We start from the raw sequence: 85,811 nt of genomic DNA, 5'->3' as shown, positions 1-85,811 counted from the left end.
GCTCACCACGAACGGATAAATACGAATAAATTCAATACACGCTCCGTTCGCCCTGAGCCCTGAGCTTGCCGAAGGGTCGAAGGGTAAACTAAGTGTTTTTCAACAACCTGTTAGTGATGAAGGGCCGCTGCAGGACAAAGGAAGGGACATTGCAGGATGAGGGTCATGGCGTCACGTCTTTCGTGCCGCATTCTGCAAAGCAGGAAGGGTTTTATTTAACCTGTTTATGGTACTGGATGTTGACTTCATAGTCAATGCTGGCGTGTCCGAAGGTATGGTTCATGCCGTGACAGTAGACCTTTCCCTTTGTTGTCTTCTTGTGGGATTTAGCCAGCCCTGCAACCACAGGCGCCAGATCGAAACCGCCGCCCGTGCACCCATCCTCCATGCATTTCATGTGAAAACCGGCGTAATTATCGGGTAAGAAGCTGAGCGTGCGCTCCATCAGTACCGGCTGCAAACCACGCTGGTAATACGTCATGTGAAATTCGATCTTCGAAACCTGGGCATATCGTTCGGAAACCAGGCCAAGGGCCACCAGGGCAATTCTCTCCAACTCCAGTTTTTGCTTATAACTCTGTCTGTAGTGCACGTTTCTCCTTCAGGGTACTCCGTTAGAGTACAAATGCTCCCGTTGTCGGTTTTCTCTAACGGGGCAAAAGACAAAAGCCCGCGAACTGATGCAGGATTCACGATGATGATTCAGAATGGCCTGTTGTGACAGCCAGGGAATAGAAAAAAAACAGGCCCTGACATGATCAGGGCCTGCGAAGGTATAAACCTTTGTTTAGAGCTTTACAACGTTGGCTGCTTTGGGGCCTTTGGGTGAGTCGACAACGTCGAACTGCACTTGCTGGCCTTCGGCCAACGACTTAAAGCCGCTGTCCTGGATGTCTCCGAAATGAACGAAAACATCGCCGCCGGTCTCACGGGTAATGAAACCAAATCCCTTGGCATCATTGAACCACTTTACTGAACCTGTCTCCATGATGAGCTACCTCCTTCTTGTGAAATTGAAGCGACGGAAAAGGACAAAAAAAATGCCGCAAAGTCTATCTGTCTTTGCGGTTTCCCTACAAGAACATCCGGAACTTCTTGTCAGGATAATGCCCCTTCTGTGCCGGAATGTCAACAGTTATTTTGTCCCTTTCGTGTTTTTGTTGAAAACACAGTACAACGCGAGTTCATTCTCGAAGTGCAACGCTTAATGCCGCAACCTCCAATGGTGGTTATATAACCGCGATACTTTCTCGGGATACGGTTAAACAGTATTCGATCCGAGCTAGTTGCTCTGGAGCAATCTTACTGAAGTCGGTCCCTCTTGGCGAACACTAACAAAAAGAAAAAACTTCTATTTCGGTTGATTTCACAACCAAATAAATGATACAGTTACACTATCAAAGATACTAACGTGAGAAAGAGGTATTGGTCATGCCTGTCTGGATCGTTGCCGTACAATGGGTTTCACGCGCCATTCTTCTGTTGCTGTTCATTCTGTCGATCTGGTCCGTGGCGACCATGCTCCGCTGTTTCCGCTTACTGCAAAAGGCGGACGGGACGTCCAAGGGCGGAAATAATGACTTGGATCGGGCCTCCCAATTGATCGAAACGCACCAATGGGCTCCGTTTAGGGAATGGGCGTCGCACGGCGACACGCTGCATGCCGGTACTGCGCGGGTGATCTTGCAGACAACCCCGAACGACACGTCCCAGGTCGACCGGGCGGTAAAAAGCTATCTCAGCCTCGAGCGCAGCCGTCTCGAGGAGGGGCTCACGATCCTGGCAACGCTGGGATCGAATGCGCCCTTTATCGGACTCTTCGGCACCGTGCTCGGGGTCATCCAGTCCTTCGGCGCGCTGGGCGCGCACCGGACCGACGCGGCCGATATCATGGCCGGCATCTCCGAGGCCCTGATCGCGACGGCATTCGGGTTGTTCGTGGCCATCCCCGCCGTTGTGGCGTTCAACGTTTTTTCAAAAAAATTGAAGAGCATTATCGTCAAGTCCGAGGCGCTCAAAGATCTCTATCTTTCCAAAATACAGGGAGGTCAGTGATCATGGCATCCGATCTTTATCCATCAGGCTCCGAAGACGACAGCGGGCCCATATCCGCCATCAATGTGACCCCCTTCGTCGATGTCGTGCTGGTGCTGCTGGTCATCTTCATGGTCACCGCGCCCATGCTGATGCAGGACAGCATCGGCATCCATCTTCCCAAGGCATCGAGTTCGGACAAAAAACTTATTTCAAAGATGGGAGTGGCGGTCACCCGGCAGGGACAGATCCTGCTGAACGGTGTTCTTGCATCTCCGGAAACGATTTCTGCCCGCGTCAAAGAGGCGCTGGCAAAGGACCCCGAGACCCAGGCCCTCATCAGCGCCGATGGGGACGCGAGACACGCTGATGTTGTCCGGGCGATCGATCTCATTAAATCAGCAGGAATGAACCGCTTTGCAATACAGATCGAAAAACAATAACGCCATTGCCCTGGACGATCCATGGGTGATATCGTCCGCACTCCACGGCATCCTGCTCTTCTCGATCGCGGCCATGCTTCTTGTCGGCCAGCATCGGAAACCGGTAGAGGTGGACATCCAGATACTGGAGGCGCCGAAGGTCGCCCAGCTGCCGATCCGCGTGATCGAGCCGAAGGTCCAGCCGCGGAAATCGCAGGGCCGTGAAGTCTTCGGCATCAGCCCCCGATCGGTCACGTCCGAGCAGGGGGTAGACGTAAAAGCCGGGAATACCGTGGCCAAGGCCCCTGACGAGGAGATATTGAAACCCGGCGATGCTGATCTGCTTCCCGTCCCTTCGGAAGATTACCTGGTCACGAGCATGCCTGTCTTGAAGGCTGAAGTGCGGGTCCTTTACCCTCCGGTATCAAGAAAACAGGGGATTCAGGGCGCCGTCATCATGGACCTGCTGATCGACGAGTCGGGAAAGGTCCGTGAGGTGACCCTTATCGGGGGCCCTCATACTGAACTGAACACGGCGGCAATGGCGGCGGCAAGGGGTTTTCAGTTCACGCCGGCAATGATCCAGCAGAAGCCGGTGGCCGTTCGCATCCGGTACACCTATCGATTCGTCCTGGAGCGATAACAGGAGCAGATATCAATGGACCAGTCCTTGCGTCGAAACAATCGTATGGTTCACCTTCTCATATCGCGCATCATCGGAATGCTGGGTCTTGCCCTTCTTGCTGTCTGTCTTGCTCAGACGGATGGTGCAGCTGAAGAAACTCCGCTCCCAACGCCCGTATCCGAACTGAGCTCAACGCTGAGCACAACACTAAGCTCATCCCTCAGTTCAACGATCAGCTCAACGCCGACCCAAACGGTTACGATCACCGGTTCCCTCCTGGAACGCGGGACAAAACGTCCGCTACCTTCGGTCAACGTCTTCTGTTTCCCGGCGTCATATCCCGACGCACCGATCAAAGTCATCACCGACAGGGCAGGTAAATTTTCAATCGATGTCCCCGAAGGCAGAATGAAATGGGTGATATCAATATCGGGGTATAATCGCCTGGAGCTTGAAGATGAACAGCAGGCCGGAACGCCCGGCAAGCCCCGCCTTTTATATCTCGAGAAGAAGACCTACCTGACCTATGAAACGACGGTATATGGGGAAACCGAAAAAAGGGATGATAAGACCAGGTCACTCGATCAGGCGCAATTTGCCACGGTGCCGGGCGCGGGCGGCGATCCGATCAAGGCTGTCCAGAACCTTCCGGGCGTGAACCGTCCGGGGGCGTTCAGTTCCCAGATCATCATCGAAGGTTCCTCGCCGAACGATACGCGCTATAACCTGGACAATCAGCCCATTCCGATCATCTTTCATTTCGGCGGGCTCTCCTCGGTCGTCATGTCGGAAGCCGTGGACCACGTTGATTATCTTTCCGCGGGCTTCGGGCCCGAGTTCGGCCAGACCATCGCCGGGCTCGTGAATCTGACGGTGAAGGACCCGCAAACAGACCGTACCCACGGCTTTGTGTATGCCGACACCATGAATGCCGGCGGGATGGTGGAGGGGCCGATCAATGATCATTCGTCCTATCTGTTCGGGATGAGACAAAGCTATATCGGTTATGTGCTGGGCGCAGTCGTCGGCAACGATAACAAGAATTTTAATTTAACGGCAGTCCCGGAGTTCAGGGATATCCTTTTTGAATACAAGAACCAGGTGTCGACGGAGGATACGTTCAAGCTCGTCACGATCGGGTCGCAGGACACCTTCGCGTTTCTGCTGAAGCAGCCCGTGGACCAGGACCCCGCCATCCGGGGGAATTTCAAGCTCGATACGAAGTTCTTCCGCGTCATTCCCGAGTGGACGCACCGCTTCAGCCCTGATGCGATCGGCCGGATCAGTCTCGGCATGGGCAAGGACTGGGTGCTTTTCGATCTGGGGGACTATTATGTTCATAACGATCAGACGGCGCTTTCCGGCAGGGCGGAGATCGAGAACCAGCTGGGCAGTTCCTGGAAAAGCTATCTGGGCGCGGATTTTCTGTATAACCGGACAACCGTCAAGTATCAGCTGCCGATCGTTTACAGCCAGGGAGGCATCTCAAGTCCCATCGGATCGGGCGATGTCGCCGTGGTCTCCAAAAGATATGAGTCCGACGTTGCCGGACTGTATTGGAGGAACGTTTTTCATCAACAGGATTCACGATGGAGCTTCATTCCCGGCGTGCGGGTAAGCTGGTTTAACCTGACGGACGAGGTCCTGCCGGAACCGCGTGTCGGCATTCGTTACGCCCTCGACCATGGCCTGACGCTGCGGGCCGCGTCCGGCCTCTATAATCAGGCCCCGGCGGTACAGACCCTCGACAAGACCTACGGAAATCCCGACCTCACGTCACAGCGGGCTGTGCACTATACGGCCGGATTCGAAAAAGATTTCCGTGAAGGATCGGCGAGCGGCTGGTCCCTTTCGAACGATTTTTTCTACAAGCATGTTTACGATCTCGTGGCGCGCACGACAGCCATGGTAAGCCCGTCGCGGCCGCAGTATTACGACAACTCCGGATACGGTCACATCTACGGTCTGGAGTTCATGGGGAAGTATAAATCTTCACAATGGCAGGGCTGGATCGCTTACACGCTTTCCCGAAGCAGGCGGGGAGACGCGCTGACGCCGGAAACCATTTCTCAATATGACCAGACCCATTTGCTCACGGCGGTAGCCGAAAGGGAGCTTGGCCGGAACTGGATGGTCTCGGCCCGCGTGCGCTACACAACAGGCAATCCCTATACGCCCATTATCGGCGCCGCCTACGACGTCAACAGCGATCTCTACGTTCCGGCCCGGGGAGATATCTATTCCGCGCGCATGGGCGCTTTTTTCCAGGCTGATCTGCGCTTCGACAAGAAATGGGTGTATGACCGGCGGATCATGACCGGTTACCTCGACATTCAAAATATTACGAACCAACAAAACCCTCAGGAGATCCGGTATTCGTATGACTATCAGCAGTCGGAAAAGATCACGGGGCTGCCGATTTATCCGACGCTCGGGATAAAGCTGGAGTTTTGATTCGGGTAGTGTTAAAAGTTCTATGAAAAGCATGGGGGCATTAATGAAAGAGTGTCTCCCGCGAAACGTCATTCCCGCGAAGGCGGGAATCCAGGATTTTTGAACAACAAGCTTGCCACATGGTAATGATCATGAAACAATTCTTTGTTTATGTTCTGTGTAGCAAACGAAACGGCACACTCTATACGGGCGTGACATCTAACTTAATTAAACGAGTTTACGAACACAGAAACAATTTTGCAGACGGTTTTACAAAGAAATACGACGTTCATCGTTTGGTTTGGTATGAGGTGCATGGAGCTGCGGAAACAGCCATTCCCCGCGAGAAGCAGATAAAGAAATGGAACCGACAATGGAAGCTGGACTTGATCGAGCAAAGTAATCCGGAATGGAAGGATTTGTATGACGAGTTAGTGAATATTCCTGGATTCCCGCTGAAGCCTGCCCCAGCAAGAGTCAAGCAGGGGCGGGAATGACGATAAGAAATTCTAAGAAACTTTTGACTTTACGTTGATCCATACAGGGAGTTCCGATATGAAGATAGTTGCAACACGATTTCTACTTGCGCTTATCGTGGCTTTTGTGACGACGCAGTGCGGCAATGAAGACAACATGCCGAAATACCAGGCACTCGGCGAACTGCGCATCTTGACGGTCGTCGCGAGCGCTCCCGAGGCCAATCCCGGAGACACAGTAACGTTCACACCGGTCCTGAGCGATCTCAACGGCAATGGCCGGACGATCAATTATGCGGTCCAGGCGTGCATCGATCCGGGCGTGGGCAACGGGGCAGCCCGGAGTGCCCAAATCCCGATCCCACAAGTATTCAGACCGGAACCGCTACGATCCCCGCAGGCGCAAGCCGGACGTATACCGGTCCGGTTACGCAGTTCTCCCTGACCATGCCGGATGCGAATACCATATTTTTGAATAGAAGCATTGTGGACCAGTACAACGGAGTGATCTACCTTGTGCAGTATAATATCAGCGTCCCAAACGGTCCGGCCATCAACTCCTTTCTGAGGGTCTTCGTGTCGACCACTGCGAAACCGCAGAAGAACCAGAATCCATCGATCGCGTCAGTAGATCTCAACGGCAGTCCTGTTCCCGACACGATCCCGATGCCGACCTCAGACGCGAATTTTCGTGTCGTTTCGGCGGAGAGTTCCTCAGAGGCCTACCAGGACATGCAACGCGACGGGAGTTTCGTGACGCGCACCGAGGAAATGCTCAATACCTGGTTCGTTTCCGACGGGGAGTTCGATTACAGCAGAACGATCGGGAGTACCGAGAATTTATGGGCCCCTCCCGGATCAAAACCCGCGGATCGAGGCGTTGTGATCATGGTCATCACGAGAGACGGGCGGGGAGGGGCCGTGTTTCAGAAAGTTGAAATGAATTAATGCGGAGAGCATCTAGGAAAGTGTTGCGTAGCGCGTGCAACAATGTCCCCCGGTGTGTCCCCTGTAAGTATCAGTCCATTCGGAAACAGCAAAGGGGCGTCAAATGAATCAGATGATTGAAGAAAGTACGGTAATTGACATAAGGGGTTTATGCTGACTCCCCCCTATCCTGGCGGTCGTCGGGAAACTCAAAACCATGAAAGAAAACGACATCGCACTGGTTGTCTCTGACAAGGAGTCCATGCTTAACGATATTCCCGCTATTTGCGATCAAGTTGGATGTGAACTTTTAAAAACAGTTAGAATGAAAGATCTCATGTTGTTTTTAATAAAGAACAAAAAATGGACATAGCGAGAGCAGAAACATGGGGGGACTATAGGATGTCCCCTATATCCTTTTCATGTGAAATTTACAATCCATATTAAAAGGCCCCTAAAGGAACCCTAAAAACTCCTTCCTGAACTCGTAGATGTTTACATTCTTCTGCACAACCTGAATCAAATAAACACACACACCGGCACATTCATCAATCAAGAACTACGCTCCCGGCGTTGGGCCCTTCTTCGGCGCCTCCTCGTTGTTCTCTTCCTTCTTTTCCTTTTTTTCCTCGCCCTTGTCGTCCGCCTTCAGCTTCTTCGACATTTCCTTCAGCCGTTTGTCCACCAGGAAGTTGATGGATCCCTGCGGCCAGGTCCAGTCCACCTGACGCTCGCCGGCCGGAAGTCCGGTCAGGACCTCCAGCGCCTCATTCACGGTCTTGACGGCGTAGACCCGGAATTTGCCGTCCTTCACTGCATCCACCACTTCCTTCTTGAGCATCAGGTTCTTCTTGTTCAACTCCGGAATGATCACACCCTGGTCGCCGGTGAGTCCGCGGTTCTTGCATACGGCAAAGAACCCTTCGATCTTTTCGTTCACCCCGCCGATGGGCTGGATCTCGCCCTTCTGATTGATCGAGCCGGTGATGGCAAGGTTCTGCTTCACCGGCACCTCGGCGATGCCTGAGATGAGCGCGACAGCCTCCGCGGCAGAGGCGCTGTCGCCCTCCACCTCGCCGTAGCTCTGCTCAAAGGCAAGGGTGGCGGAGATTGAGAGCGTCTTGTCCTGCGCGTAGGTTCCTCCGAGATAGCCGGAGAGGATGAGCACCCCCTTGTTGTAGATGCGGCCCGAGAGCTTGGCCTCGCGCTCGATGTCGATGACCCCGGCCTTGCCGAGATAGACCCGGCTGGTGATGCGCGACGGTTTGCCGAAGGAAAAATCTCCGATATCGTACACGGACAGCCCGTTCACCTGCGCGACCACGTTGCCGGAGAGATCGACCATCAGTGTTCCCTCGGCGAACAGCTCCTGGATGCGCTCATCGATCAAATTCGCCCGGTAGACCTTTTCGTCCAATGCCTTGTCCACGTGTTCACCCGTCACCACGCCGCTCCCTGCCTGTGTTGCCCAGTACGACGACTCGCGCACCAGGTCCGACAGTTCGCTGAAACGGAGCGAGAGCTTGTTCTGTTTTCCACCAAGACGCACGGCATGGTTCACGACGCCGGCGACCGCGATCCGGTCAAAGGGGAGCAGACCGTCTTTTTTGACCATGGCGCCGACAAAGTTCGCGTAACGCATCTTTTCATCAGTCGAACTCGCGGTTTGGGTGTCGAAATCGGATTTGACCTTGAAGATGTCCCGGAAGTCTTCGTCATAGTAATAGAGGAGGTAGTAGAGCCAGGGGCTGCCGAGCATGATGAGCTTGAGCGAGACCGGGATGGGTTCGGCCTTGAGGCCTCCCGTGGAAATGCCGTAGAGCTCGGCCAGGTCCTCGACCTTCACCTCGTTCTTCTTGATGACCCGTTTGAGCGCGTCCCAGGAAAAGGGGCTGCGGAGGACATCGAGCGCGTTCAGGATCAGGTAGCCGCCGTTCGCCTGGAGCAGCGAGCCCGACCGGATCATGGTAAAGTTCGTGTAGATCGCGCCGAACCTCGCCTTGCGCTCGATACGGCCGACCAGGTTGTTGTACGTCGGATTGGCTTCTTCAATTACCGGACCGCCTTTGGTCTCGGCGTTGTCCACGATCACGTTCACCTTGTAGTGTTCGAGGAAGCTCCCCTTGTCCATGCCCTCGATCGGGAACGGCAGCTCCTGCGTCTGGCCCAGGAACTCGCGCAGATTATTCAGGACATCTTCCTCGACCTCCACAAGATACTCCGGAATGCGGGGATTGACGCGGTACCGCTCTTTCAGATCATCGAGATGGTGCCCCATGGAGAAATGCGCGACGTGCTGGTTGAGCTCATGCACTTTTTCGCGCGACTCTTTATCGAGCAGGCGCGCCTTGGACAGAAAATCGCGGACCCCGGTATCCACCTTTTTTTCATGTTCCTCAAGTTCGTGCCGCTGCTCGGGTGAGAGGGTCTCAAGCTCCTGGGGCGTCATCGGCTTGCCCTTCCACATCGGGACCTTGACGATGCCGGTGCGGGTGATCGTCAACTGATACCCCAGTTCGAGCGCGCTTCTGCCGGCATCGGCAAACAGGACCTCCTTAGCCTTCTCCGCCTCGTCCACGATGCGCGATTTCTGTTCTTCGTATTCCTTGGACTCGAAGACCTTGGGGATCTCGCTCTGCATGAACTCGATGAACTTCTCGACATCGCGCCTGAACTCGCGGCCCTTGCCCGGCGGCAGTTTGATCGCCCGCGGTCGGTCGGGGTCCTTGAAGTTGTTGACATAGCACCAGTCATCGGGGACCGGCCGGTCCAGGGAGATCCGCTTGACGATGGATCTGGCAATGGAGTTCCTGCCCGTGCCCGGGACGCCGGACACGAAGATATTGTACCCGTGATTTTTGATGGAGATGCCGAACTCGATCGCCTTCACCGCCCGAGTCTGGCCGATGACCTCGTCCCTGAGCGAGAGCTCGGCAGTGGTATTAAACGGAAATTCCGCCGGATCGCAGATGTGCCGGAGTTCGGCTGCGGGTATTTCCAGGTTTTTGATGTCCACAGGATCCTCCTTCTTTCGTACAACGTAATATCAAAGCCCTTCACCACAGAGGACGCAGAGGTAAATCAAGATCTTTGAGTCTTGGTCTTCACGCGGAATATATGTTGAGCTTTTCTCTGCGAACTCTGCACCTCAGCGTGGCCCGCTTAATCGGCCATTGCGAGAAAATTTCATGCCGTTTTGAGAAGAATTTTATTCCCAAGTAAAGTGTAGGTGCTATGCGGTACATTGTCAAGGGAAGCGCCTAATTGAAAGTATATGAGTAATGACTGTACAAACATATTGAAAGTACCATCATAGTGTGTTACATTTAACATTGTCAGGGGATGAAGGAAACTATACATGCCGACCGTTCTAAGGATTGGATCGCATCGTTTTTTCTTTTATGCAGGCGATAAAGATGAACCGAGACATATTCACGTTGAGCGGGACGACAACGCAGCAAAATTCTGGCTTGAACCGATAATGCTTCACAGCAGCAGCGGCTTCAACCGGATTGAAATCAGCCGCATTCAGAAAATGATTGAAGAAAATCATACGCGGCTCGTGGAGGCATGGAATGACTACTTCGGCGGTTGAAATGGCGGTTCCAAATGCAGAACGCATAATGATGACTGAGGACACGCTGAGTGTCGATCTGAGCGACGGCAGGACGATCTCCGTGCCACTGGCCTGGTTTCCGCGGCTTTTACATGCGACGCCGGCGGAGAAAAAGAATTGGCGATTGATCGGAAAAGGACAGGGTGTTCACTGGGAAGATATTGATGAGGACATCAGCGTTGAAGGTCTGCTTGCCGGCAGGCGATCCGGTGAAAGCCAGAATTCTTTCAAAAAATGGTTGGAACGGAAGACCGCCCGTTAATGAAATGAAGCCTTAAGTCGCCGTAGTTATCCGACCCATCTCGCTCGCCCCCTCCATCTTCGAGTTACGGCATCGAATTTATATTCTTGATATATTTAATCTTCAAGACCACCTTCCTGAACTCGGCGTTTTCCAATTTGACCTGTAGGTGCATATTGCAATCTGGTATCCTCAAGTTACCCACGTGACGGAATAAACGAATATGAATAATTTTCATTGATTTTTTGCAGAAACGTCTTTATACTTTGGTTGTTTTTCTCCTAATGCATTTGCGAATTAAACCTGACAGGAGGTACGTGAATGAATCTTACCAAGCTCATCCCGCCGAAACCCGCCCATGTTCTCGATCGGGAGAGGCTCACGGGCAAGCTTCTGGAGTGGGAAGATAAAAAGCTGGTCATCATCCACGCGCAGGCAGGGCAGGGGAAGAGCACGCTGGCGGCGGGATATGTCCAGTCGCTCAAATCGCCCTCGGTGTGGTACACCATGGACCAGGAGGACGACGACCCGGCGGTTTTCCTGTCGGCGCTGGGCACGGCTATCCAGCGCGCCTGGCCCGGGAACATTCCCGCGGTCCCCTCACTTCCCCTGAACCGCTACGGCATCAACGGCCTCCGCCCGGACATCGGCGCCTGGATCGAACAGGCGTTCGGGAACATACCGAAGCCGGGCCTGCTCGTGTTCGACGATTACACCCCTACCTCGTCCTCGCCGATGCTGCCGCACCTCATGAAACAGCTGATCGACCGCACCCCGCCCCATGTCCGGTTCATGATCATTTCCCGGGTGAGGCCCGAACTGGACATCGCGAAGCTCCGCGCAACGCAGTCCGTGGGAGAGCTTGTCGGCGATGACCTCCGGTTCACGGACAGCGAGGTCCAGGACCTGTTCAGCATCATTTTCAGCATGCACATCTCCCCGAACGAGGCGGCGCTTATCAACAGCACGGCGGAAGGCTGGCCGGCCGGTCTTGTGCTGATGCACGAATATCTTGCCACCCTCGCGCCCGGGGCGCGGGCTCTGGCGCTCATCGACCGGCGCGCGGCGGGGTTCCGGACTCACGTCTTCGACTACCTCGCGCAGGAAGTATTCGCGCACCTTCCGCAGGATATGCAGCGGTTCCTGCTCCAGACCTCGGTCGTGGATTTTATTCCGGTGCCGCTCATCGAACTGCTGACCGGCCTGCCGCGCACCGCGGCATCGGGCAGGATATCCATTACAACGATGGTGAAGGACCTTCGGGACAGGAACCTGTTCGTCACGGCGCTGGAGGATGATACCCTCGCGATCCGCTACCACGCGCTCTTCCGCGAGTTTCTCAGAAAAAAACTGATCGCCCAGACCAGGCCCGCGGAGGTGAAAAAACTGTACACCCGCGCGGCGGCCTACTTCAGAAGATCCGGAGATATGGTACGGAGCATCGACCTTTCCCTTGCCTCGGGACAATTCGACCAGGCCATCAAACAGATGGAGGCCTGCGGCGAAGAGATGATCGCGCGCGGCCAGACGGGGACGCTGATCCGATGGATCGAAACGCTTCCGCTCGAACACGGGAACCGGCCGTGGTTCCTGTTCTACCGCGCCGTGGCATGCCGGTTCACCGATTCCCGCACGGCCCTCACGTTCTTCGATCTCGCGTTCAAGGGCTTCCGCGGCGGCAGGACCGCCTTCAACCGCGCCCGGGGCGCGGGAATGATGTACTCGATGTGCGGCATCATCGAGGCATGCTTCCACACGGGCGGCGACTTTACGCGCATGGGGCGCGACGCGGCGCTGGCCCAGGCGCTCCTCAAACAGAACCGACGCGCGTCGCCCGGAGCGCGGGCGAGACTGCTGCTTGCCATGGGCATGGCGTGGTTCTTCATCGGCAGGCTTCAGCAGGCCTCGGACGCGCTCAGGCAGGCGCTCGATCTGTTCCGGAAGCAGGGCGACCATTTTTATCAGATCACCACCGCCATTTACCTGACTCCCTGCGCGCTTTACCAGGGCGACTTCCGCCTTGCCGGTGAAACGGTCAACAAAGGACTTGAGACGAGCGCTTCCATACCCGATGAGGCCGGAGGTCATGCGGCCCTCCTGCTGGTGGCGGCCATGACGTCACTCTTCGCGGGGGACTTTGCCGGGGCCCGGAAACGCCTTGACCAGTGCATGGACCTTGCTGACAGCCACGCGCTCGAGTCGATGGTGTTTCTCTCCCTTGACATCGGCGGATGGCTCAAGATCGCCCAGGGAGACTACCCCGGCGCCGTGCTCCTGCTGACGGAGTGCAAACGCAAGGGCGAAGAGTCTCAGAATGCCTTTTTCAGCGCGTCCGCGGCACATCTGCTCGCGATCGCCTATCTGTTCCAGAATAAGCTCGACCAGGCAAAAAAAGAATCGGACTATGCCCTGGCAATACGGACGCAGTCGGGAAGCAAGCTGTTCCATGCGATCTACCTCATCGCGAGCGGCGCGATCCTTGTAAAGCTTAAAAAGTATCGTCAGGCGGAAAAGGAACTGCTCATCGCCGTCAAGATGCTTCAACAGATAAGGGCCGCTCAACAGGAGGCGAACGCGCATCTCGTGCTGGCCCGGCTCTACGGGATGATGAAGAAAATGGATCCCGCGCGCAAGCACCTGCGCGAAGGGTTTTCCATCGGCCAGGAAAGGGGATTCACCTACTATGCCCTGTTCAATGCGGAGGAACTGGCCGGTTTGGCGAATGCCGCGCTCGCGCACGGCATCTGTATTGACTACTGTTACCGGCTGATCAACAACCAGACCGGTTCGGGCACAACGCCGTTCCTTGAGATCAATTGTCTTGGCGGGTTCAGAACAATGCGGGCAAAGGTTCCGGTGCGGGATGCCGAGTGGAAAAGCAAGCGGGCAAAAACATTCGTCAAACTGCTCGTTGCCCAGGACGGGCATGCCGTGTCGCGTGATATCGCCATGGAGACGCTCTGGCCGGACATGGACCCCGACACGCTCGGCCCGACCTTCAACAGCATGCTCCACCGGGTGCGGAAGGTGCTGGAGCCGAAGAACGTTCCAGGCAGATCCGAATCCTGCATCCTTCACGCTGACGGCGTCATCAAGCTGAACAAGGAACTGGTCCGGACCGATGTCGGGCAGCTGCTTCACCATCTGGACGCAACAGACCGCATGAAGTCAAGCCGGAAACCAGAAGACATCGTAGGAGAATACGAGAAGGCGTTCGACCTCTATGAAGGAGACTTTTTGCCTGAAGATCTTTACAGCGACTGGGCCGCGCCCATGCGGGACCGCCTGCGCATCCGCTACCTGCGGGCGCTCGAGGAAGCGGCCGGGATCGCGGAGTCATCCGGCGACCGGGACAGGACGCTGCGCTTCTACGAGCGGATGTTCTCCGCGGACCCCTGCAACGAGAAGGCGTGCTGCTGGCTCATGCAGCGATATCACTCGGACGCCCGGCGCGGCGAGGCGATCCGGACCTATGAACGGTGCGAACGCGCTTTGAGTAAGGATGTGGATCTTGAACCGGATGAGGAAACAAAAAAGTTGTATCGGAGGATTTTGGAAAGGTAGGGGAAGATAAAGTCTTTGACAGGATGACAGGATTCTTAATAAGACAGTTACGGCGGCTGATCATGAAGTTTGAGCCGAGTTTATTGCCTAAATCGCTTTAACCATGCGTATAATCTATGCTACCGTAATCCGTCCCCCTATAAGCACGGGCTGATTGAGATAAGAAGGGCCACTTATGTTTATCAAATTATTAAAAGTCGTCGTCGCTATTTTGTTGTTTATGACAGCATGTTCACGCAGCCACAATTCTGACGTGCCAAGTGTTGCGGATGTCACTTATCGGGAAACATCAGGTTCTGTCTCCCCTGATGTCGCTTGGGACGAAAAGTATACCGTTTCTCTGACTGGATTAACCTTCGTGCGCACCGGCTTTTCAGCATTGACGACGGTCAATACCGGCACTTGGACGATTAATAGTTATGGAACAAATGAATCAAAGCTACTCAGCGATTTGTCGACGGCTGATGTCTATGGGGTGGTGAAAACAGGCCAGGGGTCAGCTCCTATCGGCGGTGGAATCAAAGATTATACTATTCAGTATGACAATGGGGATACTAGAGAAGTCATTATCGGCGATGGCAGCATCTACAGCAATGCGGCCCTATTGACGACACCGATAGATAACTATTTATCCAATGTTGTTTTGCCGGCTGGCGCTTCAAGCAGATATAAATAGTCCATCGGACAGATCTTACTGACGATGAAAGTCGAGCCATCCTCGCTTCGCTCGGCGGCTCACCTCATCGTTCGTCAAGGATTAAGTGCATGTGATTTGGCTGGATCGCTGTTTCCGCGTCCGAAGCTTTGCGCTGACACCTTTGGTGAGGAAAGCTGCTTCTTAAAGAGGTCTTCGTCCGCTACCAAGTCTACTCCACTTCTCTCACATGAAACAAGCCCCGTTGCAGTTTATCAAAGATCGCCTTGTCGGTATGCGCGCACGTACATGCCCCGAAATTTTTTACGTTCCTGCAATGATCTGCAGGCTGAATAAACCGGGCATTCTGTGCCAGGCCGGGAACGCCTTTAAGGATATTGCTTATCTCAGCCGTTGTTAGCTGCTTGCCCTGGTACGGTATCATCGCCCGCTTCAGTTCATCGTGAAATCTGCTCGACGTCATTGTCCATCCGTTCATGGGTTACTCCATTGAATGCGCCAATTAACTACTTTTTTCTCATCAAAAAATACAACTCCCCCTCATGCTGGAGGTTGCCCGCGGTCAATTCCGCATCCGGACCGTGGCCGAAGAACACGTCCGCCCTGCCAGCCCCCTTGATCGCCCCGCCCGTGTCCTGGTTCAGCACAAACCGGGAGAAGGGGACCCATTTCGTGATCACGTTGTTCTCGATCACCGGCTTTTGCGCCGCAATAAAAGCCAACGCGCCCTTGGGGAACATCCTGCTGTCCGTGGCAATGGACCGGCCCGGCGTGAGCGGCACTCCGATATTGCCGATCGACGGGCCCGTGTCGAGGCGGAAGAAGACGTAGCTGGGGTTCTGGTTCAGGACCGTGGTGAGCTGGTCTGGATGGGTCCGCAGATACTCCCGTATCGCCTGCATGGACATGTTCTCCCTGGTCATGGCCCCGGTATCGATCAAATATCTGCCGATGCCCTTGTACGGCCAGCCGTTCGTACCGTCGTACAATACGCTCAGGATGTTCCCGTCACCCAGGTCCACCTTGCCCGAACCCTGCACCTGAAGGAAATGGATGTCAACGATGTCGGAGCACCACATGATCTCAAGGTCCTTGCCGGCGAGCATCTCTTTCTGGTCGATCTCTTCGCGGGAGTAATAGGGGACGACCTTCCTGTTGTCAAGCCTGCCGAAGAGCTTGGTCCTGAGGAACCCCTCCCCAAACGGTGTCAGGTCGATCTCGATGATATCATCGGGTCTTCGATACAGCGGAAACCGGAAGGTCTCGTCACGAGCAAGACGGCAGGAGAGCATCGGCTCATAGTAGCCGGTGAAGAGCACCTTGCCGTTTCCATCGGACCCGACGGCGCGGTAGAGCGTAAAATCGTTCTTGATGCGCTCCACCTTTTGATCAGCGGTCAATGAATCGTTCTCGACGATAAGGAGAAAGTTCTGGAGCGTTACGGCCATGTCGAGGGTGCTTGCCTTATCAGGCCCCAGAAAGAACACCGTGTCCTGCGGAAGCTTCTTGTAATACTCCAGGCTCTGGCGAGCTGCAGCGGCGACATCCTTGAACCCGCTATCGTCACGAGGCGCGATCGATTGCCACGACGACAGACGCGCCAAAGAGTTGTCCGGCCTCGTTACCGTCACCGGCGGCCTGGCGCAGGCGAACAGGAAGAGAAGGGCAAGGAATGTCAGGATCGTTTTATTCATGGTTAACATGCAATTCTCTGTAGCGTATAGGTTCCTCTTCATTGACGGGAAAGGTGAGTAACTAATGGATCAAATTCTTCTTAAATCGGCAAGAAATTTTCTCGCGGAGACGCAGAGTTCGCAGAGAAAATCGAAAAATGTTCCGGTTTAAAAAAAATAAGTAAGGGTCTTGAATTAACTCTGCGTCCTCTGCGAGAGACGACTTTCGGTTCAAGCTTGTCCGGGTCAGGTGAGGGGGCCGACAGTGCCGTGACGCATAACGCTTCAGGCAGCTGTTCCCGCTATTTCACTTCCGGATACTGGTTGAATTTTTTAGCAACCATCGCGAGCTGATCGGCAAGCCAGATGGTTTGCTTCGCGTTCTCTACGGTGACATCGTCGCGTTTCTCGCCGATGTGCAGATCCTCCCCCTTCAGGACTTCATGGGTGTTCATGAGCGTCACGCCCCGGGCATAGATCTCGTCGATGTACTCGGCGATCTCCGTGTCGAAAACAAGGGCGGCGTCCAGCGTGCGTAACCGGAAGTCCAGGAGCTCCTCTTTCCGGAGCTCGCCGGTTTTCCCGAGCGTGGCCAGGATCCGCATGAGATCATCGTAGATCTCCCTCCGTCTTGAATGCAGGGACTTCCGGGAACCCCTGACGCCGCGGGACGACCGGTAGATCAGGTAGGCGACGCCTGCCGCGATTATGAGCAGCAGCGTTGTCTGGAGTATGTTCAGGATAAGGAGCATGTTCACCGTGCCTTTCTCACGTCACGTCAACCATAAGTGTAGCACAGTTCAAAAAGGATGAAAAGCAGGAATTGGCGATGGAAATGATTTTCCCGAGGAAGGAGGAGGCTTGATGCATCCACGGCCCATAGATCCGAAAGACCTCTTCACTTTTTATTTTTTTTCGTGTACTATAGCGCTTACTTACATTCCGGAAAAAGCCGTTCCCGAGGTATCGTCATGAAACGATCACAACTTGTCCTTGCCCTTTTCCTCTCCCTGTTGCCGCTCACGGCCCATGCCCTTTCCCTTGAGGAGGGCTTGAAGATCATCACCGAGACGGGGCGGGATGTTCAGATCGCCCGGTCCGATGAGGACGTCGCACGGGGGGCCGTATCGCTTGCGCGTTCCCCCTGGCGCCCCTGGGTTGACCTCTACGGCCGCGAGACATGGCTGAGATATACTCCCGAGGCCAAATTCGGCCCTCAAACGGTCACCACATCGCAGGACCAGTTCCTGGCCTACGGGGTGCGGGCCACGCAGCTGCTGTATGATTTCGGCAAGAGCTCTTCCTCGATCGATGCCGCACAATACGGATTAAAGGCCCGTGAGATCATGACCGGCCGGTCGAAGAACCAGGCGGCCCTGGACTTCATCATCGCGTACCTGGATCTCCTGGAATCGGAGAAACTGCTCACCGTGGCAACGGAAGAAGTGAAGCGGTATGAGGCGCACAAAAAGGACACGGAAGCACGGTATCGCGCGGGCGTCATCACGAAGAACGAAGTACTCCAGGTGAACGTCACGCTCGCCGACTCTCAACAGCGGCTCCTGACCGCGGAGAACTCCCGCTCTCTCAGGGAATCGAAGATCAACAGCCTGCTCTTGAAACCGCTGAACGACGCGGTACAACCCGAGGAACTCAAGGCGAGCCCGGCGGCAGGCCTTACGCTCGACGAGGCATGGGCCGGCGCCGGGGATTCACGTGCCGTGCTGAAGGAAATGGACGCAGCTATCGCGGCGAAGGAACAGAGCATTCAGTCCACGCAGGCGGAATATTTTCCAACGTTCTATGTTTCCGGCGGGTATGAATATCTTGAGAACAAATACCTGGTCCACCAGGACAACTGGTCCGCCATTGTTGGAGTGAACATCAATCTTTTCTCCGGCGGGGCGAGCAGTTCGAAGATCGGGATGGCACGGGCGGAGCTGCGGTCGCTCAAGCTCTCCCGGGACAAACTGCTTGACACGATCCGGCTCGAGGTAAAGGGCGCCTATCTCGACCTCCAGAGCTCGGAGAAAAAAATGGAGGTCACGAAGACCGCGGTCGAACAGGCCGAGGAGAACCTGAGGCTCCAGCGTCTCCGGTACAAGGAAGGCGTGGGCACGGCAACCGAGGTGCTCGATGCCGTGACGCTGTTGACAACCGCGGAATCGAATTCCTGGAAGTCGCTGTACGGATTCAAGCGGGCCGAGGCCGTTCTCCTGAATGCGGCAGGCAGGGACCTGGTGGTCGTGTACGGAAAGTGAGGCGCAAAGCGCAAAGGGCATAGCGCAGAGCGCATAGGGCAAAGAGCATAACGCAGAGGGTGAAGCATTGTAGCTCTCCGCTCCATACCCTATGCTCCATGCGCCATGCTCTATGCGGTTTTCATCAAGGAGATTTCATGGCAGAAGAACTGGCAGGCAACGGACAGAAAAAGAAAAAAGCCTTTATGATCGTCGGAGTGATCGTGGTCATCGGACTGATCGCAGGGTATCTGTACAGCGGCTATCGCAAGACGCATGTTTCGACCGACGACGCCTTTATCGACGGCAACATCCACACCATCTCGGCGCGGATCAGCGGGACCGTCAAATCACTTTACGTGAACTCCAACCAACAGGTAAAAAAGGACGACCTGCTCGTTGATCTCGACCCGCAGGATTATAGGTCTCGAAGTGAAGCGGCACGGGCGAACCTGGAGCTTCAGCGCGCCATTCTTCGTCAAGCGGAGCGGGAGCTAAAACGAGCCAAGGCTCTGTTTGAAAGCAAGACGAACTCAGCCGACCGATATGATAAAGCTGTTTCGACCCAAGAGATAGCTGTGTCCCAGGTGAAACTTGCCGAAGAGCAGCTCCGTCAGGCTGAATTAAACCTTAGTTATACGGTGCTGAGAGCCCCGGCGGACGGGTATGCTACTAAGATAGCGATCCTGACAGGTAATCATATTCAAGCAGGGCAGCTACTTATGGCCATAGTTTCTCTAGAAAACCTCACAGTTGTAGCAAACTACAAGGAAACCGAGCTTGGGCGCATCCGGCCCGGCCAGGAGGTGAGGCTCAAGGTGGATGCCTACCCCGACAAGGTCTTCACGGGGAAAGTGGACAGTATCATGGCCGGGACCGGGGTGTCCTTTTCTCTCTTCCCGGCTGAGAACGCCACAGGCAACTACGTGAAGGTCGTCCAGCGCATCCCGATCAAGATCGTGCTTGATCCGGGCGCGGACAAGGACCATGTCCTCAGGATCGGAATGTCCGTGGAGCCGACGGTTCTTGCGAAATAAAGAGACGAGGGACGAGGGACGTGGGACGAGAGACGTAGGACGACGGACGAGGGACGAGGGACGTAAAAAAGATAAGGATAGCCTATCATCCTCATCGTGAACGAAGTTAACGATCATCCATTCTCCTTCCTATCAACTTTCATCAAATGCAGGCATCAGAATGAGTCAAACTACAATGACCCTGCAGCACAAGACATCGAGCCGCGGACTGATCGCGTTCACGGTGATGCTTCCCACGCTGATCGAGATCATCGACACCTCGATCGTCAACGTGTCGCTCGATCATATCAGGGGATCGCTCTCCGCCGGCTACGACGAGGCAACGTGGGCCATCACCGCCTACCTCGTTTCCAACGCCATCGTGATCCCCATGGCGGGCTGGCTTGCCAAGCTCATCGGCAGGAAGAACTACCAGATCGCGTCCATCGCCCTGTTTACCTTCAGTTCCTTCATGTGCGGCTCTGCCTGGAGCCTCAGCAGTCTTATCTTCTTCCGCGTGCTTCAGGGCCTCGGCGGAGGCGGTCTCGTCCCGATCAGCCAGTCCATCCTCCTCGAATCCTTTCCCCGGGAAAAGCACGGCCAGGCCATGGCCATTTTCGGTCTCGGAGCCATGGTGGGCCCGATCGTCGGTCCGCTCCTCGGCGGATGGATCACCGATACCCTGTCCTGGCGGTGGATCTTCTATATCAACATCCCCATCGGCATTCTTTCGATCATCATGAACGTCATCGTGATCAAGGACCCGCCGTACATGCAGCGCCAGAAAATGAAGATCGACTACTGGGGGCTCCTGTTCCTTGCCGTCGGGCTCGGATCGCTCCAGTTCGTTCTCGATAAGGGCGAGAGCGTGGACTGGTTCGCGTCCAACCTGATCATCACTTTCGGCGTGATCGCGGTGGTCTCGCTCACCCTTCTCATTATCAACGAATACTACTCCGAACGTCCGATCGTGAACCTGAAATTGTTCAAGGACCGGACGTTTACGAGCGGCGCCACGGTGATGTTCTTCGTGTTCCTGAACCTCTTCGGCAGCATCGTGCTGCTGCCGATCTACCTCCAGATGATGATGGGCTATACGTCGTTCTACGCCGGGCTCGTGCTCGGCCCGGGAGGCATCGCCACCCTGTTCGCCATGCCCATCGTCGGAAAGTTCGTCGGGAAGGTGAACCCGAAGCGCTTTCTCGTCTTCGGCCTGTCCGTCTGCGCGCTCAGCACCTACATGATGTCGCGGTTCAACCTCACGACGGACTTCTGGACCTTTGTCTGGCCCCGCGTGGCGCTGGGATTCGGCATGGGCATGACCTTCATCCCGCTCACCACCCTGACGCTCTCGCATATTCCGAAAGAGAGGATGACCGAGGCGACATCGATGTACAACCTTCTGCGGAATCTGGGAGGAAGCGTGGGCATCGCGATGACCACGACCATTCTCTCGCGCAGGGCGCAGCTCCACCAGACGCGCCTGGTGGAACATCTATCGCCTTTTGATCCGGGCTACGCCATTGCGCATGACAAGATGACCGGGTTCCTGGGCCAACACGGACTGCCGCCTGCCGGCGCCGACGGCCTGATGTACCGGGAGCTGATCAGGCAGTCAACGACCCTCGCCTTCACGGACGCGTTTCTCGTGATCTGCATCCTGATCGTCAGCATCATTCCCCTGGTGTTCATCATGAAATGGTCAAAAGCGCCGACAACAGGCGGACCACCGCCGGCGCATTGATGCAATGCCCGCCGTGACCCTGTTAATCCCGAACCAAAAGGGATTTATTTTCACACGAAGCCACAAAGCCACAAAGAAAACATGCATTGCCTTTTTCTTTCTTCGTGTCTCCGTGTCTTCGTGTGAGACCGTATTTGAAGTTGTTTCATTCGTCAAACGTTTTACACAATATGCTATAATACGGTTGTCGTTTATTCCCGAATGTGATAAAGGCGGTCCACCATGCTGAGCAGACCATTACACGCTGAATTGCCGTTGATCCAGGATGCCGATCTCGACGGGAAGGTCGTCCTTGTCCGGTTCGATCACAATGTCGTAAAGGGGGGAGAGATACGCGACCCCTATCGGATCGACCGTACCATCGGGACCCTCTTTCACATTGTCGAGCGCGGCGGCAGGCCCATCATGATGACCCATGTGGGCAGGCCGAAAGACAAAAAGACGGGAACGATAACCTGCAGACCCGAGGAGTCCGTCGAGCCCATCGTACGGTATCTTGAACAGAAGCTCCATACAAAATTGTATGTCCCGAAATTCCCCCCGGACCCGGTGCAAGGCATTACGGGGATCGACACGTCCATCAACCTTGCCGTCAGGGAGCTGAAAGAGCGGAAGATCGGGGGGATCTATCTTCCGAACTCGCGGTGGTTCCTCGGGGAAGAGGCCGAGGGAGAGCTCCGGGAGCGTTTCGCGCTCCAGCTTGCCGGCCTGGCCGATATCTACGTGAACGACGCGTTCGGTTCGTGGCAGCCCCATGCCTCCACGTTCGACATCACCCGGCACCTGCCGTCCTATGCCGGCTTCCTCCTTCAGCAGGAGATCACGCACCTTGAGGGGGTCATGAGTCCCGAGCGGCCCTTCCTCGCCGTGGTCGCGGGATCGAAATACGACACCAAGATCAAGCCGCTCACCGCCCTGTATGAAAAGGTGGACCGTCTCGTGCTCGGCGGCGTCATTTACAATACCTATCTCTGCGCAAAGTACCGGGTGCGGATTAAGGGCGTTTCGGATGAGGACTGCGCGCTCGCGCAGGAACTGGTTGCAAAGGACCGTCTCCAGAAAAAGATCGTCGAGCTTCCCTTTGTCGTGGAATCGGACACCATGGACGGAAGGATCGAAGGCAGGTACCGGACCATCTCGCTGCATGATTTCAAGGCCGGCGATTCGTACGGGTACATCCTTGACATCGACCCCCGGTCATTCGAGGAAAAGACCGTTGCCGACGCCATCGGCACGGCGAAGACGATCTTCGTGAATGCCGTCATGGGGTACACTCCGCACTTTTCCTCCGGTTCCCAGGCGCTCGACAACACCATAGACCTTAACCGCGATGCCATGAAAATGTACGGAGGCGGAGACACCCTTCAGGAATTCAAGAACCTCCTGCCGGGCCTCTATCTTTCGGTGATGGACAACGCGAGCTACTACTTCTTCACCGGCGGCGGCACAGTGCTCACGGCAATAGAGCATGGAAGTCCCTACAGCCTCAAGCCTGTTCAGGCATTGATCGAGTCGAAGAGGAAGTAATCCGTCGGATCCGTCGGATCAGACAGATCCGACTGATTGGGGTACCCCATGCTCCTTATCTTTCCTCCGGCGGCAAAACCCTGTGAACCTCCTGCGGGCATAGCGAAACTCGCGGGCGCGCTTAACGCGCAGGGAATATCCTGCTCGGTCCTGGACGCGAATCTCGAGGGCCTTCTCTCCCTCATGCGGAAGCCGCAGACCGCCTCAGATACCTGGACCCGGCGGGCGGTTAAAAATAGTTCATCCAATCTCGCGTCGCTCCGCGACCCGCGGACCTATCGTTCTCCGGACCACTACAGCAGGGCCGTAAAAGACGTGAACCGCGTGCTCGAGGCCTCTGCGAGGGAGTTTCACGCGATCCTCGGCCTGGCGGATTATCACCATCAGCAGCTTTCTCCCGTGCGGAGCAATGACCTGATCAATGCCGCCCAGCATCCGGAACAGAATCCGTTCTATCCTTATTTCAAAGTCCGATTGCTGGAGATCATTACAGAAACCGGTCCACCGCTAATCGGTTTTTCATTGAACTATCTAAGCCAGGCGCTCAGTACCTTCGCCATGATCGGCTTCATCAGGCGCGAGTTCCCCGGTCTCAAGATCGTTCTCGGCGGCGGCCTGGTGACCTCCTGGATGAAAGGTCCGGCGTGGAAGGACCCGTTTGGCGGCTTGGTCGATCATTGTATCGCCGGCCCGGGAGAGGGGCCGCTGCTCGAACTGCTCGGCGTCAAAGAGAACGGTCATCCGCATGTCACGCCGGACTATGGCTCCCTGCCTCATGAAGAGTATCTGTCCCCGGGATTCATTCTGCCCTACAGCGCGTCGAGCGGATGCTATTGGAACAAATGCTCCTTCTGTCCGGAAACAGCGGAGGAAACTCCCTATGTCCCGGTCCCCACGGAACTGGCGATGAGTGATCTCAAAACGCTGATCGCGAAAACGGATCCAATACTGGTCCATCTGCTGGACAATGCGATCAGTCCCGCTCTCATGCGTGCGCTTGCGAACGAGCCCCCCGGAGTCCCGTGGTATGGTTTCGCGAGGATCGGCAACGAGCTGACGGACCGTGATTATTGCATGCAGCTGAAACGATCGGGATGCAGGATGCTGAAGCTCGGTCTGGAATCAGGCGACCAGGGGGTTCTCGATAGGTTGCGGAAGGGGATCGATCTCGCGACAGCGTCGCTGGTATTGAAAAATCTTCATGCGGCCGGGATCGCCGCTTATGTCTATCTTCTCTTCGGCACTCCGGCCGAGACGATCAGGGAGGCGCGAAAGACGCTCGAATTCGTTGCCGCTCACCGCGAGGCGATCACATTCCTGAATCTTGCGATCTTTAACATGCCGCTCTGCGGGCATGAGGCACGGGAGCATGTGACCGAACACTTCTATGAGGGGGACCTGTCGCTCTATACGGCTTTCAAGCATCTTCACGGATGGGACCGAAGAGCGGTGCGGCATTTCCTTGACAATGAATTTAAAAAGCACTCCGCTGTCTCGGCGATCCTGAAAAACGACCCCCCGATATTTACCTCCAACCATGCCGCGTTCTTCGCAAGACCGTGACCCTTTGACAGGATGACAGAATGTGTCAGGAGAAATGGGGAATTAAGAGGCGAAGGGGGGGGATGAACGACTTAAATAAAAGAACTCCCTTTTTTCCCTTTCCCCAAGTTTCTCCCCCCTTTCTCCTGACAGGTTTTAAGGTTCTAACAGGCTGCTGAAAAACGTTCCGTTTACCCTTCGACAAGCTCAGGGCGAACGGAACGGGCATTGAAATTGTTATTCTTTAACCGTTCGTGGTGAGCTTGTCGAACCACTCTAACGACTTTTTCAGCAGCCTGCTAAGCAGTTACAAAAAATATTTGTATCCGATTCATGCTATGTTCTCCCCGGTGCGTCAGGGTATCCCCGTTTTCTTGTTGTAATAACCGGCATTTTGTAATAAATTATCCTCTATGATCGATTCCGGCAATCGTCACCGAATACAGACCCTGGCGCTGACCGTCCTTATGATTTTTATCTGGCTCGTTCTGGGCATGGTCTACTCGAACCGTTTCTTCCCCCCCTTTGAAGGTCTTGAGCTGCGGCTGATGCCGTGGAAGGGCCTGATCCCTCCTGACGCGGGCATCGACCAACGTCTCTCCATCATGCAGGGGCAGCTTGACGCATCCAACGGTGTCGCTCATTACGCCCTTGTGGTCATGATCGTTTCTTTTGCCGCTTTCATCATGTACCTCTCCGTTGTCTACCAGCAAAAACAGCGAAGGGCGCGCGAGAACATGATGCTCGTTCTGAAAAATCAGGAAATTGCCCGGCGCAACGAATTTATTCGCTATATCTCGGCAACGATCGGACATGAGTTCAAGAACAACCTCGGACGGATCAAGCGACGGATCGACCTGCTTCCGGGACTGCCCCGGGAGGCAACAGAACGGATCGATGACAATCTGGACAAGCTGTTCGCTGATATCGACATTTTCAAGAAGATCTCCGATGAGCGCGAGGCGAGTTTGGTCGATTTTAAGAATATCGATCTCAAGGCCATGCTGCGCGACCTGGCAGTTCAATACAGCGACCTCGCCGAGATCACGATCCATGAGACGATGGCCATTCCGATGATCTATGCGGCCCCGCCCCTGCTGAAGACCGTGTTCGAAAATGTGATCGACAATGCCGTCAAGTATAAAAAACCCGACCAGCCCCGTGCGAGCATTCAGGTGTCCTGCGCCATGGACCGGGACGGCAGCAGACGGTACCTGACGTTATCCCTCCGGGACGAGGGCATCGGCATGGATGAGCAGCAGGCTGATCTCTGCTTTTACCGGGGGCGGGGCGTCGGCGAGAGCTGGGGACAGGGGCTCTATTTTGCCAAATACGTCGTCGGTCTCCATGCCGGGAAGATCAGGATCGGCAAGGAATATACGGCTCCGGGAGTCGGAACGGATATCATAATCAATTTCCCCTTTGTCGAGGAGACGCCCGATGTTTAAAGTGCTGATCGCCGACGATGACTTCGAGGACCGGGAGCTGCTGAAGCTCGAAATTCAGCGGGCGCTCAAGAACGAGGACCCGGATCTCCGGTTTCATGAGGCGAGCGGCGTCAGGGAGGCACTCCAGGTCCTGACGACGCAGGTCATCGACCTCATGACGCTCGACATCGAGTTCGACAAGATGGACGAGGGCATCGATATCCTGCCGGAGCTCTTCGAGACCCATCCGACGCTGAACATCATCGTCATCAGCGGCAAGCTCGACAAACGCGAGGTTTCTGAGCGCCTCTTCCGCTTTACGAAGGACAATGTGCTGAAGGGCAAGAGGTGGGCCAGGCATTTCGATGTGCTCGACAAGAAGGACGACAAGGCCGGGGCCATTCAAAGCGCCTATGCCTTTGCCGTCAAACAGCGGGACGTTGCGGACAATATCCGTGATCTGTTCCTCCTTGCCGAATCGTATCTCGAAAAGAACATGCTTGATAAATGCCTGGAGGTCTATCAAAAGATACAGCGTTTGGCCCCCGGTGAAACAGAGTCCTCGGAGAACATCAGCATTGTCAAAGGCGGAGTCTCGGTGGATCAGGCATTGGCATATTACCGGCGCGGAGAGAAGGTCGTCGCGTCACTTCTGATGGGTTATCATCTTGAAAACCGGCTGCGGTCGTTCACCGCCGCCGTGATCGGCAGGAAAGTTCCGACCCTGTCGGACGGATTGAAGGACATGGAACAGGGACGCCGCATCAGTCACGCGCAGATAGCCCTGTTCTACGAGCTGATGTATTTGCGCAACAAGGCGATCCATTCACCGGCAACTATTTCCGAGGCTGACTTCACGACGGCAATAAAGAAACTTGACCGTCTTGAGGAGGGAGCGCCATGAAGGATAGATCCCTCTGGAGATACACGCCGCCTGCCGGCCCGGTCCTCAGCATTCTGCTGATCGGCCTGGTGCTCCTGAGCGCCCTGCTCTACTATCGGGCAGTCAAGATCCAGCGATTCCTGGAACCGGCCCTTGCCCTTTCCCAGCCCCGAAACGAATTTTCCAAGAGCATCAAAGTGATATTTCAGAAAGAGTTCGGAGCGGAATTGGTCAAAGGTCTCAAGATACGAGCGAGCTCAATTCTCATCGAGAGGTCGTTCCTGTTTTCGCGGGACGGCGCCCTGAAGGCCTCGGCGCAGACCAATCTCAAGAAGCTTGCCCGCATTTTTTTACTGCTGATGGACAATGAACAGACACGATCTGATATCAGCCTTGTCCTGATCGTTTCGCGGTTCACTTCAAGCGGCACCTGGATGACGTATGCCGCGGAGAGGATGCAGGCGCAGCGGACGGCCGGGTTTATTCAGGACGCGCTGTTCTTCGCAGAGCCCCAGCTCGGGATACGATACGGGACGTCCTTTGTGGCCGCTGCCCAGCCGACAAACCCGCTGGAGGGAAACCGTGAACTAATAGAGCTCCGCATCATTCCCTCTGAACTTCTCCATATCAAGGTGCTGGAGAAGTTGGAGAAGTACGCATTTTAATCGGCAGTTATCCATGGTGTTAACGATATTCAGCAGATATCAGGGAGGGTTGATATGGGGAACATGATCCAGGGCGATCTGGTGCGACACGAGCAATTCGGCATCGGCCGCGTCGAGGAGACATCCGGCGGGGGGGACGATCAGCAGTGCACGGTCCATTTTCCCCGCATGGACAGAAAGACCGTGGTGGCGGCCGAGGAACTTCTGGTGCTGACCGACGCCGAGATGGCGGCCTACGATATGATGAAGCTCGCGGCGTTCGAGGTCAGCCGGGAAGACCTGCCGCAGACCGAATTGGGCGCCCGCTGGAAGGGCGGCGAGATGGTCCTCAAGCCGGGCGATTCGAAACTTGCGTCAAAGAGCGTGCCCATCGAGACGTTCTTTCATAAGATCGTGATGGTCCGCGACCGTCTGCGGGTCATGGAAACCCAGATCAACGGCCACAAGGTCCTTACGGACAATGAAAAGGTGGAACTGCAGCAGTACCTCACGCGCATATACGGATCGCTTACCACCTTCAACATTCTTTTCAAGGAAAAGAGCGATTACTTCATCGGTCAAAAAGGCGATGCGTGACAGAGGGGTGACTTTCCGCAGAACACCCCCGTCTTTATTGAGGATTCTGATGGTATCGAATATTGTCGCGACCGCATTTGCCTGTTGACCTGTCATGTGACGCTCATTCTGCATTTCCCTTTTTCTGCTAAACCTTTTTCCCGAAATACAGTTCAAGCCGGAACAGGATCCCGGGAGTGCCGTCGAAGTTTCCAGACCGGGGGAACCGCAGCTGGGGGGCCACCTCGAAAAAGAACCAGTCCCTCCATACGTTCTGGCGGTATCGGATAGTGAAAAGGATCTCGGACAATTGGTAGTTCGGTCTGGTTTGATAGCTGTTGATCCACGCATAGTCAAGGGCGTGCTTCGCATCGAGGGGCTGGCGAAGCGAGAAGCTGAGACTGTAAAAATATCCATTGGTGCCATCCAGCCAGGTGCCGCCGAGGCTCGAGCGGAAAAAGAACCCGCGCGGGAGCTGCCGCTCGAGATCCAAGAGCGTGTCCACCTGCCACTTGGTGTCCGTTTTCCAGACAGCCTCCTGCGTGAACCGGAAATCCCATGTCGTGAGCGGGACAAAGTACCGGTACCGGGGTGCGACGAACAATACGGGCGACCCATGACTGAACTGCGCTCCACTCCTCACAATAAAATTTTGTTCCTCAGTGGAACGGAGAACATAGTGGACCGCGGTGGTGACATTTCGCTCGTCGGTCTTCCCGATACGGTCTCCGGTCGTGCCTGCCGGGACAGGGGTGCTTGACGCGGGTTCGGGCTGCTCAGCCGAGACGACAAGATGGGCCTTCTTCTCCAGCTGCGGCAGCGCCAGGCGCATACTGACCGTCGGCCGGTATGTAGCTCCAGCCCGCTCTTCATGAAAAACATCATACCGGACCCGTATATATGACCGGTTTATTTCTTTCTCCACGCGCTCGTCCTCGAAAAAGGAGTCCAGCCAGACCGCGGTCGTAAGAAGCCGGTCGGATATTTGGCCGTGCAGCGCATCAATAAAACCCATCTTCGGGTCGGCCGCCCGGGGTTTCGATGACGTGTCCGAGGGGGCTGATCGCAGAGTTTCGACAAGCGGCGCAGTCGTTGGTTCCACGGTTTCCGAAGGCTGTCCCTGTGATGCTTGCGACTCCTGTTCCTGCGTGGTCGCCGCGGGAGGGGACGTATCTTCGCCTTGTGCCCAGGCTGCCACGGAGTGGTGCAGGACGATCAGCAGCAGCAGGATGATCGTGCTTATGTGTTTTTTGATCGTCATCGTTCCGGATTCTGTTAAAGAGAATAGGCAAAGGATCGCTGAAAGTCAAGAGACAAGGGAAAAACAGTGCGCGGTCAGCATCTGACCGCGGGGAGGCGAAACATTGCTTGTTGGGGTCCTGTGAGGAAGAGAGAAACCTTATTTAGCCTGCTTGTTGTACTGGACGCTGACCTCATAGGCGATGCTGGCATGACCATGCCGGAGGTCCTCGCTTTTTCCGTTGCAGACGATCTTTCCTGATACAGATTTCTTATTATTTTTGATCAGACCGGCAACCACCGGCGCCAGGTCAAAACCGCCGTTGGTGCATTCTTCCCGCATGCATTCGAGGTGAAAACAGGCGTAATTAGTGGGATTAAAGCTTATGGTACGCGTCATCAGGACCGGGTCCGCTGTCCTTTGGTAATAGGTCATGCGAAACATGATGTTTGAAACCGCGGGAAACCGTTCGGAAACCAAACCAGCGGCGAGCATAGCGTTTCGTTTCACTTCCAGCTTTTCCTTGTAATTTTGCTTAAGCGCCATGGTGTTCCTTTCTGACAAACGTACTCAAAATGGAAAAGCCGCAAAGACGCCTGTCCTTGTGGCCTTTTTCGTTTGGTCCTCTGCGGCCTTTTTGTAAAATCTTATTCCGATGTCGTTATTATCTCACGTTTTTTGAATAAAAGCAACCTTAGTTTTGGGGTCTATTTTGTGCCTTATCCACCCGGGAGCAGAGGTTTTTCCATGTATTTGCCATTGCCGGACCCGGCATCGCCCTGGTCGCGTTTGTGGTAATATAATTACATCGTCAAGTCATTGATACAAATAGACATTGCCGGCGGTAAAATCCGGCTCTTGTTGTTATATTGCGTGAGGATTTTAATGGAGGTACGCCATGAAAGACACAAGAAAGATACAGAAAATCATCAAAAGCAAGCCGACACTCGAAGGCGCCGGGGTGCATCTTAAGAGGGTATTCGGATTCAGCGAACTCCCGCTGTTCGATCCGTTCTTACTGCTCGACGATTTCCGCTCGGACAATCCAGAACAGTATCTCAAGGGCTTCCCCTGGCATCCGCATCGCGGGATCGAAACGATCACGTATATGCTCACGGGCGATGTTGAGCACGGCGACAGCATGGGGAACAAAGGCGTCATCTCGTCCGGCGACACGCAATGGATGACCGCGGGAAGCGGCATCATCCATCAGGAAATGCCGAAGGGAGGTCCGGATGGACGCATGGAGGGGTTTCAGCTCTGGGCCAATCTCCCGAGGTCCCATAAGATGATGGAACCGCGGTACCGGGACATAAAAAGCCGACAGGTGCCGGAGGTCGTGCTGGAGAACGGCGGCAAGATAAAGGTCATCTGCGGCAGGGTGGATGATAACCAGGGACCGGTGAAGGACATTGTCATCGATCCGGAGTATCTCGACATAACGGTACCCGCGAAAACGGAATTCATCCATGCAACGAAACGCGGGCATACGGTGTTCGCCTACGTCATCGAAGGCAAGGGCCATTTCGATGATCTGAAGAAGGCATTCATCGGGAATGGGACGCTCTGTCTTTTTGCCGATGGCGATCAGGTTGTTGTTTCAACAGAGGACGACGCGGTGCGCTTCCTGCTGATCTCGGGCAGGCCGATCAGAGAACCGGTGGCGTGGTTTGGACCGATCGTGATGAATACGGATGAGGAACTGGAGACTGCGTTTGAAGAGTATCGGAACGGGACGTTTATAAGGCATAAGTAAAAGGGTTCAGGGTTCGAGGTTCGGGGGTCAGGAGGCTTGGAGCAAGGGGAAAGGATTGACAGGGCATTCCATCATCCAACCATCCCATAGATCTCCTGCATCTCTTCCGTATAACCACCACCCCGTTCATGAACGACCAGCGGCGGCAGAATATCAAGACCGATCCCTTTGGTCTTGATCGCTTCGATCAGCACGAGCGACGCAGGTTTGTCATGAAAAGGATGCACACACCGAAGGCGCTTTGGTTCCATCCCCCGCTCCCGCAAGAGAGACATCAATTCTGCTGCGCGGCGTGCGGGAAAGACGAGGAAGTATTTCCCCTTGTTCTTTAACAAGATTTGGAGATCGAGCCAGCAAGAGAGAGACGCGGTCTGGTCCTGACGCGCGGTTTGCCGTTCACGGGAGGGGCTTGTTCTGCCGGTTCCGCATCTGGTATAGGGCGGATTTGCGATGATGACATCGAACGAGCTCTCTGTGATCGATCGGCCGAGACGTCGTATGTCACGATCAAGAGGCACGATGGCGTCAGCGAGTCCATTGTGCTCGATATTCCGGCAGAGGAGGTTGAAAGCCTGGGGTTCGATTTCAGCGGCAATGAACCGCGCTCCCGGATATTTTCGCGCAAGCAGAAGTGAAATGATCCCGGTTCCCGCGCCCGGTTCGAGTATGCGGTCGCGCTTCTGAGCGCGGCAGAAGTCAGCGAGCAGAAGGCTGTCAAGGGTGAATCGAAAGCCTTTTTCAGGCTGGGTGATGCTCACCACACCGGAGCTCCGTAGAGAAATGCTGTCATGGGTCAGGATCGTCACTTGATCTTATCCACATACTCCTGGGGAAGGCGTTTGGGTCTTGCGTTGGCATCGACCGCGACGACCTTTGCCCTGCATTCGACGAAAACACGACGGGACGTCTTCTCCCGCATCACATGTTCGAATATCATCGTGGCCCGCGTCACGTCACTGACCCAGGTTTCGATCTCGATCGTGTCTCCGTACCGTGCCGGAGCTTTGTAGTCGATCTCGACACGGAACACCATGAAGATCGTGCCCTGATCCATCAGCGTTTTGACCGAAGAGCCCCGGGACGCCAAGTACTCGGTCCGCGCCCGCTCCATGTAGCGCAGGTAGTTGGCATAGTACACGACTCCGCCGCAGTCCGTGTCCTCGTAATAGATCTTAACGTCCATGATATGGTTCATCGCTGATTTCCTCCGTCAATGCATAGGCCATGCAGAGAAATAGTTTAAAATATTTTTATTATTTTGTCGAGTGAAAGATTGTGTGCGTTGGAGAGGTCCTGGTATCGGGAGCAGTGTAGCTCCGGGAGAGAGGATGAAAATAAAAAAAAGGCGTTGCCCGCGGACCGTTACTGATATTCCGTTTAGCCGGGAATTCTCTGCGGGGATCTCAATGGCTGCTTCTGTGGCTCTGCTCAGCAGACCCTGTGAAGCTCATTGTTCCTTTCGTCCCGCAAATTCCCTCGGCTTCGGGGTATTCGGCTCTTCCGTGCTTAATGGCAGCCTGTGAATCAACCGGTGAATATCTGCTCAACTTGCGGATTTCTTACCGGTTTCGGCTCTCCATCCGGCACGGTGCTTGATTCCCCTCAGAACGGGTTATCATCTCTACACCTAGTCGGTGATGGTCCGGCAACGCCCTGTGAACCTGGTGCGTTTCTTTAGAAAGATCGATGTCTCCTTGCTGACTATAATATAGCACAACCTGAGTCATTCTGCGGGATTTATTTTAAGAATTGTCTTGACCCGTTGATGAATTGCCTTTAGAATTTCCCCACTTTATTATGCATTCGATCAAGCCCTCAAAAAATGAATTCCTCGATGCGCTTCGGTCCGGGAAGATCCTGCCTCTTTCCGTTGAACTCGACCTGCCGCGACTCACGCCGCTATCGGCGCTTGAGTCCATCAGGAAGGAAGGCAACCCTGTTCTTCTCGAAAGCGCCCGGGTGAACGACAAGATCGGACGGTATTCGTTTGTCACGGCGGACCCCTACCTGATTTTCAAGTCCCGCGGGGATGCTGTGGAACTCAGCCTGCCGGTCACGCCCGCGGGCAAATATGGAAGGCGGACATCCATGAACCGGAAGCCGCTCGTGAAGCTGCGTGAGCTGCTCGCCAATTACCGGACAGCGCGGGTTGACGGACTGCCCCCATTCACCGGAGGTGCGGTGGGGTTCTTCTCGTACGATTTTGCGCATCAGATCGAGAAGCTTCCGCGCAAGGCGCGGATCGATCTCGACATTCCCGAGGCGTATTTTATGTTCGTGGACAGGGTTGTTGCCTTTGATCATATCCTGGAAAAGGCCTGGGTGATCGTCAACCCGGGCGCCCGGGAGCAGGAGATGGGCTTCCGGAGACCGGAGCCGGACCAGTGGGGCAGGCTTTATGATGAGGCGGAACAGCGAGTCACGGCTCTTCGCTCAAAGCTGATAGCTCAGAGTGACAGGAGCGATGCTCACGTCTCTGAAAAAAGCGACGCGAAGCGCTTCAGCCTCACGCCGAACGTGACGAAAAACCAATTTGAAGCAATGGTCATGCAGTGCAAGGAATATATCGCGGCAGGGGACATCTATCAGGCGAATCTTTCCCAGCGGCTCTCGGCATCGATCAATGATGCGGACCCGCTTCGCTTATACACCATTCTGCGAAACATCAATCCGTCGCCGTTTTCCGCATACCTTGATTTCGGTGACCTGCAGCTGGTGAGCTCTTCCCCTGAGCGTCTGGTCCGCCTCCATAATGGGACCGCCGATACGAGGCCGATCGCGGGCACCCGCCGGAGGGGAAAGGACGGCACGGAAACAAGAACGCTTTCCGCGGAACTCCTGACTAACGAAAAGGAACGGGCGGAGCATATCATGCTGCTCGATCTCGAGCGGAACGACCTCGGCAGGGTGTGCGAGTACGGGACGGTCCGGGTGGATGAAATGATGGTCGTGGAGGATTATTCCCACGTTATTCATATCGTTTCGAATGTCCGGGGAACGCTTGCGCCGGGGCGGGACGCCTTCGACCTGCTGCGCGCTGTTTTTCCGGGAGGCACGATCACGGGCGTGCCAAAGGTCCGATGCATGGAGATCATCAACGAGCTTGAACCCATGGCGCGCGGACCCTATACCGGCTCCATCGGATACCTGTCGAACACCGGCGACATGGACCTGAACATCATCATCAGGACCTTTGTGGTGAAGGACGGGATCGCGCATATCCAGGTCGGGGCCGGGATCGTTGCGGATTCCGTTCCCGAGCAGGAATACTTCGAGACCCTCCAGAAGGCCGAGGCGCTTAGGAAGTCGCTGGAGATGCTGTGAGGGAACCTTTTTCCCTGTTGCAACTTTCACCCACTTGCGTTATAGTACGAAATTAATTGAGAAAAGGAGCCTTATTCATGTTCCTGGTGGAGCTCGTTCTGCAGGGAGTAAGGGGATTTCGGGAACTTGCCCGGTTGAGATTCAAGGACGATTTCAATATTGTTGTTGCCGGCAATGAGTCGGGAAAGACCACGGCAGCAGACTCCCTGCGGCGGCTTCTATTTCCAAGCAATCAGACGGCACTTCTCGAAGCGCTCGTATCAAGGCATGCGCCCGATGCCTCACGTTCGGCGCTCGTACTGTGTACCGACGACGGGGCATACTTCCGCATCATCCAGGATTTTTCAAAACGCGCCGTGAACCTTTCCCGCTACAATGCGACCAGCAAGGACTACACCCTTTTGCACAAGGACTGGGACAACGCGGTGCAGTTCATGGGCAGGGTGACCACGGGGATGACCGAAGAGGACTTCTCCAGGATTTTTATATTTCAGCGGGAGCACCACGCGGCCCGATCGGGCACGATTGCGTCAGCTGCGGAGCCGCGTTCGGCGCCGGGTACGCGAGTTCCACCCGAGGGGGGGAAGTCATCCGGAGATCGGGAAAGGCTTGCCGAACTTCGTGAGTCCCTTCGCTTGGCGGAGGAGGCCGCGGACGCCGAGTACAAGTACCAGTCAGCCAAACTTGCCCTGGAAGAAATTGAAAAAAAAACAGGCTCACTCGGAGAGATCGAACAGAAAAAGGCGGAGATAGCGTCAACGCTCGATTCGCTCAAGGGGTACGAGAAGATGCCCCAGGACCTTCCCGCGCTTATCGAGGCCTATGAGCGGCGTCAGGTCCAAAAACAGGCGGATGCTGATGAGCTCAACAAGCAGATCGAAGGGCTGACGATGCAGCTTGCGGCGATACCGGCCGTGAACCTTGTTACGGACACGTTGTTCATCGCCGGAGTCACGGTGGGGGTCCTCTCGATCCTGGCCGGCGTGTTCGTGCTTACGGAAGAGCTGGCACTCCTTTTTCCTGCCGGCCTTCTCCTGTCGCTTATCCTGATGGCCGGAGGGTGGTACAACGGTTCCCGGAAGAATATGCGGCGCAAGAAGATTATGAGAGATGAGGAAGATCTGAAACAGGAGCTTGTCGGCCTTGAACGACGTTTTCAGCAGGACGGGGCAAGTGTCACGGCCACTATGCGCCTGGCGGGGGCCTCAACACCGGCTGAACTCAAAGAAAAGGCAGAGAACTACCGCCATTTTCGCTCCCTCGCGGACGATATTGAAGAGCAGCACCAGCGCAGCTTTGAAGGCCTTACCCCGAAAACTCTCCGACAGCAGTATGAGCATAAGCAGCAGGAGATCGTGGAACTTGAAAAGGCGGCGCAGGCAGTCGCCCGGAACAACGTGGACACCTACAGTATACGGCAGGATATCGAACGATTGGACTCCAACGTGTCCAATGCGTCCGCCGGGGCGTCATGGGATTTCGGCGCTGAAGCGCAGGAACTGCCCGATGATCTTGCGGATTTTTCTGCAACCATCAGTCACGGCGGATTCCTTGAGGATCTGAGAATTGCAAGCAGGGCCGGAGGGATCGAGATGGAGACGCTTGTCCCGGCGGTCGAGGCGGCGGCCCAGAGGAACCTGGTTGCGGTTACCGCGGGCAAGTATGTAAGGCTCGAGGCCGGCCAGGAAGGTGATCCAATCGTGCATGCCAACGATGACTCGGTGGTGGCCTACCCGGAACTGAGCCACGGGACCAGGAGCCTGATTTACTTCTGTCTCCGGGCCGGTCTTGTCGAGGCGCTCGCCGGGAAAAGGCGATTTCCGTTCATTCTCGACGATCCGCTCGCGGATCTCGATCCAGCGAGGCAGAAGGCGGCGTGCCAGGTCCTTCGTACCCTCGGTGCGAAGACCCAGGTGATCTTGTTCACCTCCAACCCGGCGCTCAGGACAGCGGGTGATGCCGCCGTGGAGCTTAAATAAATGAAGGGAACGTTCATCACCTTCGAGGGAATCGAAGGTTCCGGCAAGTCCACTCAGATCGCGCTGCTCGCGCACTATCTTACCGCCAGAGGGGTATTGCATGTGCTCACCCGGGAACCGGGCGGGACGTCGATCGGCGACCAGGTCAGGAAGATCCTGCTTGACCCGGCGAACCGCTCGCTCGATCCCGCAGCGGAACTTCTCCTGTATGCCGCCGGCAGGGCCCAGCATCTGCGCGAGATCATCATGCCCGCGCTTGCGGACGGCACGATCGTTCTCTGCGATCGGTTCTCGGACGCCACGCTTGCTTATCAGGGGTACGGGAGAGGGCTGGATATTGAGATGATCCGCTCGCTCGACCGGATCGTGACCGCGGGGATGCGTCCCGAGCTTACCCTCCTTTTTGACATCGATGCCGCCTCGGGTATCGCGCGTGCGCGGGGGAGGAACAACAGCCGCGGACTTGAAGCAGAGGCGCGGTTCGAGAACGAGGAGCTTGCTTTTCACGAGCGGGTGAGGCAGGGATACCTGACACTGGTTTCGCAGGAACCGCATCGCATCCGGGTCGTGGACGCGTCGTCGTCAGCCGAGGCGATCCAGGAAAAGGTCAGGAAGATCGTAGACGAGAAGCTGCGGATCGGATAATAAAATCTGAACCCAGAAGAGCGTTACATCAGAGAAAAACCTTTCTATCCGCAGATTTCGCAGATGGACGCAGATTTTAAAAGCAAAATTCAGGTTTATGTTAATCTGTGAAATCTGCGTAATCTGCGGACAATATATTGACCTGAGCTGTTACGAATATTTTTCTGTGAAGGAATCCTGAACGGATGACGTTTTCGACGATAGAAGGGCACGAAAGATCCATTCGAACCTTGCAACGGGCGATCGCGAACAACGCCCTTGCCCATGCCTATTTGTTCTCAGGTCAGGAGGGCATCGGCAAAAAGAGGACGGCCCTTGCTCTTGCCGCCGCGGTGAACTGCCTGCATGCGCGGCCGGAGGGCGGGTGCGGCGAATGCCCTTCATGCCGCAAGGTTGAAAAGCTTTGCCATCCGGATGTGCATCTTCTGGTTCCGGACGGTGATGAGATCAAGATCGACCAGATCAGACAGGTGCAGGCCGACTTCGCGCTTAAGCCGTTCGAGGGGACAAAGAAGGTCCTGATCGTTGACAATACCGAAAGCATGAACGCCGCAGCGTCGAACGCGTTTCTGAAGACACTTGAGGAGCCGCCCGGCGACGCTCTCATCATTCTGATAACCGCGATGCCGCAGAGTCTCCTTCCCACCATCCGTTCGCGGTGTCAGGAGATCACGTTCCATCCGCTTCCGCGCAATATACTTGCACGGGAACTCGTGCATACGCGCGGACTTTCCGAGGAAGACGCGTGGTTTATCGCGGGGCTTGCGCAGGGAAGCATGGGCCGCGGACTCGAAATGGACATTGAACAGGAAAAGTCCGCCCGGGATGAGGTTGCGACGCTCTGGTCCGGGCTGGCACAGATGGGTCCCGGCGAGGCGCTTGCGTTGGCGGAGACGATCGCGAAGGACCGCGAACGGTTCGAGCGGCTGATCGAGATCGGCATCGAATGGCTCCGTGACGCACTGGTATACCGTGAGACCGGGGAAGAGCGCCTGCTTGTCCATGCACCGGCACAGCACCAGTACCGTCAATTAGCCGACGGGCATTCGCTTCCCAGGCTCCTTGCGGACATGGAACTCTTCACGGCCAGCCGGGAGTTGCTGGACCGGCGGGTGAGCGCCCAGCTCGTGGCGGAGAACCTGTTCCTGAAGTTCGGGAGAGGGTGATGGAGAAAAAGTCAGGAGTAAGGAGTAAGAAGTCAGAAGATAAAAGGTGGAATAGAGAAAACCGATGACAGACACTATGATAAGGATAGCCGGAGTACGTTTTCATGATAATTGGAAAGTGTACGATTTCGACGCAACGGACATTATTGATGTTGCCGTGGGCGACAAGGTGATCATCGACTCCGACCGTGGACTGGATATTGCTCATGTGGTCCGTCTCAGGAGGACACAGGATCCGCCCGCCGTAGAATCGTCCCCCCGGGTCTGGCAGGAAGAAGAACTGCGGATCGATGGCGAGGAGATAATCACTCCGGCCGAAGCCGCGTCTTCTCCGCCCGCGGTCAAGCCGTCACGAGGGTTGCGAAAGGTACTTCGCAAGGCAACGGAAGAGGACCTTGTCCGGGAAAAGAAGAACCGCGCGCGCGAAGCCGAGGCGTTCAGCGTTGCACAGATCATGATCACCGAGCGGGAATTGCCGATGAGGCTTATCCGCGCGGAATATTCCTTTGATGCCGCGCGTGCCACCTTTTTCTTTTTCTCCGAGACCAGGGTTGACTTCCGCGAGTTGGTAAAGGACCTGGCGCATAAGCTCAAGAGCAGGATCGAGATGCGCCAGATCGGCGTCCGGGACGTTGCGCGCATGATCGGCGGGTTCGGCCCCTGCGGCAGGGAGCTTTGTTGTTCGGCGTTCCTGAAGAACTTCGAGCCGGTCTCGATCCGGATGGCCAAGAAACAGGAAATGATATTGAATCCGGCAAAAATCTCCGGGGTCTGCGGCAGGCTGCTCTGTTGTCTCTCCTATGAGTTTGGGATGTACGATGAGAACAAGAAGGACCTCGCAGGCATGCGCGAGGCCGCGGCCACGGAAAAGAGGCTCGGAGAGGAACTGCGGATCACCGAGGAACGACAGGAAGCCGACGAGAGCCGGGCTGTAGAGGAGAAAAGACACCAGGAGGACCGCAAGCAGCAGGATCAGCGGCGCGACAAACAGCGGGAAGGCGGCCAGAAGGTCTACGGCAGGCCTGAAAGAAAGAAGGACCAGCGGCAGGAAAAGAAGGCGCAGCAGCCGAAGCCGGATCTGTCCAGGGAAGGTCAGCAGCCGAAGCCGGAGCTATCAAGGGAAAGTCAGCAGCCAAAGCCGGAAGAGCATCCTTTGCAGCAACAGGACCAGAACGCCCAGCCGCAGCAGCAGGAAGGAACCGCGTCCGCGCGGAAGAAAAGACGCAAGTTCTGGCGCAAAAAAAAGAAAGGGCAGCAGGGCGAGAACAAACCGCCGCAGGGGACGGCGTAGAAAGTAGAGAGGGAAGAAAAGTGCCTAAAATTCATAAAGTGACTAAAATGCCTAAAGTTGGAAGGATCACTTCATTCACTTTAACGTACTTTAGACACTTTAATGTACTTTAGTCACTTTAACGCACAGCGAAGCCATGTCGAAAAAATTCTACATCACCACTCCCATCTATTACGTGAACGACGTGCCGCATATCGGGCACGCCTACACGACGATCGCGGCGGACGTGCTTGCGCGCTACCATCGGCTCAAGGGAGACGCGGTGTTCTTTCTCACGGGCACGGACGAGCATGGCCAGAAGGTGGCCAAGGCCGCGCAGGAGCGCGGGCTTACTCCAAAGGCGCACGCGGACAGCATGACCGTGAACTTCCAGCAGCTCTGGACAAAGCTTGAGATCACCAACGACGCCTTCATCCGCACGACCGACAAGGAACATGTCGCCGTGGTGCAGGAATTGCTCCAGAAGCTCTTTGACAAGGGCGAGGTAGCGCAACGGACCTATGAAGGATGGTACTGCACGCCTGACGAGCGATTCTGGACCGAGAAGGAGATCGTGGAAGGCAAATGTCCGGATTGCGGCAGGCCGGTGGAGCGTATCTCGGAAAGCAACTATTTTTTCCTGATGAGCAAATATCAGGAACGCCTGATCGCGCATATTGAACAGAATCCGCACTATATCCGGCCCGACTCCCGGCGCAACGAAGTGCTCGGGTTCCTGAAGTCGCAGACCCTGGGCGATCTCTGCATCTCGCGGCCCAAGGCGCGGCTTGCCTGGGGGATCGAACTGCCGTTCGATCATGATTTTGTCACCTATGTCTGGTTCGACGCCCTCGTGAATTACCTTTCAGCCACGCGGTATCTGAGTCCTCCGGCACAGGGTTCGATGGACCCGGCCGCGAAGGAAAACTTCTGGTGGCCCGCGGACCACCACCTCGTCGGCAAGGACATTCTCACGACCCACAGTGTGTACTGGTCCACGATGCTGATGGGACTGGGACTGCCGCTTCCGGAGAACATCTTTGCCCACGGATGGTGGACGCAGGACGGCAAAAAGATGTCGAAGTCGCTCGGGAATGTGATCGACCCGCATGAGGTCGTCGATGCCTACGGCGCCGACGCGTTCCGCTATTTTGTGCTGCGGGAAGTTCCCTTCGGCCTGGACGGCGACTTTTCGAAGGACACCTTTGTCACGCGCTTCAACACCGAGTTGGCGAACGACCTGGGGAACCTGCTCTCGCGGGTACTGACGATGATCGGGAAGTACTTTGACGGAAAGATACCCGGTGCAGGGATCGAACAGCCGTTCGACCGGGAACTGCGCGAGACCGCCGCGCCGATCCTGTCCAGGATCGATGAAAATCTGTCAACGCTCGCGTTCACCAAATATCTTCACGAGGCGTGGTCGCTCGTGACGCGCGCGAACCGCTACGTGGAAGAAAACGCGCCCTGGACGCTCGCAAGGAACAAGGACCTGGAGCGTCTCGGAAGCGTGCTCTATAATCTTTCGGAGTCGCTCAGGCTGATCGGGCTGTACCTCTACCCGGTGATGCCGTCTACGTCGCAGAAGATATGGAACGCTCTCGGCCTGGGGAAGCTAATCGATTCATGCAGGTTGAACGAAGAACAGCAATGGGGAAAGCTGGCGCCCGGTACTGCCATTCAGCCCGGCGCGCAATTATTCCCCAGGATCGATCGGAACAAGAACACGGAGACGAAGATGGAAAATACAGAAGCGATTCAGAAACCAGCTCCCGCACCAGTTGTTGCAGCCGGTCCGGAGCCCATCGGCATAGAGGATTTCATGAAGGTCGACCTCAGGGTCGGCAAGATCATTGCCGCCGAGCGGGTGGAAAAATCAGCGAAACTGATAAAACTCAACGTGGACATAGGCACCGAGACCCGACAGGTGGTTGCCGGCATCGGGAAGAGTTATGCTCCCGAGGAGCTCATGGGCAAGTCCATCGTGATCGTGGCGAACCTGAAGCCTGCCAAGCTCATGGGCATCGAGTCCCAGGGCATGCTGCTCGCCGCGAGCAACGGGGACCTGCTTGCCGTGGCCACCTTCGACCGGGAGATGAAGCCGGGGAGCAGGGTAAAATAAAATAAAAAATTCAACTCTCGAAATTAACGTTCTCTTTTGAAAGTTGTCTCAATTGGCACTTGTCCCACTTGGGCATCGATTTTTTTGGGCAGCTCATCGTTCGGCCGCGCAGCATGCCGGATATATACAGTATCTCCGCCTTGGTATGCAGGTCTCGCAGCACTCCACCCTCGCCCTTTAAAAAAGGGCTCGGCCGTGTCTGCCTTGCCTTGTTCTCGTAAGTACGAGCTGTGCAGCATTGCCATGCGCGTCTTTCACTCAGAGCTACCCGGCGCTTGGGCAAGTCAGAATCTAAAAGATTTACCCCAACCCCGCACGACATTATTTTGAGAAAAGGTTGAGAGCATGCTGATAGACACCCACGCGCATCTTGAGATGCGCGAGTTCAATGACGACCGCGAAGACGTGATCAAACGGGCGCGCGAAGCGGGCGTAGAATATATTGTGACCATCGGCACGACGGTCGAGTCCTGCCGTGACGCGGTCCTGCTTGCCGACAAATACGAATCCATCTACGCCGCCATCGGCATCCACCCCCATGAGGTGAAGGACATCCTTCATCCCGCCTACGAGATCATCAGACACTTTGCGCAGCACCAGAAGGTCGTGGCCTACGGCGAGATCGGGCTCGACTATCATTACGAGCATTCTCCCCGCACGGACCAGAAAAGAAAATTTCGAGACATGCTGCGCGAAGCGCGCGAGCTTAAGCTTCCCATCATCGTTCATGACCGCGACGCCCACGAGGATATGCTCCAGATCCTGACCGAAGAATGGCCGCCCGGGCTCGGCGGTGTCATGCACTGCTTTTCCGGTGATGTGGAGATGGCAAGAACATTGATCGAGAGGGGATTCCTCCTTTCCATTGCCGGGCCAATCACGTTCCCCAAGGCGGAGGCCCTGCGTGAGGTCGTGCGCCAAATCCCGATCGAGCACCTGCTGGTAGAGACGGACGCTCCCTATCTTTCTCCCGTACCGATGCGCGGCAAAAGAAACGAGCCCGCTTTCGTGCGCCACACGGCAGAGGCCGTCGCAACAATCAAGGGGCTCACCCTCGATGACGTTGCCAGGATCACAAGCTTCAATGCCATGCAGCTCTTCGGAATCGGCACGATGCCCGATCGCGGCCGGATCACCTATCCCATACGGAACGCGCTCTATCTCAACGTCACGAACCGCTGCACCGCGGCTTGCACGTTCTGCGTGCGGTATCACACCGATTTTGTGAAGGGGCACAATCTCCGATTGCGCAAAGAGCCATCGGCGGATGAACTCATCAAGGAGATCGGGGATCCGAAGCGATATGACGAGGTCGTGTTTTGCGGATACGGAGAGCCGCTGATCCGGCTCGATGTGGTCAAGGCCGTGGCCGCAGAGGTGAAGCAGCGCGGCGGCAAGGTGCGCATCGACACGAACGGCCACGCGAACCTTATTCACAAACGGAACGTGCTGCCTGAGCTGGCCGGGCTGGTGGACGCCGTGAGCGTTAGCCTGAATGCCCAGAACGCGGAGGTCTATGAGAAAATTTCACAGTCCCAGTTCGGTGCTCCGACCTACGAGGCGGTCAAGGAATTTATCCGCGAGGCGAAGAAATATATCCCCGACGTGACAGCCACCGTGGTCTCCGCGCCCGGTGTGGACATCGAAGCCTGCCGAAAGATCGCCGAAGAACTCGGGGCAAAGTACCGTGTGCGGGAGTTTAATATAGTAGGGTAATGCCTGCGTTTCCTGTCATCGATTTTCTCCACCCCGGTAATTCCTCGCCAGAGCGGAATGGTTATCGTGTTTTCACCTCATCGGGAGAAAAACCGATCTGAACAGACCTGAAGGGACCTACTGTGGTCAATGGATCTGAACTTGTGGATGGCCTCAGAGATCATCTGATAATTGTGGCCGTAATGTGTCTTCAAGCCAATCCAGGTACCAGGGCTTTTCACGGCGCACTCTCTTACCAGCTGACACAGGGTGCACCGCCGGTAGTGCCGCGAAGATGACCTGAATTTTGCGCATCAGTTCCCTTTTGACGGTCGTGACACTTCATACAGGAAGATGCGCCGCTGGACCGGCCGCTGCCGCTGTGTTTTATGTTTAATGCTACTTTACATGATGAATCGTTTGCGCAATCAGGATCAGCGCAGTCGATAAGAGAATCCAGATTGTTATCGATACCGTCATTACATTGTTCCGGGTTGCCGGTGCCTGCGAACACCTCGGTCATTGCAGTGTTTGTGCCCAGAGTGAATGTCAAGGTGAGAATGGAAACTAGAATAATAGGGTTCATTTTTTTCTCCTTTTACCTGTTTGTTTTGTGAAGTTAGGACCGATTTACAACAAGAAGAAGCATTCTCCGGCACAGATGCCTTATAAGAGTTGCCACCTCCTTTCGCAGGCGTAATAAAACAACATCTCATTTAATTAATAAAAAGCAATGATCATGCCAATGGTTTATTAGTTTTAGATCTTATATATTACAAAGAGTTATTTGAAAAATGATAAATATATTTCTGTAAAATTGGTGAAATAACCACTTTCACATGGTTATTTCACCTGATGTCATATGAACTACGATATATTCCGTGAATTGTGTTTTAGAGAATGATGATTGCCGACGCAGAAGGTGAATGTGGCGGCCGTTGCTTTCCATCAACACCGGTGAGCACCGGCCTGTTGAAATATGGGAAACCGTATGGTATAGTGTCCGCTGAGATTCGGGCATGCACTTTGAATCCGCAAGCAGTGCGATCGGATCTCTGCGGCTTATTTTCATCGCACAAGGGAGTTACTCTGCTGATATGTCGTTCAAACGGAAAGACCTTTATATAAAAAATATCTTTTCCACCGTCGCACCCCATCTTGATCTTCTCACCAGCGGTTTCAGTTTCGGGTTCGATCATATCTGGCGCACACAGGCGGTGTCACGATCGGGTATCCATAAAGGCGATCAGGTGCTCGATGTCTGTACCGGCACCGGCAAGCTGGCTTTTCTGCTTTCCCGGCGAGTCGGCCCCGGGGGCTCGGTCATGGGGACGGACTACTGCAAGGAGATGCTCGAGCTCGCGGAGATCAGAAAGGGCAACCGTTACCAGAATGTCTCATTCATTTTCTCGGACACGAAGAGCATCTCCTTCCCGGACAATACATTCGATGCGGTCACTGTGGCGTACGGCATACGGAATATACCCGACACCTCAGTGGCCCTGACGGAGATCAACCGGGTGCTGAAACCCGGCGGAAAATTCATCTGCCTCGAACTCACGAGACCCCACGTCTCCTGGTTCCGCGTACCCTATGAATGGTATGTATTCAAGGTCATGCCTTTTATCGCGATGCTGGTCACGAAAAAGGCCAAGCCTTATTTATATCTTCCCCGGTCCATTAATGCGTTCTACTCGCCCGACGCGTTCAAACAGCTCATCGCCACGTGCGGATTCACCGATATCAAGGTCGATTCACTCACGATGGGGATCGCGACGATCACCCGGGCGGTAAAAACCTGAAGGGCGTCTCTCGCAGAGCACGCGGAGCACGCAGAGGTTAATCAACTCCTTTAAGCCTTAGTTTTAACCAATATTTATTTAGCTTTTCTCTGCGAGCTCTGCGGATGTCCTAAGTGGCCGCTTTTCTTTCATAGGCTACTGCGAGAAAAATTCTTGCTGTTTTGAGAAGAACTTGATTCCTTTGTTACCACACGGCCTCATCCCGCACGGGAAGATGAATCGGCACCCATGATCACCGCACTCATCATCTTCATCATCACCTACCTGTTCATCGGCCTGCGCCAGATCCCGCGTCTGCATATCGATCGGCCCGCCGGCGCGCTTGTGGGCGCGGTGCTGATGGTTATCTTCGGGGTGCTTACCCTCGATCAGGCGTTCAGCGCCATCGACATGCACACGCTCCTGCTGCTCGGGATGATGATCATCACGGTCTATCTCCGCACTGCGGGATTCTTCGAGCTCATGGCGGACAAGATGCTCTCTTCTGCAAAGTCGCCGCTCCAGCTGCTCATCCTGGTGGTGCTGTCGTCCGGCTTGCTGTCCGCTCTGTTCGTGAACGACACGATCTGTCTGCTCTATACGCCGATCATTCTCGAGGTAACCATCCAGCTGGGAGTAAACCCCATGCCATATCTGCTCGCGCTTGCCATGAGCAGTACCCTGGCGGGCAACCTGACGCTCATCGGTTCCGTTGCCAATCTGATCGTGGTGAAGCAGGCGAGAAAACGGGTGGAGATCGGGTTTGTGGAGTATTTCCGTGTAGGCGCGCTGATCACGGCCGTGACGATCGCGATCGGCATCGCTGTGCTCGCGGTGGAAGTAAGGCTGGCAGGCAGCGCTGAAGCCATCGCGGCGGAGAAACCGAAGCAGCAGTCGTCAGTGACGATCACGCCGGCTGACCACCGGTCCGGTCCCCGTACCTTCAACATCGTGCTGATCTGCGATACTGAGGAGGCCCGGACCCGGGGGCTGCAGGGTTTTCGCCAATTGAGAACCGACGAGGCCGCGCTCTTTGTGTTCGAGAAGCCCGAGGTCCTCATCTTCTGGATGGGAAGCGTTGCATATCCGATCGATATCGCATTTGTCAGCCCTGATAAAAAGGTCGTCCGGGTCTATCCTGACTGCAGGCCGGGGAGCCGGGACACATATACCTCCGGCGAGCAGGCTGCCTGGGTGATCGAGACCTCGGCAGGCTCCGGGATCAGAGTGGGGGACAGGGTGAGGATTGAAGGCTTCAGGGGGCAGGGTCCAGGGGCAAGGTGACCCTCCCGAACCCTGAACTTTGAACCCTGAATCAACCGCCACAAATGTCTCCGCCCCTGCTCTTGAAAAAAGAACAACATCGCAGTATCATGCCGCAGACAGATAAGGCATGTTCAAGGATGGCATATGAACGAGGCATTGCAGGAAGAAGAGAGAAGACTGCGGATGTTGCGGTTCGTCGTGGACCTTAACCAGGCAATACTCATGCAGCAGACGGACCTGACGATTCGGGAATCGTTCGACATCCTGCAGAACACACGGCAGGCCGCGCGAAACCTTTTCCCGGGCAAGGATGACGTGTTCGAGCTCATCTATACGCCGCGGTTCATGAGGATCATCCGGGAGCGGTTCCTGATTGTTGGAGGACGTTCCGGAGGGGGATTGACCGATACAGCGCCGGGAATCTCTTAGAGCAGAGAGCATATCAGGGCCAGACCTTTACAGGCTGCTGAAAAAGTCTTTTTGCGGTTCGACAGGCGCAATATCTACGAATAATATCAGTACCCGCTCCGTTCACCCTGAGTGCTCTGCTGAGCCTGTCGAAGCATTGTCGAAGGAGTAAACGGAGCGTTTTTCAACACCCTGTTTACGGTTGACATTCCCCGTCGATCGTTACTGGCATGGACGAATTGCTACAACCATCGGACGAATAAATGCACAAACCACTCCCCAATCCTCGGGAAGACAGGTCTTTTTTTCCACTCATCCCATTGGATCTGCCTGGAATCCGCAAGGTCACTGACAAACATCTGCTCCATTTCGACGGCAAAATCGTGACTCAGGATAATCGCATTCACCTCGTCATTGTTCAATAAGCTCAAGAAGTCCATGTTGGTTGAGCCGACCGTTGACCAAACCTGGTCAACCACCGCGGTTTTCGCGTGCAGCAGGGAAGTACTGTGCTCGTATATCTTCACTCCCGATCTCAAAAGACTGGAATAATGATGCCTCTGCGCATATAACGTGAACTGAGAATCGGTGATCCCGGGGAGAATGATCTTTACGTCAACACCGCGCTCAGCGGCATCAGCAAGGGCTTTTACGATCTGGTCGTCAGGGATAAAATAGGAATTCGTCATGTGGATCGAATGCTCTGCGAAACCGATGACCGACACATACACGATAAAAGGTATCCTGTTGGTTTCTCCCGGGGTGCTGCCGATAACCCGCACCAGGGCATTGCCCGCTTCTTTCAGATCAGGGAAATAATTCCGTCCGGAAAGTTTCGGTCCCTTCTGTTTCAGCCAGGTGTCAAAAAAGAGCTTCTGTAATTCAGCCACGGACGGGCCTTCAATGTGAATGTCTGTGTCGCGCCAGTGAATCGGCGCCTTTTCGTTTCGTTTCCGTTTGAGAGGACCGCTCGAATAAACCTTGCTGATGTTGATGCCCCCGATAATGGCAACGTTGCCGTCAACGATCAAAATCTTGCGGTGGTCCCGGTGTGTCAGTCCCCATTTCTCCTGAAGCTCCAGTGGATTTGTAGGATTGAACCCGACAACCTGAATTCCGTTGTCGCGCAGGCGCTGGAAAAAAGAAGCGGGAGTATACATACTGCCCACGCTGTCATACAGGATATTTACCTGGACACCTTCCGCCTGTTTTTGCAGCAACAGGTCGGCAAATGTATGGCCTGTTTCATCATCTTCAATGATATAGCTTTCAAGGTTGATATGGTTTTTGGCATTCCGTATCGCTTTGAACATTGCGGCATAGGTTGCCTTGCCATCGGCGATCAGGGTGACCTTATTTCCCTTCGTCAGCGGGCTTTCAGTGACCGATTCCACCACGGCAGTGTGGCGTTGCAGAATGTCCGTCGGGTCGACCGATCGCTTCAGCCGGTCCATGATCGCCTTGCTTTGACGGGGAGATAACAGTCCCTTGGATGAAACGATTTGACGAGGTTTTTGCGCAATCGGCGTGTCATCAATGACTTCAGAGACGTCCGGCAAGGTCGCACATCCACTGCTGAAGCCCAGGATGGATGCGAACAGAAAGAACAAAAAGCAAGGCTTGACGATTATCATAGGTATAATCTTATCACGAAATAATCTTTTTGCCATCCTCAGGGAACACATTCAGGGGCCGGAGCCTGCCCGGCATACGAAAACTCTTGTTTTTATTGGCCCCATTGTTTATAATGCATGTTCTAATGGAGGTGTAGTATGCCTGTTTATGAATACGAGTGCGGAAGCTGCGGGGGCCGCTTTGAGGCTGTCCGGAAATTCAGCGATCCAGACCTTTCCGTATGCCCGTTGTGCAAAGCCGCGAATGTCCGCAAGGTGCTTTCTACGCCGGCGTTCGTGCTTAAGGGGAGCGGCTGGTATGTGACGGATTATCCGTCGAATGCCCGAAAAGAGGGAAGTGCTTCGGAGAAACCCAAAGAGGAGGCAAAGCCGGCAACCAGTTGCGCTGCGGGCACCTGTCCAGGTACCTGTCCGTCCAAAGGCTGATTCCTGATGGAACCCATCCATATCCAGATGCCTTTTCCGCTGCTGAAGGATTATCTCGAGATGCTGCGCAAACGCCGCTATGACCTCGAGATCTATTTTTCCGGCGCGGTCCTCGACCAGATCGAAAAGCAGGACCTCGAGAAACTGATCGAACGACTTGACTGGAATCCAAAGCTTACGCTCCACGCGCCGTTCATGGACATGAACCCCGGCGCCATGGACCCGATGGTGCGGTCGGTTACCCAGGTGCGTTTCCGGCAGATCCTGGCCGTGGCGGCCATTCTCAAGCCGCGCGCCGCCGTTTTCCACGGCGCCTATGACCGGTGGCGTTACAGTGGACGGAAGGACATCTGGCTCGAGAACAGCATGGATACCTGGCAAAAGGTAATGGACTCGGCAACGAAGATCGGACTGCGTGTTGCTGTCGAAAACGTGTTCGATGAAGAGCCGGAAGCGCTGCAGATGCTTATCGAGAAGATCGACAGCCCGGACTTCGGGTTCTGTTTTGACACCGGCCATTTCAATCTATTTTCCAAAGTCACGATGGAGCAATGGTTCGAGTCTCTCGGACGCCGCCTGGTGGAGGTCCATCTGCACGACAACGATGGGAAGGCCGACTCGCATTGGGCCTTGGGACGGGGGAACATCGATTTTGAAAAATTCTTCGGCCTTTTGAACGCCCAGGCTCCATCAACTGTTCTTACGGTTGAAGTGCACGATAAAGACGGTATTGAGACGAGCCTGGAACAGGTGAAGCGGCTCATGAAGAGGGACGAATAGGAATCAAATTCTTCTAAAATGGCAGGAAATTTTCTCGCAGTAGCCTATGAAAGAAAAGCGGCCACTTAGGACATCCGCAGAGTTCGCAGAGTTAAATCAAACCTTTTTGTATTTATTTTAAACAAGAACATTTTTTGCGCTTTTCTCTGTGAGCTCTGCGCCTCTGCGAGAGACGCCTTTTAGTTTCGCCTTTATCAGTAAACCAGTACAATTTACCATTAATGCGGAGTTTCCCTTGACACATACCAGTTGTTCACAGGGATTTACGATCATGAAAAAGACCTTCGCACTTCTGTCGCTCTCTCTTTTCGTTGGTGCCTGCGCAACGTCTCCCGCCAGGATGCCTGAAACCACGTCCGCGAAGATCGGGTCCGGCGTCCGCACACAAGCAGATGCCTATTACCATTTTATCATCGGCAGGCTCTCTGAAGAGGATGGAGAGTTCGATGTTGCCATGAATGAATATGAGGAGGCGTTCCGGCTGGATCCGAAAGCTGCCGTAGTCCCCCTCTCTCTCGCATCCCTCTCGCTTCGCAAGGGGCAACTTGATAAGGCGACCCGTTATGCGCAGCAGGCGGCGGAACTGCAACCGGACAACCCGCAGCCGCTCATGCTCCTTGCCAACATCTATACGAGCAAAAAGAGATACGACGATGCGGTGACCGTCTATCGCAAGGTAATATCGCTCAATCCGCAGCAGGAGGACTCCTACCTGTACCTTGGTTCTCTGTATGCGTCTCTGAAGCGGTACGACGAAGCCGTGGAGACGTTTCATGCCCTCGATAAGATCAATCCAACGCTGCTTATGTCGCCGTATTATCTCGGACGGATCTACACGGAACGGCAGATGTATAAGGAAGCACTGGCAGAATATCAGCGCGCGATCTCCATTCGGGACGACTTCGATCCCGCGTTCATCGGCATGGCGTTCGTCTATGAGCAGATGGACAATGTCGGCGACGCCATTGAGGCATATAAGAAGGCCATCGGGATCAATCCCCACAACCTTGAGATCCAGCAGCACCTTGCCCAGCTCTATATTCAGCAGAATTCGCTTCCCGAGGCATTGGAACAATTGAAACAGGTGACCGCCATGGACCCCAGGAACTATGACGCCTTTGTCAAGATGGGTCTCATCCATGCCGAGCAGAAAAAATACGAAGAGGCGGTGGAGGCATTCCTGGTCGTTTCGCGCGCAATGCCAAAGGACCTAAGGGTCAAGCGTTACCTCGCCTCCACCCTGGTGGCCGTGGAACGGTATGCGGAGGCGCTCGCGGAATATCAGTCCCTCCGGTCAGCCGATCCCGAGGACACCGACGCGGTCCTCCAGATCGCGTATATTTATGCGCAGATGGGCAGGATCGCGGACGCCGTGCCGCTCCTGGAGAGGGCGCTCGCCGAACAGCCCGGGAAGCCCGAGCTCTATCTGTATCTGGCCAATGCGTATATGGATCTCGAAAAATACCAGCAAGCTGTCGATACGCTGATCAGGGGGTTCCAGATGGCGCCGGACCGGGACGATCTGCTGTTCAGTCTGGCAATTGCCTATGAAAAGCAGGGTAAGCGCGTAGAGATGATCGCTACGCTTAAAAAAACGATCGAGCTTAAGCCGGACCACGCGGATGCCTTGAACTACCTCGGCTATTCCTTTGCCGAAAAAGGAGAGAACCTCGACGAGTCGATACGGCTTATCAAGCGCGCGCTCCTGATCAAACCTGACAGCGGTTACATCCTCGACAGCCTCGCCTGGGCCTATTATCAGAAGGGCATGCTGAACGAGGCGCTCGCGGTCATGAGAGAAGCCGTCGGGAAGGTGGAGAAGGACCCCGTGATGCGCGAGCACTATGGTGATATTTACCTGAAGTTTGCCGACAAGGACAATGCCAGACTGCAGTGGCTCAAGTCCCTGGAGCTTGACCCCGAGAACCAGAATCTCCGCGAGAAGTTCAAGGAGGCGGGGTTCGGCAAGCCCGATGACCTGCTCAAGGACGTGAAGCCGAGGAAAAAGGGCAGGCAGTGAAGACCCGCCGGATCATCGTCCTCATCGTTGTTTTGTTCCTGTTCTCCTGTCTCCCGAAAAAACCCGGGATCCCCGGCACCGAGGTCCCTGCCGGCCCGCTCGTCCAAGCGCTGGAACAGCAGCGTCAGGCCTTCACCGGGCTTAAGGCGATCGCGAGCGTTGAGGTGGTCAGGCGGGGGGTGAAGCGTTCTTTCGATACCGTGGGTATCGTGCTCGACGCCCAGCGCAGGCTCCGGGTGGAAGCCTTCGGGCCCCTGGGGCAGTCCTTCATCGCGCTCGTATGGGACGGCAACGACGTGTTGTTGCGCATGCAGGATGACGACAGGATCATGAGACCCGGGCAGGCCGGGATAGAGAGACTTCTTGGCATGAGCGTGGAGGCAAAGGACCTTTGCGCCATCCTCTCCGGCATGGTCACGGAGATCACCCGGCCTTTGGACGCACGGGTGTTCTGCACGCAGAACAATGCCTGCGTGATCGAACTGCCTGAGGGGGACACGGTGCGGCGCATCCGCGTGCTGCCTCCTTCATCAGACTTGGTGCCGGCGCTCAGGATCGCTGTTCAGGAGCTCTACCAATCGAATACCCTGGTGTACCGGACACGGTATGAACGCATGCAGGAAGTATCGCATGTTCTCCTGCCCAGGACAATCGTCATAGAGAGTCCCGGGAAGGGCGTGACGATCACGATCGAGTACACCGAGGCGGACATGTATGTGGCCGTGGCTGACGATGTTTTTACACTTTCGGATCAGGGGATAGAGGAACGGGAGAAGTAGAGAGGGGAAAAAAGTGCCTAAAATTCATAAAGTGCCTAAAGTGCCTAAAGTGCCTAAAGTGCCTAAAGTGCCTAAAGTGCCTAAAATAAGATTAGAAGTTCTCACTTTAGCGCATTTTAGTTCACTTTAGTCACTTTAGAGCACTGATTTCTATGGCTACCATTAACACAATAACGCTCCTTTCTCCGGCTAAGATCAACCTTTGTCTGTCCGTGCTCGGCAGGAGACCGGATGCGTACCACGACGTTGAGATGCTGATGCAGATGGTGGGGCTCTTCGACGAGGTGACCGTATCGCTCGGCGGATCGGGCGTCAGCGTGTCCTGTGACAGCCATGCGGTGCCATCCGGGGAGGAGAACATTGCCTGGAAGGCGGCATTGGAAATACTCAGGATCTCCGGCCAAGAGACCGGCCTGGCGATCGAGATCAAAAAAAACATACCCGTTGCGGCCGGGCTCGGCGGAGGGAGCGGCAATGCCGCAGCCGTGCTCATGGCTTTGAACAGGCTGCTCGGCATTGGACTTGACCGGGACCGGCTGGCCGAGATCGGCGCCCGGATCGGCATGGACGTGCCCTTTTTTTTCTTCGGGCCGACGGCCCTTGCGCGGGGGAGGGGAGAAATCCTCACCGAGCTGACACCGTTGCCGCACTTCCCGGTCCTGCTCGTCAATCCGGGGTTTGAGACCTCCACTGCCTGGGTCTACAAAAACTTAAATTTGGGGTTGACAAAAAAAGGCGACTGTAATAAAATTGCAAGGCTTAATCTCCGAAATATCGCCTTGGGGCTCCATAATGACCTTGAGCAGGTGACCTCAGTAGTTCACCCGGTGATAAACAAGATCAAAGATGCGCTTTTGGACCAGGGGGCCTTGGGTGCCCTCATGAGCGGGAGCGGGCCGACGGTGTTCGGCATATTCGAGACCGTTGCTGCATGCCGGGTCGCCGCTGATAGACTTTCCCCTGAGGGATGGAGGTCCTATCCGGTTGAAACATTGACCGCATCACCGTTTGCGGAATTACGCTCGGGATAGCAGCATAACGGAAGTTGTCGGGATCGACCAGTGTGCCACGATTCTTCAGTGTGAAGGGGAGTCTATGGAAATCACGGAGGTGAGGGTTTTCCCGGTCAATAATGAAGAGCGTCTCAAGGCCTATGCAACCATAACGATCGACAGCGTGTTCCTGATCAGGGACCTGCGTGTCATTAACGGCAACGCGGGATTGTTTGTGGCCATGCCGAGCCGCAAGATGAAGGATGGAACGTTCAAGGACATCGCCCATCCGCTGAACAGCGAGACCAGGCAGGTGATCGAGAAGAAGGTCCTTGCTGAATACGAACGCGAGCTGGCCAAGCCCACGAAGCAGGAGCCGGAGCCAAAAGATCCTGAAGAGAAATAATATGCTGCTGATACGAGTTTTGCCGATTCTGCATCTGATACGAGAGGATAGGCTCTGCCTATCCTTTGATATTTTGATATTTACCCTGTTAGAGAATGCGCCCCGCTCTTATTACGGCTGAAAGTCTCTGTGAACGGAGAGGGGCCGTCAGCAACAGGATCATTTGGTTTTCGCAGTTGTTCTTTATCGGAAGTTATCCGGCCCCGCGGCCAGGCCCGGAGTCGGCCTTCGATCGGGGATCGTCTAATGGTAGGACAGAGGCCTTTGAAGCCTTTTATCGGGGTTCGAATCCCTGTCCCCGAACCAGTATTCGGAAAAGAGGATGAATGAAGTGAAGGCGAGATCACGGGAAATAAAGATCTTTTCGGGAAACGCAAACCTGGCGCTGGCAAAGGAGATCTGCCAGAAGATGGACATTCCGCTCGGGAACGCGCTGGTAGGCCGTTTCAGCGACGGCGAGATCAATGTCCAGATCGTGGACAACGTGCGCGGCATGGATGTTTTCGTCGTGCAGCCCACGGGGAGCCCGGTGAACCGGAATCTCATGGAACTCCTGATCATGATCGATGCGCTCAAGCGGGCGTCGGCAACCCGCATCACGGCGGTGCTCCCTTATTACGGGTACAGCCGGCAGGACCGGAAAGTGCAGCCCCGCGTTCCTATTACGTCCAAGCTTGTGGCCGATCTGATCACGACCGCGGGCGCGAACCGGGTCCTTACGGTGGATCTGCATGCGGGCCAGATACAGGGGTTCTTCAATATCCCCGTGGACAACCTGTTTGCCGCACCGGTGCTCCTCGAGTATCTCCGGTCAAAGAAATTTACCAACCTGACCGTTGTTTCTCCCGACGCCGGCGGCGTGGAGCGGGCGCGGGCGTTCGCCAAGCGGCTCAATGCGGCGCTTGCGATCATCGACAAGCGGCGGGACAAACCGAACGAGGCGCAGGTCATGCACATTATCGGCGATGTCAACGGACACGACTGCCTGCTGCTGGATGATATGGTGGACACCGCCGGGACCCTGACCGAGGGCGCGGCCGCGCTTAAGGAGAATGGAGCGGGCATGATCAGCGCGGCCTGTTCTCACGCGGTGCTCTCGGGTCCGGCGATCAAGCGCATTAATGATTCTTCGCTCGATGAGCTGATCACGACCAATACGATCGCTCTGGACACCAAGCAACAGGAATGCAGAAAGTTGACGGTGCTTTCCGTTGCGCAGCTTCTTGCCGATGCCATCACGAGGATTCACGAGGAAACATCGCTCAGCTCGTTGTTCGTATAAACGGAAGAGAGAAACCACTGGTGAACACGGATACCTTCAGGGAATCGGAGATGGTCCTGTGGTCAGCCGAAGAATATTCATCAGTGCTTATTCGGTAGTCATGTATAATGCTTCATAAATTGAATCGGAGGAGAAATGGATAAAATAGCATTAACAGCGCAAGTCAGGGAAAAGGTGGGCAAGGGAGCTGCCCGGGGATTGCGGAGGGACGCACAGGTTCCGGCGGTCCTCTACAGCCACGGCAAGTCCACGCCCATCGTGATGGTCAATAAGGATGTCTCGAAGGTCCTTAACACCGAGGGCGGAGCGCATGCGCTTATCAATCTCAAGCTTGAGGGAGGAAAAGGCGCGGGGATGAAGCTGGCCCTGATCAAGGACTACCAGGTTGACCCCATAAGCGGCAAGCTCATCCATCTCGATCTCATGGAAGTCGCCATGAACCAGAAGGTGAAGATCCAGGTGGCAGTGCACATTTCCGGGAATTCCATCGGGGTGAAGGAAGGCGGTATCTTCCAGTATGGCCAGCGTGATCTCGAGATCGAGTGCCTCCCGGCACATATCCCGGATTTTATCGATGTCAATATCGAGCACCTCAAGGTGAACGAGTCGCTCCATGTGAGAGATATCAAGGCGCCTGAAGGTGTAAAGATCCTGACCGATCTTGACTCGACCGTGGCGACGATCCAACCGCCGATCTCGGAGGCCAAGCTTGAGGAAATGCTTACCGCGACCCCGGCTGTGGCAGCGGAGGGCGCTGAGCCCGAGCTCGTCAAGAAGACAAAGAAGGAAGAAGAGGCTGCGGCCGCGTCGGGCGCTGAAGCAAAAGGCAAAGAAGGAGCCAAAGAAGGTGCAAAAGAGGCTGCTCCGAAGAAGGAAGCTGGGCCCAAGAAATAGCGGCGGATATAAGCTACAAGCACCAAATAACAAGCACCACATAAATTCCAAAAAGATACTATTACAATTCCAAACAGTTTGGAATTTTGGATTTGGAGTTTGGTGCTTATTGGGAATTTGTGATTTGAAATTTGGGGCTTGTTTCCCATGAAGATCATTGTTGGGCTTGGCAACCCGGGCAGAACGTATGAACGCACGCGTCACAACGCAGGCTTCATGGCGGTTGACGAGCTTGCCAGTATCCTGCAGGGAGCGTGTACTCAGGAAAAACACCACGCCCTGATCGGCAAGGCCAGGCTCGATTCCGAGGAGCTGGTCCTGGTCAAGCCGCAGACGTATATGAACGACAGCGGCCAATCGGTGGCGGCGATCCTGAGGGACTCTTACAGAACTGCTTCCGACCTGATCGTACTCCATGATGATCTGGATCTTCCGCTTGGGTCCGTGCGCGTGAAGATCGGCGGTGGCCACGGAGGCCACAACGGGCTTCGCTCCATTATCGAGTACCTGGGGTCACCGGAGTTTATCCGGGTCCGCATCGGGATAAACAGGCCAACGCTGAATATGGATTCGGCGGATTATGTGCTCAGCCCATTTCTTGCCGAAGAACGTCCGGCAGTTTCAGAGGCCATTGCAAAGGCCGCGGAAGCGGTCAGACGTATTGTCGTGGAAGGCCCCACACGGGCCATGGATGTCGTTAATCAAAAGTAAGCATTCAGAAGCCCGGACCTGAAGGACTATTCCGACAGCTCCGGGTTTTTATTGTTTTGAGACAACAACTCAGGTTTACCGCAGGGCCGCCGAGGCGCAGAGAAAGTCCAATTATTTTCAATATGCATTTCTCCGTGTCTCCGCGCTTCAGCGGTAGATCGTGATTTTGAGATGAATGACTGGAATTTGGATCGTCCCGAAAAGGAGCTTGTCATGGGTTTCAACTGCGGTATCGTTGGCCTTCCGAACGTAGGAAAGTCCACCATTTTCAATGCGCTCACTTCCGCGGGCGCTCAGGCCTCGAACTATCCCTTCACGACCATCGATCCCAACGTTGGCGTGGTGGACATGCCCGATGAGCGGATCGACAGGCTTGTCGAGATCTACAAGCCGAAAAAAAGAACGCCCACGAGCATGGAGTTCGTGGACATTGCAGGTCTCGTGAAGGGCGCGGCGCAGGGTGAAGGGCTGGGAAACAAGTTTCTCGCCAACATCCGCGAGGTGGACGCGATCGCGCACGTGGTGCGTTGTTTCGAAGACCCAAATGTCATTCACGTGGCCGGGAAGGTGGACCCCCGGGAGGACATCGAGGTGATCGAAGCGGAACTCATGCTTGCGGATCTCGACGCGATAGAGAAACGGCTGTACAAGGCCGAGAAGACGGCCAGGACCGCGGACAAAAAGGGACTGGAAGAGGTGGAGTTCATGCGGCGGCTCAAGGACATGCTCGCCAGGGGGGAGCCGATCCGCCGCGCGACCCATTCCGAGGAAGAGACCTTGTGGCTCAAGAGCTATGCCCTGTTATCCGCCAAGCCGGTGCTCTATGTGGCCAACGTGGCAGAGGACATGGTGGACAAACCGAACCCGTTCGTTGACGCGGTCAGGATGATCGCTGCCGAGGAAAACGCCCGGGTCGTCGTCATCTCGGGCCAGGTGGAGGGAGAGATTGCCCAGCTTCCCACGGAAGAGCGAATGGAATACCTTTCGGGTATGGGTCTCAAGGAGTCAGGCCTCGATCGCATGATTCGCGCGGGCTACGAGCTCCTTGGACTTATCACCTACCTTACCGCCGGCGAGAAAGAAGTGCGGGCCTGGACCATTACCAAGGGCACCAAGGCACCACAGGCCGCGGGCAAGATCCACTCGGATTTTGAAAAAGGATTCATTCGCGCGGAGGTATTCCACTTCGATGATCTGATGAGGCTTGGCACGGAGAAGGCCGTGAAAGAGGCGGGTCTGCTCCGTTCCGAAGGAAAGGATTACGTGGTCAAGGATGGGGACATCATGCTTTTCCGGTTTAACGTGTAAGAGGGCCAAGAAAAGAAACAGGGTTATTGCTTACGGTAAGAACGAATAGCGCTATAAACACTCTGACCTGACCCTCGCGGACAAAGTGGAATATTTTCCACAATCAGTATCGCTCAATTGTTTTAATTTGCAGTTTTTACAGGTCACCTCGGACCAGGAAGAAACGACAGCGGTATTCGATGTGATATCCCGTCCGCATGCTGCGTACCAGCCATGCGGAAATTTCTTTTTCATGTGAATGACTTTGATGGTTTCATTCATAAAGAAAATCGCCTGCCGATGTTGATCATCGGTATCTTTGTTGAAGAACCTTGTTTTATCAGAGAGCTTTCATCCGACCGGATGTTGTTTCAATCGGTCCTCAACAGGTTCCGCCGTTTATCGAATAGCCATTCGCTTTGAAGGCAGTTCTGATGTCTTTCCTCTGTTCAGGCGTCATGGAAGCGTACAGTTGCTTAAGCTTGTCACCGGAACGTTCGGCTGAACAGTTGTACTGATAGAATGAGTCTTTCATTTCCGTGCTCAGGTGTGTTGCGGTAAGCACTTTCTTCAGGTCACCCGACGCACACAACATCTCATACATGGTCTTCGAGCTGCTCCCCAGGAAAGCGCCCCTCCGCTCTCCTTTGCCAACCATGATCATGGGGGTGCAGGCGCTGGTAAGCAGGACCATTCCGGCAATACCTATCAAGAGCCAGGTTTTCATTGCATCTCTCCTTTCTTGCTCGACAGTAATGATCCTATTTTCTTTTTCATATCCGGAGCATCCCATTCCCGTTCGCCGATGATCGTTTCTCTGATGATACCGTCCCGGTCGATGAGAAAGCTTGTTGGAAGGTTGTGAACAGCATAGTGGTCGAAGGAAACCTCCTGATCTTTGTCCATAAGCACGGGAAACGTGATCGCCTGTTTTTTGATGAATGATTGAACATTTTTTTTGTCTTCGTCCCTGGATACGGCTAATACGATGAGACCGTCCTTTTTAAACGCGAGGAAAAGATTGTGAAGAGAGGGCATTTCCTTTTTGCAGGGTCCACAATAGGTCGCCCAAAAATTAAGGAGGACGACCATTCCCTTATAGTCCGCGAGGGCGGCCTTTTCCCCGTTGATATTTTCGAGTGCGAATGATGGAGCAGGCTTCCCGTTCTCGGTGGCAGTATCAAGACAGGCTGCTTGCCTGGCGGAAATAATGGAAAAGAAAATGAACAGGGATAGAATATGACGCATGACGCAACTCCTCATCGGGGTGTTGTTGGCCGCGGTTCTCATTAATCTGCGCAACATCCGGGACCCTGGTTTATGTCAAAGCCGTTAATTCTAAAGGCATTTTTAATGTCTTTTCTCTGTTCAACCGTCATGGCTGCGTAGAGCTGTTTAACCTTTTCCCCGGATCGTTCCTCGGAACAGCTGTATTTATAGAGGGAGTTTTTTAGTTCCATGCTCAGTTTTGAGGAAGCAAGTACTTTATCCATTTCGCCAGACGTACACAACATTTCATATCTGGCATTCGAGTTACTCCCCACGTAATAGCCCCTCCCGTGTTTTAACACCAGGAAATCCGTGCTGGGGCTGCAGGCACCGATCAACACGGCCATGCAGGCAATCGCTATGAAAAATCCGTTTTTCATTTTGCCTCCTTCCCGTTATCTCTATACGTTGAAAAAAAGTACGAGCTTGCCCCCCTCTGCACAGAGAGGTTAAGCAGTGTTGTCGAGACACGAACACAGGAGGACAAGCTCAAGCTGAAAAAGGAGAACTCACTGCCTCATGCCCGAGGCGGTGACCAGATTTCCCATCACTGCATTTGTAGGAATGGTATCAGGAAAAGCAGGAAATTACTTGAACGAAGCGGCTATTTTTAATCAGGCCGGAAAGGGTGACGCCGTACATCCTTCTGAACGTGCGGCACAGGTGCGCTGAGTCGGAAAAACCGGCATTGTGCGCGGCTTGCGTGAGGGACTCGCCTTGAACGGCGAATTGGACAGCGGTCATCAACCGGAGCCAGAGGACATAACGCCGGAGCGGAATGCCGATCTGCTCGGTGAACAGATGCCTCAAACGGCTTTCGGAGAGACAGGCATGCCGGGCAAGGTCGGTGACGACCACTTTTCGTGAGAGATATTCCCCCTTCAACAGGTCAATGGCTGCCTTGATCCGCGGATCAACCGCTACCGCGGCCTGTTCAGGATAGCCGCCGAGCTCGGTAACGAGTTTTTTGTATACCTCGCCGGCATCTCGGCACGATCCGAGAAAATTTCCGGGGACATCGATGCACCCTCGCAGCCGTTTGAGAAGATCGTCATCAAGTACCTTGAAATCCCTTTCCCCCAGATGCCGTTTTGCGATTGCCTTGGCGACATCGGATTCATGGTCGATCAGCAGATGTATCCAGGAGTGTGCATTGCTGGGACTGACCAACTGGTGGGGACATCCTGACCCGACGACGACCCCTCCGCATTCGATGGAGGTTTTATCTCTGCGCAACTGAAAGAGCCCCTCCCGATTTACGATGACCTGCAGGGCATAGTGCATGTGCACGGTGTTTGCAGGGCAACGGCCAAGATACAGAAAATGGCCGGCCCAGAAATAACCGCAATATTTCGATATCGCCTGTTCCATGAGGTTCCTGTGGGAGGTAATAAAACGACTGGGAAGTATGTCAACCGCACCAGTCAGTCGTTACTATAGCATGAAATAACCATGCCGACAATAGGGATTTAATATCCCGCCCGCCCTTAAATAACAGAGGGAAGAAAAATTTGCGTCGCGCCACCTGCGAAAGGCGTCATCCTTCCGAATACTTCACCTCATTACCCTTTTTGTTGCTCTCCCTTCCTTACGTTTTCAAGGTACTATAAACCCTTCTAAAACGCAAGGGAATGCAATTAATATTTTGTGGGATGTCCTGTTGATTTTTGCTTGACAAGAGGAGAGGAGTTCAATAAAATCTCCGAATGCTGCGATAAGTTCGATTGAACGTTCCGGGAGCTTTGGGTCAGATCGCTTTCGGGCGAGAACCAACAACGAACAGAAGAGAGAGGAAGGGGACCGATATGAAGTTGCGATTAGGAGTAGTTGCACTCTGTGCAATGTTTATGGCGAGTCAGGCAAACGCGGCGGAAAAAATTCAGCTCAAAACAGAAAAGGACAAACTGAGTTATACCAAAGGCGTTTATATGGGAAACAGCCTGAAGAGGCAGTCGGTCGATATTGACCAGAAAGTTCTCATCCGGGGTATCCAGGATGCATTGTCAGGAGCGGAGACCCTCATGACTACCAAGGAAATGGTCGCGATCGAGGAGAATTTCCAGAGAACGCGCGCCAAAAAGCAGGAGGAAGAGAATAGGCTTATCGGTGAAAAGAATAAGAAGGAAGGGGCGGCCTTTCTCGCTGAAAATGCAAAAAAAGCAGGAATAAAGGTCCTGCCGAGCGGATTGCAGTACAAAGTGATCGCCGAGGGAACGGGAAAGAAGCCAAAGGCCACGGATAAGGTGCTCGTAAATTACCGGGGCAGCCTTGTTGACGGGACGGTTTTTGACAACTCGGACAGTCACCCAGAGCATCCGATGACCATGCCGGTAAGCGATAAGAGCTTAATTGCCGGCTGGACCGAGGGGATCATGCTCATGAGGGAGGGCGCGAAGTTCCAGCTCTTTATTCCATCGAACATCGGATTTCAGGACAAACGCATGGGAACGATCGGCCCGAATTCGGTATTGATTTTTGATGTTGAGTTGGTCTCCATCGTAAAAGCCGATGCATCCGGGAAAGCTCAAAAGTAGAGGACAAGCAGAAGATCTTGGACCGATACCACGTTTCATCTTGTCCCTTTGATGGATGCTGATATCGTCGTTCCTGTTTCAACCCAAAAATAAGCCCGGCATTTCTTGCCGGGCTTATACTTTTTCAGATCGTTTATCGTTTGCCGAAGTTAGCAAGAGCTTTTGCACTTGCAGGTGACCGACATTTTTTTTGTCACTTTCTTAATGGTCATGGAAATTCCTCCTTTCTTTTGTGAACGTTTCTGATCCGGAAAAGCACGGTGTATTTTTTTGGAGCATTACAACCGAATTTCGAACCTGTTTAGCCTATAGTATACCATAAAGCATGCACCGGTACGGGTCCTTTCCACCGGTTCCCTCGATAAGTTCCGCCCGGTATCTGCACCCTCCCCGGCATACTTCAAGGTACTCGCAGCAACACTCAAGGTTCTTCAGCCTGACCGGCTGCATGTTCCGCCACGCTGCTTTCAGACCATGGTCTACCGTGCCGATGGGTTGGCCCCCGTAAAATGTGCATTTCGCGATGTTCCCATTTGCCATCACCGCCATGAGATGGAGGCCGCAGCCATATCCTTGTGTGGACGAATGAAGTCCATTGCCGTATCCATAGCCGAGATATTTTCCGCCTTGTTCGGGGCTGACATAAAAATCATCATTTTCCTTCAGCCTTCCGGTCAGGCACGGGATGTCCACGGTCCAATCCTTGATCTGCATCTCTCTGAAAAGCTTTTCCATGCGGTCGAAGTCCTCAGTATTATACTGGTGTACCATGGTGGACACGGATACGTCGAAGCCCGCGTCAAGCGCATTTTCCATTGCTTCCAGGGAGCGTTTGAATGTCCCGCTTCCCCGGAGCCTCTCGTGTGCCGGTTCCAGTCCATCTATGCTCACCTGGATCTCGTCGACCTTGAGTGTTTTCAGGGTTTCCTTTTTAAGGAGCACGCCATTCGTGAACAGGACCTTTCTAATAAAAAAATCAGGGAGCATCTCGTTGATCTCGTGGAACTTGCTGTGGACCAGCGGTTCGCCGCCGGTTATCATCACGCGCAAACCCTGCATCTCCTCGAATTCGCGCAGAACCTTTACCACCTGGTCCCCTGACAATTCGTTGCGATCGGCATTGTCGATATAGCAATGTTTGCATTTGAGGTTGCAGGCATCGGTGATCTGGAGCTCCAGGTAGCGCAGGGAAGGTTCAGGCGCCTGTTTAAGAGCGGCCCGTTGGACCACGCCTGGTGTCGTCGTCAGCAGTCCCTCCTCCAGGCAGTAATCCAGAAACGCGCTGTTCTTTGAGACGCAACCGTCGTCAGAGGCGCACGTCTTCAGAAAATGGAACGAAGCGCTGTCAAGTTCGTATAATTCATCCTTTGCGATCTGATAGACGGACGGGATCTCAAGCCATTTCAGGACGGCCCGTCTCGCCAGGTAGTAACTCATAGCGTTATTATAGCACCCCGTCAGTATTTTTGTTATAATGGACCCCATGACGGACAACGTGCCGCTGGAACAAACACTTTGTTTAAAATTCTGTTCCTACTATGAACCCGGAAAGAACGAAGAGCTTGCATGCAAAGGCTATAGGGTCGTGGAACGATTATTGCGAGAAGGGAAAGGCCTTGTCCTCGAAAGCAACAACGGAGAATCAAGCCCGGTTCTGGCAGACAGGATAGTGAAAACCCTGTGTATTGTCTGCGATTTTTACAAACAGGACTGCGATTTTATGCAGGACCGGACAGCACGGCCTTGTGGCGGCTTTGTCCTTCTGGAGCGACTTCTGGGATCCGGCGTGATCACGATAGAGGACATCGGGTAAAAGGCGTGTCCTTATTTGCTCACGTCAGAGCAGACAATCCATTGACAGGATCATCGGGATAACATCGGATAACATTAGGATTTAATTTTTAGTTCCATCGTAATTACGCAGGTCAGTTACTTCGCTTCGGCGCAAGGAGCGCAGGGGACATCGATTCCCCCGGCACGAACAGCATTCGCGGCGCTTCCGCTTTGCCCGCATTGCCTGGATTTTTTGAGGTTCGCCACCGGATCCGGCAGTCGCGCTCTTATTGAGGCTACGCTCCGCAACCGACATGAGTAGTTACGTTCCATCTCGTAATCTTTATGCCCTATCAAAAGGATTGCGATCTTTCTTCCCATGTATGAGTAGAATTTGTTGCTTTTGTAACTACGCATCGATCCTGTCTTAGAAAGAGGGAACTATGGACTATTCGATCAAGATCGGCGGTGAAGCAGGACAGGGGATCCAGACGATCGGTGACACGTTGGGACATGTATTTGCGCGCTCCGGATACCATGTCTTCACGAACCAGGATTATGAGTCGCGCATCCGCGGCGGCCACAACTTCTACCAGATCAGGCTGTCCGAACGGCCGGTCATTGCGCCGAAAGGGGCGATCGATATTATCGTTGCCTTGGACAAGGAGAGCATCCGGCTGCATGAGCGTGAGCTTACCTCCCGCGGCCGGATCATCTACGATTCTGAAACGCTCAAGGAAACGCACGATAAACCGGCGTTTCTCGATGTCCCCTTTGAGAAGCTTGCCATGCAGCACGGAGGCGACAAGATCATGGCCAACACGGTTGCCACCGGCGCTGTCCTCGGCATGCTCGGGATGGACCTCGATATCCTGATGGACCTCATCGTCGAGACCTTCAAGAAAAAAGGCGAGCCGATCGTTTCTGCGAATAAGAATGCCGCAATGGCCGGTTATGACCACGCCGTGAAGGGGTGCCTCACGTGCAATTTTTCTGTTGCCAGTGATGACAAGGCCGGCGCTCTGATGCTCGTGGGCGGGAGCGAGGCCATCGCCCTGGGCTCCATGGCGTCGGGGGTGAAGTTTTATGCGGCCTATCCCATGACGCCGTCCACGGGCATCATGAACTATCTGGCCGGCAAGGAAAAAGAGTACGGCATCGTGGTGGAGCAGGCAGAGGACGAGATCGCGGCCATCAACATGGCCCTGGGCGCATCTTTCGCGGGCGTTCGCTCCATGACGGGAACTTCCGGCGGCGGCTTCGCCCTCATGGTGGAGGGTGTTTCCCTTGCCGCGATCACCGAGACGCCGGTGGTGATCGCGCTGGGCCAGCGGCCGGGCCCGGCAACCGGTCTCCCCACACGGACCGAGCAGGGCGAGCTTCATATGGTGCTGCATGCCGGCCACGGCGAATTTCCCCGGTTCATCTTCGCGCCGGGCTCGCCTGAACAGGCCTTCTTCTCTGTGAACAAGGCATTTGATCTGGCGGAGAAGTACCAGGTCCCGGCATTCATCCTTTTCGACACCTATCTCTCCGACTCCCAGTGGAGCTATCAAGGATTCGACCTTGCCCGGCTCCGGAACACGGACTATCGTCTCCGGGGAGAGGTGTTCCAGAGGCTGGAAGGCTACAAGCGCCATGCGCTTACGCAGAGCGGAATAAGCCCGCTGGCAGTTCCCGGAGATGCGAAACACCTTGTGGTCACGGACAGCGACGAGCACGATGAGGACGGCCACCTTGTCGAGGATGCCGGCATGCGCATCAAGATGGTTGAGAAGCGGTTGTTCAAGAAGTTCCCGCAGATGCAGCAGGAGGTGGCGCCGCCGTTCCTCTACGGCGATCACAAACCCGATGTCGTGATAATTGGCTGGGGTTCTCTCTACGGACTTATGCGGGAGGCCGTGGACGCGCTGTCTCAGTCTCACCGAATCGCCATGCTGCACTTCTCCGAGATCTATCCCTTCCCGGAGACAGGGCAATTCGACTACCTGGGGCTTCTGAAGCGGGCGAAGCTCACGATCTGTATCGAGCAGAACGCGACCAGCCAGTTCGCGAGGCTGATGAAGACCGAGACAGGGTATGAGTTCAATACCTTGATCAACAAATACGACGGCAGGCCGTTTACCGTGGAAGAACTGACAGGAGAGATCAATGATCACCTTAGAAACGTATAGAGGACAGGTCCCGGCATGGTGCCCGGGGTGCGGAAATTTCGCGATCATGAAGGCGTTCAAGGATACCGTGCTGGAACTCAATATGGAACCCCACCAATTCACGATCGTCTCCGGCATCGGACAGGCCGCGAAATTTCCGCACTACACAAAGTGCAACACCTTTAACGGACTGCATGGCAGAACGCTGCCGGTTGCCACGGGCATCAGGCTCGCGAACCACACAATGCCGGTCATTGTCACGACCGGCGACGGCGACTGCTACGGCGAGGGCGGCAACCATCTCATGGCGGCCATGCGCAGGAACATCAACGTGAAGCTTTTTGTGCACGACAACCAGGTCTATGGACTGACCAAGGGGCAGGCGTCCCCCACAACGGGTGAAGGGGTGAAGACCAAGAACATGCCTTTCGGCGTGATCTCTGAGCAGTTCAACCCCATGGCCCTCGCTGTTGCGCTGGACTGCAGTTTCGCGGCCCGGGGATATGCCGCCGATACGGAGCACCTTAAAGGACTCATGAAAGAGGCGATCCTGCATAGCGGGTTTGCCCTCCTCGACATCCTTCAGCCTTGCGTGTCCTTTAACAAGGTGAACACCTATGACTGGTACAAGCAACGGGTCTATCCTGTCGGGCCGGACCATGATCCCGGGGACCGGAAGGCCGCGTTCGCCAAGGCGCTCGAGTGGGGCGACCGCATCCCCATCGGCGTCATCTATCGCAATAACCGGCCCACGTTCGAAGAGCGCGTTCCGATGATCAAGGACAAACCGCTCGTGCATCAGGCCTTTGACGTGAATAAGATCGGGGCAACACTGAAGGAGTTCATGTAATGCCAGCCATGCGCAACCTGACGAAAAAAAGGTCCAAAAAAGCAGGCCTCCCTTCCGGGACGCTGGTGTATACCGGGGAGAAGAAGGACGAGCAGGTCAATATCCATGTCATCGATTACGATGAAGCGAACTTTCAAGAGATCGAGAAGGCATCTGTCGATGCCTGCATCCCGTTCAAGGAAAAACCGACCGTGACCTGGATCAACGTTGACGGTGTCCATAACGCCCAGGTGCTCGAGAAGCTCGGCGACTGCTTCGGACTCCACCGGCTCGTGATGGAAGACATCATGAACACGGACCAGCGGCCGAAAATGGAGGACTACGGAGAATATATTTATCTCGTGCTCAAGATGCTCGCCAGCGGCAAGAACGGCGATATCGTTACCGAGCAGGTCAGCCTTGTCCTCGGCGCGAACTTTGTTCTTTCTTTTCAGGAAGGGGTCGAGGGAGATGTGTTTAATTTGATCCGTGATCATCTCCGGACCAACAAGGGACGCATCCGGAAAATGAAGGCCGACTACCTTGCCTACGCGCTGCTTGATGCGGTGGTTGACAACTACTTCGTCATCCTCGAGAAGTTCGGCGACAAGATCGAATCGATAGAAACGGAACTGATCGGGGACCCGAAGCAGGAGACGGTGCAGAGGATCTATCAATTAAAGCGGGAGATGATCTTTCTGCACAACGCCGTATGGCCACTCCGCGAGGTGGTGAGCGGCCTGGGCAAGCATGAGTCATCGCTGATCCGGGAAGCCACGGCGCCCTATCTCAGAGACGTCTACGACCATTCCATCCATATCATCGACAGCGTGGACATCTACCGCGAGATGCTGTCCAGCATGCTTGATCTGTACCTGTCGAGCGTCAGCAATCGCTTGAACGAGGTGATGAAGGTCCTGACGGTGATTTCCCTGATCTTCATGCCGCTGACATTCATTGCCGGAGTGTATGGAATGAACTTCAAGTACATGCCGGAGCTGGAGTGGCGCTACGGATATTTTTTCTCCCTCTTCCTGATGCTTGGAATTTCCGTGTTCATGCTGTTTTACTTTAAACGAAAGAAGTGGTTGTGAGGCATTACGGAAAAGCATTCAGCGTTGCGGAGTCGGGAGTTCGAAGCCACAAAAAACAGAAGCGGGGAGCGAACGCGCTCCTCTTCTGTGCATGCATCCAATCTCACTGCCACGAATGTTCAATACTCCCAACTTCGAACGCTAAGCTCCGAACTCCTTAGTAACTCATCCCCACCTTGTATGTCAGTTTCACTGCCTGGTCCTTTGGCGCGAGAATATTGAACTCGGCGGTAAATGCCTTTGATCTGTTACAGGCAGGTGACGAGTTCAGCATCTTCTCGTCCGTCTGCTTTCCTCCGCTCACATCACGGATACTGTCAACCTTTGTCCTGACCTCGCATTTCATCCATTAAACCTTTTTCAAGAACCGGTGTCTATTTAGCATCTGACATTATTAATAACGCAACTAACATCCCAGGAGGAAAGCTAATGAGAAAACAGAATCGTTTCCCGGCACTGGCTGTCGCGGTCTGGATAATGGCCGGCAGCATGGTAACTGAGGCAAATGCGTCCGGCAACAGGGGCGGAGGCAATATGGGGCGTTTGCTGAAAGGGCTGAATCTTACCACTGAGCAGAAACACTGGACCGAGGATATTGTGCAGGGACGTCACCGCGATTTAATTGCCGGCAAGATGGCAGTTCTTCAGGCCCGGCGGAACCTTTTGACCGTGATGAACGGCGATGCGCTTGATGAAAAAATAGTGCGCTTAGCCTACAGGACGCTGACCACTGCCCAGGAGAATCTGACGGTCCTGCAAGCAAAGTTATTGAAAGAAGTAATGCCGCTCTTAACGCCGGATCAGCAAACGATCGTAAAAAATAAAATTGCAAAGTTGAGTTCGCGCGCACAAAGGTCCATGACTAAACTCCAATCAAAATTGGACACCCTGCCGCCTGGAGAACAATAGACAGGGTAAGACCAGGGGGTGGGGTGTTTCCTTTGCGGGGCGGGCGCGACGTGCCGGAAGAGATCAGCATCCCACAGCCGCCTTAGGCGCAGACCGTTTGTTGAGTTCGATTCTGAATACCATACGGCTTTCCCGGGATTTCAGAACCAGATTTTGTTCTTTCATGGCTCCCATGTGCTTGAGTTTTTCTACAAGATCTTTTGCATGGGAAGTGTCCAGCGATAACACATAAATTTTTTTCTTATCGAGCTGTTGTGTCTCGATAATGGTTCCGTCAAACTCCCTGATCGTTGCTTCTATATCTTCCGCGGCGTCGTCAATATTTTTTACCGATACGGTAAGAATGGTCTCTGAACGAGCGCTCTCTGAGCCTGATCCCTCGCCTGCCGACAAACCGCTGGATTGTCGTTTCAAGGGTGCGGGTTCATGTCTCCCTTCGTCCCGCCCCGGATCATGAGCAGCCGGCGCGGTCTGTTCCTGCGGCAATGACGGTGCCCCGGCGTACGGCGAGACAGTGGGTTGCTCCGCCATGACTTTATCTTTCTTCCGCATCGGCGGTTCTGCCGGTTGTGCAGGTACGGGGACCGGCGCCGTAGCCCGGCCTTTCAGCATTGGCGGCGGAGGAGTCTCGTATCCCTGTTTCATGTCCAGAGCCTTATACGCCGGAGTTTGCGGGACCTGCTTTGAGCGAAGCGCAGGACTTTCAGATTTGGCAAGTTTATCCTGTGCAGTGCCGACTGGAGGGGCTTCGTTCCGGGTTGCAAGTTCATGCGTTGGGGCTTCAGAAAATCTTTCCGCCGTCTGATAGATATAGAACCCGGTTACGGCAAGGAACAGGACCGCTATGGCCTGGATCGGAAGCTTTATGCGGAGGGGGAAGAAGAACCTGTGGAAGAAGCCTTTTTTCTCCGCTGCTTCGTCGCGAATGGTTGCCATGATCTTCTGCGTCATCCATGCAGGCGGCTCGATCTCTTCGACGGACTTGATATGCCCGATGGTTTTCCGAAGCTCATCGAGCGCGCTGCTGCATTGCGGGCACGTCTTGAGGTGCGTTTCGATCGCCGCCCGTTCTTCACCCGTGACTGACCCATCGATATATTCGGAAAGTCTATGACGTATGTCGTTATGTTCCATCAGAGTTCTCCCATGAACCGCTTCAAACAATCCTTGACCATATCTCTTGCCCTGAACAGCCGTGATTTGACCGTGCCCTCGCGGACCTTGAGCATGCTCCCGATCTCTTCATACGAGAACTCCTGCATGTCACGAAGGACGAGGATCTCCCGAAAATCCGCATCCAATGCCTTAATGCAGTCCCGCATCCTTGTCTGGACAGCCCGCCTTTCCATTCTCTCCAATACGGATGGTTCCTTTGACGGCGGGTCCATGGTCATCGTGCCGTCATCGGTCTGGATCGGATCGTTCAGGGAAAAGGCTTCATGGCCCTGCCGGGACCTGACCTGTTTCAGCCGGTTCTTCGACAGGTTCAGGGTTATCGTCGTGAGCCAGGTCGTGAATTTTGCATCCCCCCGGAACCGCCTGATGTTCTTATAAGCAGAGACAAATGCGTCCTGCACGACCTCGCACGCGTCATCATGATCCCCGATCAGTCGATACGCGATGTTGAGCATCTTTTTCTGGTGTTTTGTCACCAGCTGTTCAAATGCGCGCAGGTCGCCTTTTTGCGCAGATGATACGAGCGCCGCATCGTCATCTGAAACAGAAGAGCTGCTCTGTCCAGTACTATATGACAATCTTGCCGGTGGATTTGTTCCGTCTGACATCACGGTTATGATTGTATCGTAAAAGAGTTACTTTTGCATCCGTAAAATGATATTATAGGATCACCGGTAATCGTATGATTTCACTTCGCCTGGAGGAGAGGATCTATGGCAGAGACGGCGATGATCTTCGGGAAATCCGGCTGACCGCATACCGACAGGGCCAGGTCGGTCTACGGGAATAAGGCTGCGTATTATGATGTGAAGACGGATAGCGCGAAATTGGATGAAATGCTGACGTATTCAAAGGGAGTGAGGAAGGTGCCGGTGATCGTGGAAGGCGATAAAATCTCCGTTGGTTATGAAGGCGGTTCATGAGGGGTCTGAGGACCGGCAGGCTGCCGGTATCGAATGCAGAATTCGGAATGCGGAGTGTGGAATATAAGAACCATCCACGGCCTATTGAAGAAAGTATATTGTTATCTGTTCTTCTCGTTCTGTCGTTAATGCTCTATTATCCTCTCCCTCGAGGGGAGAGGGTAGGGTGAGGGGGATGTGCGGAGATATAACATCAATTTATTGATACCGGTTCTATCAAGAGAGGATGGACCGCATTATGACATTGGACAAATTTATTATTGATAAGGAAGACACGGTCCTTCTGATCGTTGATATTCAGGACAAGCTTGCGGCGGTCATGAAGGAAAGGGACAAGGTCGTCAGGAACAACCTGCACCTGGTCGAGCTCGCCAAGATGATCCACCTGCCGGTCATGGTGACTGAGCAGTATCCCAGGGGGCTCGGCACGACCGTGCCGGAGATCCGGGAGGCGCTGCCGTTCTACCGCCCGGTTGAGAAGATGACCTTCGATTGCTGCGGCCAGCCCGCGTTCCTGGAGGAGCTTAAAGGGCATAAGAAAAGGAGCGTCATCCTGACGGGCATGGAAACGCACATCTGCGTGCTCCAGACCTGCGTCGGCCTGCTGAGGGGCGGGATCAATGTCCATGTCGTGCAGGACGCGATCTGCTCCCGCACCAAGGAGAACTGGAAGATCGGGATGGAGTTCATGCGCGAGGCGGGCGCCGTCGTGACCTGCACCGAGACGGTGCTGTTTCAGCTTCTCAAGGTTGCCGGCACGGAGGAGTTCAAGGCCATATCGAAGAGGATCAAGTGAGAAGAGGACTGAGAAGTAGGAAGTAGGAAGAAAAGCTCCTGACGCCTGAACACGCATCACGACGAAAAAAAGCCTGCTGCCAATCAGGTGCGCAACAGGCTCAGGATATCATCATGGAGAGATAGTTGACGTCAGATCTCTTTATTGAAATTTCACTTTCGGTGCTTCCTTCTCCGCCTGCGGGACCTCGTAATACTGCGCCTCGTTCACGCCTGCCAAAGAAGCAAAGAACTTTCCGAACACGCTTCTCCGGTACGTATTGAGCACCTTCACCGTGTCATTGTACCGCATGCGTTCAACGGCGATGCGGTTCTCCGTGCCCTCAAGGCTGTCCTGAAGTTTCAGGAAGTTCTCGTTCGCCTTGAGCTGGGGGTAGGTTTCGCGCAGAACCAGGAGTCGGGAAAGAAATCCTTCAACCTGGTTTGCCGCCTGGACCTTGTCATTCACCGAGTTTGCCTGGAAATATTTCGTCCGCGCGTTCGCGATGTTCTCGAACAATTCCTTCTCATGCTTCGCATAACCCTTTACGGTTTCGACCAGGTTCGGGATCAAGTCGAAGCGCCGCTTGAGCTGGTTCTCGACCTGCGCCCATTGCGACTTGACCTGCTCATCCATGGCCACGGCCTTGTTGTATTGCCCGACGCCGTACATAATGGCCCCGATCGCAAACACCGCGATGACTCCGAGAATGATGAGTACTGTTTTTAATCCGCTGTTCATGTGCTCCTCCTTTAGGAATTAATTGGACAGGATAACAGGATTACTTCTTGTTCTTATCCTGTCTAAGATTGCTGTTTTTTACCATCCTCCTGACGCGCCACCGCCACCGCCTCCTCCACCGCCCCCTCCGCCGAAGCTGCCGCCGCCGAAACCCCCACCTCCTCCGGACCAGCCGCCCCTTCCCCCTCCCATTGTATTGGCCAGAAGTAAGAGCAAAAATAGGCGGGGATTCGTTATGAACAGGATCAACACAATGATGCCGAAAACAGCCAGAACGATCTTATTAACTGTGCTCAGGGGCTTGCGGGTATAGGCCCCGCGAGGTTGTGCTTGCTCGGAACCGATTGTGATGCTCACTCCTTCATGGGTCGCGATAGTCCTGATCACCGCGATGGTGCCCGCGTAGATCCCGGTGCCGTAATCGCCTGTTTTGAAATAGGGGACAAAGTATTCCCGTCCAATCGAACCGACCAGGCTGTCGGGTAATACGCTCTCGAGCCCGTAGCCCACCTCGATCCGGTACTTGCGGTCATTCACCGCGACGACGATCAGGACCCCGTTGTCCTTGCCCTTCTGGCCCAGCTTCCATTTTTCCTTTGTGTTGAGGGCGAATTCCTCGATGGACTGGTTGTCGAGGGTCTGTACCGTGAGCACCAGCACCTGGGCCGTGGTCTTCTGATCAAGCGCCTGGAGGTAGGTGTTGAGCTCATTTTTCAGGTCGCTTCTGACGATGCCGGCCAGGTCGACCACGTAATCCCGGGGCATGTCGGGCGGCTGCGGCGTGGAGGCACTGACAACGGAAGCGCAGACGGCCGCAAGAAGAATAACCGTGATGAAGAGTCTCTTAACCATGGAGGTCATTGATGATCTTTTCCGCAGACTCGAGCGTGTCGTAGTAGCGTTCGAAGAAGGATGCAAGTTCCTGTTCCGATGGTTTGAGGAGATGCAACTTGAGCAGGAGCAGCTTATCAAAGATATCGGTATTGGTCCCTGTCGCGGCACCGAGCATTGCAATGACATCAACTCGCGGGATCGGGGGCTCCTTGCCGAGGAGTGAAATAATTGCCCGGAAGAGCGCCATGGAGCCGGTGAAGGACCGTACCAGCACGGCGGCAATGTCTTCCTTCTTTCCGAGTGATGAGATGTATCCCTGTCTCAGGCCGATGAGTTTTGTTTTGATCTCGCGCTCGCACTGGAGACGCAGGTGCGGCATGTCGATCCGCAGGTCCTGCAGAAGGTCGCTCCCATAGACGGTCTTGTGGATGAGCTTGAAGTCCAGAAACTCGACGGGGAATGCGTCGAGCGACGTTTCGATGTACTCCGGAGTCATCACAAGCGGCGCGGCGATCCGCTTCCTGCCGTATTTCTTTCCGAGCGGCGCGAGAAAGGTGAGGAACCGCAGGTCCATCTTTTTGAGTACGATCACGGAATTGATGTCCGAAAGCTTCTCGTTGTAGTCCGGGATCACGGCGCTGCCCACGAGGTGAAATGAATGGATGTTCGATGCGTGCTCCCTGAGCAGGTCTTCGATCATCGGTGTGATCTTCCCTGCGACCGAGGGGTTCAGTCCAATAATGTTGAGATTATTCATCATAGTGGTGCAGTATACCATAGAAAGACGTTCTTCACAATGGAGCGAATTCTCATGGGTGTGCGACAAATTTGTCGGTAAGCTGTCAAGCGCACGCCCGCTGTTCCCAGAACTCCTCCCAACGGTTGCTCATGATGCTGCATCGAAGGGCGATTATCTTATTTGCTCCTTCGACCGTCCAATGCATTCCTGATTGCTTCAGCCGCTGTCCTATAACCGAACGACATCCAGCTTCAAGCACACCGGATCCGACAAAAAGACCGAGCCTTCTGAATTCAGCGTACCGCATCCGTTCTTTGTTTTTCTCAAAATAGCCCATCTCCCGGTGGCAAAGGTCTTTGTGAGCGCCGGACTGGACCGAGATTTGATTGATTGCGATGATAAGGTCTTCCACCTTCCCTTCATCCAACTCAACGCGGCGGTTATCCATCCATTGGTACATCTTGTCTTTTTGCTGTCCAAGACATGCTTTGGCGACATTTCCGTAATGCTCGCGGGCATGGTACAGATCGACGATCTTCCGGGCTCCGGGAAAGTGCTCGTCAGCGATATTCCATATCCAAAGCGCGCCGTCTCCGAGCACTACAACGTCCCGTGCCCGGTCCATATCGCGCCGCTTCGCCTCTTTATAGAGCCTCCATCCAAACGTCTCCGCCGTCTCAATCGCTCCGGTATAACTGGTGGAAGCTTCATCTCGGATCGGACATCCTTCTTTGTCCACGGAGGTTTGGGTGAAAACGCACCCCAGTTTGACCTCTCTTGTTTTTGCCTGCCCGTCTTCACCCTTGCCCTGCCTGCCCTCGGTTTCTCTTTTGATCACAGGCACTCCCGTGCCGTCCATGCAGACATATAGCCGGAGGACCGGCTTTATAGGGACAACATTGTCGGACAGGGCGGCTTCACCTTGCGCGGCGTGATACTCCTCTACCTGCTGTCCGACCCGCTCGGAAACTCGTTCGACCTCCTTGGCAGTCACTCGGATGCCAGCCAATTCGTACAAATCTTCATGACCTGGATCGAACGGGCGGTAGGAGCCTACCTTGCTCATCATCCGGCGCACCCCGGAACTGTACGAGGTTCCTTCGATATCCAGCGACCGATCCTTCGGACAAAAGCCGCTTTCACATTCCTTATCGGAATAGTACGCGCGATTCACGGACACGGGGGCAAGAACCGTCAACAGGGTTTTGGTCCGATACCCCTCGAACTCGCAGACATGTCCTTTTTCGCACAGGATAGTCTTGCCGCGGTAATCGCCTCCATCGGCATTGATCAGCATCTCCAGCATCTTGCCGCCAATCCCATGCATGGCAGAGCGAATGCCCAACTCGAAGGACTCCAGGTCGAAACCGCCGGTGGCGGACTGCTCGCGCCGATACTGAGAAACAAAACGATCTATTTCGTTTTGTACTTCCCTTTGAATTTCTTCCGCAATTTTTTTTTGAGTTCCGTCAACTCCGTCTCGTCCCGAAGCGGAACAATAGGCCGCACATCGCAAATCTGCTCGCTCACCTCAAGAAGCTCATTGCAGAGCGTCATATACGTTTGATATCGGGCGAGCTCTTCTTCATACTTTTTCATCTCAGCGCCAAGCTGGATGTTTCTTGTGTAACTCTTTCCCTTGATCGTTGTTGACCACAAATATCGCGGCCCGTGGCCTGGATGTCCCTTCTGGGCACATATACAATTTGGCTTGCCGCATTTGCGATAATTGACCGCGATACTGCCCCGTCTGAAATCACCAAGTGCTTTCACTCTCTCATAAAGACCGTCTCGTCTCCGTTCCAACTCTGACAAAGATTCCGGCATATGCCCTCCTTTTATCTGGATGCTTAATGAGCTACCAGATTATAGGGCATTTTGCCTTTTTTGTCAATTCCACCTATAGATATGTCGCAGACCCATTCTCATTGAACCGTATTGAAATTGAGGCAGGTCCGGGTAAAAATATCGGATTCCCTCTTTACCTTGCCCGCCACTGTGTGCTATTATACCAACCCGTGAGTCCTATTAAACCTACTATCATTCCGCGTTCCAAACATGCCATCTCCCGCGATTGGATCAGCCGCAATGCCGTGCGGGTCCTCTACAAGCTGAAAGAGCATGGGTATTTCGCCTACCTGGTGGGCGGCGGCGTGCGCGACCTGCTGCTCGGCCGCGAGCCCAAGGATTTCGACATCGCCACGAACGCCACGCCGGGCGAGCTCAAGAAGACCTTCCGCAACTGCCGGCTCATCGGCCGCAGGTTCCGGCTCGCCCATGTCCATTTTCATGACGAGATCATCGAGGTCGCGACGTTCCGGTCCATGGTGTCCGATGAGCCCGTTGAAGGGGAGGTGGCTTTGCATCCTGAACAGCCACAGGTTATACAATCATCCGTGTCAGATCAGAGTGAGGGCAATATTCCACTACCAATGATTTCCTCTGCGTCCCTTCGGCAGGGCTCAGGGCAGGCCTCTGTGGTGAAAGATTCAGGGATTGTAACTTCCGGGACACAGACGACGGTCCCAGTCAGGCCCAAGCCGCCGCGCATGCTCAAGACCGAGGGCGGTATGATCCTCAGGGACAATGTCTTCGGCACGCCGGAAGAAGACGCCCTCAGGCGAGACTTCACCGTAAACGCGATGTTTTACAATATTGCCGACTTCTCCGTCATCGACTACGTGGGCGGGATGCAGGACCTCGAACGCGGGCTCATCCGCATCATCGGTGATCCCCTGGTACGGTTCACCGAGGACCCCGTGCGCATGGTCCGTGCGGTGCGGTTCGCGGCCCTGCTTGGGTTCGAGATCGAAGAGAAAACCTATCGCGCCATGCTGGAGCTGAAAGACCACGTGGCGCTTGCCTCTCCGTCCCGGATGTACGAGGAGGTCCTCAAGCTCTTTTTGCTCGGCGAGGGCGAGAAGACCTATCAGCTCCTCAGGAAGACAGGCCTCTTCGGCGTGATCTTTCCTCGTCTGAACGAGTGGGTGGACACGGAGTCCGACGGCTTCCCGCATGTCTGGATCGGCAAGGCGTTCGAGTGGGTGGACGCCTGCGTGCAGGCTGGCAGGCAGATACCGCCGCATATTCTGTTCGCGCTCATGTTCGGACAGGTGATCGAGGGGAAAGCCGCCGAGTTGAGGAGACAAGGCGCACCTGCGCTGGATGCCATGACGAAAGCAGTGACCGGGATCATGCTGGAACAGACGCAACGGGTGCAGATCCCCAAGAAGATCGGGTTGTCGATGCGCGATATGTACTGGGATCAGCAGCGGTTCGAAAAGCGGGAAGGGAAATACCCCCGCTATTTTCTGCGGCGGCCCGGTTTTGTCGATGCTTTCGAGTATTTTCGTTTTACGAGCGAGACCACGAGCGAGCACAAGGAACTCCGCGCCTGGTGGAAAGAATTCATCAAAACGAATCCGCTCTCAAAGGATGAAAAAAAAGAGATACTCATAAGCGCCGAGAAAAAAGCGAAACCAACGCGGCGAAGGCGGCGAAGGGGCGGCAAACCACGGACCGAAGCACCGAAGCCGAAGACCTAAAAGCATGAAAGGCTTAAGGAGAAAGGGGGAAGTAGAGAAAGGGAGATATAAACAACTAAGAAGGTATCCCCATTTCCCCGTCGTTTTCTCCATTTCTCCTAATTAAAGAAGTAGATGTTAGAATTTTCATCTTTTCCGTGTTCATCTGTGCCATTCCGTGGTGAGAAAGACATCATGCCAAAACCACCCCGTTTTTTCATATCTCCCAATCAGGTCAGTGGCCAGAGTATCACCGTCTCCGGCGAGGACGTGAGTCATATCGTGAAGGTCCTTCGCATGAAGACAGGCGACGAGCTTCTGCTGTGCGACGGCAAGGGCACCGAGTATTCAGTGAACATAGCGCAGGTCACCAAGTCCGATATCACAACCGACGTGAAGGCCCGATCGAAGCGGGAGATCCGTGAACCCCTCATCATCCTTGGCCAGGGGCTGCCCAAGTCCGACAAGATGGACTGGATCGTGCAGAAGGCCACGGAACTTGGCGTTGCGACAATCGTCCCGCTCGTGACCGAACGGACCATCGTAAAAATCAAGGATGAAGAGAAACGTGTTTCGCGGTGGCAGAAGATCTGCCGCGAAGCCGCGATGCAGTGCAACAGACCGGACATACCACAGGTCGGTCGAATAGTATCATTCTCTGATTTTCTTCGGCCCCTGAACCCTGAACCCCGAACCCTGCTCCTTCTCCCCTGGGAAGAAGGTACTGTCCCTATTAAGGAAATCCTTCGTGCGAATCCCGGCATCAAGAACGTCGTCGTTCTCATCGGCCCCGAAGGCGGGTTTTCCGCGCACGAGGCGGAGATGGCAAAAGAAAGGGGTTTCTCTCTCGTGAGCCTGGGGCAGAACATCCTGCGCACCGAGACGGCGGCCATGGCGGTGCTGAGCATGATCCTTTATGAAACGAGCGACAATTCCTAGCAGGTTGCTGAAAAAGTCATTAGAGTGGTTCGACAAGCTCACCACGAACGGATAAGGAACAACAATTTCAATGCCCGTTCCGTTCGCCCTGAGCCTGTCGAAGGGTAAACGGAACGTTTTTCAGCAACCTGCTAGGCGCTAAATTACCGATGAGGCTCATGTAAAACAGCTTGTCGTCATCCGGTATTTTCCTTGACACTAAAACAGCTGAGATGTTAATATCAGCGTCTACGAAAAGGACGGATTCTATCATGAAACTGGCGATCGGTGCGGATCACGGCGGCTTTGAACTAAAGCAAGAGGTCATTAAATACCTCCAGACGGTCAAGACGGTCGAGGTCTCGGATTTCGGCACGGCAACGAAGGACTCCGTGGACTATCCGGACTACGGGAAAAAGGTCTCCGAGGCCGTATCGAACAAGGCGGTTGATCGCGGCATCCTGATCTGCGGCACGGGCATCGGCATGTCGATCACGGCCAACCGGTATCCGAAGGTGCGGGCAGCGCTTTGCCATGACCACTTCACAGCGCGGATGAGCCGGCTGCACAATGACGCAAATGTTTTGGTCATGGGCGAACGCGTCATCGGCAAGGGCGTTGCGCTCGAGATCGTGAAGACGTGGCTCGAAACGGAGTTCGAAGGCGGCCGGCATCAACTGCGACTGGATAAGATAAAATAGATAAATTTAAAGTCACTGCTCAGGTTGGCCGCAAAAGAACGCAAAGATCTCAAAGAAGAAGCCGCAAGTTCATGTAGTTCATTGGTAAAAGCTCTCTGCGTTCCTGGAGCCTGCCCTCGAAATGTCTTATCGGGGGTTCTTTCGCGGCTAACAGATTTTGATTTGAGTAGATAAAAGTTAAAAGGACAATAGCATGTCAGAATTGAAACAGCAGGACCCCGAGGTCTACCAGGCGATCAAAGGCGAGGAGGAGCGAGAGCTTTCCAAGATCGTCCTCATCGCGTCGGAAAATTATGTGAGCCGGGCGGTGCTCGAAGCGCAAGGCTCGGTGTTCACGAACAAGTACGCTGAGGGATATCCGAACCGGCGCTATTACGGCGGGTGCGAATATGCCGACGTCGTGGAATTTCTCGCCATCGAGCGGGCAAAGCAGCTTTTCGGTGCGGAGTACGTGAACGTCCAGCCCCACTCCGGCTCCTCGGCGAACATGGCGGCCTACTACAGCGTGCTCAAGCCCGGAGACAAAATCCTCGGCATGGGGCTCGCCCACGGCGGCCACCTGACCCACGGGGCCAGCGTGAGTTTCTCGGGAACGCTCTACAAGTCCTTTGCCTACGGAGTGGACAAAAAGACCGAGTTGATCAACTATGATGAAGTGGAGCGGCTTGCGGTGGAGCACATACCCAGGATGATCGTATGCGGGTACAGCGCGTATTCGAGAATCATCGACTTCGCGCGGTTCCGAAAGATCGCGGACAAGGTCGGCGCTTATCTCATGGCCGATATTGCTCACATAGCAGGGTTGGTAGCCGCGGGAGAGCATCCGAACCCGGCGCCGTACGCGGATTTTGTCACGACCACGACCCACAAAACGCTCAGAGGTCCGCGCGGCGGAATGATCATGTGCAAGGAAAAGTTCGGCAAGGCCGTGGACAAGGCCATCTTTCCCGGCACCCAGGGCGGCCCGCTGGTACACGTGATCGCTGCCAAGGCCGTTTCATTCAAAGAGGCGCTCAAACCCGAGTTTAAGGACTACCAGCAACAGGTAGTGAAGAACGCCCGCGCCCTTTCCGAGGTGCTCGTGGCTGACGGGTTCCGTATCGTTTCCGGCGGCACGGACAACCATCTGATGCTCGTTGATCTGTCGCCCAAGGACATTACCGGGCAGGACGCCGAGATCGCGCTCGATGCCGCCGGGATCACGGTGAACAAGAACAGCATACCCTATGACCAGAAGTCGCCCGTGGTTACGAGCGGCATCCGGCTCGGCACGCCGATCGTAACCACGCGCGGCATGCGCGAACCGGAGATGAAGTTTATCGGCAATCTCATCTGTGAAGTTCTCGCCAATGGAAAGTCCCCGGAAAAGCTGGCCGCGATCAAGGCGCGGACGAAGGCATTCTGCAGTAAGTTCCCGCTATTCGCGGGAGAGAGCGTGGGAGTGTAGAACACCTCATTGGAAATTGAAGATTGCACCCTGCACTCGCGCGGGCACTCGTAAGCGCTGGGCACGGGTAAATTGGAGATTTGAGATTGAATAATAGGGCTGCTCCATTTTTCAGAAATTTCCAATTTCCAATTTTCAACTTTCAATTTCCAATGGACGCCTTATGACAAGACCAACCTGGGACGAATATTTCATGGAGATCGCGCACCTGGTGAAGAAGCGGGCCACCTGTCTCCGCCGCCAGGTCGGGGCCGTGCTCGTGAAGGACAAGAACATTCTCGCCACGGGCTACAACGGCGCCCCGTCGGGCATCGAGCATTGTCTCGATCGCGGGTGTCTGCGCGAGCAGATGGGCATCCCCTCGGGCGAGCGGCACGAGATCTGCCGCGGTCTGCATGCGGAGCAGAATGCCATCATTCAGGCCGCCAGGCACGGGACGAACATCGATGGCGCCACGCTCTACTGTACGAACCAGCCGTGCGGTATCTGCGCCAAGATGATCATCAACTCGGGCGTCAAGCACATTATCTTCGAGGACGGGTATCCGGACAAACTCGCCGAAGAGATGCTGAAAGAGTCAGGCTTAGAAATCACGCAATACAAGAAGGACGACGGACGAGGGACGAGGGACGAGAAAAAAATACGTCCATCGTCCTAGCGAGCGGCGCGAGCGGTCATCCATCGTCCATCGATATTTCTGAAGGGTCCTATGCGTTGTCCCTACTGTTCCAGCCTCGATAACAAGGTCGTTGACTCCCGGATGGGAAAAGAAGGCGAATCCATCCGCAGGCGGCGCGAGTGCCTCAAGTGCGAGGGGCGGTTCACCACCTACGAGCGGGTAGAGGAAGTGCTTCCCTCGGTCATAAAGAAGGACGGCCGGCGCGAGCCCTTTGACCGCCTGAAGATCCTGAACGGCCTCAAGAAGGCCTGCGAAAAAAGGCCCATCAGCATGGAGATGCTCGAGCGGACCGTTGAAGAGATCGAGAAAGCTCTCCAGGAAAAGGGGCTCAAGGAGCTTCCGAGCACGATGGTGGGCGAGGAAGTGATGGAACGTCTGCACAAGCTTGACGAGGTTGCCTATGTCCGCTTCGCCTCCGTCTACCGGTCTTTCCGTGACATCAACGAGTTCATGAGCGAACTGAAGGACATCCTGAGCAACAAGGAAATGAAGGATGTCAAGGACGTGGTCACGGAAAAACCGCAGAAGGCGGAAGAAAATAAACAAAAACCTGAAAAATTGGTCCTCCCCCTGGGTTCTTGAACCCCCTTCCTAACCCTATGCCCGACCCTGTCGTAGATATAGCTGTCGGCGTCGCTGTTCATAAGACATTTCACTATCGAGTGCCGCAGGAGATGCGGGGACGCCTTGTCCCGGGCTCGCGTGTGCTCGTGCCGTTCGGGAGCAGGCGCATCACGGGGACGGTCATCGGCTTCCCCGGCAAGGCCGAAGTCGCGGGTCTCAAGACCGTGATCGAGGTGCTCGACAACCCGCTTCCGACCGAACTTTTTGCCCTTGCCCGCTGGATGTCCGACTATTACCTGCATCCTCTTGGCCAGACCATCGAAGCGCTCGTGCCGAAGGCCCTGTCGCGCGCAAAACCGAAGAAGAAACGATACTTGCAGATCGTTGCGGGTGACCACGATATGGGGTCTGTCCGCGGGCCGAAGCAGAGAGCGCTTCTGCTACTCCTGTGCGATCGGCAGATCATGGGCATGGATGACCTGGATGATTATTCTCCGGCCACCATCAGGTCCTTGTGCGACGCAAAGATCGCGACGATCATCGAGAAGGAAGCGGATGAAAAGCCGGACGCCGGGGAGTTCAGTCCGAGCGTGCCGCCCGGGCTTATGCCCGCTCAGTCCGAGGCCGTGCGCCGGATCAACGAGTCGGTCGCCGGCAAATCGTTCAACGTATTTCTCCTGCACGGCGTGACCGGGAGCGGCAAGACCGAGGTTTATCTTCACGCCATCAGCGGGCTCGCTGACACGGGAAAAGGGGCCATTGTGCTGGTGCCGGAGATCGCGCTCACGCCGCAGCTGCTTGCCCGGTTCAAGGGACGCTTCGGCGACCGGGTGGCGGTATTGCACAGCGGGCTGACGGACCGCGAGCGGGCCGACGAATACCGCCGCATCCAGGCCGGACAGGTGGACGTGGCCATCGGCGCGCGCTCGGCAGTATTTGCGCCTTTTAAAAGCATCGGGCTCATCATCGTGGACGAAGAGCATGAGAACTCGTACAAGCAGGATGAAGGTCTCCGGTACAGCGCGCGTGACGTCGCGATCATGCGCGCGAAGCTTCTGGACGCTGTCGCGGTCCTCGGTTCCGCGACGCCGTCCCTTGAAAGCTATTACAACGCTCGATCGGGCAAATACCAGTATCTCCACCTGGCTGATCGCGTGGACCACCGCCCCATGCCCGCGGTTACGGTCATCGACGTAAAGACCCTGCCGAGGACTTCGCTCTATTCGCCCCTGCTCATCGAACATATCACGCAGCGGCTCGCCCGGAACGAACAGTCTCTTCTGCTGCTGAACCGCCGTGGATTTTCTTCCGTTCTTATCTGCGGCGACTGCGGCATTGCCGTCAAATGCCCGAGCTGCAGCGTGTCCCTCACGTTCCATAAAGCGGAGCGGACGCTGAAATGCCACTATTGCGGTTTCCTCACCCGGCCGCCGGACACGTGTCCGGCCTGTTCGGGCCTTACGATGAAACTGCTGGGATCAGGCACGCAGAAGATCGAAGAGGAACTGCAGGCGCTTTTCCCGGCAGCTCGCATCCTGCGGATGGACAGCGACTCGGTCAAGGGCAGGCAGGCCTACGAGACGTTGCTTCGCAAGGTGGACCGCCGGGAGGTCGACATTCTGCTCGGCACGCAGATGATCGCCAAGGGACACGATTTCCCGGCCGTGACGCTTGTCGGCGTGGTGGATGCCGACGTGGGGTTGAACCTGCCCGACTTTCGCGCCGCCGAGAAGACGTTTCAGCTCGTCACCCAGGCCGCGGGCAGGGCGGGCAGGGGCGCGCTGGGAGGAGAGGTGATCATCCAGACCATGAACCCGAACCATTACTCGGTCCAACACAGCATGACGCACGATTACGAAGGGTTCTACAATGAGGAGATCGTGTACCGCACGCAGCTTGGCTATCCGCCGATCGGCCGCTTCATCAAGATCGAGATCAAGGGCGCGCAGGAATCGCTTGCCGGCGAAGCGGCCAGAACGGCGCAGAACCGCATCCGCAGTCTGATGCGCGGCAAGGACACGGTGCTCCTTGGTCCCGCCCCGGCGCCGATCTCCCGGGTGCGCGGACAGTATCGGTTCCATCTGCTGCTGCTCTCCCAAAAACGGGACAAGATCCGGTCCCTTGCGATCGAGGGAAGGAACGCGGTGGAGGAGAAGTACGGCAGGAGGGTCAAGGTGATCGTGGATGTGGACCCGGTGAATTTGATGTAGTGGCCTGATGCTTGAGCCTTTTCCGCTTTTTTTGGCTTCAACTCTTCCCTTCTTTCAGCTTTACTTTGATCGTCTCTTTATAGTATCCTCAAATTGCTCCACAGAAATGCTTGAATTGAGAACTTAAAAAGCATTATTGCTATTAACCCTTGGGGTTATTTATATTGACAGCAATGCCGGCACATGCTAATATCCTTTCATAACCGAAAACTCGAAAAGGAATGCAATGACCTGAAGGCCCTCACGCGTCGATATGGGCCTGAGCAGGCGAAGCTGATAGCCCGAAGACTTACGGAACTGGCTGCGGTGGAACAGCTTGAAACTCTGCGCGCGCTGCCCCAGATCCGGGCCCACGAGTTGAAAGGGAACCGTTTCGGGCAGATTTCACTCGATGTGAAGTACCCTTACCGCCTGCTGATTGCCCCTGATTATGACGACCCGCCATGCAAGAAGGATGGGGGGCTAGACTGGCAAAAAATAACGAAAGTAAAAATCCTTGAGGTAACTGATACCCATGAGTAATAAAATCCAAAGCTCTTATAGGCCGAACTACGCTATACCACCGGGAGAGACCCTGCGCGAGACCATTGAGGCATATGGCATGAGCCAGGCGGAACTGGCGGAGCGCACTGGCAGGCCGAAAAAGACCATCAGCGAGATTATTACAGCAAAGGCGGCTATTACTGCGGAGACCGCTCTTCAGCTCGAGCGTGTTCTTGGCATTCCGGCTTCATTCTGGAACAACCTGGAGAGGAACTATCAGGAAGCACACGCTCGCATAAGGGAGGAAGAACACCTCCAAGCTCAGGTGGCATGGCTTAAGAACTTTCCGATCACACAACTGGTTAAACTCGGCTGGATCTCGAAGGAAGACGAAAAGTTGAAACAACTGCAGGTCCTGCTGAATTTCTTCGGCGTTGCGGGAATCGAGGAATGGAAGGCTGTCTGGACGAGTCCGCAGGCGGCATATCGAAAGTCAGAGGCTTTCAAGAGCAGCCCGTTTGCGACGGCGGCATGGCTCCGAAAAGGCGAGATCGATGCTGCCGCGATCCAGTCCAAGCCCCATGACGCAGCGGTATTTGAAGGCGCACTTAATAAAATCAGGACATTGACGAACAAACCGCCGGAGACCTTCACACCTGAGATGGTAAAGCTTTGCGCCGAGGCTGGGGTCGCGGTGACGTTCGTGCCTGAGCTTCCCGGTACACGCGTATATGGGGTTACTCGCTGGCTGAATCCGGGCAAGGCCCTGATCCAGCTCAGCCTTCGGGGAAAGAGCGACGATCATCTCTGGTTCACCTTTTTCCATGAAGCGGGCCACATTCTCTATCACGGCAAACGAGAGGTTTTTATCGAGGAAAAGGATAAGCATGAGAGCAAGGCGGAGCAGGAAGCGGACCGTTTTGCCCAGGATGTTCTCATTCCCGCCGGAGAATATAAGGCTTTTTTGTCCGGCGGAAGTTTAGATAATGCATCCATAAACCGGTTCGCAAAAAAGATCGGCATTGCTTCCGGCATTGTGGTGGGCAGGTTGCAGCACGACAATGCGATCCATTTCAGCAAGGGCAACAGCTTGAAAACACATTTTCGGTTCACACATGCCGATACGATGCGCTAAGAATAGTAATGGATAAAAGTTTTTATCAAGACAAATACAAATTTTGAAGTCTGACACCGGATATTTTCTTTCCTGATGCAATCGCGGCTGAATACCATAACAAAGGACCTGACCCTTTGCGGGTGCGGCTGAATACCATAACAAAGGACCTGATAATCATATGAAGGCACCTCAGCATACCAGAGCGCATCGGCACTCTGGTATGCTTCAAGGAAAGAGTCCAATCTAACCTTGGAGGTGCTGTATGAAATTGTACACTGGATTAGATCTACA

General features: G+C 54.8%; 82 protein-coding genes and 1 tRNA gene. 59 read left to right on the top strand and 24 right to left on the bottom strand.

Annotated features, from left to right (window positions below):
* Window positions 1-211 precede the first annotated feature (211 nt).
* Both M0R70_10290 and M0R70_10285 read right to left on the bottom strand, forming a co-directional pair.
* Window positions 212-592, bottom strand: coding sequence for a hypothetical protein (locus tag M0R70_10290; protein MCK9419756.1), 381 nt, complete (start codon window positions 590-592; stop codon window positions 212-214).
* Between the two features lie 195 nt (window positions 593-787).
* A complete protein-coding gene (locus tag M0R70_10285) occupies window positions 788-988 on the bottom strand; it encodes a cold-shock protein (protein ID MCK9419755.1) in 201 nt (66 codons plus the stop codon).
* Between the two features lie 443 nt (window positions 989-1,431).
* Between M0R70_10285 and M0R70_10280 the strand changes: the two genes are divergently transcribed.
* From M0R70_10280 to M0R70_10245, 8 genes are all read left to right on the top strand, one after another.
* Window positions 1,432-2,055, top strand: coding sequence for a MotA/TolQ/ExbB proton channel family protein (locus tag M0R70_10280; protein MCK9419754.1), 624 nt, complete (start codon window positions 1,432-1,434; stop codon window positions 2,053-2,055).
* A gap of 2 nt (window positions 2,056-2,057) precedes the next feature.
* Entirely contained in the window at window positions 2,058-2,477 is a 420-nt protein-coding gene (locus M0R70_10275) for a biopolymer transporter ExbD (protein ID MCK9419753.1), read from the top strand.
* A complete protein-coding gene (locus M0R70_10270) occupies window positions 2,452-3,099 on the top strand; it encodes a TonB family protein (GenBank protein MCK9419752.1) in 648 nt (215 codons plus the stop codon). Before M0R70_10275 ends, M0R70_10270 begins: the two co-directional genes overlap by 26 nt.
* A 45-nt stretch (window positions 3,100-3,144) precedes the next feature.
* The gene (locus M0R70_10265) at window positions 3,145-5,535 is read left to right on the top strand and encodes a TonB-dependent receptor plug domain-containing protein (GenBank protein MCK9419751.1); all 2,391 of its coding nucleotides are present in this window, start codon (window positions 3,145-3,147) and stop codon (window positions 5,533-5,535) included.
* Between the two features lie 131 nt (window positions 5,536-5,666).
* On the top strand, window positions 5,667-6,011 hold the full coding sequence (locus M0R70_10260; protein MCK9419750.1) for a GIY-YIG nuclease family protein: 345 nt from the start codon (window positions 5,667-5,669) through the stop codon (window positions 6,009-6,011).
* Window positions 6,012-6,069: 58 nt separating this feature from the next.
* Window positions 6,070-6,435, top strand: coding sequence for a hypothetical protein (locus M0R70_10255; GenBank protein MCK9419749.1), 366 nt, complete (start codon window positions 6,070-6,072; stop codon window positions 6,433-6,435).
* Window positions 6,436-6,461: 26 nt separating this feature from the next.
* Window positions 6,462-6,938 (top strand): hypothetical protein, encoded by a 477-nt coding sequence (locus M0R70_10250; GenBank protein MCK9419748.1) that lies wholly within the window; start codon window positions 6,462-6,464, stop codon window positions 6,936-6,938.
* A 196-nt stretch (window positions 6,939-7,134) separates the two neighbouring features.
* A complete protein-coding gene (locus M0R70_10245; GenBank protein MCK9419747.1) occupies window positions 7,135-7,290 on the top strand; it encodes a hypothetical protein in 156 nt (51 codons plus the stop codon).
* 186 nt (window positions 7,291-7,476) lie between these two features.
* On the opposite strand, the gene M0R70_10240 is transcribed toward M0R70_10245, so the two are convergent.
* Window positions 7,477-9,933, bottom strand: a complete 2,457-nt coding sequence (locus M0R70_10240) for an AAA family ATPase (GenBank protein MCK9419746.1) — start codon at window positions 9,931-9,933, stop codon at window positions 7,477-7,479.
* 342 nt (window positions 9,934-10,275) lie between these two features.
* Between M0R70_10240 and M0R70_10235 the strand changes: the two genes are divergently transcribed.
* The 4 genes from M0R70_10235 (at window position 10,276) to M0R70_10220 (ending at window position 15,014) form a co-directional block, all read left to right on the top strand.
* A complete protein-coding gene (locus M0R70_10235; protein ID MCK9419745.1) occupies window positions 10,276-10,512 on the top strand; it encodes a DUF4160 domain-containing protein in 237 nt (78 codons plus the stop codon).
* The gene (locus tag M0R70_10230) at window positions 10,493-10,795 is read left to right on the top strand and encodes a DUF2442 domain-containing protein (GenBank protein ID MCK9419744.1); all 303 of its coding nucleotides are present in this window, start codon (window positions 10,493-10,495) and stop codon (window positions 10,793-10,795) included. The genes M0R70_10235 and M0R70_10230 overlap by 20 nt, the downstream gene beginning before the upstream one ends.
* A 300-nt stretch (window positions 10,796-11,095) precedes the next feature.
* On the top strand, window positions 11,096-14,338 hold the full coding sequence (locus tag M0R70_10225; GenBank protein ID MCK9419743.1) for a hypothetical protein: 3,243 nt from the start codon (window positions 11,096-11,098) through the stop codon (window positions 14,336-14,338).
* A 175-nt stretch (window positions 14,339-14,513) separates the two neighbouring features.
* Complete coding sequence (locus tag M0R70_10220) at window positions 14,514-15,014, top strand: hypothetical protein (GenBank protein ID MCK9419742.1); 501 nt, start codon at window positions 14,514-14,516, stop codon at window positions 15,012-15,014.
* Between the two features lie 190 nt (window positions 15,015-15,204).
* On the opposite strand, the gene M0R70_10215 is transcribed toward M0R70_10220, so the two are convergent.
* The 3 genes from M0R70_10215 to M0R70_10205 all read right to left on the bottom strand — a co-directional run bounded on the left by M0R70_10215 (window position 15,205) and on the right by M0R70_10205 (window position 17,424).
* Window positions 15,205-15,471 carry a hypothetical protein gene (locus M0R70_10215; GenBank protein MCK9419741.1) on the bottom strand — a complete coding sequence of 89 codons (267 nt, stop codon included), beginning with the start codon at window positions 15,469-15,471 and terminating at the stop codon, window positions 15,205-15,207.
* Between the two features lie 28 nt (window positions 15,472-15,499).
* Window positions 15,500-16,687, bottom strand: a complete 1,188-nt coding sequence (locus M0R70_10210) for an MltA domain-containing protein (GenBank protein MCK9419740.1) — start codon at window positions 16,685-16,687, stop codon at window positions 15,500-15,502.
* 281 nt (window positions 16,688-16,968) lie between these two features.
* The gene (locus M0R70_10205; GenBank protein MCK9419739.1) at window positions 16,969-17,424 is read right to left on the bottom strand and encodes a hypothetical protein; all 456 of its coding nucleotides are present in this window, start codon (window positions 17,422-17,424) and stop codon (window positions 16,969-16,971) included.
* Between the two features lie 213 nt (window positions 17,425-17,637).
* On the opposite strand from M0R70_10205, the gene M0R70_10200 reads away from it, so the two are divergent.
* From M0R70_10200 to M0R70_10160, 9 genes are all read left to right on the top strand, one after another.
* Window positions 17,638-18,927: a TolC family protein gene (locus M0R70_10200; GenBank protein ID MCK9419738.1), complete on the top strand. Its 1,290-nt coding sequence runs from the start codon at window positions 17,638-17,640 to the stop codon at window positions 18,925-18,927.
* Between the two features lie 137 nt (window positions 18,928-19,064).
* Window positions 19,065-19,943 (top strand): HlyD family secretion protein, encoded by an 879-nt coding sequence (locus M0R70_10195; GenBank protein ID MCK9419737.1) that lies wholly within the window; start codon window positions 19,065-19,067, stop codon window positions 19,941-19,943.
* Between the two features lie 160 nt (window positions 19,944-20,103).
* On the top strand, window positions 20,104-21,666 hold the full coding sequence (locus tag M0R70_10190) for a DHA2 family efflux MFS transporter permease subunit (protein ID MCK9419736.1): 1,563 nt from the start codon (window positions 20,104-20,106) through the stop codon (window positions 21,664-21,666).
* Between the two features lie 222 nt (window positions 21,667-21,888).
* Window positions 21,889-23,193 (top strand): phosphoglycerate kinase, encoded by a 1,305-nt coding sequence (locus tag M0R70_10185; protein ID MCK9419735.1) that lies wholly within the window; start codon window positions 21,889-21,891, stop codon window positions 23,191-23,193.
* A 48-nt stretch (window positions 23,194-23,241) separates the two neighbouring features.
* Window positions 23,242-24,756: a radical SAM protein gene (locus tag M0R70_10180; GenBank protein MCK9419734.1), complete on the top strand. Its 1,515-nt coding sequence runs from the start codon at window positions 23,242-23,244 to the stop codon at window positions 24,754-24,756.
* Between the two features lie 392 nt (window positions 24,757-25,148).
* A complete protein-coding gene (locus tag M0R70_10175; protein ID MCK9419733.1) occupies window positions 25,149-26,183 on the top strand; it encodes a HAMP domain-containing histidine kinase in 1,035 nt (344 codons plus the stop codon).
* Window positions 26,176-27,066 carry a response regulator gene (locus M0R70_10170; protein ID MCK9419732.1) on the top strand — a complete coding sequence of 297 codons (891 nt, stop codon included), beginning with the start codon at window positions 26,176-26,178 and terminating at the stop codon, window positions 27,064-27,066. Before M0R70_10175 ends, M0R70_10170 begins: the two co-directional genes overlap by 8 nt.
* Window positions 27,063-27,710, top strand: coding sequence for a hypothetical protein (locus M0R70_10165; protein ID MCK9419731.1), 648 nt, complete (start codon window positions 27,063-27,065; stop codon window positions 27,708-27,710). The genes M0R70_10170 and M0R70_10165 overlap by 4 nt, the downstream gene beginning before the upstream one ends.
* Before the next feature lie 54 nt (window positions 27,711-27,764).
* A complete protein-coding gene (locus tag M0R70_10160) occupies window positions 27,765-28,286 on the top strand; it encodes a hypothetical protein (GenBank protein MCK9419730.1) in 522 nt (173 codons plus the stop codon).
* Window positions 28,287-28,413: 127 nt separating this feature from the next.
* Here M0R70_10160 and M0R70_10155 read toward each other — a convergent pair whose 3' ends face one another.
* Both M0R70_10155 and M0R70_10150 read right to left on the bottom strand, forming a co-directional pair.
* Complete coding sequence (locus tag M0R70_10155; GenBank protein MCK9419729.1) at window positions 28,414-29,526, bottom strand: hypothetical protein; 1,113 nt, start codon at window positions 29,524-29,526, stop codon at window positions 28,414-28,416.
* Between the two features lie 138 nt (window positions 29,527-29,664).
* Complete coding sequence (locus tag M0R70_10150) at window positions 29,665-30,051, bottom strand: hypothetical protein (GenBank protein MCK9419728.1); 387 nt, start codon at window positions 30,049-30,051, stop codon at window positions 29,665-29,667.
* Between the two features lie 352 nt (window positions 30,052-30,403).
* On the opposite strand from M0R70_10150, the gene M0R70_10145 reads away from it, so the two are divergent.
* Window positions 30,404-31,261 carry a pirin family protein gene (locus tag M0R70_10145; GenBank protein ID MCK9419727.1) on the top strand — a complete coding sequence of 286 codons (858 nt, stop codon included), beginning with the start codon at window positions 30,404-30,406 and terminating at the stop codon, window positions 31,259-31,261.
* 71 nt (window positions 31,262-31,332) lie between these two features.
* Here the strand turns inward: M0R70_10145 and M0R70_10140 are convergent, their stop codons facing one another.
* Window positions 31,333-32,067: a methyltransferase gene (locus M0R70_10140; protein ID MCK9419726.1), complete on the bottom strand. Its 735-nt coding sequence runs from the start codon at window positions 32,065-32,067 to the stop codon at window positions 31,333-31,335.
* Entirely contained in the window at window positions 32,064-32,456 is a 393-nt protein-coding gene (locus M0R70_10135; GenBank protein ID MCK9419725.1) for a YbgC/FadM family acyl-CoA thioesterase, read from the bottom strand. The genes M0R70_10140 and M0R70_10135 overlap by 4 nt, the downstream gene beginning before the upstream one ends.
* A 602-nt stretch (window positions 32,457-33,058) precedes the next feature.
* Here M0R70_10135 and M0R70_10130 point away from each other — a divergent pair.
* The 7 genes from M0R70_10130 (at window position 33,059) to M0R70_10100 (ending at window position 43,483) form a co-directional block, all read left to right on the top strand.
* Entirely contained in the window at window positions 33,059-34,585 is a 1,527-nt protein-coding gene (locus M0R70_10130) for an anthranilate synthase component I family protein (protein MCK9419724.1), read from the top strand.
* Window positions 34,586-34,662: 77 nt separating this feature from the next.
* Entirely contained in the window at window positions 34,663-36,564 is a 1,902-nt protein-coding gene (locus tag M0R70_10125) for an AAA family ATPase (protein ID MCK9419723.1), read from the top strand.
* Window positions 36,565-37,209 carry a dTMP kinase gene (tmk, locus tag M0R70_10120; GenBank protein ID MCK9419722.1) on the top strand — a complete coding sequence of 215 codons (645 nt, stop codon included), beginning with the start codon at window positions 36,565-36,567 and terminating at the stop codon, window positions 37,207-37,209.
* Window positions 37,210-37,394: 185 nt separating this feature from the next.
* Window positions 37,395-38,375 carry a DNA polymerase III subunit delta' gene (gene holB, locus M0R70_10115; protein ID MCK9419721.1) on the top strand — a complete coding sequence of 327 codons (981 nt, stop codon included), beginning with the start codon at window positions 37,395-37,397 and terminating at the stop codon, window positions 38,373-38,375.
* A 64-nt stretch (window positions 38,376-38,439) separates the two neighbouring features.
* Window positions 38,440-39,666, top strand: coding sequence for a hypothetical protein (locus tag M0R70_10110; GenBank protein ID MCK9419720.1), 1,227 nt, complete (start codon window positions 38,440-38,442; stop codon window positions 39,664-39,666).
* Between the two features lie 136 nt (window positions 39,667-39,802).
* Window positions 39,803-41,767 carry a methionine--tRNA ligase gene (metG, locus tag M0R70_10105; protein MCK9419719.1) on the top strand — a complete coding sequence of 655 codons (1,965 nt, stop codon included), beginning with the start codon at window positions 39,803-39,805 and terminating at the stop codon, window positions 41,765-41,767.
* Between the two features lie 345 nt (window positions 41,768-42,112).
* Complete coding sequence (locus M0R70_10100) at window positions 42,113-43,483, top strand: YchF/TatD family DNA exonuclease (protein MCK9419718.1); 1,371 nt, start codon at window positions 42,113-42,115, stop codon at window positions 43,481-43,483.
* 232 nt (window positions 43,484-43,715) lie between these two features.
* Here M0R70_10100 and M0R70_10095 read toward each other — a convergent pair whose 3' ends face one another.
* The gene (locus M0R70_10095) at window positions 43,716-44,048 is read right to left on the bottom strand and encodes a hypothetical protein (GenBank protein MCK9419717.1); all 333 of its coding nucleotides are present in this window, start codon (window positions 44,046-44,048) and stop codon (window positions 43,716-43,718) included.
* A 433-nt stretch (window positions 44,049-44,481) separates the two neighbouring features.
* Between M0R70_10095 and ubiE the strand changes: the two genes are divergently transcribed.
* From ubiE to M0R70_10080, 3 genes are all read left to right on the top strand, one after another.
* Complete coding sequence (ubiE, locus tag M0R70_10090; protein ID MCK9419716.1) at window positions 44,482-45,264, top strand: bifunctional demethylmenaquinone methyltransferase/2-methoxy-6-polyprenyl-1,4-benzoquinol methylase UbiE; 783 nt, start codon at window positions 44,482-44,484, stop codon at window positions 45,262-45,264.
* A 228-nt stretch (window positions 45,265-45,492) separates the two neighbouring features.
* On the top strand, window positions 45,493-46,527 hold the full coding sequence (locus M0R70_10085; protein MCK9419715.1) for an SLC13 family permease: 1,035 nt from the start codon (window positions 45,493-45,495) through the stop codon (window positions 46,525-46,527).
* Between the two features lie 126 nt (window positions 46,528-46,653).
* Window positions 46,654-46,938, top strand: coding sequence for a hypothetical protein (locus tag M0R70_10080; GenBank protein ID MCK9419714.1), 285 nt, complete (start codon window positions 46,654-46,656; stop codon window positions 46,936-46,938).
* Between the two features lie 221 nt (window positions 46,939-47,159).
* Here the strand turns inward: M0R70_10080 and cls are convergent, their stop codons facing one another.
* On the bottom strand, window positions 47,160-48,551 hold the full coding sequence (gene cls / locus M0R70_10075; protein MCK9419713.1) for a cardiolipin synthase: 1,392 nt from the start codon (window positions 48,549-48,551) through the stop codon (window positions 47,160-47,162).
* A 138-nt stretch (window positions 48,552-48,689) separates the two neighbouring features.
* On the opposite strand from cls, the gene M0R70_10070 reads away from it, so the two are divergent.
* The 11 genes from M0R70_10070 (at window position 48,690) to ychF (ending at window position 58,149) form a co-directional block, all read left to right on the top strand.
* Window positions 48,690-48,977 carry a zinc ribbon domain-containing protein gene (locus tag M0R70_10070; protein ID MCK9419712.1) on the top strand — a complete coding sequence of 96 codons (288 nt, stop codon included), beginning with the start codon at window positions 48,690-48,692 and terminating at the stop codon, window positions 48,975-48,977.
* A gap of 6 nt (window positions 48,978-48,983) precedes the next feature.
* Window positions 48,984-49,757 (top strand): sugar phosphate isomerase/epimerase, encoded by a 774-nt coding sequence (locus M0R70_10065; protein MCK9419711.1) that lies wholly within the window; start codon window positions 48,984-48,986, stop codon window positions 49,755-49,757.
* Between the two features lie 271 nt (window positions 49,758-50,028).
* The gene (locus tag M0R70_10060; GenBank protein ID MCK9419710.1) at window positions 50,029-51,777 is read left to right on the top strand and encodes a tetratricopeptide repeat protein; all 1,749 of its coding nucleotides are present in this window, start codon (window positions 50,029-50,031) and stop codon (window positions 51,775-51,777) included.
* Window positions 51,774-52,556 (top strand): DUF4292 domain-containing protein, encoded by a 783-nt coding sequence (locus M0R70_10055; GenBank protein MCK9419709.1) that lies wholly within the window; start codon window positions 51,774-51,776, stop codon window positions 52,554-52,556. The genes M0R70_10060 and M0R70_10055 overlap by 4 nt, the downstream gene beginning before the upstream one ends.
* A gap of 152 nt (window positions 52,557-52,708) precedes the next feature.
* Complete coding sequence (gene ispE / locus M0R70_10050; GenBank protein MCK9419708.1) at window positions 52,709-53,587, top strand: 4-(cytidine 5'-diphospho)-2-C-methyl-D-erythritol kinase; 879 nt, start codon at window positions 52,709-52,711, stop codon at window positions 53,585-53,587.
* A 64-nt stretch (window positions 53,588-53,651) separates the two neighbouring features.
* On the top strand, window positions 53,652-53,954 hold the full coding sequence (spoVG, locus tag M0R70_10045; protein MCK9419707.1) for a septation regulator SpoVG: 303 nt from the start codon (window positions 53,652-53,654) through the stop codon (window positions 53,952-53,954).
* A 232-nt stretch (window positions 53,955-54,186) separates the two neighbouring features.
* Window positions 54,187-54,260 (top strand) — tRNA-Gln (locus M0R70_10040).
* Window positions 54,261-54,276: 16 nt separating this feature from the next.
* Window positions 54,277-55,236, top strand: coding sequence for a ribose-phosphate pyrophosphokinase (locus M0R70_10035; GenBank protein MCK9419706.1), 960 nt, complete (start codon window positions 54,277-54,279; stop codon window positions 55,234-55,236).
* A 135-nt stretch (window positions 55,237-55,371) separates the two neighbouring features.
* On the top strand, window positions 55,372-56,130 hold the full coding sequence (locus M0R70_10030) for a 50S ribosomal protein L25 (GenBank protein ID MCK9419705.1): 759 nt from the start codon (window positions 55,372-55,374) through the stop codon (window positions 56,128-56,130).
* Between the two features lie 147 nt (window positions 56,131-56,277).
* Window positions 56,278-56,841 carry an aminoacyl-tRNA hydrolase gene (gene pth, locus M0R70_10025; protein ID MCK9419704.1) on the top strand — a complete coding sequence of 188 codons (564 nt, stop codon included), beginning with the start codon at window positions 56,278-56,280 and terminating at the stop codon, window positions 56,839-56,841.
* A gap of 213 nt (window positions 56,842-57,054) precedes the next feature.
* Entirely contained in the window at window positions 57,055-58,149 is a 1,095-nt protein-coding gene (gene ychF, locus M0R70_10020; protein ID MCK9419703.1) for a redox-regulated ATPase YchF, read from the top strand.
* Between the two features lie 361 nt (window positions 58,150-58,510).
* Here ychF and M0R70_10015 read toward each other — a convergent pair whose 3' ends face one another.
* The 4 genes from M0R70_10015 to M0R70_10000 all read right to left on the bottom strand — a co-directional run bounded on the left by M0R70_10015 (window position 58,511) and on the right by M0R70_10000 (window position 60,768).
* Window positions 58,511-58,855 (bottom strand): hypothetical protein, encoded by a 345-nt coding sequence (locus tag M0R70_10015; GenBank protein ID MCK9419702.1) that lies wholly within the window; start codon window positions 58,853-58,855, stop codon window positions 58,511-58,513.
* Window positions 58,852-59,376: a redoxin domain-containing protein gene (locus tag M0R70_10010; protein ID MCK9419701.1), complete on the bottom strand. Its 525-nt coding sequence runs from the start codon at window positions 59,374-59,376 to the stop codon at window positions 58,852-58,854. Before M0R70_10010 ends, M0R70_10015 begins: the two co-directional genes overlap by 4 nt.
* Window positions 59,377-59,417: 41 nt before the next feature.
* Window positions 59,418-59,777 (bottom strand): hypothetical protein, encoded by a 360-nt coding sequence (locus tag M0R70_10005; protein MCK9419700.1) that lies wholly within the window; start codon window positions 59,775-59,777, stop codon window positions 59,418-59,420.
* 190 nt (window positions 59,778-59,967) lie between these two features.
* Window positions 59,968-60,768 carry a helix-turn-helix transcriptional regulator gene (locus M0R70_10000; protein ID MCK9419699.1) on the bottom strand — a complete coding sequence of 267 codons (801 nt, stop codon included), beginning with the start codon at window positions 60,766-60,768 and terminating at the stop codon, window positions 59,968-59,970.
* A 434-nt stretch (window positions 60,769-61,202) separates the two neighbouring features.
* Here M0R70_10000 and M0R70_09995 point away from each other — a divergent pair, with 434 nt between their 5' ends.
* Window positions 61,203-61,931 carry an FKBP-type peptidyl-prolyl cis-trans isomerase gene (locus M0R70_09995; protein ID MCK9419698.1) on the top strand — a complete coding sequence of 243 codons (729 nt, stop codon included), beginning with the start codon at window positions 61,203-61,205 and terminating at the stop codon, window positions 61,929-61,931.
* 306 nt (window positions 61,932-62,237) lie between these two features.
* Here M0R70_09995 and M0R70_09990 read toward each other — a convergent pair whose 3' ends face one another.
* Entirely contained in the window at window positions 62,238-63,368 is a 1,131-nt protein-coding gene (locus M0R70_09990) for a radical SAM protein (protein MCK9419697.1), read from the bottom strand.
* 46 nt (window positions 63,369-63,414) lie between these two features.
* Between M0R70_09990 and M0R70_09985 the strand changes: the two genes are divergently transcribed.
* The 4 genes from M0R70_09985 to corA all read left to right on the top strand — a co-directional run bounded on the left by M0R70_09985 (window position 63,415) and on the right by corA (window position 67,780).
* Complete coding sequence (locus tag M0R70_09985; GenBank protein ID MCK9419696.1) at window positions 63,415-63,744, top strand: hypothetical protein; 330 nt, start codon at window positions 63,415-63,417, stop codon at window positions 63,742-63,744.
* A 403-nt stretch (window positions 63,745-64,147) separates the two neighbouring features.
* Window positions 64,148-65,878, top strand: coding sequence for a 2-oxoacid:acceptor oxidoreductase subunit alpha (locus tag M0R70_09980; GenBank protein MCK9419695.1), 1,731 nt, complete (start codon window positions 64,148-64,150; stop codon window positions 65,876-65,878).
* Window positions 65,856-66,707, top strand: coding sequence for a 2-oxoacid:ferredoxin oxidoreductase subunit beta (locus M0R70_09975; GenBank protein MCK9419694.1), 852 nt, complete (start codon window positions 65,856-65,858; stop codon window positions 66,705-66,707). Before M0R70_09980 ends, M0R70_09975 begins: the two co-directional genes overlap by 23 nt.
* A gap of 8 nt (window positions 66,708-66,715) precedes the next feature.
* A complete protein-coding gene (gene corA, locus M0R70_09970) occupies window positions 66,716-67,780 on the top strand; it encodes a magnesium/cobalt transporter CorA (protein ID MCK9419693.1) in 1,065 nt (354 codons plus the stop codon).
* A 157-nt stretch (window positions 67,781-67,937) separates the two neighbouring features.
* Here corA and M0R70_09965 read toward each other — a convergent pair whose 3' ends face one another.
* On the bottom strand, window positions 67,938-68,126 hold the full coding sequence (locus M0R70_09965) for a hypothetical protein (GenBank protein ID MCK9419692.1): 189 nt from the start codon (window positions 68,124-68,126) through the stop codon (window positions 67,938-67,940).
* An 83-nt stretch (window positions 68,127-68,209) separates the two neighbouring features.
* Between M0R70_09965 and M0R70_09960 the strand changes: the two genes are divergently transcribed.
* A complete protein-coding gene (locus M0R70_09960; GenBank protein ID MCK9419691.1) occupies window positions 68,210-68,689 on the top strand; it encodes a hypothetical protein in 480 nt (159 codons plus the stop codon).
* 63 nt (window positions 68,690-68,752) lie between these two features.
* Here the strand turns inward: M0R70_09960 and M0R70_09955 are convergent, their stop codons facing one another.
* Entirely contained in the window at window positions 68,753-69,823 is a 1,071-nt protein-coding gene (locus M0R70_09955; protein MCK9419690.1) for a DUF2275 domain-containing protein, read from the bottom strand.
* Entirely contained in the window at window positions 69,823-70,473 is a 651-nt protein-coding gene (locus M0R70_09950; protein MCK9419689.1) for a sigma-70 family RNA polymerase sigma factor, read from the bottom strand. The genes M0R70_09955 and M0R70_09950 overlap by 1 nt, the downstream gene beginning before the upstream one ends.
* A gap of 553 nt (window positions 70,474-71,026) precedes the next feature.
* On the opposite strand from M0R70_09950, the gene M0R70_09945 reads away from it, so the two are divergent.
* A complete protein-coding gene (locus tag M0R70_09945) occupies window positions 71,027-71,584 on the top strand; it encodes a hydrolase (protein ID MCK9419688.1) in 558 nt (185 codons plus the stop codon).
* Window positions 71,585-71,725: 141 nt separating this feature from the next.
* On the opposite strand, the gene M0R70_09940 is transcribed toward M0R70_09945, so the two are convergent.
* From M0R70_09940 to M0R70_09925, 4 genes are all read right to left on the bottom strand, one after another.
* Window positions 71,726-72,304, bottom strand: coding sequence for a LemA family protein (locus M0R70_09940; protein ID MCK9419687.1), 579 nt, complete (start codon window positions 72,302-72,304; stop codon window positions 71,726-71,728).
* 78 nt (window positions 72,305-72,382) lie between these two features.
* Window positions 72,383-73,156 (bottom strand): TPM domain-containing protein, encoded by a 774-nt coding sequence (locus M0R70_09935; protein MCK9419686.1) that lies wholly within the window; start codon window positions 73,154-73,156, stop codon window positions 72,383-72,385.
* The gene (locus M0R70_09930; protein MCK9419685.1) at window positions 73,149-73,898 is read right to left on the bottom strand and encodes a hypothetical protein; all 750 of its coding nucleotides are present in this window, start codon (window positions 73,896-73,898) and stop codon (window positions 73,149-73,151) included. The genes M0R70_09935 and M0R70_09930 overlap by 8 nt, the downstream gene beginning before the upstream one ends.
* An 82-nt stretch (window positions 73,899-73,980) precedes the next feature.
* Window positions 73,981-75,704 (bottom strand): ISKra4 family transposase gene (locus tag M0R70_09925; GenBank protein MCK9419684.1). Its coding sequence is split into 2 segments (ribosomal slippage): window positions 73,981-75,329 and window positions 75,329-75,704, totalling 1,725 coding nucleotides; the frame shifts between segments, so codons are not numbered across the junction.
* Between the two features lie 191 nt (window positions 75,705-75,895).
* On the opposite strand from M0R70_09925, the gene M0R70_09920 reads away from it, so the two are divergent.
* The 9 genes from M0R70_09920 (at window position 75,896) to M0R70_09880 (ending at window position 85,538) form a co-directional block, all read left to right on the top strand.
* The gene (locus M0R70_09920) at window positions 75,896-77,422 is read left to right on the top strand and encodes a poly(A) polymerase (GenBank protein MCK9419683.1); all 1,527 of its coding nucleotides are present in this window, start codon (window positions 75,896-75,898) and stop codon (window positions 77,420-77,422) included.
* A 174-nt stretch (window positions 77,423-77,596) separates the two neighbouring features.
* Window positions 77,597-78,340 carry a 16S rRNA (uracil(1498)-N(3))-methyltransferase gene (locus M0R70_09915; protein MCK9419682.1) on the top strand — a complete coding sequence of 248 codons (744 nt, stop codon included), beginning with the start codon at window positions 77,597-77,599 and terminating at the stop codon, window positions 78,338-78,340.
* Window positions 78,341-78,591: 251 nt separating this feature from the next.
* The gene (gene rpiB / locus M0R70_09910; GenBank protein ID MCK9419681.1) at window positions 78,592-79,020 is read left to right on the top strand and encodes a ribose 5-phosphate isomerase B; all 429 of its coding nucleotides are present in this window, start codon (window positions 78,592-78,594) and stop codon (window positions 79,018-79,020) included.
* Window positions 79,021-79,213: 193 nt separating this feature from the next.
* On the top strand, window positions 79,214-80,467 hold the full coding sequence (locus M0R70_09905; protein ID MCK9419680.1) for a serine hydroxymethyltransferase: 1,254 nt from the start codon (window positions 79,214-79,216) through the stop codon (window positions 80,465-80,467).
* Between the two features lie 163 nt (window positions 80,468-80,630).
* Window positions 80,631-81,125 carry a cytidine/deoxycytidylate deaminase family protein gene (locus tag M0R70_09900; GenBank protein ID MCK9419679.1) on the top strand — a complete coding sequence of 165 codons (495 nt, stop codon included), beginning with the start codon at window positions 80,631-80,633 and terminating at the stop codon, window positions 81,123-81,125.
* A 51-nt stretch (window positions 81,126-81,176) separates the two neighbouring features.
* A complete protein-coding gene (gene nrdR, locus M0R70_09895; GenBank protein ID MCK9419678.1) occupies window positions 81,177-81,728 on the top strand; it encodes a transcriptional regulator NrdR in 552 nt (183 codons plus the stop codon).
* Between the two features lie 92 nt (window positions 81,729-81,820).
* Window positions 81,821-83,920 (top strand): primosomal protein N', encoded by a 2,100-nt coding sequence (priA, locus tag M0R70_09890; protein MCK9419677.1) that lies wholly within the window; start codon window positions 81,821-81,823, stop codon window positions 83,918-83,920.
* Window positions 83,921-84,103: 183 nt separating this feature from the next.
* A complete protein-coding gene (locus tag M0R70_09885) occupies window positions 84,104-84,442 on the top strand; it encodes a killer suppression protein (protein MCK9419676.1) in 339 nt (112 codons plus the stop codon).
* Window positions 84,435-85,538 (top strand): HigA family addiction module antitoxin, encoded by a 1,104-nt coding sequence (locus tag M0R70_09880; GenBank protein MCK9419675.1) that lies wholly within the window; start codon window positions 84,435-84,437, stop codon window positions 85,536-85,538. Before M0R70_09885 ends, M0R70_09880 begins: the two co-directional genes overlap by 8 nt.
* Window positions 85,539-85,811: the final 273 nt, after the last annotated feature.

The sequence above is a fragment of the Nitrospirota bacterium genome, from assembly GCA_023229435.1.
GTDB lineage: Bacteria > Nitrospirota > UBA9217 > UBA9217 > UBA9217 > JALNZF01.
This window is presented reverse-complemented; position numbering and strand designations above follow the sequence as displayed.

Bases quoted from the DNA above. Each gene is read 5' to 3' on its own strand.
- M0R70_10285 (MCK9419755.1), bottom strand. From the start codon at position 988: ATGGAGACAGGTTCAGTAAAGTGGTTCAATGATGCCAAGGGATTTGGT.
- M0R70_10280 (MCK9419754.1), top strand. From the start codon at position 1,432: ATGCCTGTCTGGATCGTTGCCGTACAATGGGTTTCACGCGCCATTCTT.
- M0R70_10275 (MCK9419753.1), top strand. From the start codon at position 2,058: ATGGCATCCGATCTTTATCCATCAGGCTCCGAAGACGACAGCGGGCCC.
- M0R70_10265 (MCK9419751.1), top strand. From the start codon at position 3,145: ATGGTTCACCTTCTCATATCGCGCATCATCGGAATGCTGGGTCTTGCC.
- M0R70_10260 (MCK9419750.1), top strand. From the start codon at position 5,667: ATGAAACAATTCTTTGTTTATGTTCTGTGTAGCAAACGAAACGGCACA.
- M0R70_10255 (MCK9419749.1), top strand. From the start codon at position 6,070: ATGAAGATAGTTGCAACACGATTTCTACTTGCGCTTATCGTGGCTTTT.
- M0R70_10245 (MCK9419747.1), top strand. From the start codon at position 7,135: ATGAAAGAAAACGACATCGCACTGGTTGTCTCTGACAAGGAGTCCATG.
- M0R70_10235 (MCK9419745.1), top strand. From the start codon at position 10,276: ATGCCGACCGTTCTAAGGATTGGATCGCATCGTTTTTTCTTTTATGCA.
- M0R70_10230 (MCK9419744.1), top strand. From the start codon at position 10,493: ATGACTACTTCGGCGGTTGAAATGGCGGTTCCAAATGCAGAACGCATA.
- M0R70_10225 (MCK9419743.1), top strand. From the start codon at position 11,096: ATGAATCTTACCAAGCTCATCCCGCCGAAACCCGCCCATGTTCTCGAT.
- M0R70_10220 (MCK9419742.1), top strand. From the start codon at position 14,514: ATGTTTATCAAATTATTAAAAGTCGTCGTCGCTATTTTGTTGTTTATG.
- M0R70_10215 (MCK9419741.1), bottom strand. From the start codon at position 15,471: ATGAACGGATGGACAATGACGTCGAGCAGATTTCACGATGAACTGAAG.
- M0R70_10210 (MCK9419740.1), bottom strand. From the start codon at position 16,687: ATGAATAAAACGATCCTGACATTCCTTGCCCTTCTCTTCCTGTTCGCC.
- M0R70_10200 (MCK9419738.1), top strand. From the start codon at position 17,638: ATGAAACGATCACAACTTGTCCTTGCCCTTTTCCTCTCCCTGTTGCCG.
- M0R70_10195 (MCK9419737.1), top strand. From the start codon at position 19,065: ATGGCAGAAGAACTGGCAGGCAACGGACAGAAAAAGAAAAAAGCCTTT.
- M0R70_10190 (MCK9419736.1), top strand. From the start codon at position 20,104: ATGAGTCAAACTACAATGACCCTGCAGCACAAGACATCGAGCCGCGGA.
- M0R70_10185 (MCK9419735.1), top strand. From the start codon at position 21,889: ATGCTGAGCAGACCATTACACGCTGAATTGCCGTTGATCCAGGATGCC.
- M0R70_10180 (MCK9419734.1), top strand. From the start codon at position 23,242: ATGCTCCTTATCTTTCCTCCGGCGGCAAAACCCTGTGAACCTCCTGCG.
- M0R70_10175 (MCK9419733.1), top strand. From the start codon at position 25,149: ATGATCGATTCCGGCAATCGTCACCGAATACAGACCCTGGCGCTGACC.
- M0R70_10170 (MCK9419732.1), top strand. From the start codon at position 26,176: ATGTTTAAAGTGCTGATCGCCGACGATGACTTCGAGGACCGGGAGCTG.
- M0R70_10165 (MCK9419731.1), top strand. From the start codon at position 27,063: ATGAAGGATAGATCCCTCTGGAGATACACGCCGCCTGCCGGCCCGGTC.
- M0R70_10160 (MCK9419730.1), top strand. From the start codon at position 27,765: ATGGGGAACATGATCCAGGGCGATCTGGTGCGACACGAGCAATTCGGC.
- M0R70_10155 (MCK9419729.1), bottom strand. From the start codon at position 29,526: ATGACGATCAAAAAACACATAAGCACGATCATCCTGCTGCTGCTGATC.
- M0R70_10150 (MCK9419728.1), bottom strand. From the start codon at position 30,051: ATGGCGCTTAAGCAAAATTACAAGGAAAAGCTGGAAGTGAAACGAAAC.
- M0R70_10145 (MCK9419727.1), top strand. From the start codon at position 30,404: ATGAAAGACACAAGAAAGATACAGAAAATCATCAAAAGCAAGCCGACA.
- M0R70_10135 (MCK9419725.1), bottom strand. From the start codon at position 32,456: ATGAACCATATCATGGACGTTAAGATCTATTACGAGGACACGGACTGC.
- M0R70_10130 (MCK9419724.1), top strand. From the start codon at position 33,059: ATGCATTCGATCAAGCCCTCAAAAAATGAATTCCTCGATGCGCTTCGG.
- M0R70_10125 (MCK9419723.1), top strand. From the start codon at position 34,663: ATGTTCCTGGTGGAGCTCGTTCTGCAGGGAGTAAGGGGATTTCGGGAA.
- tmk (MCK9419722.1), top strand. From the start codon at position 36,565: ATGAAGGGAACGTTCATCACCTTCGAGGGAATCGAAGGTTCCGGCAAG.
- holB (MCK9419721.1), top strand. From the start codon at position 37,395: ATGACGTTTTCGACGATAGAAGGGCACGAAAGATCCATTCGAACCTTG.
- M0R70_10110 (MCK9419720.1), top strand. From the start codon at position 38,440: ATGACAGACACTATGATAAGGATAGCCGGAGTACGTTTTCATGATAAT.
- metG (MCK9419719.1), top strand. From the start codon at position 39,803: ATGTCGAAAAAATTCTACATCACCACTCCCATCTATTACGTGAACGAC.
- M0R70_10100 (MCK9419718.1), top strand. From the start codon at position 42,113: ATGCTGATAGACACCCACGCGCATCTTGAGATGCGCGAGTTCAATGAC.
- M0R70_10095 (MCK9419717.1), bottom strand. From the start codon at position 44,048: ATGAACCCTATTATTCTAGTTTCCATTCTCACCTTGACATTCACTCTG.
- ubiE (MCK9419716.1), top strand. From the start codon at position 44,482: ATGCACTTTGAATCCGCAAGCAGTGCGATCGGATCTCTGCGGCTTATT.
- M0R70_10085 (MCK9419715.1), top strand. From the start codon at position 45,493: ATGATCACCGCACTCATCATCTTCATCATCACCTACCTGTTCATCGGC.
- M0R70_10080 (MCK9419714.1), top strand. From the start codon at position 46,654: ATGAACGAGGCATTGCAGGAAGAAGAGAGAAGACTGCGGATGTTGCGG.
- cls (MCK9419713.1), bottom strand. From the start codon at position 48,551: ATGATAATCGTCAAGCCTTGCTTTTTGTTCTTTCTGTTCGCATCCATC.
- M0R70_10070 (MCK9419712.1), top strand. From the start codon at position 48,690: ATGCCTGTTTATGAATACGAGTGCGGAAGCTGCGGGGGCCGCTTTGAG.
- M0R70_10065 (MCK9419711.1), top strand. From the start codon at position 48,984: ATGGAACCCATCCATATCCAGATGCCTTTTCCGCTGCTGAAGGATTAT.
- M0R70_10060 (MCK9419710.1), top strand. From the start codon at position 50,029: ATGAAAAAGACCTTCGCACTTCTGTCGCTCTCTCTTTTCGTTGGTGCC.
- ispE (MCK9419708.1), top strand. From the start codon at position 52,709: ATGGCTACCATTAACACAATAACGCTCCTTTCTCCGGCTAAGATCAAC.
- spoVG (MCK9419707.1), top strand. From the start codon at position 53,652: ATGGAAATCACGGAGGTGAGGGTTTTCCCGGTCAATAATGAAGAGCGT.
- M0R70_10035 (MCK9419706.1), top strand. From the start codon at position 54,277: ATGAATGAAGTGAAGGCGAGATCACGGGAAATAAAGATCTTTTCGGGA.
- M0R70_10030 (MCK9419705.1), top strand. From the start codon at position 55,372: ATGGATAAAATAGCATTAACAGCGCAAGTCAGGGAAAAGGTGGGCAAG.
- pth (MCK9419704.1), top strand. From the start codon at position 56,278: ATGAAGATCATTGTTGGGCTTGGCAACCCGGGCAGAACGTATGAACGC.
- ychF (MCK9419703.1), top strand. From the start codon at position 57,055: ATGGGTTTCAACTGCGGTATCGTTGGCCTTCCGAACGTAGGAAAGTCC.
- M0R70_10015 (MCK9419702.1), bottom strand. From the start codon at position 58,855: ATGAAAACCTGGCTCTTGATAGGTATTGCCGGAATGGTCCTGCTTACC.
- M0R70_10010 (MCK9419701.1), bottom strand. From the start codon at position 59,376: ATGCGTCATATTCTATCCCTGTTCATTTTCTTTTCCATTATTTCCGCC.
- M0R70_10005 (MCK9419700.1), bottom strand. From the start codon at position 59,777: ATGAAAAACGGATTTTTCATAGCGATTGCCTGCATGGCCGTGTTGATC.
- M0R70_10000 (MCK9419699.1), bottom strand. From the start codon at position 60,768: ATGGAACAGGCGATATCGAAATATTGCGGTTATTTCTGGGCCGGCCAT.
- M0R70_09995 (MCK9419698.1), top strand. From the start codon at position 61,203: ATGAAGTTGCGATTAGGAGTAGTTGCACTCTGTGCAATGTTTATGGCG.
- M0R70_09990 (MCK9419697.1), bottom strand. From the start codon at position 63,368: ATGAGTTACTACCTGGCGAGACGGGCCGTCCTGAAATGGCTTGAGATC.
- M0R70_09985 (MCK9419696.1), top strand. From the start codon at position 63,415: ATGACGGACAACGTGCCGCTGGAACAAACACTTTGTTTAAAATTCTGT.
- M0R70_09980 (MCK9419695.1), top strand. From the start codon at position 64,148: ATGGACTATTCGATCAAGATCGGCGGTGAAGCAGGACAGGGGATCCAG.
- M0R70_09975 (MCK9419694.1), top strand. From the start codon at position 65,856: ATGATCACCTTAGAAACGTATAGAGGACAGGTCCCGGCATGGTGCCCG.
- corA (MCK9419693.1), top strand. From the start codon at position 66,716: ATGCGCAACCTGACGAAAAAAAGGTCCAAAAAAGCAGGCCTCCCTTCC.
- M0R70_09965 (MCK9419692.1), bottom strand. From the start codon at position 68,126: ATGAAATGCGAGGTCAGGACAAAGGTTGACAGTATCCGTGATGTGAGC.
- M0R70_09960 (MCK9419691.1), top strand. From the start codon at position 68,210: ATGAGAAAACAGAATCGTTTCCCGGCACTGGCTGTCGCGGTCTGGATA.
- M0R70_09955 (MCK9419690.1), bottom strand. From the start codon at position 69,823: ATGGAACATAACGACATACGTCATAGACTTTCCGAATATATCGATGGG.
- M0R70_09950 (MCK9419689.1), bottom strand. From the start codon at position 70,473: ATGTCAGACGGAACAAATCCACCGGCAAGATTGTCATATAGTACTGGA.
- M0R70_09945 (MCK9419688.1), top strand. From the start codon at position 71,027: ATGACATTGGACAAATTTATTATTGATAAGGAAGACACGGTCCTTCTG.
- M0R70_09940 (MCK9419687.1), bottom strand. From the start codon at position 72,304: ATGAACAGCGGATTAAAAACAGTACTCATCATTCTCGGAGTCATCGCG.
- M0R70_09935 (MCK9419686.1), bottom strand. From the start codon at position 73,156: ATGGTTAAGAGACTCTTCATCACGGTTATTCTTCTTGCGGCCGTCTGC.
- M0R70_09930 (MCK9419685.1), bottom strand. From the start codon at position 73,898: ATGATGAATAATCTCAACATTATTGGACTGAACCCCTCGGTCGCAGGG.
- M0R70_09915 (MCK9419682.1), top strand. From the start codon at position 77,597: ATGCCAAAACCACCCCGTTTTTTCATATCTCCCAATCAGGTCAGTGGC.
- rpiB (MCK9419681.1), top strand. From the start codon at position 78,592: ATGAAACTGGCGATCGGTGCGGATCACGGCGGCTTTGAACTAAAGCAA.
- M0R70_09905 (MCK9419680.1), top strand. From the start codon at position 79,214: ATGTCAGAATTGAAACAGCAGGACCCCGAGGTCTACCAGGCGATCAAA.
- M0R70_09900 (MCK9419679.1), top strand. From the start codon at position 80,631: ATGACAAGACCAACCTGGGACGAATATTTCATGGAGATCGCGCACCTG.
- nrdR (MCK9419678.1), top strand. From the start codon at position 81,177: ATGCGTTGTCCCTACTGTTCCAGCCTCGATAACAAGGTCGTTGACTCC.
- priA (MCK9419677.1), top strand. From the start codon at position 81,821: ATGCGGGGACGCCTTGTCCCGGGCTCGCGTGTGCTCGTGCCGTTCGGG.
- M0R70_09885 (MCK9419676.1), top strand. From the start codon at position 84,104: ATGCTAATATCCTTTCATAACCGAAAACTCGAAAAGGAATGCAATGAC.
- M0R70_09880 (MCK9419675.1), top strand. From the start codon at position 84,435: ATGAGTAATAAAATCCAAAGCTCTTATAGGCCGAACTACGCTATACCA.